General features: G+C 63.7%; 107 protein-coding genes and 2 pseudogenes (2 of these 109 running past the window's edge). 61 read left to right on the top strand and 48 right to left on the bottom strand.

The genetic code is table 11. The features are described from left to right. The 7 genes in view from IF690_RS22720 to IF690_RS22690 are tightly spaced (at most 27 nt apart) and all read left to right on the top strand, a layout consistent with a single transcriptional unit that may run on beyond the window. Positions 1-305, top strand: the end of a protein-coding gene (locus IF690_RS22720) for a TadE/TadG family type IV pilus assembly protein (RefSeq protein ID WP_202697471.1). It extends 1,033 nt beyond the left edge of the window; only the last 305 of its 1,338 coding nucleotides appear in the window; the start codon falls outside the window, past its left edge; its stop codon occupies positions 303-305. A gap of 8 nt (positions 306-313) precedes the next feature. After that, entirely contained in the window at positions 314-784 is a 471-nt protein-coding gene (locus IF690_RS22715; RefSeq protein ID WP_023966856.1) for a TadE/TadG family type IV pilus assembly protein, read from the top strand. Further along, positions 784-1,287, top strand: a complete 504-nt coding sequence (locus tag IF690_RS22710) for a TadE/TadG family type IV pilus assembly protein (RefSeq protein WP_023966854.1) — start codon at positions 784-786, stop codon at positions 1,285-1,287. The genes IF690_RS22715 and IF690_RS22710 overlap by 1 nt, the downstream gene beginning before the upstream one ends. After that, positions 1,281-2,498 (top strand): AAA family ATPase, encoded by a 1,218-nt coding sequence (locus tag IF690_RS22705; protein ID WP_202697470.1) that lies wholly within the window; start codon positions 1,281-1,283, stop codon positions 2,496-2,498. The genes IF690_RS22710 and IF690_RS22705 overlap by 7 nt, the downstream gene beginning before the upstream one ends. Positions 2,499-2,501: 3 nt before the next feature. After that, entirely contained in the window at positions 2,502-3,935 is a 1,434-nt protein-coding gene (locus IF690_RS22700; RefSeq protein ID WP_202697469.1) for a TadA family conjugal transfer-associated ATPase, read from the top strand. A 2-nt stretch (positions 3,936-3,937) separates the two neighbouring features. Further along, a complete protein-coding gene (locus tag IF690_RS22695) occupies positions 3,938-4,924 on the top strand; it encodes a type II secretion system F family protein (RefSeq protein ID WP_023966848.1) in 987 nt (328 codons plus the stop codon). A gap of 27 nt (positions 4,925-4,951) precedes the next feature. Next, positions 4,952-5,920 (top strand): type II secretion system F family protein, encoded by a 969-nt coding sequence (locus IF690_RS22690; RefSeq protein ID WP_202697468.1) that lies wholly within the window; start codon positions 4,952-4,954, stop codon positions 5,918-5,920. A 74-nt stretch (positions 5,921-5,994) separates the two neighbouring features. Here IF690_RS22690 and IF690_RS22685 read toward each other — a convergent pair whose 3' ends face one another. From IF690_RS22685 to IF690_RS22675, 3 genes are all read right to left on the bottom strand, one after another. After that, positions 5,995-6,267: a DUF3613 domain-containing protein gene (locus IF690_RS22685; protein ID WP_062824881.1), complete on the bottom strand. Its 273-nt coding sequence runs from the start codon at positions 6,265-6,267 to the stop codon at positions 5,995-5,997. Positions 6,268-6,269: 2 nt separating this feature from the next. Then, positions 6,270-6,992: a tetratricopeptide repeat protein gene (locus IF690_RS22680; RefSeq protein WP_202697467.1), complete on the bottom strand. Its 723-nt coding sequence runs from the start codon at positions 6,990-6,992 to the stop codon at positions 6,270-6,272. A 107-nt stretch (positions 6,993-7,099) separates the two neighbouring features. Further along, positions 7,100-8,344 (bottom strand): type II and III secretion system protein family protein, encoded by a 1,245-nt coding sequence (locus tag IF690_RS22675; RefSeq protein WP_202697466.1) that lies wholly within the window; start codon positions 8,342-8,344, stop codon positions 7,100-7,102. Between the two features lie 524 nt (positions 8,345-8,868). Here IF690_RS22675 and nadA point away from each other — a divergent pair. Both nadA and IF690_RS22665 read left to right on the top strand, forming a co-directional pair. After that, entirely contained in the window at positions 8,869-9,927 is a 1,059-nt protein-coding gene (gene nadA, locus IF690_RS22670; RefSeq protein ID WP_202697465.1) for a quinolinate synthase NadA, read from the top strand. Positions 9,928-10,047: 120 nt separating this feature from the next. Then, positions 10,048-11,073 (top strand): IS110 family RNA-guided transposase, encoded by a 1,026-nt coding sequence (locus IF690_RS22665; RefSeq protein WP_202696683.1) that lies wholly within the window; start codon positions 10,048-10,050, stop codon positions 11,071-11,073. A gap of 273 nt (positions 11,074-11,346) precedes the next feature. On the opposite strand, the gene IF690_RS22660 is transcribed toward IF690_RS22665, so the two are convergent. From IF690_RS22660 to arcD (IF690_RS22605), 12 genes are all read right to left on the bottom strand, one after another. Next, positions 11,347-11,835, bottom strand: a complete 489-nt coding sequence (locus IF690_RS22660) for an RDD family protein (RefSeq protein WP_202697464.1) — start codon at positions 11,833-11,835, stop codon at positions 11,347-11,349. Between the two features lie 97 nt (positions 11,836-11,932). Next, positions 11,933-12,145 carry a cold-shock protein gene (locus tag IF690_RS22655; RefSeq protein WP_007931076.1) on the bottom strand — a complete coding sequence of 71 codons (213 nt, stop codon included), beginning with the start codon at positions 12,143-12,145 and terminating at the stop codon, positions 11,933-11,935. A gap of 392 nt (positions 12,146-12,537) precedes the next feature. Then, a complete protein-coding gene (gene gcvT / locus IF690_RS22650; RefSeq protein ID WP_202697463.1) occupies positions 12,538-13,662 on the bottom strand; it encodes a glycine cleavage system aminomethyltransferase GcvT in 1,125 nt (374 codons plus the stop codon). Positions 13,663-13,703: 41 nt separating this feature from the next. After that, the gene (locus tag IF690_RS22645) at positions 13,704-15,080 is read right to left on the bottom strand and encodes an L-serine ammonia-lyase (RefSeq protein WP_202697462.1); all 1,377 of its coding nucleotides are present in this window, start codon (positions 15,078-15,080) and stop codon (positions 13,704-13,706) included. Positions 15,081-15,283: 203 nt separating this feature from the next. Beyond that, a complete protein-coding gene (gene gcvP / locus IF690_RS22640; RefSeq protein WP_202697461.1) occupies positions 15,284-18,142 on the bottom strand; it encodes an aminomethyl-transferring glycine dehydrogenase in 2,859 nt (952 codons plus the stop codon). 9 nt (positions 18,143-18,151) lie between these two features. Beyond that, a complete protein-coding gene (gcvH, locus tag IF690_RS22635; protein ID WP_202697460.1) occupies positions 18,152-18,535 on the bottom strand; it encodes a glycine cleavage system protein GcvH in 384 nt (127 codons plus the stop codon). 433 nt (positions 18,536-18,968) lie between these two features. Then, positions 18,969-20,477, bottom strand: coding sequence for a transcriptional regulator GcsR (gene gcsR / locus IF690_RS22630; RefSeq protein WP_202697459.1), 1,509 nt, complete (start codon positions 20,475-20,477; stop codon positions 18,969-18,971). Positions 20,478-20,708: 231 nt separating this feature from the next. Further along, entirely contained in the window at positions 20,709-21,071 is a 363-nt protein-coding gene (locus IF690_RS22625; RefSeq protein ID WP_202697458.1) for a DUF5064 family protein, read from the bottom strand. Between the two features lie 61 nt (positions 21,072-21,132). After that, the gene (gene arcC / locus IF690_RS22620; protein WP_023966830.1) at positions 21,133-22,062 is read right to left on the bottom strand and encodes a carbamate kinase; all 930 of its coding nucleotides are present in this window, start codon (positions 22,060-22,062) and stop codon (positions 21,133-21,135) included. A gap of 132 nt (positions 22,063-22,194) precedes the next feature. Further along, positions 22,195-23,205 carry an ornithine carbamoyltransferase gene (locus tag IF690_RS22615; protein ID WP_202697457.1) on the bottom strand — a complete coding sequence of 337 codons (1,011 nt, stop codon included), beginning with the start codon at positions 23,203-23,205 and terminating at the stop codon, positions 22,195-22,197. A gap of 206 nt (positions 23,206-23,411) precedes the next feature. Beyond that, positions 23,412-24,668, bottom strand: a complete 1,257-nt coding sequence (gene arcA, locus IF690_RS22610; RefSeq protein WP_202697456.1) for an arginine deiminase — start codon at positions 24,666-24,668, stop codon at positions 23,412-23,414. Between the two features lie 36 nt (positions 24,669-24,704). Then, on the bottom strand, positions 24,705-26,132 hold the full coding sequence (arcD, locus tag IF690_RS22605; RefSeq protein ID WP_202697455.1) for an arginine-ornithine antiporter: 1,428 nt from the start codon (positions 26,130-26,132) through the stop codon (positions 24,705-24,707). 449 nt (positions 26,133-26,581) lie between these two features. Between arcD (IF690_RS22605) and arcD (IF690_RS22600) the strand changes: the two genes are divergently transcribed. Together arcD (IF690_RS22600) and IF690_RS22595 are read left to right on the top strand one after the other, a co-directional pair. Further along, positions 26,582-28,009, top strand: a complete 1,428-nt coding sequence (gene arcD, locus IF690_RS22600; protein WP_202697454.1) for an arginine-ornithine antiporter — start codon at positions 26,582-26,584, stop codon at positions 28,007-28,009. Beyond that, positions 28,006-28,863 carry a DNA-3-methyladenine glycosylase family protein gene (locus IF690_RS22595; RefSeq protein ID WP_202697453.1) on the top strand — a complete coding sequence of 286 codons (858 nt, stop codon included), beginning with the start codon at positions 28,006-28,008 and terminating at the stop codon, positions 28,861-28,863. Before arcD (IF690_RS22600) ends, IF690_RS22595 begins: the two co-directional genes overlap by 4 nt. Before the next feature lie 193 nt (positions 28,864-29,056). Here IF690_RS22595 and IF690_RS22590 read toward each other — a convergent pair whose 3' ends face one another. The 9 genes from IF690_RS22590 to gap form a co-directional block, all read right to left on the bottom strand. Next, positions 29,057-30,406 (bottom strand): CoA transferase, encoded by a 1,350-nt coding sequence (locus tag IF690_RS22590; protein WP_202697452.1) that lies wholly within the window; start codon positions 30,404-30,406, stop codon positions 29,057-29,059. Between the two features lie 199 nt (positions 30,407-30,605). After that, positions 30,606-32,744, bottom strand: a complete 2,139-nt coding sequence (locus IF690_RS22585; protein WP_202697451.1) for a methyl-accepting chemotaxis protein — start codon at positions 32,742-32,744, stop codon at positions 30,606-30,608. A 220-nt stretch (positions 32,745-32,964) separates the two neighbouring features. Continuing rightward, positions 32,965-33,366, bottom strand: a complete 402-nt coding sequence (locus IF690_RS22580) for a YbaN family protein (protein WP_202697450.1) — start codon at positions 33,364-33,366, stop codon at positions 32,965-32,967. 137 nt (positions 33,367-33,503) lie between these two features. Further along, positions 33,504-34,112, bottom strand: coding sequence for a biliverdin-producing heme oxygenase (locus tag IF690_RS22575; RefSeq protein ID WP_202697449.1), 609 nt, complete (start codon positions 34,110-34,112; stop codon positions 33,504-33,506). Between the two features lie 142 nt (positions 34,113-34,254). Further along, entirely contained in the window at positions 34,255-36,849 is a 2,595-nt protein-coding gene (locus IF690_RS22570; RefSeq protein ID WP_202697448.1) for a TonB-dependent receptor, read from the bottom strand. Positions 36,850-37,205: 356 nt separating this feature from the next. Beyond that, entirely contained in the window at positions 37,206-38,189 is a 984-nt protein-coding gene (locus IF690_RS22565) for a FecR family protein (protein WP_502710154.1), read from the bottom strand. 103 nt (positions 38,190-38,292) lie between these two features. Further along, positions 38,293-38,811: an RNA polymerase sigma factor gene (locus IF690_RS22560; protein ID WP_202697447.1), complete on the bottom strand. Its 519-nt coding sequence runs from the start codon at positions 38,809-38,811 to the stop codon at positions 38,293-38,295. A gap of 73 nt (positions 38,812-38,884) precedes the next feature. After that, positions 38,885-39,349: a methylglyoxal synthase gene (locus IF690_RS22555; RefSeq protein ID WP_202697446.1), complete on the bottom strand. Its 465-nt coding sequence runs from the start codon at positions 39,347-39,349 to the stop codon at positions 38,885-38,887. A 129-nt stretch (positions 39,350-39,478) separates the two neighbouring features. After that, positions 39,479-40,483, bottom strand: a complete 1,005-nt coding sequence (gap, locus tag IF690_RS22550; protein WP_202697445.1) for a type I glyceraldehyde-3-phosphate dehydrogenase — start codon at positions 40,481-40,483, stop codon at positions 39,479-39,481. 223 nt (positions 40,484-40,706) lie between these two features. Here gap and edd point away from each other — a divergent pair, with 223 nt between their 5' ends. From edd to IF690_RS22495, 11 genes are all read left to right on the top strand, one after another. Next, a complete protein-coding gene (edd, locus tag IF690_RS22545; protein WP_106698429.1) occupies positions 40,707-42,533 on the top strand; it encodes a phosphogluconate dehydratase in 1,827 nt (608 codons plus the stop codon). Continuing rightward, a complete protein-coding gene (locus tag IF690_RS22540; protein WP_202697444.1) occupies positions 42,530-43,486 on the top strand; it encodes a glucokinase in 957 nt (318 codons plus the stop codon). The genes edd and IF690_RS22540 overlap by 4 nt, the downstream gene beginning before the upstream one ends. A gap of 219 nt (positions 43,487-43,705) precedes the next feature. Continuing rightward, positions 43,706-44,437 carry a response regulator gene (locus IF690_RS22535; protein ID WP_087090306.1) on the top strand — a complete coding sequence of 244 codons (732 nt, stop codon included), beginning with the start codon at positions 43,706-43,708 and terminating at the stop codon, positions 44,435-44,437. Between the two features lie 31 nt (positions 44,438-44,468). Next, on the top strand, positions 44,469-45,896 hold the full coding sequence (locus tag IF690_RS22530) for an ATP-binding protein (protein WP_219637338.1): 1,428 nt from the start codon (positions 44,469-44,471) through the stop codon (positions 45,894-45,896). 244 nt (positions 45,897-46,140) lie between these two features. Then, complete coding sequence (locus IF690_RS22525; protein ID WP_202697442.1) at positions 46,141-47,400, top strand: D-mannose isomerase; 1,260 nt, start codon at positions 46,141-46,143, stop codon at positions 47,398-47,400. A 118-nt stretch (positions 47,401-47,518) separates the two neighbouring features. Further along, positions 47,519-48,826: an ABC transporter substrate-binding protein gene (locus IF690_RS22520; protein WP_202697441.1), complete on the top strand. Its 1,308-nt coding sequence runs from the start codon at positions 47,519-47,521 to the stop codon at positions 48,824-48,826. Between the two features lie 190 nt (positions 48,827-49,016). Next, a complete protein-coding gene (locus IF690_RS22515; RefSeq protein ID WP_202697440.1) occupies positions 49,017-49,925 on the top strand; it encodes a carbohydrate ABC transporter permease in 909 nt (302 codons plus the stop codon). Continuing rightward, a complete protein-coding gene (locus tag IF690_RS22510) occupies positions 49,918-50,763 on the top strand; it encodes a carbohydrate ABC transporter permease (protein ID WP_009045231.1) in 846 nt (281 codons plus the stop codon). Before IF690_RS22515 ends, IF690_RS22510 begins: the two co-directional genes overlap by 8 nt. 3 nt (positions 50,764-50,766) lie before the next feature. Further along, positions 50,767-51,927, top strand: a complete 1,161-nt coding sequence (locus IF690_RS22505; protein ID WP_202697439.1) for an ABC transporter ATP-binding protein — start codon at positions 50,767-50,769, stop codon at positions 51,925-51,927. Positions 51,928-52,048: 121 nt separating this feature from the next. After that, the gene (locus IF690_RS22500; RefSeq protein WP_202697438.1) at positions 52,049-53,398 is read left to right on the top strand and encodes a carbohydrate porin; all 1,350 of its coding nucleotides are present in this window, start codon (positions 52,049-52,051) and stop codon (positions 53,396-53,398) included. 244 nt (positions 53,399-53,642) lie between these two features. Further along, positions 53,643-54,515 (top strand): D-hexose-6-phosphate mutarotase, encoded by an 873-nt coding sequence (locus IF690_RS22495; protein WP_202697437.1) that lies wholly within the window; start codon positions 53,643-53,645, stop codon positions 54,513-54,515. A gap of 96 nt (positions 54,516-54,611) precedes the next feature. Here the strand turns inward: IF690_RS22495 and IF690_RS22490 are convergent, their stop codons facing one another. Next, the gene (locus IF690_RS22490) at positions 54,612-55,472 is read right to left on the bottom strand and encodes a MurR/RpiR family transcriptional regulator (RefSeq protein WP_202701680.1); all 861 of its coding nucleotides are present in this window, start codon (positions 55,470-55,472) and stop codon (positions 54,612-54,614) included. A 209-nt stretch (positions 55,473-55,681) separates the two neighbouring features. Between IF690_RS22490 and zwf the strand changes: the two genes are divergently transcribed. Genes zwf through IF690_RS22475 form a run of 3 tightly spaced genes read left to right on the top strand, consistent with a single transcriptional unit; the run spans position 55,682 to position 58,534 of the window. Further along, positions 55,682-57,151 carry a glucose-6-phosphate dehydrogenase gene (gene zwf / locus IF690_RS22485; RefSeq protein WP_202697436.1) on the top strand — a complete coding sequence of 490 codons (1,470 nt, stop codon included), beginning with the start codon at positions 55,682-55,684 and terminating at the stop codon, positions 57,149-57,151. Continuing rightward, complete coding sequence (pgl, locus tag IF690_RS22480; protein ID WP_202697435.1) at positions 57,138-57,851, top strand: 6-phosphogluconolactonase; 714 nt, start codon at positions 57,138-57,140, stop codon at positions 57,849-57,851. The genes zwf and pgl overlap by 14 nt, the downstream gene beginning before the upstream one ends. Before the next feature lie 17 nt (positions 57,852-57,868). Further along, entirely contained in the window at positions 57,869-58,534 is a 666-nt protein-coding gene (locus IF690_RS22475) for a bifunctional 4-hydroxy-2-oxoglutarate aldolase/2-dehydro-3-deoxy-phosphogluconate aldolase (RefSeq protein ID WP_023966782.1), read from the top strand. Between the two features lie 286 nt (positions 58,535-58,820). Here the strand turns inward: IF690_RS22475 and IF690_RS22470 are convergent, their stop codons facing one another. Further along, positions 58,821-60,008 carry an aminotransferase class V-fold PLP-dependent enzyme gene (locus tag IF690_RS22470; RefSeq protein ID WP_202697434.1) on the bottom strand — a complete coding sequence of 396 codons (1,188 nt, stop codon included), beginning with the start codon at positions 60,006-60,008 and terminating at the stop codon, positions 58,821-58,823. Positions 60,009-60,018: 10 nt separating this feature from the next. Continuing rightward, positions 60,019-60,255 carry a DUF3820 family protein gene (locus IF690_RS22465; protein WP_007925076.1) on the bottom strand — a complete coding sequence of 79 codons (237 nt, stop codon included), beginning with the start codon at positions 60,253-60,255 and terminating at the stop codon, positions 60,019-60,021. A gap of 204 nt (positions 60,256-60,459) precedes the next feature. On the opposite strand from IF690_RS22465, the gene IF690_RS22460 reads away from it, so the two are divergent. From IF690_RS22460 to IF690_RS22445, 4 genes are all read left to right on the top strand, one after another. Then, a complete protein-coding gene (locus IF690_RS22460) occupies positions 60,460-60,927 on the top strand; it encodes a ferritin-like domain-containing protein (RefSeq protein ID WP_202697433.1) in 468 nt (155 codons plus the stop codon). A 157-nt stretch (positions 60,928-61,084) separates the two neighbouring features. Beyond that, the gene (locus tag IF690_RS22455) at positions 61,085-63,073 is read left to right on the top strand and encodes an FUSC family protein (protein WP_202697432.1); all 1,989 of its coding nucleotides are present in this window, start codon (positions 61,085-61,087) and stop codon (positions 63,071-63,073) included. Beyond that, positions 63,060-63,266, top strand: coding sequence for a DUF1656 domain-containing protein (locus IF690_RS22450; RefSeq protein ID WP_023966774.1), 207 nt, complete (start codon positions 63,060-63,062; stop codon positions 63,264-63,266). Before IF690_RS22455 ends, IF690_RS22450 begins: the two co-directional genes overlap by 14 nt. A 10-nt stretch (positions 63,267-63,276) precedes the next feature. Further along, entirely contained in the window at positions 63,277-64,137 is an 861-nt protein-coding gene (locus tag IF690_RS22445; protein WP_202697431.1) for an efflux RND transporter periplasmic adaptor subunit, read from the top strand. Positions 64,138-64,336: 199 nt separating this feature from the next. On the opposite strand, the gene IF690_RS22440 is transcribed toward IF690_RS22445, so the two are convergent. Continuing rightward, entirely contained in the window at positions 64,337-64,807 is a 471-nt protein-coding gene (locus tag IF690_RS22440) for a MaoC family dehydratase (protein WP_007925083.1), read from the bottom strand. Between the two features lie 52 nt (positions 64,808-64,859). Further along, positions 64,860-65,804, bottom strand: coding sequence for an alpha/beta hydrolase (locus tag IF690_RS22435; protein WP_202697430.1), 945 nt, complete (start codon positions 65,802-65,804; stop codon positions 64,860-64,862). A gap of 212 nt (positions 65,805-66,016) precedes the next feature. Here IF690_RS22435 and fadD2 point away from each other — a divergent pair, with 212 nt between their 5' ends. Continuing rightward, a complete protein-coding gene (gene fadD2, locus IF690_RS22430; protein ID WP_202697429.1) occupies positions 66,017-67,705 on the top strand; it encodes a long-chain-fatty-acid--CoA ligase FadD2 in 1,689 nt (562 codons plus the stop codon). A 388-nt stretch (positions 67,706-68,093) separates the two neighbouring features. Beyond that, positions 68,094-69,782, top strand: a complete 1,689-nt coding sequence (gene fadD1 / locus IF690_RS22425) for a long-chain-fatty-acid--CoA ligase FadD1 (RefSeq protein WP_202697428.1) — start codon at positions 68,094-68,096, stop codon at positions 69,780-69,782. A 166-nt stretch (positions 69,783-69,948) separates the two neighbouring features. Here the strand turns inward: fadD1 and IF690_RS22420 are convergent, their stop codons facing one another. Beyond that, a complete protein-coding gene (locus tag IF690_RS22420) occupies positions 69,949-70,326 on the bottom strand; it encodes a hypothetical protein (protein ID WP_023966765.1) in 378 nt (125 codons plus the stop codon). A gap of 210 nt (positions 70,327-70,536) precedes the next feature. Between IF690_RS22420 and IF690_RS22415 the strand changes: the two genes are divergently transcribed. The 3 genes from IF690_RS22415 (at position 70,537) to def (ending at position 72,388) form a co-directional block, all read left to right on the top strand. After that, positions 70,537-70,728 carry a CsbD family protein gene (locus IF690_RS22415; protein ID WP_202697427.1) on the top strand — a complete coding sequence of 64 codons (192 nt, stop codon included), beginning with the start codon at positions 70,537-70,539 and terminating at the stop codon, positions 70,726-70,728. Between the two features lie 173 nt (positions 70,729-70,901). Beyond that, positions 70,902-71,846, top strand: a complete 945-nt coding sequence (locus tag IF690_RS22410) for a YihY/virulence factor BrkB family protein (RefSeq protein WP_202697426.1) — start codon at positions 70,902-70,904, stop codon at positions 71,844-71,846. 2 nt (positions 71,847-71,848) lie between these two features. Then, positions 71,849-72,388: a peptide deformylase gene (gene def / locus IF690_RS22405; protein WP_202697425.1), complete on the top strand. Its 540-nt coding sequence runs from the start codon at positions 71,849-71,851 to the stop codon at positions 72,386-72,388. Between the two features lie 88 nt (positions 72,389-72,476). Here def and IF690_RS22400 read toward each other — a convergent pair whose 3' ends face one another. Beyond that, positions 72,477-72,914 (bottom strand): GNAT family N-acetyltransferase, encoded by a 438-nt coding sequence (locus IF690_RS22400; protein WP_202697424.1) that lies wholly within the window; start codon positions 72,912-72,914, stop codon positions 72,477-72,479. 367 nt (positions 72,915-73,281) lie between these two features. Between IF690_RS22400 and IF690_RS29080 the strand changes: the two are divergent. Beyond that, positions 73,282-73,392, top strand: a pseudogene (locus IF690_RS29080) (fatty acid desaturase); the annotation flags it as partial. 139 nt (positions 73,393-73,531) lie between these two features. On the opposite strand, the gene gstA reads toward IF690_RS29080, so the two are convergent. Further along, the gene (gene gstA / locus IF690_RS22395; RefSeq protein ID WP_202697423.1) at positions 73,532-74,134 is read right to left on the bottom strand and encodes a glutathione transferase GstA; all 603 of its coding nucleotides are present in this window, start codon (positions 74,132-74,134) and stop codon (positions 73,532-73,534) included. Between the two features lie 96 nt (positions 74,135-74,230). Here gstA and IF690_RS22390 point away from each other — a divergent pair, with 96 nt between their 5' ends. Beyond that, the gene (locus IF690_RS22390) at positions 74,231-75,103 is read left to right on the top strand and encodes a LysR family transcriptional regulator (RefSeq protein WP_202697422.1); all 873 of its coding nucleotides are present in this window, start codon (positions 74,231-74,233) and stop codon (positions 75,101-75,103) included. 246 nt (positions 75,104-75,349) lie between these two features. On the opposite strand, the gene IF690_RS22385 is transcribed toward IF690_RS22390, so the two are convergent. The 3 genes from IF690_RS22385 to IF690_RS22375 all read right to left on the bottom strand — a co-directional run bounded on the left by IF690_RS22385 (position 75,350) and on the right by IF690_RS22375 (position 77,316). Further along, positions 75,350-75,859, bottom strand: a complete 510-nt coding sequence (locus tag IF690_RS22385; RefSeq protein ID WP_202697421.1) for a hypothetical protein — start codon at positions 75,857-75,859, stop codon at positions 75,350-75,352. Between the two features lie 312 nt (positions 75,860-76,171). Beyond that, positions 76,172-76,801: a glutathione S-transferase family protein gene (locus IF690_RS22380; protein WP_202697420.1), complete on the bottom strand. Its 630-nt coding sequence runs from the start codon at positions 76,799-76,801 to the stop codon at positions 76,172-76,174. Positions 76,802-76,884: 83 nt separating this feature from the next. After that, on the bottom strand, positions 76,885-77,316 hold the full coding sequence (locus IF690_RS22375) for a PACE efflux transporter (protein ID WP_009050378.1): 432 nt from the start codon (positions 77,314-77,316) through the stop codon (positions 76,885-76,887). A gap of 149 nt (positions 77,317-77,465) precedes the next feature. On the opposite strand from IF690_RS22375, the gene IF690_RS22370 reads away from it, so the two are divergent. Further along, complete coding sequence (locus tag IF690_RS22370) at positions 77,466-78,389, top strand: LysR family transcriptional regulator (protein WP_202697419.1); 924 nt, start codon at positions 77,466-77,468, stop codon at positions 78,387-78,389. Between the two features lie 10 nt (positions 78,390-78,399). On the opposite strand, the gene IF690_RS22365 is transcribed toward IF690_RS22370, so the two are convergent. Continuing rightward, positions 78,400-79,365, bottom strand: a complete 966-nt coding sequence (locus tag IF690_RS22365; protein ID WP_202697418.1) for a LysR substrate-binding domain-containing protein — start codon at positions 79,363-79,365, stop codon at positions 78,400-78,402. A 66-nt stretch (positions 79,366-79,431) separates the two neighbouring features. Here IF690_RS22365 and IF690_RS22360 point away from each other — a divergent pair, with 66 nt between their 5' ends. Next, a complete protein-coding gene (locus tag IF690_RS22360; RefSeq protein ID WP_202697417.1) occupies positions 79,432-80,046 on the top strand; it encodes a LysE family translocator in 615 nt (204 codons plus the stop codon). Positions 80,047-80,053: 7 nt separating this feature from the next. Here the strand turns inward: IF690_RS22360 and gntR are convergent, their stop codons facing one another. Next, positions 80,054-81,085 (bottom strand): HTH-type transcriptional regulator GntR, encoded by a 1,032-nt coding sequence (gntR, locus tag IF690_RS22355; protein ID WP_202701678.1) that lies wholly within the window; start codon positions 81,083-81,085, stop codon positions 80,054-80,056. 215 nt (positions 81,086-81,300) lie between these two features. On the opposite strand from gntR, the gene IF690_RS22350 reads away from it, so the two are divergent. Both IF690_RS22350 and IF690_RS22345 read left to right on the top strand, forming a co-directional pair. Then, a complete protein-coding gene (locus tag IF690_RS22350) occupies positions 81,301-81,834 on the top strand; it encodes a gluconokinase (RefSeq protein ID WP_202697416.1) in 534 nt (177 codons plus the stop codon). A gap of 83 nt (positions 81,835-81,917) precedes the next feature. Next, positions 81,918-83,270: a GntP family permease gene (locus tag IF690_RS22345; protein ID WP_202697415.1), complete on the top strand. Its 1,353-nt coding sequence runs from the start codon at positions 81,918-81,920 to the stop codon at positions 83,268-83,270. Between the two features lie 182 nt (positions 83,271-83,452). Here the strand turns inward: IF690_RS22345 and alaC are convergent, their stop codons facing one another. After that, positions 83,453-84,664, bottom strand: coding sequence for an alanine transaminase (gene alaC / locus IF690_RS22340; protein WP_007925133.1), 1,212 nt, complete (start codon positions 84,662-84,664; stop codon positions 83,453-83,455). Positions 84,665-84,920: 256 nt separating this feature from the next. Here alaC and IF690_RS22335 point away from each other — a divergent pair, with 256 nt between their 5' ends. The 3 genes from IF690_RS22335 (at position 84,921) to IF690_RS22325 (ending at position 86,956) form a co-directional block, all read left to right on the top strand. Next, entirely contained in the window at positions 84,921-85,583 is a 663-nt protein-coding gene (locus IF690_RS22335; protein ID WP_202697414.1) for a LysE family translocator, read from the top strand. 65 nt (positions 85,584-85,648) lie between these two features. Then, complete coding sequence (locus IF690_RS22330) at positions 85,649-86,137, top strand: GyrI-like domain-containing protein (protein WP_202697413.1); 489 nt, start codon at positions 85,649-85,651, stop codon at positions 86,135-86,137. Between the two features lie 321 nt (positions 86,138-86,458). Further along, positions 86,459-86,956, top strand: a complete 498-nt coding sequence (locus tag IF690_RS22325) for a GNAT family N-acetyltransferase (RefSeq protein ID WP_202697412.1) — start codon at positions 86,459-86,461, stop codon at positions 86,954-86,956. Between the two features lie 39 nt (positions 86,957-86,995). On the opposite strand, the gene IF690_RS22320 is transcribed toward IF690_RS22325, so the two are convergent. Together IF690_RS22320 and IF690_RS22315 are read right to left on the bottom strand one after the other, a co-directional pair. Further along, positions 86,996-87,601, bottom strand: coding sequence for a pyridoxamine 5'-phosphate oxidase family protein (locus IF690_RS22320; protein ID WP_202697411.1), 606 nt, complete (start codon positions 87,599-87,601; stop codon positions 86,996-86,998). Positions 87,602-87,621: 20 nt separating this feature from the next. After that, on the bottom strand, positions 87,622-88,107 hold the full coding sequence (locus tag IF690_RS22315; RefSeq protein ID WP_202697410.1) for a GNAT family N-acetyltransferase: 486 nt from the start codon (positions 88,105-88,107) through the stop codon (positions 87,622-87,624). A gap of 197 nt (positions 88,108-88,304) precedes the next feature. On the opposite strand from IF690_RS22315, the gene IF690_RS22310 reads away from it, so the two are divergent. The 4 genes from IF690_RS22310 (at position 88,305) to IF690_RS22295 (ending at position 90,938) form a co-directional block, all read left to right on the top strand. Further along, positions 88,305-88,739 carry a YybH family protein gene (locus tag IF690_RS22310; RefSeq protein WP_202697409.1) on the top strand — a complete coding sequence of 145 codons (435 nt, stop codon included), beginning with the start codon at positions 88,305-88,307 and terminating at the stop codon, positions 88,737-88,739. 67 nt (positions 88,740-88,806) lie between these two features. Then, positions 88,807-89,151, top strand: a complete 345-nt coding sequence (locus tag IF690_RS22305) for a YciI family protein (protein WP_007925146.1) — start codon at positions 88,807-88,809, stop codon at positions 89,149-89,151. A gap of 54 nt (positions 89,152-89,205) precedes the next feature. Continuing rightward, positions 89,206-89,697: an SRPBCC family protein gene (locus IF690_RS22300; protein WP_202697408.1), complete on the top strand. Its 492-nt coding sequence runs from the start codon at positions 89,206-89,208 to the stop codon at positions 89,695-89,697. Then, positions 89,697-90,938, top strand: coding sequence for an RNA polymerase sigma factor (locus IF690_RS22295; RefSeq protein WP_202697407.1), 1,242 nt, complete (start codon positions 89,697-89,699; stop codon positions 90,936-90,938). The genes IF690_RS22300 and IF690_RS22295 overlap by 1 nt, the downstream gene beginning before the upstream one ends. 243 nt (positions 90,939-91,181) lie before the next feature. Here the strand turns inward: IF690_RS22295 and IF690_RS22290 are convergent, their stop codons facing one another. After that, positions 91,182-92,036 (bottom strand): LysR family transcriptional regulator, encoded by an 855-nt coding sequence (locus tag IF690_RS22290; protein WP_202697406.1) that lies wholly within the window; start codon positions 92,034-92,036, stop codon positions 91,182-91,184. Positions 92,037-92,126: 90 nt separating this feature from the next. On the opposite strand from IF690_RS22290, the gene IF690_RS22285 reads away from it, so the two are divergent. Further along, on the top strand, positions 92,127-92,570 hold the full coding sequence (locus tag IF690_RS22285) for a multidrug/biocide efflux PACE transporter (RefSeq protein ID WP_202697405.1): 444 nt from the start codon (positions 92,127-92,129) through the stop codon (positions 92,568-92,570). A gap of 12 nt (positions 92,571-92,582) precedes the next feature. Here IF690_RS22285 and IF690_RS22280 read toward each other — a convergent pair whose 3' ends face one another. Continuing rightward, positions 92,583-93,230, bottom strand: coding sequence for a TetR/AcrR family transcriptional regulator (locus IF690_RS22280; protein ID WP_202697404.1), 648 nt, complete (start codon positions 93,228-93,230; stop codon positions 92,583-92,585). A 144-nt stretch (positions 93,231-93,374) separates the two neighbouring features. Here IF690_RS22280 and IF690_RS22275 point away from each other — a divergent pair, with 144 nt between their 5' ends. From IF690_RS22275 to IF690_RS22260, 4 genes are read left to right on the top strand one after another with little or no spacing between them, the layout of a single operon-like run. After that, entirely contained in the window at positions 93,375-93,983 is a 609-nt protein-coding gene (locus IF690_RS22275) for a paraquat-inducible protein A (RefSeq protein WP_202697403.1), read from the top strand. Further along, positions 93,983-94,597, top strand: coding sequence for a paraquat-inducible protein A (locus IF690_RS22270; protein ID WP_202697402.1), 615 nt, complete (start codon positions 93,983-93,985; stop codon positions 94,595-94,597). The genes IF690_RS22275 and IF690_RS22270 overlap by 1 nt, the downstream gene beginning before the upstream one ends. Further along, on the top strand, positions 94,590-96,278 hold the full coding sequence (locus tag IF690_RS22265) for a PqiB family protein (RefSeq protein ID WP_202697401.1): 1,689 nt from the start codon (positions 94,590-94,592) through the stop codon (positions 96,276-96,278). Before IF690_RS22270 ends, IF690_RS22265 begins: the two co-directional genes overlap by 8 nt. Beyond that, positions 96,275-96,880 carry a PqiC family protein gene (locus IF690_RS22260; protein WP_202697400.1) on the top strand — a complete coding sequence of 202 codons (606 nt, stop codon included), beginning with the start codon at positions 96,275-96,277 and terminating at the stop codon, positions 96,878-96,880. The genes IF690_RS22265 and IF690_RS22260 overlap by 4 nt, the downstream gene beginning before the upstream one ends. 106 nt (positions 96,881-96,986) lie before the next feature. Here the strand turns inward: IF690_RS22260 and IF690_RS22255 are convergent, their stop codons facing one another. After that, positions 96,987-97,904: a LysR family transcriptional regulator gene (locus IF690_RS22255; protein WP_202697399.1), complete on the bottom strand. Its 918-nt coding sequence runs from the start codon at positions 97,902-97,904 to the stop codon at positions 96,987-96,989. Positions 97,905-98,150: 246 nt separating this feature from the next. On the opposite strand from IF690_RS22255, the gene IF690_RS22250 reads away from it, so the two are divergent. The 6 genes from IF690_RS22250 (at position 98,151) to IF690_RS22225 (ending at position 103,929) form a co-directional block, all read left to right on the top strand. Beyond that, positions 98,151-98,909: a 5-oxoprolinase subunit PxpA gene (locus tag IF690_RS22250; protein ID WP_063432710.1), complete on the top strand. Its 759-nt coding sequence runs from the start codon at positions 98,151-98,153 to the stop codon at positions 98,907-98,909. A 100-nt stretch (positions 98,910-99,009) separates the two neighbouring features. Next, complete coding sequence (locus tag IF690_RS22245; RefSeq protein WP_016703886.1) at positions 99,010-99,255, top strand: acetyl-CoA carboxylase; 246 nt, start codon at positions 99,010-99,012, stop codon at positions 99,253-99,255. A 10-nt stretch (positions 99,256-99,265) separates the two neighbouring features. Then, a complete protein-coding gene (locus tag IF690_RS22240; protein WP_202697398.1) occupies positions 99,266-100,654 on the top strand; it encodes an acetyl-CoA carboxylase biotin carboxylase subunit in 1,389 nt (462 codons plus the stop codon). Continuing rightward, on the top strand, positions 100,651-101,523 hold the full coding sequence (locus tag IF690_RS22235; RefSeq protein ID WP_025805782.1) for a 5-oxoprolinase subunit B family protein: 873 nt from the start codon (positions 100,651-100,653) through the stop codon (positions 101,521-101,523). The genes IF690_RS22240 and IF690_RS22235 overlap by 4 nt, the downstream gene beginning before the upstream one ends. After that, positions 101,520-102,494 (top strand): 5-oxoprolinase subunit C family protein, encoded by a 975-nt coding sequence (locus IF690_RS22230; protein ID WP_202697397.1) that lies wholly within the window; start codon positions 101,520-101,522, stop codon positions 102,492-102,494. The genes IF690_RS22235 and IF690_RS22230 overlap by 4 nt, the downstream gene beginning before the upstream one ends. Before the next feature lie 112 nt (positions 102,495-102,606). Then, the gene (locus tag IF690_RS22225) at positions 102,607-103,929 is read left to right on the top strand and encodes a purine-cytosine permease family protein (protein WP_202697396.1); all 1,323 of its coding nucleotides are present in this window, start codon (positions 102,607-102,609) and stop codon (positions 103,927-103,929) included. Positions 103,930-104,077: 148 nt separating this feature from the next. On the opposite strand, the gene IF690_RS22220 is transcribed toward IF690_RS22225, so the two are convergent. Both IF690_RS22220 and IF690_RS22215 read right to left on the bottom strand, forming a co-directional pair. After that, positions 104,078-105,694 (bottom strand): inorganic phosphate transporter, encoded by a 1,617-nt coding sequence (locus IF690_RS22220; protein ID WP_202697395.1) that lies wholly within the window; start codon positions 105,692-105,694, stop codon positions 104,078-104,080. 191 nt (positions 105,695-105,885) lie between these two features. Further along, positions 105,886-106,908, bottom strand: a complete 1,023-nt coding sequence (locus IF690_RS22215; protein WP_202697394.1) for a transporter — start codon at positions 106,906-106,908, stop codon at positions 105,886-105,888. 211 nt (positions 106,909-107,119) lie between these two features. Here IF690_RS22215 and IF690_RS29365 point away from each other — a divergent pair. After that, positions 107,120-107,875: pseudogene (locus IF690_RS29365) on the top strand (methyl-accepting chemotaxis protein); the annotation flags it as partial. Between the two features lie 165 nt (positions 107,876-108,040). After that, a complete protein-coding gene (locus tag IF690_RS29360; RefSeq protein ID WP_502710189.1) occupies positions 108,041-108,808 on the top strand; it encodes a methyl-accepting chemotaxis protein in 768 nt (255 codons plus the stop codon). 59 nt (positions 108,809-108,867) lie between these two features. On the opposite strand, the gene IF690_RS22205 is transcribed toward IF690_RS29360, so the two are convergent. Beyond that, positions 108,868-109,185 (bottom strand): PepSY domain-containing protein, encoded by a 318-nt coding sequence (locus IF690_RS22205; RefSeq protein WP_202697392.1) that lies wholly within the window; start codon positions 109,183-109,185, stop codon positions 108,868-108,870. A 152-nt stretch (positions 109,186-109,337) separates the two neighbouring features. Between IF690_RS22205 and IF690_RS22200 the strand changes: the two genes are divergently transcribed. Then, complete coding sequence (locus IF690_RS22200) at positions 109,338-110,225, top strand: sterol desaturase family protein (RefSeq protein WP_202697391.1); 888 nt, start codon at positions 109,338-109,340, stop codon at positions 110,223-110,225. A 1-nt stretch (position 110,226) separates the two neighbouring features. On the opposite strand, the gene IF690_RS22195 is transcribed toward IF690_RS22200, so the two are convergent. Both IF690_RS22195 and IF690_RS22190 read right to left on the bottom strand, forming a co-directional pair. Continuing rightward, entirely contained in the window at positions 110,227-110,907 is a 681-nt protein-coding gene (locus tag IF690_RS22195; RefSeq protein WP_202697390.1) for a helix-turn-helix domain-containing protein, read from the bottom strand. A 10-nt stretch (positions 110,908-110,917) separates the two neighbouring features. Further along, positions 110,918-111,587 carry the 3' portion of a glycerophosphodiester phosphodiesterase gene (locus IF690_RS22190; RefSeq protein WP_202697389.1) on the bottom strand. 455 nt of this gene lie beyond the right edge of the window, so the window shows 670 of its 1,125 coding nt (coding positions 456-1,125); its start codon lies off the right edge, out of view; its stop codon occupies positions 110,918-110,920.

The raw sequence follows: 111,587 nt of genomic DNA, 5'->3' as shown, positions 1-111,587 counted from the left end.
GCGGCGGTGGTGGCTGCCAGAACGGCGGGGTGTTCGAACGGCGGATCATCAAGATCGTGATCGGTGACTGCACGGGCAAGAACGACGGGGCGTCGTCGATACCGGTGCTGGGGTTTGGTTGCTACTTCGTCCTGCAGCCGGCTTCGCAAAAGGGCAATGAGTCACAGATATTCGGTCAGTTCGAGAAGGTGTGCGAAGGCGACAACGTGCCGGGCCCCAACCCGGCCAGTACCAGCGGGCCGCAGATCATCCAGCTGTACAAGACCTACATCGACAACAGCCAGACGCCAAGTACCGACTCTTAGGAGGCTTTATGGGACGCACAGGATTCAGATCGCCGCGCAGCCAAGGCGGATTGGCGATGGTGGAGCTGGTGTTGACGCTGCCGCTGCTGCTGTTGCTGATGCTGGCCTTCGCCGAGTTCGGTCGCATGTTGTTCCAGTACAACAGCCTGATGCAGGCCAGTCGCGACGCCGGGCGTTATGTCGCTGACAAGGCGTGGAACGCCACCCTCGGCAAGCTCGACATGAGCGGCACGCTGCAGACCCAGGCCAAGAACGTCGCGGTCTATGGCGTGCCGGCCAACCCCAATGGCTATCCGGCGGTGGTGCCGGGGCTGACGCCGGCGAATGTCGCGGTCACCGCGGTGGGGGCCGAACACGTCCAGGTCAGCATTACCTACACCTATGTACCGGTGATCGGCAGTGCCTTGCCGGCCTTGTATGGCAGCAGCGTGCCGTTGGGCCTGGCCTTGACTTCCACTGTCGTCATGAGGGCCTTGTGATGAACGTCAAAGGTATGCGTGGGCTGTACACCGTCGAGTTCGCGATCACCAGCCTGGTGCTGTTCACCGTGCTGTTCGGTGTGCTGGAAATGGGCCGGCTGTACTTCACGGTCAATGCCCTGAATGAAACCGTGCGCCGCGGCGCCCGCCTGGCGGCGGTGTGCGATATCCAAGATCCGGTGATTCTGCGTCGGGCGATGTTCAACGCTTCTACCGACGGCGGTCCGAGCAGCCTGCTCAATAACCTGACGTCCGCCAACCTGAACCTGGTTTATCTGGACGCCAACGGCGCGACAGTCGCCAGCCCCAACGATCTGAGCGGCAGCAACGGCTTTGTCGCCATTCGGTATGTCCAGCTACAGGTATCCAATTTCAGTTTCAATCTGCTGATTCCTGGGTTCAACGGGGTGTTTGTCCTACCGGTATTCAGGTCGACCGTGCCACGTGAAAGCCTCGGTCGGCAGCCCCAGGCAGCAGTCACACCGGAGATCACACCATGTTGAGTACCCGAGAAGCGCCCGTCGCTGCTGCTACTGAAAAGCAAGGCAAGCGCCTGCTGATCAGTGGGCGCGACGCAACGACCTTGAATCATCTGAAAGCGTTGAGCCAGGGGCTGCCGAATCTGCAGGTCAGCACTCGCCTGGTGAGCAACGGGCATACCGATCCGCTGTATGGGCTGGAGCAGATGCCCGACTTCCTGCTGTTGCGCGTCAGCCACCTGTGGCGTGAAGAGCTGGCGGCCTTGTTGCAGCATCCGCTCAAGGAGCGCCCACCGCTATTGGTCTGCGGCCCGCTGGATGAGCGCGAGGGCATGCGCCTGGCGATGCAGGCCGGCGCCCGGGACTTTCTCCCCGAGCCGGTAGCGGCAGAAGAGTTGCAGGCGGCCATCGGCCGTATGCTCATGGAGGCCAACGCGGAGCTGGGGATCGGTGGCAAGCTGATTGCGGTGATGAATGCCAAAGGCGGTTCGGGAGCCTCGATGCTGGCTTGCAACCTGGCGCATCAGCTCGCCACCCGCGGTGGCAGGACCCTGCTGCTGGACCTGGACCTGCAGTTCGGCAGCGTGGCGCATTGCCTGGACGTGGTGCCTGCCCACAGCCATGTGGATGTGCTGAAGCAGGTCGAGTCCCTGGACAGCATCGCCTTGCGTGGCTATTGCAACCACTTCAGCCCGACCCTGCATGTGCTGGGCGGGCGTACCGGGGAGCTGTGCCTGACCCAGGATGTGCACCTGGACCAGCTGGAAAAACTGTTGCGCCTGGCCCGTGGCACCTACGACTGGGTGGTGGTGGATCTGCCGCGACAGATCGATCACCTCACCGGCGTCACGCTTGAACAGGCCGATCGCATCTACGTCGTGTTGCAGCAGAGCCTGAGCCACCTGAAGGATGGCACCCGCCTGACCCGCATCCTGCGCGACGACCTGAATGTGCAGAGCAACCGGATACAGGTGGTGGTCAACCGCTACAACAAGGCCTCGCCGGTGAGCCTCAAGGATGTTACCGATGCCCTGCGCTGCACGAACCTGCAAACCCTGCCCAATGACTATGCGGTGGTCAGCGAGAGTCAGAACACCGGTGTGCCGCTTGAGCTGCACGCTCCACGTTCGGGGGTGACCCAGGCCCTGCGTGAGCTGACCCAGAACCTGATCGGAATCGAGGTCGCCGAGAAGAGTTTGTTCAAACGTACCTTCAATCGTCTGTTCGGAGGCTAGGCCATGCTCAGCGACTTTCGTAATCGCCTGCGTCAGCAACCCGGCAAACAGGCACCGGCAGAGACGCAACAAGCGCCTCTGGACGGCAAAGAGTGCGCCAGCGTACTCATGGCCTGGGAGGCCAGTGTGCCGGACCTGCTCTATGAAACCAGGACCAAGCTCGGCACGATGGAGGCCGAGTGGCGGGAAAAAATCTACCAGCAGTTGCTCAAGGTCATGGACCTGTCGCTCCTCGATTCCCTGGAGCCGGCCGAGGCCGGGCGGCAGATCCGCGACATCTGCCAGCGCCTGCTCGATGAGCATTCGGCGCCGGTCAATGCCAGCAGCCGCCAGTTGATCCTCAAGCAGATCGCCGACGAAGTGCTCGGCCTCGGGCCTCTGGAACCGCTGCTGAACGACCCGAGTGTGTCCGACATCCTGGTCAACGGTCATGCCTCGGTGTACGTCGAGCGCTTCGGCAAGCTGCAACGAACGGATGTGCGTTTTCGCGACGACCAGCACCTGCTGAATATCATCGATCGCATCGTTTCCAGCCTGGGGCGGCGCATCGATGAGTCCTCGCCGCTGGTGGACGCTCGCCTGAAGGACGGCTCGCGGGTCAACGCCATCATTCCGCCGCTGGCCATCGACGGGCCGAGCATGTCGATCCGCCGCTTCGCCGTGGACTTGCTCAACACCGAGAGCCTGGTGCAGATGGGCACCCTGACCCCGGGCATCGCGCTGATGCTCAAGGCCATTGTCCGCGGCCGGCTGAATGTCCTGATCTCCGGAGGGACCGGCAGTGGCAAGACCACCATGCTCAACGTGTTGTCCAGTTTCATTCCGCACAACGAGCGGATCGTGACCATCGAGGACTCGGCCGAGCTGCAACTGCAGCAGCCCCATGTGGTGCGCCTGGAAACCCGGCCGTCGAACATCGAGGGCCGTGGCGAGGTGGGCCAGCGGGAACTGGTGCGCAACAGCCTGCGTATGCGGCCGGACCGCATCGTGATCGGCGAGGTGCGTGGCGCCGAGGCGCTGGACATGTTGACGGCGATGAATACCGGCCACGACGGCTCGCTGACCACCATCCACGCCAACACCGCCCGCGATGCCCTGGGACGGATCGAGAACATGGTGTCGATGACGGGGGCGACCTTTCCGATCAAGGCCTTGCGTCAGCAGATCGCTTCGGCCATCGGTGTGGTCATCCAGCTGGAGCGGCAGGAGGACGGTACGCGGCGGCTGGTCAGCGTGCAGGAAATCAACGGCATGGAAGGGGAAATCATCACCATGACCGAGATCTTCGCTTTCGTGCGCAGCGGTCTGGGCGAGAAAGGCGAGGTACTGGGCGAGTTCCGCCCCACGGGCATGGTTCCGGCGTTTCGCGATGTGCTGGCCAAACGAGGCATCGAGCTGCCGCTCAGCCTGTTCCGGCCAGACTGGATGGAGGGCTAGTCATGAATCAGATTCCCAGTGAATTTATCCTGGCGTTTCTCGGCATGGTGTTCACCGCCATATTCCTGCTCAGCCAGAGCCTGACGGTGCCGGTGTTCGGCGAGGCCGGCAAGGTGCGCAAGCGTATTCGCAGTCGCCTCGACCTGTTGGAGCGGGCCAGTAACTTGGAGAACATGCAGTTGGTACTGCGCCAGAAATACCTGCGTCGCCTGTCCCCGCTGGAGGCGCGTCTGGAGCAGTTGCCGGCGATGGAGGCCCTGGCGCAGATGATCGAGCAGGCCGGACATGAATACCGTGCCTATCGAGTACTGTTGCTCAGCCTGGTCCTGATGCTGGCGGCGGGTATGCTGCTGTGGCTGTTCACGCAATTGTGGTGGGTGGCACTCCCGGCGGCGGCTGCGGCCTTCTGGCTGCCAGTGCTGAAAATCTCCCGGGACCGCAACAAACGCTTTGCCCTGTTCGAGGAGCAGTTGCCGGATGCACTGGATGCCATGTGCCGGGCGCTGCGTGCCGGGCATCCGTTCAACGAAACCCTGCAATTGGTGGCCGACGAGCACAAGGGGCCGGTTGCCCACGAGTTCGGCCTGACCTTTGCCGACATCAACTATGGCAACGATGTGCGTCGGGCCATGCTTGGCCTGTTGGAGCGCATGCCGAGCATGACCGTGATGATGCTGGTGACCACTGTGCTGATCCATCGTGAGACAGGCGGCAACCTGACGGAGGTGCTGGATCGTTTGAGCAGCTTGATTCGTGGCCGCTTCCGCTTTCAGCGCAAGGTCAAGACGCTCTCGGCCGAAGGGCGCATGTCGGGCTGGATCCTGGTGGCGATGCCTTTTGTCCTGGCGGCGGGGATTGTGCTTTCGAGCCCGACCTATCTGCCTTTGCTCATCAACGAATCATTGGGACGCAAGATGGTGCTGGGCGCGTTCGTGGCGATGCTGGTGGGAATCTTCTGGATACGCAAGATCATCCGGATTCAGGTGTGAACACAATCACTCGTAGGGGGTGAGGTCATGGAGTATCTACTGAGTCTGATCAAAAGTGTGGTCGGTAACGAACAACTGGCACGCCTGCTGTTCGCCGGGGCCATCGGCCTGAGTGTGGTACTGGCCGTGACGACCCTGGTGTTGCTGGTGCAGGGGCTGCAAGACCCCGTGCACCGTCGTCTTCTGCTGATCAAGCGCGGCCATGGCGGCGATGGTCACCGGCAAGGGGCGCCGAGCAACCTGCAGTTGATGCTGGAGCAGGTCGGCCAGCGTTTTGTCTCCGGTGAGCAAGAGCAAGCCTCGGCAACCCGGACCTTGCTGACCCATGCCGGCTTTCGCTCCCCGGCCGCTGTCCAGATGTACTGGGCGGTGCGCCTGTTGACGCCGTTGGCATTGGTGGCGCTGGCGGTCCTGGCGCTGCCGCTGATACCGAAGATATCGCTGCTGCTGGGGATGGGGCTGGTGGTCCTGGCGCTAGGGGTAGGCTGGCTGGTACCGGCCATCTATGTCGACAGCCGCAGGAACGCGCGGATGACCCGTTTGCTCGTCGCCTTTCCGGATGCCCTGGACTTGATGGTGGTCTGCGTGGAGTCAGGCCTTGCCTTGCCCCAGGCGATCGAGCGGGTGTCGGAAGAGATAGCGGTCAGCCAGCCTGACCTGGCCATGGAGCTGGCACTGGTCAACTCCGAGATCCGCGCCGGGATTCCCAGTACCGAAGCGCTCAAGCATCTGGCCGAGCGTACCGGGCTGGAGGACATTCGCGGGTTGGTGAGCCTGTTGGCGCAGAGCATTCGCTTCGGGACCAGCGTGGGGACGACCCTGCGTATCTATGCCGAGGAGTTTCGTGACCGGCGCACCCAGCAGGCCGAAGAGAAAGCCGCGAAAATCGGCACCAAGCTGGTGTTTCCGCTGATCTTCTGCCTGTGGCCAAGCTTCTTTCTGGTAGCCATAGGACCGGCGATCATCGGCGTGTTCAAAGTATTCGGGAAGTTATGAAAGAGGGGAGGGGCAAGGGCCATCGGCATGGATGGCATTGCCCCCTCTGAACGGAACGCCATCGCGACCTGTTGTCACTTTGAACCACCTGAACCACCCGAACCTACGTACTCCTTGTAGTACTCGGGGATCGGGTGTTTGTAGTTGTCCAGCCAGCGCTGCAGGGTCAGTTCCCGTTCGCTGGGCGAGGCGTTCTGCGGGATGGGCGACTTGACCTGGTTACGACTCTGCAGCAACAGCCAGGTTTCAGTCGACTGTTGCGACAGGGATGCCGGGCCGGGTTCGATAGCCTGGGTCACCAGCGGAAGAAGCAAGAGTCCCAGGCAGCTAAGCGTTTGGTATTTCATCACTACCTCTGCGTTATTGGTTGATTGACACTCGATGGCGACGAGTCCGTGGCAGTGACTGCCTGACCGTTAGCTGCCTTCTTCGTCGCGTTCCTGAGTTTTTCGGCGCGCTCCTTGGCGCTGGTGACTTGTTCGGGCTTCAGCCCGGCACGATTGACCAGGTCCGAGGCCTGTTTCCAGTTGCCCTGATAAATCAGCAAGGTCACCAGGTTGAGGGTTGCCAGCTGGTTGTCCTGTTTCAGCTCCATGGCCGTGATGAACTCAAAGCGGGCTTGCCTGGTATCCCCCTGGTTGAGGTAGACCACCCCCAGGTCGTTGCGGATTTTCTCGTCGGTGGGGGACAGGCGCGCCGCGCGTTTCAGATGTTCCAGGGCCAGAGCATTATCGTTGCGCGACGCTGCCAGTTGGCCCAGGCCATGCTCGCCTTCGGCGGCCAGGCAGGTGCTGAGCAGGCTGCGGTACAGCGGCTCGGCCTCGCTTTGGCCGAGCTGGCGATAGATTTTGGCCTTGCGCATGCGGACCTGTGCCAGGTCTTCCGGCAGGCGTTGCAGATTGGCCAGGCCGGCATGCAGCTTGCCTTCGCCGATCATGTCGTCGGCCAGGCTCAGTGACAGTTCCTGGTCCGAATCCAGCTTGCTGCATGCCTGCTTCGACCAGGCACCGCCGCCGTTCGTGGCGCAGCCGCCAAGCATGAGCAGCCCCAACGCAGCAATGACTACTTTCATTTTTCGCTCCTGGAACAATCCGTTTGTCGAGGAATGGCCAACACCGGACTTGCCGAGTCCGGTGCCATCGAGCCCGAGCGTGGCCAGCAATGAGCCAGGACCCTGGTTCATTGCGACAGCCCGCTGGCGGCCTGGTCATAATTGCCGTTTTCCAGGAAGTACAGACGGAACCAGTTCGGGTCGTAGTTGCGCAGTGGCTCGCCAGGCAGCACCGGCAGCTTGGCGTTGACCGCCAGCGGTTGCACCAGATGCGGGGTGACGATCATCAGCAGTTCCTTCTCTTCGCGCCGGATCGAAGAGTCACGGAAAAATGCCCCCAGGATCGGAATCTCTCCCAGGCCGGGGAACTTGCTCACGGCCGAGGTATTGGTGGTGCTGATCAGGCCGCTGATCACGAAACTCTCACCGTCGGCCAGGGAGATGCTGGTGTCGGTGCGACGCACAACCAGGGCTGGCACTAAGATATCGTTGACGTTAATCCCGTTGGTGTAGTCCAGCTCGCTGACTTCCGGGGCGACCTTCAAGGCGATGCGGTCATTTCCGACTATCGTGGGGGTCAGGGTCAGGCGAATACCGAATTCCTTGTACTGGATGGTAATACTGTCGCTGCCGCTGCTGGGGACCGGGATCGGCACTTCACCACCGGCCAGGAAGCTTGCGCTCTGTCCGCTCAGTGCCACCAGGCTCGGACGCGCCAGGGTATAGGCAAACCCACTGCCTTCCAGGGCGTTGATCAGCCCCAGGACGTTACCGCCGCCAAAGCCGATATTAAACATGCCGTTGTTGAGCGGTATGTTCGGCCTGAGGCCACCGATATTGCCGGGCGTCACCGTCAGTTCCGGGGTGGTGCCCGGGGAGCTGAACAGGAAGTTACCGCTCTTGCCGAAGATCGAGGTGCCGGCCTCTTTCAGCTTGGTGCGGCTGACTTCGACAAAGCGGATATCGGTCTGCACCTGGCTGGCCAGAGACGGATCTTCGGAGGGCGGCAACAGCGAGCTCACCATCGAATGCGGGCCTTTGCCCTGGACGAACACCATGCTCTGGCGAGGTTCCTTGTCGCATGCCGTCCAGACCATCAGGCTGGTTGCGCCGGGCGCAATGCCCGTCAGCAGGTATGAGTCCCGCCCATTGAGATACACATCGGCAATTTTCGGGTCGCCCACGGCCAACCGGGTAATGGCAACGGGGGAGTGCATTATCGTCTGCTGGCCCTCTCCCACTTCCACCGTCGACGGCAGTGGCTGCAATCCTGCGCAGTTATTGGGTGCCGCCATGGCCATCCCGGTGGGGAGGCCAGCGACAATCAATGTCCACGCCACTCTCCTGAGCACCTGTACACAATCACTGTTCATGCACTGCTTCCTTGTTTGGGCTGGGTAAACCGCAAGGGCCGGTCAGCAGGGATCATTTCTCCGTCATCTGAACCAGAGCCCGCCAAGTGTTGCTGCAACCAACCAGCAGTTAGCTGTTTCTGTAACTGACGTTAGCGCAGAAAGATAAAATTGCTATGAAGTGTAAAAAAACGCCCTCTCGATCGAGGGGATTCAGCGCCGGCCGGGATTCGCCTGCGTGTAATGCTCATAAATGGTGCAAGTGCGCATTGCGCGTCACTGAACCGTTTGCGCTGTGGGCGCTTCTGCCGAGGCGGCAATTCGCGGGCTTTCGTGCCCCTTGGCCGATGCCCGCTCCGTGCCGGGCGAGCCGTGTGACGCAGGTCAGAATCATCTTTTACATCAAGGGGATATTCTGTAGCCTTGCGCAGTTTCAACGCTGCACCTACCTGATGAATACTCACTCTCCCGGCGGTACCCTCAACGGGTCCGGAGCCGGGTGTATACTCGACTTTCGCGCATAAGCGCCCGCAGGTCTTGCGATCATGACGCACATTTCCGAACGCCTTCTGGTTCAGGCCCACCTTGACGCCAAGCAGCCCAAGCCGCTGACAGCTGCGGAGGAAGCCCATTACCGTGCCGCGATTGCTGCCGAGCTCAAGGCTCAGGACGCCGTGCTGGTGGCTCACTTCTACTGTGACCCGGTGATTCAGGCCCTGGCCGAAGAGACCGGCGGCTGCGTGTCCGATTCCCTGGAAATGGCCCGTTTCGGCAACGCTCACCCGGCCAAGACCGTGGTGGTCGCCGGGGTCAGGTTCATGGGCGAGACAGCGAAGATCCTCAACCCCGAAAAGCGGGTGCTGATGCCCACCCTGGAGGCCACCTGTTCCCTCGACCTGGGGTGCCCGGTGGAAGAGTTCTCGGCGTTCTGCGACCAGCATCCGGAACGCACCGTGGTGGTCTATGCCAACACCTCGGCAGCGGTCAAAGCCCGTGCCGACTGGGTCGTGACCTCCAGTTGCGCCCTGGAAATCGTCGAAAGCCTGATGGATAACGGCGAGACCATCATCTGGGGGCCGGACAAGCATCTGGGCACCTACATTCAACGCCAGACCGGTGCCGATATGCTGCTGTGGGACGGTGCCTGCATCGTCCACGAAGAGTTCAAGTCCAAGCAGTTGGAGGACATGAAGGCGCTCTATCCCGATGCGGCCATTCTGGTCCACCCGGAATCGCCTGCCTCGGTGATCGAACTGGCCGATGCGGTGGGTTCCACCAGCCAGCTGATTGCCGCCGCGCAACGTTTGCCGAACAAGACGCTGATCGTGGCGACCGACCGCGGCATCTTCTACAAGATGCAGCAGCTGTGCCCGGACAAGGTGTTTATCGAGGCGCCTACGGCCGGTAACGGCGCGGCTTGCCGCAGCTGCGCCCATTGCCCTTGGATGGCCATGAACACCCTGGAGCGCACCTTGCAGTGCCTGCGTGAGGGCAGCAACGAGATATTCGTCGACCCGGCGCTGATTCCCCAGGCCATTCGCCCGCTCAAGCGCATGCTCGATTTCACTCAGGCCGCGCGGATGAAGCTGGCGGGCAATGCCTGATCGCCTTCGACAAGCGCCTGGAAAAACGCCCCGACATTCGGGGCATTAATGAGATGGTCACCCCCACACCCTGCGAGGGCTACGCTTTCGCAGGGTGTTTTGTTTTCGGAGGCCATCCTCATGAGCGAGTCAGCGCTGATCGGAATCGATCTCGGCAAGCACAGTTTCCACCTGCACGGCCAGGACACTGCGGGCCGAGAGGTGTTTCACAAGAAGCTCTCGCGTCCACAGATGATGCAGTTCTTCGGCAATCTGCCGGCTTGCACCGTGGTGATGGAGGCATGTGCCGGCGCGCATTTTGTCGCTCGTCAGCTGATCGCCATGGGGCATCAGGCCAAACTGATTTCTCCGCAGTTCGTCCGGCCCTTCGTCAAGGGCAACAAAAACGACTTCGTCGACGCCGAGGCCATTTGCGAAGCGGCCTCGCGCCCATCGATGCGCTTTGTTACGCCTAAAACCGAGGCGCAGCAGACCCTTTCCGTTCTGCACCGCCTGCGCGAATCGCTGGTGCACGACCGCACCAAAGCCGCCAATCAGATGCACGGTTTCCTGCTGGAGTTTGGTATCAGCCTGCCCAAAGGTCTGGCGATCATGAAACGTTTGGCGAGTATCTTGGCCGAGCATGAGTTGCCGGTTCGGCTCACCGGGCAGTTGCAACGCCTGCACGATCACTTCGCTTACCTGGATGAGCAGGTCAAGGAACTGGATAAAGAGCTGGCAGGCCAGCTGGCCGCCGATGATCTGGGCAGTCGCCTGCTGAGCCTGCCGTGTGTCGGGCCGATCACCGCCAGCCTGCTGGCGGTGGAAATGGGCGACGGCCAGCAGTACAAGTGCAGTCGCGACTTCGCAGCATCTGTGGGTCTGGTGCCCAGACAGTACAGCACCGGTGGCAAGGCGAATTTGCTCGGCATCAGCAAGCGCGGTGACAAGCACCTGCGGCAATTACTGGTGCAGTGTGCGCGGGTCTACCTGCAAAGGCTGGACTACCAGCGCGGCCGTTTGGCCGACTGGGTACGCTCAATGCTGACGCGACGCCACTCGAACGTGGTGGCCTGTGCTTTGGCTAACAAGCTGGCGCGGATCGCGTGGGCGCTAGCGGCCCACCATACGCAGTATGAAGCAGGGCCAGGCGCGCTGAGCGCCTGACCCTGCGGTTGTTGCAGCACCACGAAGCACCCTTCAGGTTTTGCGATAGCTGAACAACGGATGACGTGAACGGCCCACCGGCCTGACGAAGAACCTGGCACAAAAATCGGCTTCAGAAGCCGAGGCATTTTTCAGGATCGTCAGGCGCGACTCTCATCGTGGCGCGGGGCATGCCCCCAAACAGACGCCGGATAGATTTAAGCAAGCCAACCACTTCACCCATTGATCAGTATTGCAAAAACGGGGGTGACCATAGATTTTCTGAGCGGCGGATTATTTTTTCTGTTTGGGAATGCGCACGATCTGGCTGGACGAGTAGATGTCGTGCCAGCTGCGCTTCTGCTTGTCTACCAGGACCCAGATGAAACCCAACCCGGCGCATAGCCAGGAAGCGATCGAGACCATGAAGCGCAGGAGGGCCTGCCACAGGCTGATACTGCTGCCGTCGGCGTTCTGTACACGAATGCCCCAGACCTGCATGCCCAGAGTCTGGCCGGAATGGGTCCAGAACTTGGCGAAGAAGGCGAACAGCACGAACAGCAGGACGGTCGAGTAGAGCGGATCACCGTCCAGGGCGCCGGACTCGGTCAGGGTACGCATCCGGGTTTCACCGAGGATCTGCAGCTGGATGAACTTGTAGATGCCGCCCGTGACGATCAGCAGTGCGGTGCACAGCAGGAAATCGTAGAACATCGCTGCCAGGCGACGGCCCAGGCCCGCGGCGGGAAAATCGCCCCGGGGGGTTAGCAGGTGCTTTGGCATCACAGGCCTCTTGATCGAAGAAAGAAGCCATTTTACGGAATTGCGCGCACAAAAAAGCCCCTGATGTCAGCATCAGGGGCTTTTTCGTTACAGACGATCAGCCTTCGGCTTGAACTTCGTCAGCCTGCATGCCTTTTTGGCCCTGCACAGCGATGAAGGTCACTTTCTGGCCTTCTTTCAGGCTCTTGAAGCCGTTGCCCTGAATAGCGCGGAAATGCACGAACAGATCCGGACCGCTTTCTGGAGTGATAAAACCAAAACCTTTCTCGTCGTTAAACCACTTGACGGTACCGCTCTGACGTTGGGACATTTCTTATTTCCTTTGACGCTAAAAAATTAATGACAGTCTCTTTCTCATGAAGGAGTACTGGGCTGGGTTGCAGGAAAGTAAGAGACGTCGAACGGGTTGTAGCAAACTTGTTGGCTACTGCCCAGGTCACGATTCCAAGCGACCCATGCAAACACAGTGGGGAAACTCTACGCCAACTATGGGAGAAAAAACAAGCCCTGCGAAACCCCGGTTTTCCTCAGCTTGCGGCTGTTTGCCGGAACTAGGCGTCTGGGCTTATTCGATAGAGTTGTTCAATTGTTTTCAACTGTTATAAGGCAAGTTCAATATCGAAAATGTGCACTGTTTTATGGCGGTTGCGTTACAGATTAGTGCACTTTTAACGCAACCGCGTTACTTATAGAAACAGTTGATCAACCGCGATAGTAGCGTTGTGCAACGAATGGCATTTTGCTTACAAGCATTGGCACCTTTTTCCCACGAACAATTGCCCAAACTGGCGTATCGAGTGCGACATAAGCGCTATCGATGTAACCCATGGCCAACGGACCGCCCAGGGTCGGACCAAAACCGCCGCTGCAGACACTGCCGATCACCTCGCCCGCTTCGTTGACGATCTCGGCGCCTTCACGCACCGGTGTGCGTTCCTGGGGCAGCAGGCCCATGCGTTTGTGCTTCACGCCATTGAGTTGCTGGGCGAACACCTGTTGCGCGCCAGGGAAACCACCGGCCCGCGCGCCATCGGCACGACGTGGCTTGGAGATGGCCCACAGCAGGCTGGCTTCGATCGGGGTGGTCTGGCTGTTCATGTCATGGCCATACAGGCACAGGCCGGCTTCCAGGCGCAGCGAATCCCGTGCGCCGAGGCCGATCGCGGCCACTTCCGGCTCGGCCAGCAGGGCGCGGGCCAGGGTTTCGGCGTCGGCCGCCGGCACCGAGATTTCGAAACCGTCTTCGCCGGTGTAGCCCGAACGGCTGACAAAGCAGTCCACGCCCAGCAGCTTCACACGGGTGAATTGCATGAACGTCATCTTCGCCACTTCCGGCGCCAGGCGCGCCAGCACGGTGACGGCCGCCGGGCCTTGCAGGGCGAGCAGGGCGCGCTCCTCGAACAGCGGCTCGATGCTGCACGCCTGGCCAATGTGCTGGCGCAGATGGGCCAGGTCCTGGTCCTTGCAGGCGGCGTTGACCACCAGGAACAGTTCGTCGTTGCCCAGGTTGGCGACCATCAGGTCGTCGAGGATGCCGCCGTTTTCATTGGTGAACATGGCATAGCGCTGCATGCCCACGGGCAGGTCGATGATGTCCACCGGCACCAGGGTTTCCAGGGCCTGGGCGGCATTGGCACCGGTCAGGCGGATCTGGCCCATGTGCGAGACGTCGAACAGGCCGGCCTGCTCGCGGGTGTGCTGGTGTTCTTTCATCACGCCCAGCGGGTATTGCACGGGCATGTCGTAACCGGCGAACGGCACCATGCGCGCGCCGAGTTCGAGGTGCAGCGAATGCAGCGGGGTCTTCAACAGTGTTTCGGTGGACATGTTCAGCTCCTGGGTAAACGTGAGATGCGTGGGTGCCTGCATCAGCACTCGATGATGTTGACTGCCAAACCGCCGCGGGCGGTTTCCTTGTATTTGCTTTTCATGTCGGCGCCGGTCTGGCGCATGGTGCGGATGACCTTGTCGAGGGAGACGAAATGTTGCCCGTCGCCACGCAGGGCCATGCGCACGGCGTTGATCGCCTTGACCGAACCCATGGCGTTGCGCTCGATGCAGGGCACCTGCACCAGGCCGCCGATCGGGTCGCAGGTCAGGCCGAGGTTGTGTTCCATGCCGATCTCGGCGGCGTTTTCCACTTGCTGCACCGTACCGCCGAGCACTTCGCACAGGGCGCCGGCCGCCATCGAGCAGGCTACGCCGACCTCGCCCTGGCAGCCGACTTCGGCGCCGGAGATGGAGGCGTTTTCCTTGTAGAGAATGCCGATGGCAGCGGCGGTCAGCAGGAAACGTACCACCCCGTCTTCATTGGCGCCGGGGATGAAGCGCATGTAGTAGTGCAACACCGCCGGGATGATGCCGGCGGCGCCATTGGTGGGCGCGGTGACGACGCGCCCGCCGTTGGCGTTTTCTTCGTTGACCGCCAAGGCATACAGGTTGACCCAGTCCAGCACCGACAAGGAATCGCGCAAGGCCGCCTCGGGGTGCTTGCACAGCTGGCGATGGAGGGCGGCCGCGCGGCGCTTGACCTTCAGGCCTCCCGGCAGGATCCCTTCGTTGCGGCAGCCGGCATCCACGCAGTCCTGCATCACTTGCCAGATCTTCAGCAGGCCGGCGCGGGTTTCCGCTTCCGGTCGCCAGGCGCTTTCGTTGGTCAGCATCACCTGGCTGATGGACAGGCCATAGGTGGTGCAGTGACCGAGCAAGTCCTTGGCGCTCTTGAAGGGGAAGGTCAGCTTGGTGGTGTCTTCGACGATGCGGTCGGCCCCCGCAGCGTCCTCGTCGACCACGAAGCCGCCGCCCACCGAGTAGTACTCGCGGCTGCGGATCTGCAACCCGGCGGTATCGAAGGCACGGAAGATCATGCCGTTGGGGTGGTAGGCCAGGGGTTTGCGGATCATGGCCAGGTGTTCTTTCTCGTTGAACGCGATGACGTGTTCGCCGAGCAGGGTCAAGCGTGCGCTGCTGCGTATTTCCTGCAGGCGCGCGGCGATGTTCTCGGTATTCACGGTATCCGGGTGTTCACCTTCCAGGCCCAGGAGCACAGCCTTGTCGCTGCCGTGGCCCTTGCCGGTGGCGCCGAGCGAGCCGTACAGCTCGACCTTGACGCTGGTGGTGGCGCCCAGCAACCCGTCACGCCGCAGGCCTTCGACGAAGCGCGCGGCCGCGCGCATCGGGCCAACGGTGTGGGAGCTGGAGGGGCCGATGCCAATCTTGAACAGGTCGAACACGCTCAAGGACATGTTGGTTCTCCGGTTTCTTATTGTGTTGATCGGCACGCACGGTGTTCTGTAGGAGCGAGCTTGCTCGCGATAGACGTGAGCGATGGCGCGAAGCCCTTGAAGCTGCACAACACTCTCAGGCTCATCGCGAGCAAGCTCGCTCCTACAGGTATACGCAGAAACCCTGGGAGCGAGGCTTGCCCGCGATGGACGGCGATGCCGTCTTAGGCGTCCTGATAGCTTTCGATCGACGGGCAGGCGCACACCAGATTGCGGTCGCCGAACACGTTGTCGACGCGGCCGACCGGAGGCCAGTACTTGCCTTCGATCAACGAGGCCACCGGGTACACCGCCTGTTCACGGCTGTAGGGGTGCGACCACTCGCCAACGATTTCCGCTGCGGTGTGCGGGGCGTTTTTCAGCGGGTTGTCGTCCTTGTCCAGGCTGCCGTTTTCCACCGCGCGGATTTCTTCGCGGATGCGGATCATGGCGTCGCAGAAGCGGTCCAGCTCTTCCTTGGACTCGCTTTCGGTCGGCTCGATCATCAGGGTGCCGGCCACTGGGAACGACATGGTCGGGGCGTGGAAACCGAAGTCGATCAGGCGTTTGGCGACGTCGTCGACGCTGATGCCGCTGCTGTCCTTGAGCGGGCGCAGGTCGAGGATGCACTCGTGGGCCACCAGGCCGTTGCTGCCGGTGTAGAGCACCGGGTAGTGCTCTTCCAGGCGACGAGAGATGTAGTTGGCATTGAGGATCGCCAGCTGCGAGGCACGCTTGAGGCCTTCGCCACCCATCATGCGGATGTACATCCAGGTGATCGGCAGGATGCTCGCGCTGCCGAACGGTGCGGCGCAGACCGCGCCTTCCTTGCGTTCCATGGCCGCGTGGCCAGGCAGGAACGGCGCCAGGTGCGACTTGACGCCGATCGGGCCGACGCCCGGGCCGCCACCGCCGTGGGGAATGCAGAAGGTCTTGTGCAGGTTCAGGTGCGACACGTCGCCGCCGAACTTGCCCGGGGCGCAGAGGCCGACCATGGCGTTCATGTTGGCGCCATCGATGTACACCTGGCCGCCGTTGTCATGAATGATGCCGCAGATTTCGCGGATGCCTTCCTCGAATACGCCGTGGGTCGACGGGTAGGTGATCATCAGCGCGGCGAGGTGCTCGCGGTGCTCGATGGCCTTGGCCCGCAGGTCTTCGATATCGACGTTGCCACGGGCGTCGCAGGCAGTGACCACCACGCGCATGCCGGCCATGTTGGCGGTGGCCGGGTTGGTGCCGTGGGCGGACGAAGGGATCAGGCAGATGTCGCGACGGTCGTCGCCCCGGCTCTGGTGATAGGCGCGAATGGCCAAGAGGCCGGCGTATTCACCCTGGGAGCCGGCGTTCGGCTGCAGGGACACCGCGTCGTAGCCGGTGGCGGCGCAGAGCATGGCTTCCAGTTCGGATGTCAGTTGCTGGTAGCCGGCGCTTTGCTCGGCCGGGGCGAACGGGTGCAGGGCACCGAACTCGGCCCAGGTGATCGGGATCATTTCGCTGGCGGCGTTGAGCTTCATGGTGCACGAACCCAGCGGGATCATGGTGCGATCCAGGGCCAGGTCCTTGTCCGCCAGTTTGCGCAGGTAGCGCATCAGCTCGGTTTCCGAGTGGTAGCGATTGAACACCGGGTGGCTGAGGATCGCCGACTGGCGCGCCAGCGGCGCCGGGATACGGCTTTGTACCGTGCTGGCCAGCGCGGCGAAGTCCGGCAGCGCCTGACCGTCGGCCAGCAGGCTCCACAGGGCTTCTACATCGGCCTGGCCGGTGGTTTCATCGAGGGACAGACCCAGGCGCTCGGCGTCTATCACCCGCAGGTTGATGCGCTGGGCGCGGGCCTTGTCGTGCAGCGCCGAAGTGCGCGCGCCGGTGTGCAGGGTCAGGGTGTCGAAGAAGCTTTCCTGCTCGACCTTGATCCCCAGCTTGCTCAGGCCCTGGGCCAGGATCGCGGTCAACTGGTGGATGCGCCGGGCAATCCGGGTCAGGCCTTTGGGGCCGTGGTACACGGCGTACATGCTGGCGATGTTGGCCAGCAGCACCTGGGCGGTGCAGATGTTGCTGGTGGCTTTCTCGCGACGGATATGTTGCTCGCGGGTCTGCATCGCCAGGCGCAGCGCCGGCTTGCCGAAACGGTCCACGGACACCCCGACCAGGCGGCCCGGCATATCGCGCTTGAACGCGTCCTTGGTGGAGAAGTAGGCCGCATGCGGGCCACCGAAGCCCAGCGGCACGCCGAAGCGTTGGGCGCTGCCGATGGCCACGTCGGCGCCGAATTCGCCCGGCGGGGTCAGCACGGTCAGCGCCAGCAGGTCGGCGGCGACCGCCACCAGGGCATTGGCGGCGTGGAAGCGCTCGGTCAGCTCGCGGTAGTCGAACAGGTCGCCATGGCTCGCCGGGTATTGCAGCAGGGCGCCGAAGAACGGGCTGACGTCGGTCAGTTTGCGCTCGTCGCCGACCACTACGTCGATGCCCAGCGGTTCGGCACGGGTGCGCAGCACGTCGAGGGTTTGCGGGTGGCAATGGCTGGAGGCGAAGAAGGCGTGGCTGCCCTTGTTCTTGCTCAGGCGCTTGCAGAAGGTCATGGCTTCGGCGGCGGCGGTGGCTTCGTCGAGCAGGGAAGCGTTGGCGATCGGCAGGCCGGTGAGGTCGCTGATCAGGGTCTGGAAGTTCAGCAGCGCTTCCAGGCGGCCCTGGGAGATTTCCGGCTGGTACGGGGTGTAGGCGGTGTACCAGGCCGGGTTTTCCAGGAGGTTGCGCAGGATCGGCGACGGCGTGTGGCAGTTGTAGTAGCCCTGGCCGATGTAGGTCTTGGACAGCTGGTTCCTGGCGGCGATGGCCTTGATCGAGGCCAGTGCGTCGGCTTCGCTCTGCCCGGCGGGCAGGTCGAGGACGCTGGTGCCCTTGATGCTGTCGGGGATCACGCTGGCGCTCAGGGCTTCCAGGGAATCGAAGCCCAGGCTGTTGAGCATGGCTTGCTCGTCGTCCTGGCGCGGGCCGATGTGGCGCGCGATGAATTCGTTGGCGGTGCTCAGGTTGACTTGAGTCATGGCGGCTCCTCAGGCGTCGGCGTTGGCTTTGATCAGGCGGTCGTAGGCGTCCTGATCCAGCAGTTGGCCGACAGCGGCGGCATCTGCGGGAATGAAACGGAAGAACCAGCCGTCGCCCAGCGGGTCTTCGTTGACCAACTCGGGGCTGGCGTCCAGGGCCGGGTTGGTTTCCACCACTTCCCCGTCCAGGGGCATGTACACGCCGCTGGCGGCTTTTACCGATTCCACGGTGGCGGCTTCGGCGCCCTTGTCGTAGGCCTGCAGTTCCGGCAATTGCACGAACACCACATCGCCCAGGGCGTCTTGCGCGAAAGCCGTGATGCCGACGGTAATGCTGCCATCGGCTTCGGTACGCAGCCATTCGTGATCTTCAGTAAAACGCAACTCGCTCATGGAAACTCCTCAAGGGGCCAGATTCGTCTGGTGGACGCGATTGAATGCTCGTGCAGGGCCGAGCTGAATGGATAAGTCCTTAGCAAAAATGCGGCCAATGTTTTTTAGTTGTTATTAATCAATGAGTTATGTGTTTTTAATGTTGAGCGAAGGCCTCCGGCTGTAGCGAAATCGCTACGGCTGGAGGGGCAGGGAAAAGCCTATGGGGATCAAAGCCTTGCGTAGCGCCGATTACAATCGACTGTATCGATATCGTTCCGCTGTAGCGCTTTCAGTACAGGTGGAGGTCGCTTTCAGGTGCGGCTATGCCACTTGTAGCCGCTGCCGCAGGCTGCGATAAGGCCGAAGGCCTTCGCGATCTTGAGATCTTGCGCTCCCTGCGGGAGCGATCGCAGCCTGCGGCAGCGACTACAACATCAAAAGCCGCGGCGGTTCAGGGCTTGTTGGGGATGCCGTACTTGCGCAGGCGATGGGCGATGGCGGTGTGGGAGGTCTGCAGGCGGCTGGCCAGCTGGCGGGTCGAGGGATAGTTGACGTACAGGCTTTCCAGCAGCGCCTTCTCGAACGCCTCGACGGCCTGTTCCAGGCTTTCGACTTCGGTGTCGTTCTGGCGCGCCACCGAGGTGCCGGCGATATCCAGGTCGCCGATGTCCACCAGGCTGCTTTCGCAGATTGCCGCTGCGCGGAAGATCACGTTCTGCAGCTGGCGCACGTTGCCTGGCCAGCGGTTGCCCAGCAGCGCCGGATAGGTGCCGGGCGCCAGGCGACAGACCGGGCGCTGGATCTGCGCGCAGGCCTGCTGCATGAAATAGCGCGCCAGCAACAGAATGTCCTGGCCGCGCTCGCGCAGGGGCGGTACTTCCACATTCAGCACGTTGAGGCGATAGAACAGGTCTTCGCGAAAGCTGCCCTCGGCGACCATCTTTTCCAGGTCGCGGTGGGTGGCGCTGAGGATCCGTACATTGACCTTGATCTCACGGTCGCCCCCCACCCGGCGAAAGCTGCCGTCGTTGAGGAAACGCAGCAGCTTGGCCTGTAGGTAGGGCGACATTTCGCCGATCTCGTCGAGAAACACCGTGCCCTGGTTGGCCAGCTCCATCAGCCCCGGCTTGCCGCCGCGCTGGGCGCCGGTGAAGGCGCCGGGCGCATAGCCGAACAGCTCGCTTTCGGCGAGGTTTTCCGGCAGGGCGGCGCAGTTCAGCGCGAGAAACGGTGCGCCGTGTCGCGCACTGATGGCGTGGCAGGCCCGGGCCACCAGTTCCTTGCCGGTACCGGTCTCACCCTGGATCAGCAGCGGCGCATCCAGCGCGGCGACGCGCTGGGCGCGGGCCTTGAGGGTGCGGATGGCCGGGGAGTCGCCGAGCAGGGCATCGAAGCCTTCGGCATGGTCGTGGTGCAGGGCCGACAGGCGTTCGCCGATGCGATTGGGCTGATACAGGGTCAGCAGCGCGCCGGCATCGGTGATCGGCGTGGCGTCCAGCAGCAGGGTCTGGCCATTGAGGGTGATTTCCCGCAGGGGCAGGCGAAAGCCCTGTTCCAGCAGGGTTTCCAGCAGCGCCGGGTCGTCGAACAGCTCGGCCACGCTTTCCCCGGCCGGCTCGCGGCCATACAGGGCAATCAGCGCCGGGTTGGCCAGCAGCACCTTGCCAGCGCTGTCCAGGGCCAGCACCGGGTCGGTCATCGCCGCCAGCAGGGCGTCGAGCTGCAGGTGGCGGCGCTGGCCGGGCAGGATGTCGACCACCGTCACCGCCTGCACGCCGCGCACGCTGAACAGCGCGTCGCGCAGCTCTTCCAGCACCTGTGGGCTGAGGGTCGGGGCGTCGATGTAGACGTTGGGCGGCACCATTTCCACCGCATCCAGGTTGAGGTTGCGCCCACCGAGCAGGGCCAGGACTTCCTGGGTGATACCGACGCGGTCGATAAAGCTGACGTGGATGCGCATGGGGCGGACAAGGTTTCTGCAAAACGGAGGGTGGCAAGTATGCCTTGGCGGACGCTGTTTGGTGAAATTCGCCGTGTTGCCACACCACCCTTGTAGGAGCGAGCTTGCTCGCGATGAACCCAAGCACGCCGCGGCGTATCAGGCTGCCCGCGTCATCGTTGACGATGATCGCGGGCAAGCCTCGCTCCTGCAAGCAAGCGGGCAGGGAAGCCCGCGACCCACGGGCTGGGGTCATTCGAGGTGTTCGGGGTTGACGGGGTCCCCGGATTTCACGTTCAACTGCACCCGCACATCCTCGAACATCGCGTCGTAGTATTTGTGCAGCGAACCGATGCTGCTCAGCGCCTTGGGAATCCCGTATTTCTCGGCGATTTTCGTCACGTTGCTGGCGAAGTTGTACGCCTGGTCCTTGGGCAGGAAGAACGGTTCATCGACCGTCTTGCCCTGAATCGTTCCGTGCATCTTGAACTGCATCCCTTTGCCTTCCTTGGGATCCTGCGCGACTTCGTAGTCGATACAGATGTTGTAGCTGACATCGTCCTTGTTCAGCGCGTGTCGCTCGATGTGCAAATGACCGGGTTCGAACTGGGCCATGGTTCTCTCCTTTCAAGGCATGGGAGAGGGGCAGGCCGGGAGCCTGCACCCTGAGTTTCTCTTATCGGTAGGTGATGCCCGGCTGGGCCGTGCTGATGCGCGTACCGGCCTTGCCCTGGACGATCGCTTCGATGTCCGAGAGTGAACCGATCACCGCGACCTTTCCAGTATGGCGGGCGAACTCGCAGGCCGCCTGGACCTTCGGTCCCATGGAGCCGGCGGCGAAGCCGAGCTTTTCCATTTCGTCCGGGTGTGCCTGGGCAATGGCTTTCTGCGACGGCTTGCCCCAGTCGATAAAGGCCGCGTTGACGTCGGTGGCGATCACCAGCAGATCGGCTTCCAGCTGCTCGGCCAGCAGCGCCGAGCACAGGTCCTTGTCGATCACCGCCTCGATGCCCTTGAGCTTGCCATCCTCGCCGTACAGGGTCGGGATGCCGCCACCGCCGGCACAGATCACGATGCTGCTCTTTTCCAGCAGCCATTTGATCGGGCGGATTTCAAAGATGCGCTTGGGTTTCGGGCTGGCCACCACGCGGCGGTATTTGTCGCCATCGGGGGCGATGGCCCAGCCTTTTTCCTTGGCCAGCTTTTGTGCTTCTTCCTTGCTGTAGACCGGTCCGATGGGCTTGCTCGGGTTCTGGAATGCCGGGTCCTTGGCGTCGACCTCGACCTGGGTCAGCAGGGTGGCGAAGGGCACTTCGAAGTCCAGCAGGTTGCCCAGTTCCTGTTCGATGATGTAGCCGATCATGCCTTCGGTTTCGGCGCCGAGCACGTCCAGCGGGTAAGGCGACACCGAGGTGTAGGCCGCCGCCTGCAGCGACAGCAGGCCGACCTGCGGGCCATTGCCGTGGGCGATCACCAGCTGGTTGCCGGGATGGATCTTGGCGATCTGTTCGGTGGCGATCCGGATATTGGCGCGTTGATTGTCCGCGGTCATGGGTTCACCACGGCGGAGCAGGGCGTTGCCGCCCAATGCGACGACGATACGCATAATGCATTCCTTCCTGAATTCGGTGATCCCGTGGGCGCGCGGCATGCCTGCGATCATGGGGTGTCAGGTATGACGCCATCGCGGGCAAGCCTCGCTCCTACAGGTCCCGGGAGATTGTCCCGGGCGTGGTGGTTACAGGTCGGCCAGGGTCGAGACCAGGATCGCCTTGATGGTGTGCATGCGGTTTTCCGCTTGCTCGAAGGCGATGCAGGCCGGCGACTCGAACACGTCGTCGGTCACTTCGATGCCGTTGGCCAGGTGCGGATACTGCTCGGCGATCTGCTTGCCGACCTTGGTATCGCTGTTGTGGAACGCCGGCAGGCAGTGCATGAACTTGGTCCGTGGGTTGCCGGTGGCCTTCATCAGCTCGGCGTTGACCTGGTACGGCAGCAGTTGCTGGATACGTTCGGCCCAGGCTTCCACTGGCTCGCCCATCGATACCCAGACGTCGGTGTGGATGAAGTCGACGCCCTTGACCGCGGCTTTCGGGTCTTCGGTCAGGGTGATGCGGGCACCGCTTTCTTGCGCGTATTGCTTGCAACGGCTGACCAGATCGTCATGGGGCCACAGGGCCTTTGGCGCGCAGATGCGCACGTCCATGCCGAGCTTGGCGCCCACCAGCAGCAGCGAGTTGCCCATGTTGTTGCGGGCGTCGCCCAGGTAGGCATAGCTGATGTCGTGGATCGGCTTGTCGGCGTGCTCGCGCATGGTCAGCACGTCGGCGATCATCTGGGTCGGGTGGTATTCGTCGGTCAGGCCGTTGAACACCGGCACCCCGGCGAACTTCGCCAGTTCTTCGACGATTTCCTGCTTGAAGCCGCGGTACTCGATGGCGTCGTACATGCGCCCGAGCACACGGGCGGTGTCCTTCATGCTTTCCTTGTGGCCGATCTGCGACGAGTTCGGGTCGATGTAGGTGACGTTGGCGCCCTGGTCATAGGCGGCGACCTCGAAGGCGCAACGGGTCCGGGTCGAGGTTTTCTCGAAGATCAGGGCGATGTTGTTGCCCTTGAGGTGCTGCTGCTCGGTGCCGGTGTACTTGGCGCGCTTGAGATCGCGGGACAGGTCGAGCAGATAGCGCAGTTCGCGCGCGGTGTGGTGTTCGAGGCTCAGCAGGTTACGGTTGTGGATATTGAAAGCCATGATGGATCTCCTTTCCCGACACTGTGAAAGCTACCGCAGGCTGTTCGCCTTCGGCGTTACGCTCGAAATACGGCGTTAAAAACAGGCTCGGGATGCTCATTTGCAACCCGTGGAGTCGAGTGCGGCTCCAACCGTTCCTCGCCTGTTTTTGCCTTGTCTTTCCTGCGCTCGCTACGCTTTCACAGCGTCGGGTAGTGGTTGATTAATTAGTAGTCGATCGGGTCGCGGATGATCGGGCAGGTCATGCAGTGGCCGCCGCCACGGCCCCGGCCGAGTTCGCTGGCGCTGATGGTGATCACTTCCACCCCGGCCTTGCGCAGCAGGGTGTTGGTGTAGGTGTTGCGGTCATAGCCGATGACCACGCCCGGTTCCAGGGCCACCACGTTGTTGCCGTCGTCCCACTGCTCGCGTTCAGCGGCGAAACTGTTGCCGCCGGTTTCCACCACGCGCAGTTGCTTGAGGTTGAGGGACTCGGCCACCACCTCGATGAACGATTTGTCCTCCCGTCGCACGTCCATGCCATAGGGCTTGCTGGTGTCGGGGCGGATGACGAACGGCACGATTTCCTTGACCACTTCCGGAAAGACCGTGACCAGGTCGCGGTCACAGAAGCTGAACACGGTGTCCAGGTGCATCGCTGCGCGGGATTTCGGCAGGCCGGCGACCACGACTTTTTCCACCGCGCCCTTGGCGAACAAGGATTGTGCAAGCTGGCCGATGGCCTGGCGCGAGGTCCGCTCGCCCATGCCGATCAGCACCACGCCATTGCCGATCGGCATGACGTCGCCGCCCTCGAGGGTGGCCTGGCCGTGATCCTTGTCCGGGTCGCCGTACCAGATCTCGAAGTCGGCGTGGGTGAACTCGGGGTGAAATTTGTAGATGGCGCTGGCCAGCAGGGTTTCCTGGCGCCGGGCCGGCCAGTACATGGGGTTGAGCGTCACGCCGCCATAGATCCAGCAGGTGGTGTCGCGGGTGAACTGGGTGTTGGGCAGCGGCGGCAGCAGGAAGCTGGAGTGGCCCAGGTAGTCGCGGTACATCTTGATCACGCTGGCGCCTTCGCTTTCCGGCAGGTCCTCGCCGGCCACGCCACCGATCAGGAACTCGGCCAGCTTGCGCGGCTCCAGGCTTTCGAGCCAGCTGCGTACTTCGTTGGTCAGGCCGACGCCGACGGTGTCAGGGGTGATCTTGCGATCCAGAATCCACTTCAGGGCTTCGGGGTTCTGCACCGTATCGGTCAGCAGGTTGTGCATTTCCAGGACTTCGACCCCACGCTCGCGCATTTTGGTGACGAAGTCGAAATGGTCGCGCTTGGCCTGGTTGACCCAGATCACATCGTCGAACAGCAGTTCATCGCAGTTGTTCGGGGTCAGCCGCTGATGGGCCAGGCCTGGGGAGCAGACCATGACTTTGCGCAGTTTGCCGGCTTCGGAATGGACGCCGTACTTAACTTTTTCCGTGGTCATTACAGGGATCCTCCAGAGGTAGAAACAATCGTGCGGTTACAGGGTCAGGAAGCCGTCGTAGAGCCCGTAGGCGGCCACCAGGGCGCCTATGACCACTGCGGTGAAAATCAGCTTCTCGACGTTGGTGAAAATCGGTTTGCCCAGCTCCCGCTTGGCCTTGGCGAACAGGATCGCGCCGGGGGCGTAGAGCAGGGCGGAGAGCAGCAGGTACTTGACCCCGCCGGCGTACAGCAGCCAGATCGCGTAGAGCAGGGCTATCACCCCGATCAACAGGTCTTTCTTGCGTTCGGCCAGGGCCGCCTCGTAGGTTTCGCTGCGTACCGCCAGCAGCACGGCATAGGCCGCCGACCACAGGTAGGGCACCAGGATCATCGAGGTGGCGAGGTAGATCAGCGACAGGTAGGTACTGGCCGAGAACAGGGTGATGACCAGGAAGATCTGCACCATGGCGTTGGTCAGCCACAGGGCGTTGACCGGCACGTGCTTGGCGTTCTCCTTGCGCAGGAACTCCGGCATGGTGTGGTCGCGGGCGGCGGCGAACATGATCTCCGCGCACAGCAATACCCACGACAGCAGCGCCCCCAGCAGCGAGATGATCAGGCCGACGCTGATCAGCACCGCGCCCCAGTGGCCGACCACATGCTCCAGCACCGCCGCCATCGACGGGTTCTGCAGCTTCGCCAGTTCCGGCTGGGTCATGATGCCCAGCGACAGCACGTTCACCAGCACCAGGAACAGCAGCACGGTGATGAAACCGATCACGGTGGCCTTGCCCACGTCCGAGCGTTTTTCCGCGCGGGAGGAGAAGATGCTCGCGCCTTCGATGCCGATGAACACCCAGACGGTGACCAGCATCATGTTGCGCACCTGGTTCATCACGCTGCCCAGGTCGGGGTTCTTCATGCCCCAGATGTCCGCGGTGAAGATGTCCAGCTTGAAGGCGAACAGGGCGATCAGCACGAACAGCAGCAGCGGCACCACCTTGGCGACCGTGGTCACCAGGTTGATGAAGGCCGCTTCCTTGATCCCGCGCAGCACCAGGAAGTGCACGGCCCACAGCAGCAGCGAGGCGCCGATGACCGCGGCAGGAGTATTCCCCTCCCCAAATAGCGGGAAGAAGTAGCCCAGGGTGCTGAACAAGAGTACGAAGTACCCCACGTTGCCCAGCCAGGCGCTGATCCAGTAACCCCAGGCCGAAGAAAAGCCCATGTAGTCACCGAAGCCGGCCTTGGCATAGGCGTAGACACCGCCGTCCAGATCGGGTTTGCGATTGGCCAGGGTCTGGAAGACGAAGGCCAGCGTCAACATACCGACAGCGGTAATAGCCCAACCAATAAGAACGGCGCCTACATCGGCACTTGCCGCCATGTTCTGTGGCAAGGAAAAGATCCCGCCGCCAATCATCGAGCCGACTACCAAGGCGACTAACGCACCAAGTCTTAGCTTTCCGGAAGTGTCAGGCATTGCATGACTCCATTGCAGGAGAAGAGAGGCGTCAGAGTAAAACTGCGAAAAATCCGAACAGCTGATTTAGATCAGGTCATCGCTACATTCCATTGTGAATGAATGACTTAAGCTGTCTTTGCGGAAACTGGCGGGAAGTCTGGAAGCACCATTCCAGAAGGCCTGTGGGCGCTTGATGAAAGGTCTTCTCATTGGCGCCAGATTGAAGCTAGCCCGCTTTCCAGAATGCGCAACTAGTTAGAAAGTTATAAAGATGCCCGGTGCGCTGATGGCATTCAGGTGTTATGCCTGATAAAAAACGCAGGTATTCAGTATGTTCTGATCTTTGTCAGGTCGACTGTTCCATAAAGGATCAATAATTGACTCTTTTAGTCCGTTGCCAGCCTGTGGAAGTTGTTTAATTTCATATAGTTTGTTGTCGGACAATTGGACTGGATGCAGAGGTAGGCATGCCACAGACCACGCAAAAACTGCGGCTCGGCGCCCTGATCGCCCTGGTGGTGGGTTCGATGATTGGCGGCGGGATCTTTTCCTTGCCGCAGAACATGGCGGCCCGGGCCGACGCGGGAGCAATCCTCATCGGTTGGGCGATCACCGCCGTGGGCATGCTGACCCTGGCCTTCGTCTTCCAGACCCTGGCCAACCGCAAGCCCGAGCTCGACTCCGGGGTGTATGCCTACGCCAAGGCAGGCTTCGGCGACTACATGGGCTTTTCTTCGGCTTGGGGTTACTGGATCAGCGCCTGGCTGGGCAACGTGGGGTACTTCGTGCTGCTGTTCAGCACCCTGGGCTATTTCTTCCCGGTGTTTGGCCAGGGCAACACCCCGGTGGCCATCGCCTGTGCCTCGCTGCTGCTGTGGGCCGTGCATTTCCTGGTGCTGCGCGGGATCAAGGAAGCGGCCTTCATCAACCAACTGACCACCGTGGCCAAGATCGTGCCGTTGGTGATGTTCATCGTGATTGCCGCGGTGGCGTTCAAGGCGGACATTTTCACCCGCGACATCTGGGGCCGCGGCAACCCGAACTTCGGTGGGGTGATGGACCAGGTGCGCAACATGATGCTGGTCACGGTCTTCGTGTTCATCGGCATCGAAGGCGCCAGCGTCTATTCGGCCCGGGCCGAGAAGCGCGCGGACGTCGGCCGGGCTACGGTGATCGGCTTCATCGGTGTGCTGGCCCTGTTGGTGCTGGTCAATGTGCTGTCCCTGGGCATCATGAGCCAGCCGGAGCTGGCGACCTTGCAGAACCCGTCGCTGGCGGCGGTACTGGAGCACATAGTCGGCCCCTGGGGCGCGTTGCTGATCAGCATCGGCCTGACGGTTTCCCTGGTCGGTGCCTTGCTGTCCTGGGCACTGCTGTGTGCCGAGATCCTGTTCGCCACGGCCCGCGACCGGACCATGCCGGCCTTCCTGAAAAAGGAAAACGCCAACCATGTGCCGGTCAATGCCCTGTGGCTGACCAACAGCATGATCCAGGTGTTCCTGCTGATCACCCTGTTCTCCGCCGGGACCTACACCAGCCTGATCTACCTCGCCTCGTCGATGATCCTGGTGCCTTACCTGTGGTCGGCGGCCTATGCGGTGTTGCTCAGCGGCCGTGGCGAAACCTACGAGCACGCTTCGGCCGAACGCATGAAAGACCTGCTTATCGGCGGGGTTGCCCTGTGCTACGCGGTCTGGCTGCTGTACGCCGGCGGGGTCAAGTACCTGCTGCTGTCGGCCCTGCTGTACGCCCCCGGGGTGATCCTGTTCGCCAAGGCCAAGCGCGAGCAGGGCGAGCCGTTGTTCACCGGCATCGAGAAGGGCATTTTCGCCGCAGTGGTCATAGGCGCCCTGGTGGCCGCCTATGGCCTGTACAGCGGTGTGCTGTCGCTATGAGGCTGGCTTACCAGGCGCCTTATGACTGGCCGGCGATGCTGGCCTTTCTCCGGGCGCGGGCTATCGAGGGAATGGAGACCGTCAGCGGCGACTGCTATTCGCGCAGCATCAGCCTCGATGGTGTGCACGGCTGGTTCAGCGTGAGCCCTGGCGACAGCGCTGCGCTGGCCCTGACCCTGGACTTTCCCGACCCGCAAGCCCAGGCGCGGATCGTTGCGCGCATCCGCCGCCTGCTGGACCTGGACACTGACTTGGCGCCGATTCACCGGCAACTGTCCGCCGACCCGCTGATGGCCCGCTTGATCGCCTCGCGACCGGGGTTGCGCGTGCCCGGTGCCTGGGACGGTTTCGAGCTGGCGGTGCGTGCGGTGCTGGGGCAACAGATCACGGTGGCAGCGGCCATCCGCCTGGCGGGCAAGCTGGTGGCGCAATATGGCCAGCCGCTGGGCTGCGTGGGGGCGCCAGCGGGGTTGAGCCATGTGTTTCCCGAGCCGGGGCGAATGGCCGGCGCCGACCTGGCAAGCCTGGGCATGCCGCGCAGCCGGGGGCGAACCCTGTCCGGTGTGGCGCAGGCGCTGCTCGACGATCCGCAGCTGTTTGCCCCCAAGGCCAGCCTCGAACAGAGCCTGTCCGCCTTGCGGGCGCTATGGGGCGTTGGCGACTGGACCGCGCATTACGTGGCCCTGCGCCAGTTCCGCGAAGCGGATGCCTTTCCCGCAGCCGACGTGGGCCTGCTCAATGCCCTGGCGGCGCTCGAAGGCGGGCCTGTCAGCGCCAGCCAGTTGCTGGCCCGCGCCGAGGCCTGGCGGCCTTGGCGCGGTTACGCGGCGCAGCATTTGTGGACGGCCTTGTAATCCCCTCGCACCCGTAGCCGCTGCCGAGCCTGCGAGGCTGCGATCGAGGTGGGCGGCATTCCGACGTAGTCCTCGCCAACCCTGTGCACGCGGTATGTATAGAAGAAATAACGCATGGCCTGTTTTACGGCCGCTGCGCGGCCGATCGCAGCCTCGCAGGCTCGGCAGCGGCTACAGGTTACGCGTTACAGGCTCACCATTTCGGGCGATGGGCGCCCAGATCGCTGGCGGGGTAAGCCCATTGCAGGGGCGTGCCGCTGATCTGCAAGGGCACTTGCAGGCGATGGGCCGGGCCCCAGGAGGTCTGCTCCACCAGCAAGCCCTGATCGTCCAGGTCTTCGGCACGCAAGGCGGGCTCGGCGTTGCCATGGGCGTGCTCGATTAACAGCTTGGCGGTCCGTGCCAGCGACAACCGTGCGCTGCCGACGGCCCCGCTTTTCAGTCGTTCGTTCAGGGTGCGGATCGCGGCGGCGGCCATCAGGTAGCCGGTGGCGTGGTCCAGGGCCTGCACCGGCAGCGGTACCGGTTTATCGGCCTGCTGCCAGCGCTGGCCGGCCTCGGCAATGCCGCTGCTCATCTGCACCAGGCTGTCGAAGCCACGGCGGTTCTGCCAGGGGCCGCTCCAGCCATAGGCATTCAGGCATACATCGATCAGCCCCGGGGCGAGGCGCTGGCGCTCGGCCGCACCGTAGCCGAGGCGTTCCAGGGCATCGGCGCGGTAGCCGTGCAGCAGCAGGTCGGCTTCCCCCAGCAGGCCTTCGAAGACCTGGCGATCGGCGGCGTCGTGAAGGTTCAGGCGGGCGCAGCGTTTGCCCAGGGTGACTTCCGGGACCACGCCGGGCTCGTTCCACTCCGGTGGGTCGATGCGCAGCACATCGGCGCCCAGCCCGGCCAGAAAGCGGCTGGCGATGGGACCGGCCAGTACCCGGGTCAGGTCCAGCACCTTGATCCCGGCCAGGGGGCGTGACAGCGATCCACGCCAGGGCTGCGCGGCGTCTGCACCTTGCTTCACGTAATGCACCAGGGGCTCGGCATTCACGGCCTGCCCCTGGGGATGGGCTTGCCACTCGGCCCAACTGCGCATTTGCGCAGCGCAGCCGCCTGCCTCGACCACCGCCTGCTCCAGGTCGCTCTTGTTCCACTGCGCAACCTTGGCGGCCATGGCCGGCCGGTCCGCGACCCGGCCGAGCACCTGTTCGGCCGCCTGGCGATGATGGGGCGCATTGGTGTGCAGGCGAATCCAGCCGTCCCGGGTGGCGTAGTCGCCGGCGACCGGGTCCCACAGCGGCGGCACGCTCCAGCCCAGCGGCCGCAGGGAAGTGGCGAACCAGAAGGAGGCCAGGCGTCGGTCGACGCTCAGGGCAGGCATGCGCCCGGTCTGGCTGAACAGCAGCCCGGCCGCCGCTTGGCCGGCCGCGGCGATGCTGGCGCTGGCCAGTTCGGTCACGGCGAAGGCCGAGGGCAGGGCGCCGCTCGAGGTCAAGGCAATCGGGGTCAGAGGCAAGCCAAGCGCGGCTTGAACAGACGACAGCACATCGGTCATTGCAGGCCCTCCGCAAGAGAGGGGGCAGCATAGATCAAAAAAGTGCAGCGCCGCAGCCTTGTGATGGAGCAAGGGCTACCTGTAGGAGCGAGCTTGCTCGCGATGGTCGTCAACGATGGCGCGCACTCACTGGCTCAATGCGGCGCGCTCCGGTTCATCGCGAGCAAGCTTCGCTCCTACAGTCCTACAGAGGCGAGGGTCAAACCCGGAACTGGTCCATCAACTTCATCTGTTGGGTGGTCAGGGCGTTGAGCTGGCTGCTGACCTGGGCCGACTCGGTGGCCTGCTCGGTGAGGGATTCGGTCACGCTGCGGATCGCCGAGACGTTGCGGTTGACCTCTTCGGCCACCGCGCTCTGCTGTTCGGCGGCGCTGGCGATCTGCAGGTTCATGTCGCTGATCACGGTGACCGCGTCGCTGATCTTGCCCAGGGCCTGCACCGCTTGCTGGATCTGCCCGGCGTTGCTCTGGGCCTGGGCCTGGCTCGAATGCATGGTCGCCACCACGCCCCGGGTGCCGCTCTGGATGCGCTCGATCACCACGCGGATTTCTTCCACCGAATCCTGGGTGCGCTTGGCCAGGTTGCGCACCTCGTCGGCGACCACCGCGAAGCCGCGGCCGCTTTCCCCGGCGCGCGCCGCTTCGATGGCGGCGTTGAGGGCCAGCAGGTTGGTCTGTTCGGCAATGCTGCGGATCACTTCCAGCACCGAGCCGATCTGTTCGCTGTTGACCGCCAGGGCTTCGACCTCGACCACCGCCTTGCTGACTTCCTCGGCCAGGGTGCTGATGTCGCGGGTGCTGCGCTCGATGATAGTCATGCCGTCCTTGGCCGACTGGTCGGCGCCACGGGCGGCGTTGGCGGCGTTCGAAGCACTGTTGGCGACGTCGTGGGCGGTGGCGCTCATTTCGTTGGAAGCAGTGGCCACCTGGTCGATTTCGCGGAACTGCACTTGCATGCCTTCGCTGGTCTGGCGGGCGATCTCCGAGGACTGGTCGGCGGTGCCGCGGGCGTCGGTGATGCTCTGCTTGATCTGCGCGATGGTCGGTTGCAGCTTGTCGAGGAAGCGGTTGAACCAGCCCACCAGCTTGCCCAGTTCGTCTTGCTTGCTGTACTTCAGGCGCTGGGTCAGGTCGCCGTCGCCGCTGGCGATTTCCTTGAGCATCTGCGCGACGCTGTTGATCGGCCGGGTCACGCCGGAGGCGGTCAGCCAGATCAGCAGCAGGCCGATCACGCCGGCGACCGCCGCCACCAGCAGGGACACCAGGGTGCCCTGGGCCTGGGCATCGTCGAGCACGCTCTGGAGTTTCACGGTGTTGGCTAGCAGCACCTGCTCCGGCAGGTCGATCACCACGCCCCAGGGGCGGGCGTCGGCGATCGGGCTGACCGGATACACGGCGCGGATCAGGTCGCCCTGCTTGAGGATTTTCGGGGTATTGCCAGCCAGCAGTTGCAGCACATCCTTGCCTTCGGCGCCGAGGGTGTCGGCGATGCCCTTGCCGACCTTGGCCGCATCGTTGCTGTAGGCGGCGAGGATGCCGCCGCCGGCGACGATCAGCATGTGCCCGGCACCGTCGAACAGCCCGCGCTGGGACTCGGCGGCCGCGGCCTGCAGGGCATCCAGGGCGATGTCCACGCCGACCACGCCTATGGCTTTGCCGTCGACGATCAGCGGCAGGGAAATGGTGGTCATCAGCATCAGCTTGCCGCCCACGGTGTCGGCGTACGGGTCGAGCAGGCAGGTGCGCTTGCTGTCGCGCGGGCAGGTGTACCAGCTGTTGTAGGGGGTGCCGCTGACGCTCAGGGTGGTCTTGTTCATGTCCTCTTCGACCATCACCGTGTTCAGCCCGGTGCCACCGGCACGGCTCCAGTAACTGGCGAAGCGCCCGGCTTCGTTGGAGGCACGGCCGGCGTCGTTGGCGAACTCGCTGTCCTTGCCGTCGAGGGCGTTGGGCTCGTAGGCCAGCCAGATGCCCAGCACTTTGGTGTTGCGTTCGAAGGCGGTTTTCAGGCTGTGGTTGAGCTCTTCGCGCAGCGCCGCGGCGTCCAGCGAACGCTTGCCGGCCATGGCCCGCAGGTCGTTGATCTGGTCGGCCAGGGCGGTGATCACCAGCAGGCTCTCGCCAAAGGTTTTCTGCACCCGCACCGCCTGCTCGGCGGCCCGGGCCTGCAGCAGGTTCTGCACGCTGTCGGTGAGCATTCGCGAACTGGAACTGCCGACCAACTGATCGTTCTGGTTGGTCTGGTAGATGTTCATCCCGACGATCAGGCCCACCACGCCGAGCAGGCAGAGTCCGGACAACAGCACGATTTTCAGGCGAATGGACAGAGCGTCGAACATGGGGCGATCTCGCGAATGGACGGGTGGTGAGCGGTGAGTCGAATGACTCCGGTCGCCAAGTCCATTTAGCGCCATGCCCGGAACATCGGCTTGAGCGGCATTTGCCTGAGAAAAAGCCGACGAGCGGTCATGTGTTTGACATAAACGGGGAGGAGGGAGGTTTCGCCGGAGGGCCTGTCGCGGGCAACCGAGGCGTCGACCGGCGGCTCTTGCCGAGGAATCAGGAGGCCGGGGCCAGAGCCTCCGGGCGCGACCAGATCCACAGGTTGCCCAGGCCCATGCCGGCCAGTGCCAGGTACAGGGTCCAGTGATGAGTGAGCAGGCTCAGCATCAGGCCGGCGCACAGCAACATGCTGACGGTGGCGCTGACCTTGGCCTGGCGGCTGATGATCCGGCCGTTGCGCCAGTTGCTCAGGATGGGGCCGAACAGGCGATGGTTTTCCATCCAGGCGCTCAGGCGTGGCGAGCTTTTGGTCGCGGCCCAGGCGGCGAGGAGCACGAATTCGGTGGTCGGCAGGCCGGGCACGACGATGGCGATCAGGCCGATGGCCAGGCTGACGTAAGCCAGACAACCGAAGAACAGGCGGGAGGCCTTGGACGGGGATCGGGTTGTACCGGTCATGGGTTCGACGATGAGGTAGCGAGCATGGGGCTCAATCCGCAAGGGGCAGGGTAATGGTTATCGCGAGCAAGCTTGCTCCTACCGAGGGGTATGGTTCACGCGCCCATTGTAGGAGCGAGCTTGCTCGCGAAGAAATATCAGGCCGGTTCAGGCGCCGTGTCGTAGGCCTTTTCCAGCAGCACGGTAAAGCGATTGAAGGCATCCAGCGCGCCTTTTTCCGCCGCGGCTTCTTCTTCGGCGCTGAATGCCAGGCCGTCGAGGGTGCGGGTGAAGGACTTCCAGCCTGCGGCGCGACCGCCCGCCGGCTCGGCCAGGTGCCGGGCACCGAAGGTTTCGCTAAGGCCCAGGCCCACCGCGCGCTTGATCAGGAACGCCGCGCCCAGCTTGGAGCCTTCGGAGACGAACAGCCAGCCCAGGGCTTCGGCCTTGCTCGGGTTCTGCACCGCGCCCGTCACCGGGGCCGGGACTTCGGTCTCCAGGTCCGCCAGGTCGGCCTTGGCCGCTTCGGCGCGGCAACGCTCTGCCAGGTCCGGGACGATGGCGATCAGCGCCGGGTCGTTGTAGAGGGCGACCAGTTCGGACTGGAACAGGTACTGGGCGACGACGAAGCGGGCAAAGCTGCTGGCGCTTTCGAACGGCGCGTGGGCCTTGACCAGGGCGTCGAGCCTGGCATGGGGCTCGTGGGTGATCTGGTTCAGGCGCTGGGAGCGCAGGCTCGGGCGCTGTGGGGAATCCTGGGGGGTCATGACGATGTCCTTGGTAAATGAGCTACTGAAAACGAGAGCTGCTTGAAATGAGAAGCACTTGCTAACTAGACGAACAAGAAGACGCGGCACCGTAAAAAATCCTCACTGCGCTCCATCGAAAAGCGCAGTGAGGTAGAGCGGGTCAGATGTCCCAGATCAGGTTGACCGCGAAGTTGCGACCCGGCTGGGTCAGGCGGTCGAGGTTGGCCGGGCTCAGCACCGCGGCTTCGCCGACGCTGTCGTAGCCGCGCACGTCGTCCCACAGCCAGTACTTCTTGTCGGCCAGGTTGTAGACGCCGGCGCTGACGGTGACGTCGTCGCTGACCTTGTAGAAACCGGTCAGGTCGAGCACGCCGTAGCCTGGGGTCTTGAACTGGCTGCTGGTGCCATCCGGGGTCTTGAAGCTGCTGCTGTCGACGCGGTCTTTCTTCTTGACCAGGGTCCAGCTGAGCAGGGCGCCGTAGTGGTCCTGGTCGTAGCCCAGGCCGAACACGCCGGTCAGCGGGTTGACCGCGTTCAAGGGTTCGCCGGTGTCGTTGTTGCGACCGTAGGCGTAGGCCACCGAACCCTGGGTGTACAGGCCCTGCGGCGCGCCCAGGGCGTCGAGGTCGAGCCGGCCCTTGACTTCCACGCCCTTGATGGTGGCGTGCTTGATGTTGTTGCTCTGGAACGTCAGCTCGTCGTAGCCCGGGGTCACCGCGTCTTCGTTGATGAAGTCGCGGTACTTGTTATAGAACACCGCCACGTCGAAGTGGCCGGACTCGAAGTGGCCGCGCAGGCCGGTTTCGTAGCTCTGGCTTTTCTCCGGCTTGAGGTTCGAGTTCGGCGCCACGCGGTAGCCCGTGGTGGTGTTCTCGAAGCGGCCGTACAGCGCCTTGGCGGTCGGGGTGCGGAAACCCTCGGCGTACTGGCCGTACCAGGTGTACTGGTCGGTCAGGGCGTAGGTCAGGCCGAACTTGGGCGATACCCGATGCCAGGTCTTGTTCTGGTCGCTCACTTCACCCTGGCCATCGGCGGCCACGGTGTTGAGGAACGCCTGGGTGATGTGCGGCTTGAGCCGGGTGTAGTCGTAGCGCAGGCCCGGCAGGAAGGTCCACTTGTTCCAGCTGATCTGGTCCTGGGCGAACAGGCTGTAGGTGTCGAGGGTCGGGTCCGGGAAGTCGCTGGACTTCTTCAGTACGTCGGACGGGCTGATGGCGCCGACCGCCGTGCAACCGCGACCGACCGCCAGGCAGGTGCCGCTGCCGCTGCGCGAGCCGGTGACCTTTTCCTGCTTGAGGGTGGTGCCGTAGGTCAGCAGGTGCTCGGTTTCGCCGATGGCGAAGGCCTTGTCGGCCTGGGCGTCGAAGACCCACTGCTTTTCCTGGTAGAGGGTTTCGCGGCTGCGCATGACGTTGCGGGTGAACGGGAAGTAGTTTTCCAGGGTGCTCTGGTCGGTCTTGGCGATCTGGTAGTTCAGGCTCCACTTCACGTGGTCGGCCAGCAGGCTATCGAGGGCGAAGCGGTTGTCCAGGCCGAAGCGTTCGCGGGTGATGGTGTCGTTACCGGTACGCGAACGGTACATGCCCAGCGGCTGGCCGGCGTTGAACGGGCCGCCCACGGCGCTTTTCTGGTGGGTGTCGCGGTCGTCCTTGTACTTCTCGTAGGTCAGGCCCAGGCGCGCGTCGTCGGCATAGTTCCAGCCGGCCTTGGCCAGTACGTTGGTGGTGCGCACGTCTTCCGGGTTGGCGGCGGTGCGCGCCAGGCCGGTGCCGTTGTTGCTGCCGTAGGAGTCGGTTTCGTGGCCGTCGCGCTGGCTGAAGTGCAGCAGGCCGTCGAACTGGCCGCTGCGCCCGGCCACGGTGGCGGATTTCAGCCAGCTGTCGTCGGCCGAGCTGTAGCCAGTCTTCAGGCGGGCGCCGACGTCCTGGCCGGGCTTGATGATGTCGTCCGGGTCGAGGGTGAAGTAGCTGACCGCGCCGCCGATGGCGTTGCTGCCGTACAGCACCGAGGCCGGGCCGCGGAGGATCTCCACGCGCTTGACGATTTCCGGGTCGACGTAGTTGCGCTGGGTCTTGGCATAGGGGCCGTTGAAGAAGCCGTTGGGAATCTCCACGCCGTCGACCTGGGTCAGGATGCGGTCGCCGTCGATGCCGCGGATGTTGTAGCCGCTGATGCCGCCACGCTGGCCGGCACCGCCGACCGTAACGCCCGGCTCGTAGCGCACCAGCTCTTTGATGGTGTTGACGTTGTTGCGGTCCAGGTCCTGGCGGTCATGCACGGTCACGGTGCTGGGCACGCTGTTGACGTCCTGTTCCTGGCGCGTGGCGCTGATGGTCACCTGTTGCAGGTTCAGGGCGCCGCCGCTGGCGCGCTTTTCCAGGACGATGTTGTTGGCGCCCAGCTTGCGGTAGCTCAGGTGGGTGCCCATCAGCAGGCGGTCCAGGGCTTTTTCCGGCGGCAGCGAGCCGCGCACGCCCGGGGAAGCGATGCCTTCGCCCAGCTCCGCCGGCAGGCCGACCTGCCAGCCGGTGACGGCGCTAAAGGCGTTCAGCGCCGACACCAGCGGCTGCTGGTCGATGGCGAAGCTGTAGTCGCCCATGTTGCGTGTCGGCAGGGCCTTGGCCCCGGCAGTGGCGGCCATGACTGGCGCGGTTCCGGCCAGCAGGATGGCGGCGGTCAGCAGGGACAGCGTGCAGTTCTGCAGGCGGGCCTGGCGGGAAGATGAAGAGGACCGGCTGTTGAGGCGAGAGGACATCGATAGCGCTCCGTGTCGCACGAATCTTTATAGGTGCTGATTTCGCATATTTAATGCGAATCAATTGCATTGGCTATAACGAGACGAACGACCGACAGCGATCGCGTAAAAATAAATGCGCCAGCCTCAATACGAAAGGTTGGCGAGCGAAGGTCAGGCAAGGCGCAACGACCAATGGGAGTAACAGCCGAAGGCTGGCCCGGAGGGTGAGCGCAGCGAATCAAAACAGGCGAGGAACGGCCGGGGTCGCGCCCGACTGTAGGGGCCTGCATGAGCATTCCGATCGGACTCGCGCACGAGCCTGTTTTTGCGTAGCGCCGAAGGCGCCCAGCGCGCAGCCAGTTTTCGTGCAGAGGCTAGTTGAGAATCACCAGTGCAGGGAACTCCCGCAGGCGCGCCGAGGTGATGTGAGCCAGGGAGCGCACCACATCCAGCGGCTGGTCGAGACGATAGTTGCCGGTAACCGCGACATCGGCCAGACGCTCGTTGTTGTTGACGATCCAGCCCGGGTAATACCGGCGCAACTCGGCCAGCACCTGGTTCAGTGGGCAGTTCTCGAACACCAGCCGGCCCTGGACCCAGGCCAGGTCCTTGTCGAGGTCGAGCTTGGCCGGGCGGTCGAAACCGTTGGGGCCGATGCGGATGCTTTCGCCGGCCGACAGGCGCACCCGGGCATCGTCGTGGGTAGCGCGCAGGTCGACGTCGCCACGCTGCACCCGCACCTGGGCCACGCCGTCCAGGTAACGCACGGCGAAGGCAGTGTCGCGCACGCTGGCACGTACCGGGCCGACATCGAGTTCCAGCGGCTGGCCGCGGCTGGCGGGGATCTCGAAGAAGGCTTCGCCCTGGTACAGGCGGGCCACGCGCTGGCGCTCGTCGATGGTGCTGGAGAATGCCGAGTTGGTGTTGAGCAGGACTTTCGAGCCGTCCTCCAACTGCAGGCGCTGGCGCTCGCCGACCAGGGTCAGGTGATCGGCCTGCAGGCGCAGTGGCAGGTTGCTGAAGCTGAACAGGCCGAGGATCAGCACTGCCGCGACCGCCAAGGGCCGCCAGTGCGGACGCAGGCGCGACAGCGTGCCGACCTTGTTTTTTTGCCTGTCCAGGCTCTGTGCGCAGCGCACCACCTGCGGACCGTTCCAGATTGCCTGGGCCTTGTCGAAGGCTGCGCTGTGCAGGGGCGAGGCGTTCAGCCAGTCATGGAATTGCCGGGTCTGCTCGGGGCTCGGATTCTCCAGCCGGATCAACCAGTCCAGGGCCTGGTCCATGGCTTGGTCCGCGGCGCAGGGAGGGGAGGTTTCCTCGTCCTGGGCGGTCGGCGGGGGGCGGTGGATGTCCGTCACGGGTGTTCCTCGGCGGTGTCTGTGCACGGCTGTTTTTTGGATGAAGAGCGCAGGGCGGTCAAGGGTAGCAAAGGGCTGCGGCTGATGCCCGCCCGGCTGGGCCTCAATGACCGTTCAAGCGCTCGGCGACGCCGATGCAGATGGCCATGATCAGCTTCAGTTCCTTTTGCACGGTGCTCTGGGAGACTTCGAGCTTCTCGGCGATCTCCAGGTAGCTGTGGCCGTGCAGGCGGCTGAGGATGAAGATCTGCTGTTGGCGCGGGCTGAGTTGGGCAAGGCTCATGTTCAAGCGTTCCAGCAACTGTTCGGCATGGGTGGCATCCTCGGCGCTGCTCAGGGGCGCGGCCACGCTTTCGACCACGTCCAGCGGCACATCTTCGAGCAGGGTGCGGGCCTGGATGCGGCGCGCGCGCAGGTGGTCGAGCGCCAGGTTGCGGGCAGTCTGGAAGACGAAGGGTTCGAGGTGGTCGATGGCCCGTTCGTTCAGGGCCCGGGTCACGCGCAGGTAGGTTTCCTGCAACAGGTCCTCGGCGGTGCTGGGGTTGTTGACCATCCGCTCCAGCGTGCGCAGCAGCGAAACGCGCTGGGTGAGAAAGACATGATTGAAGCGGGATTGGCTCACAACAGGACCTGGCTGATTTTTTCAACAGATGATAATGCTTATCATCTGCGTCAGCGGTCAAGTCCTGAGTGAATCATCGACGCCCTGAGAGGTAGGCCGGGTAGTCCGGAATCCGGTAGCTGTGCACCTGCTCCATCAGCGGGCTGCTGAGCAGGTAGTCGGCGCTGCATTCGTTGCAGGCCACGGGGATGTTCCAGACCGCCGCGACCCGCAGCAGGGCCTTGATGTCTGGATCGTGGGGCTGGGGTTCGAAGGGGTCCCAGAAGAACACCAGCATGTCCACCCGCTGCTCGGCGATTCGCGCGCCGAGCTGCTGGTCGCCGCCCAGGGGGCCGCTGATCATGCTTTCCACCGGCAGGCCCAGGCGCTGGTGCAGCAACTGGCCGGTGGTGCCGGTGGCCAGCAGATCGTGCTCGGCGAGCCTGTCTTTCTGCCGCTCGGCCCAGTCCAGGAGGAAACTCTTGCAGTGGTCGTGGGCCACCAGGGCGATGCGCTTGCGCGCCGCCATGCTGGCCTGGGTGAAGCTGATACCGATCATCGGTGGCGGCTCCTGGAGGGAGGGAATCTGCAGGAGCTGCCGAGGCTGCGATCTTTGCGCGCTTGAACCTCGAATGTGAAGATCAAAAGATCGCAGCCTGCGGCAGCTCCCGCGCCGCAGGCCGTGGGCTTACTCGGCGCTGCACAGCGCCAGGCAGTTATCCAGCATGCGGTTGGAGAAGCCCCACTCGTTGTCGTACCAGGCCAGTACCTTGAGCAGCTTGCCGCCGCTGACCTTGGTGTGATTGGCGTCGAAGATCGACGACAGCGGGTTGTGGTTGAAGTCGCTGGAGACCAGCGGCAGGCTGTTGTAGCCCAGGATCTTCGAGTGCTGGCTGGCGCTCTTGAGCAGGGCGTTGACCTCCTCGCTTGTGGTGTTGCGCTTGAGCTGCACGGTCAGGTCCACCAGCGATACGTTGATCACCGGAACCCGCACCGCCATGCCGGTCAGCTTGCCCGCCAGTTCCGGCAGCACCAGGCCCACGGCTTCGGCCGCGCCGGTCTTGCTCGGGATCATGTTCTGGGTGGCCGAACGGGCGCGGTACGGATCGCTGTGGTAGACGTCGGTCAGGTTCTGGTCGTTGGTGTAGGCGTGGATGGTGGTCATCAGCCCGCTTTCGATGCCCAGCTCGCGGTTCAGCACCTGGGCCACCGGCGCCAGGCAGTTGGTGGTGCACGAAGCGTTGGAAATGATCTGGTGCGACTGGCGCAGAATGTCGTGGTTCACGCCATACACCACGGTGGCGTCGGCGCCTTTGGCCGGGGCGGAAATGATCACTTTGCGGGCGCCGGCGCTGATATGGGCGGCGGCCTTGGCACGGTCGGTGAACAGACCGGTGCATTCGAATACGACGTCTATCTTCTCGGCGGCCCAGGGCAGTTCGGCCGGATTGCGGATGGCGCTGACGGCGATCCGGTCGCCGTTGACGGTCAGGCTTTCCTGATCGTGCTGCACCTCGGCGTCGAAGGTTCCGTGGACGGTGTCGTATTTGAGCAGGTGGGCATTGATCGAGCTATCGCCCAGATCGTTGATGGCGACGATCTGCAGATCCTGGCGATAGCCTTGGGTATAAAGTGCGCGCAGGACGTTGCGGCCGATGCGGCCAAAACCATTGATTGCGATTCGTAGAGTCATTAGAAAAGCGCCTGCCGTAGTTTTGTTGTTGGAATTACAAGATTATTCGCAAAAAAATAGAAAACAAGCCTTTTTGGTGGCAATATTTTGTTTTATCTACAACGAGTGACCTGAATCAACTGGTCCAAATGGTCAAGAAACCCTCTGCCATCCCTTGTGCCGAGGGCGTTTTGATCAGCATAGACAAACAGGTCGCCACATCCGTTAGCCTGGAGTTCTACACATGCATCCCCGCGTTCTTGAGGTCACCGAACGGCTTGTCGCCCGCAGTCGCGCCACTCGCGAGGCTTACCTCGCCCTGATCCGCGGCGCCGCCAGCGATGGCCCGCAACGGGGCAAGCTGCAGTGTGCGAACTTCGCCCACGGCGTTGCCGGTTGCGGCTCGGAAGACAAGCACAGCCTGCGCATGATGAATGCCGCCAACGTGGCAATTGTTTCGTCATATAACGACATGCTCTCGGCGCACCAGCCTTACGAGCACTTTCCCGAACAGATCAAGAAGGCCCTGCGCGAGATGGGTTCGGTCGGCCAGTTCGCCGGCGGGACCCCCGCCATGTGCGATGGCGTGACCCAGGGCGAGGCCGGCATGGAGCTGAGCCTGCCGAGCCGCGAGGTGATCGCGCTGTCCACCGCGGTGGCCTTGTCCCACAACATGTTCGACGCCGCGCTGATGCTCGGCATCTGCGACAAGATCGTCCCGGGCCTGATGATGGGCGCGTTGCGCTTCGGCCACCTGCCGACCATCTTCGTCCCGGGCGGGCCGATGCCGTCGGGCATTTCCAACAAGGAAAAGGCCGACGTGCGCCAGCGTTACGCCGAAGGCAAGGCGACCCGCGAAGAGCTGCTGGAATCGGAGATGAAGTCCTACCACAGCCCGGGTACCTGCACCTTCTACGGCACCGCCAACACCAACCAATTGCTGATGGAAGTCATGGGCCTGCACTTGCCGGGCGCGTCCTTCGTCAACCCCTACACGCCATTGCGCGACGCCCTGACCCATGAGGCGGCGCAGCAGGTCACCCGCCTGACCAGGCAGAGCGGCAACTTCACGCCGATCGGCGAGATCGTCGACGAGCGTTCGCTGGTCAACTCCATCGTTGCCCTGCACGCCACCGGCGGTTCGACCAACCACACCCTGCACATGCCGGCGATTGCCCAGGCCGCGGGGATCCAGCTGACCTGGCAGGACATGGCCGACCTGTCCGAGGTGGTGCCGACCCTGTCCCACGTCTATCCGAACGGCAAGGCCGACATCAACCACTTCCAGGCCGCGGGCGGCATGGCGTTCCTGATCCGCGAACTGCTGGAAGCCGGCCTGCTCCACGAAGACGTCAACACCGTGGCCGGTCGTGGCCTGAGCCGCTACACCCAGGAGCCGTTCCTGGACAACGGCAAGCTGGTGTGGCGCGACGGTCCGATCGAAAGTCTCGACGAAAACATCCTGCGTCCGGTGGCCCGCGCGTTCTCGCCGGAAGGCGGCCTGCGGGTGATGGAAGGCAACCTCGGTCGCGGGGTGATGAAAGTCTCCGCCGTGGCGCTGCAACACCAGATCGTCGAAGCGCCGGCGGTGGTGTTCCAGGACCAGCAGGACCTGGCCGATGCGTTCAAGGCCGGCGAGCTGGAGAAAGACTTCGTGGCGGTGATGCGCTTCCAGGGCCCGCGCTCCAACGGCATGCCGGAATTGCACAAGATGACGCCGTTCCTCGGCGTGTTGCAGGACCGTGGCTTCAAGGTCGCGCTGGTCACCGACGGGCGCATGTCCGGGGCCTCGGGCAAGATCCCGGCGGCGATCCACGTCAGCCCGGAAGCCCAGGTCGGCGGTGCGCTGGCGCGGGTGCGCGACGGAGACATCATTCGCGTGGATGGCGTAAAGGGCACGCTGGAGCTTAAGGTAGACGCCGACGAATTCGCCGCCCGCGAACCGGCCAAGGGCCTGCTGGGTAACAACGTCGGCAGCGGCCGCGAATTGTTCGGTTTCATGCGCATGGCCTTCAGCTCGGCGGAGCAGGGCGCCAGCGCCTTTACCTCTGCCCTGGAGAACCTTAAGTGAAGCTAGCGCTGGTCGGTGACATTGGTGGAACCAATGCGCGTTTTGCGTTGTGGAAAGACCAGCGCCTGGAGTCGATCCAGGTGCTGGCGACGGCGGACCACGCCAGCCCGGAAGAAGCCATCGGTGTATACCTGGGCGGCCTCGGCCTGGCGCCGGGTTCGATCGGCGCGGTGTGCCTGTCGGTGGCCGGCCCGGTCGGCGGCGACGAATTTCGTTTTACCAACAACCACTGGCGCCTGAGCCGCAAGGCCTTCTGCCAGGCCTTGCAGGTCGATGAGCTGCTGCTGGTCAATGATTTCTCGGCCATGGCCCTGGGCATGACCCGCCTGCAGCCCGGCGAGTTCCGGGTGGTCTGCGAAGGCACCCCCGAGCCGCTGCGCCCGGCGGTGGTGATCGGGCCGGGTACCGGCCTGGGCGTCGGCACGCTGCTGGACCTGGGCGAAGGCCGCTGGGCCGCGTTGCCGGGCGAGGGCGGGCATGTCGACCTGCCGCTGAGCAGCCCGCGGGAAACCCAGTTGTGGCAGCACATTTATAGCGAGATCGGTCACGTCAGCGCCGAGACTGCGCTCAGCGGCGGCGGTTTGCCCCGGGTGTACCGGGCGATCTGCGCGGTGGACGGGCATGAGCCGGTGCTCGACACCCCGGAAGCGATTACCGCGGCGGGTCTGGCCGGCGACCCCGTCGCGGTGGAAGTGCTCGAGCAGTTCTGCTGCTGGCTGGGCCGGGTGGCGGGCAACAACGTGCTGACCACCGGTGCGCGCGGTGGCGTGTATATCGTTGGCGGGGTGGTCCCGCGGTTCGCCGACTTTTTCGTCGAAAGCGGTTTCGCCCGTTGTTTTGCCGACAAAGGCTGCATGAGCGATTACTTCAAGGGCATTCCGGTATGGCTGGTGACGGCGCCGTACTCGGGCCTGACTGGCGCCGGGGTGGCGCTGGAGCAGGCGTTTGCCTGATCCAGTTCTACCTCTGTAGCCGCTGCCGAGGCTGCGAGGCTGCGATAAGGCCGAAGGCCTTCAGCGATCTTTAAATCCCCGCGCTCGCTTCGTCGGAATGCCGCCCGGATCGATCGCAGCCTCGCGGCCTCGGCAGCGGCTACAGAGCCTTGGTGTCTACGTTTTGTTGATCGGTAAGGCATAATTCGGCCCCATTCATAACAACAAAGGACGGCCCGCGTGAGTTCAGTCAGTAAGTCGATCTTGTTGGTTGATGACGATCAGGAAATCCGCGAGCTGCTGGAGACCTACCTCAGTCGCGCCGGCTTCCAGGTCCGCAGCACGCCCAACGGCGCCGGTTTTCGCCAGGCGCTGAACGAGGCGCCGAGCGACCTGGTGATTCTGGATGTGATGCTGCCGGACGAAGACGGCTTCAGCCTGTGCCGTTGGATTCGCCAGCACCCGCGGGTCGGCCAGGTGCCGATCATCATGCTCACCGCCAGCTCCGACGAGGCCGACCGGGTCATCGGCCTGGAACTGGGTGCCGACGACTACCTGGGCAAACCCTTCAGCCCCCGGGAATTGCAGGCGCGGATCAAGGCCCTGCTGCGCCGCGCGCAGTTCGGCCAGGAACGCACCGGCGGCGAGGTGCTGTGCTTCGACGAGTGGCGTCTGGACATGGTCAGCCACCGGCTGTTCCATAACGATGGCGAGGAAGTGATTCTCTCCGGCGCCGACTTTGCCCTGCTCAAGCTGTTCCTCGATCACCCCCAGGAAATCCTCGATCGCGACACTATCGGCAATGCCACCCGCGGGCGCGAACTGATGCCCCTGGACCGCATCGTCGACATGGCGGTCAGCCGCCTGCGCCAACGCCTGCGCGACACCGAGAAGCCACCGCGGCTGATCCGCACCGTGCGCGGCAGCGGTTATCAATTGGCAGCCAATGTGGTTGCCGGCAATGCTCACTGAGTGGTCGCGCAAGCTGCTGGCGCGGGTGCCGGTGCCGCGTTCGCTGCTGGGCCGGATGTTGCTGCTGACGCTGCTGGCGGTGTTGTTCGCCCAGACCTTGTCCAGCGTGATCTGGGTCTCCCAGCTGCGCGCCACCCAACTCGAAGGCCTGGTCACCAGCGCCCGCAGCCTGGCCCATTCGATGACCGCCAGCGTCAGCTACTTTCGCTCGTTGCCGGTGGCGTACCGGCCGCTGGTGCTCGATCAGCTGCGCAGCATGGGCGGCACCCGTTTTGTCGTGACCCTCAACGACAAGCCGCTGGGCATGGAAGTGCTGCCCATCACGCCGCGCAAGCAGGCGGTGCTCAAGGCGGTGGACGAAGTGCTGCGCCAGTCCCTGGGCAACGACGCCTATATCTCGGTGACCTTCGTCAGCCCCGAGGACCTGCGGATTTTCAACGGCGGCCTGAAACTCGATGAGTTGCCGCGTTCCTGGGCCCACTACGCCCTGACCCTGGAGCCGGTGAACCCGCCGGTGCTGGTCACCCAGATCCAGATGGCACCGGGCGAGTGGCTGTACATCGCCTCGTTGTTGCCCGAGCCCTACACCAGCCTCGAAGAGCAGGGGCTGCCAGCGCAGCAGGTGTGGTTCATCGTGCTTACCAGCAGTTTCCTGTTGCTGTTCATCGGCCTGCTGGTGCATTGGCAGAGTCGGCCGCTCAAGCGCCTGGCGCGGGCCGCGCGGGACATGTCCCTGGGCGCCGATGTGCAGCCGGTGGCCGAGGGCGGCGGCAGCGAAGTGGTGGAGGTCGGCCGGGCCTTCAATGCCATGCGCGAGCGCATCAGCCGCTACCTGACCGAGCGCAGCCAGCTGTTCAGTGCGATTTCCCACGACCTGCGCACGCCCATCACCCGGCTGCGGCTGCGGGTCGAACTGCTGGAGGACGAACAGCTGCAAAGCAAGTTCGGCCGCGACCTGGATGAGCTGGAGCTGCTGGTCAAGGGCGCGCTGCAATGCGTCAAGGACACCGACATCCACGAGAACATCGAGCCGGTGGACCTCAACCAGGTGCTCGACTGCCTGGTGGAACCTTACCTGGCGCCCAACGGCAACGGCCGCGTGACCCAGCAGGGGCGGGCGCTGGCGCCATACCCGGGCAAGCCCCTGGCGCTCAAGCGCTGCATGGGCAACCTGATCGACAACGCGCTGAAGTACGGGCAGAACGCCCATCTGCATATCGACGACGACGCCAACGCGTTCATCCTGCACGTCGACGACGAAGGCCCGGGCGTGCCGGAGCAGCGCCTGGAGCAGGTGTTCGAGCCGCACTTCCGCCTGTCCGGCCAGCAGCAGGGCTACGGCCTGGGCCTGGGCATCGCGCGCAACATCGCCCACAGCCATGGCGGCGAGGTGAGCCTGCAGAACCTGCGCGAAGGCGGTTTGCGCGTGACCCTGTACCTGCCGCGTTCCATGGATTGATGCCCCTGTAGCCGCTGGCGAAGCCTGCGATCGGCCGCGTAGCGGTCGTAAAATTTCATGCCGCGCTTGGCTGTATGACCGAGGCGCCAGTTTTGCGAGCCCTGCGGTCTCGAGCGCAGCCTTCGCCAGCGGCTACAGGGAGTTTTGTCACGGTTTGGTGACATTTCCTGTGACCTTCGTTACCTGCCCGCGCGAACCCGTTGTTTAGACTCAAGGCCCTGATAAAAACAACAACAGGTCCGCCATGAACCCTATTCCCCTGACGTTCAGCAGCTGGCTGAACGCTCCTGCCCATCATCAATGGCTGGCCGCCGAAGGCCAGCGCCTGCTCGGGTTCGCCCGCGCGGCACGGCTGCCTGATGGCTTCGGCGACCTGGACGAGCGCGGGCGCCTGCCAAGCGGCGCCCGGGCCGGCACCATGAACACCGCGCGCATGACCCACAGTTTCGCCATGGCCCATATCCAGGGCATTCCCGGCTACGCCACGCTGGTGGACCACGGCATCGCCGCCCTCAACGGCGCGCTGCACGATGGCGAATATGGCGGTTGGTTCGCCGCCCCCGGGCATGCCGATGGCAACAGCGACAAGGCCGCGTACCTGCATGCCTTCGTCGCCCTGGCGGCGAGTTCCGCGGTGGTGGCCGCGCGCCCCGGCGCCGAGGCCTTGCTGGCGGAGGCGATCCAGGTCATCGAAAGGCATTTCTGGAGCGAGGAGGAGGGCGCGATGCGCGAGTCCTTCAACCGCGACTGGAGCGGCGAGGAGGCCTATCGCGGCGCCAACAGCAACATGCACGCCACCGAGGCATTCCTCGCCCTGGCCGATGTCACCCAGGACCCGCGCTGGCTCAACCGTGCCCTGCACATTGTCGAGCGGGTCATCCATCAGCATGCCGCCGCTGGCGATTACCGGGTCATCGAGCATTTCGACCGGCAGTGGCAGCCGCTGCCGGATTACAACCAGGAACACCCGGCCGACGGTTTCCGCCCCTATGGCACCACCCCCGGGCACGCTTTCGAGTGGGCCCGCCTGCTGCTGCACCTCGAAGCCGCACGCTGCCAGGCCGGTATGCTCAGCCCCGGCTGGCTGCTGCTGGATGCCCAGAAACTCTTCGAAAACGCCTGCCGTGACGCCTGGGACGTCGATGGCGCGCCGGGCATCGTCTACACCCTGGACTGGCAGCAGCGCCCCGTGGTGCGCCAGCGCCTGCACTGGACCCATGCCGAGGCCGCGGCGACGGCCAGTGCCTTGCTGCAACGCACCGGGGAGGCACAGTACGAAACCTGGTATCGGCGCTTCTGGGAATTCACTGCCGAGCATTTCATCGACCCGCTGCACGGCAGCTGGCACCACGAACTGGACAGCGACAACAGGCCCAGCGCCGAGATCTGGGCCGGCAAGCCGGACCTGTATCACGCCTGGCAGGCGGTGCTGATTCCGCGCCTGCCTTTGGCGCCGAGCATGGCATCGGCACTGGCCGAAGTGTCTAGACTGCAGGTTGTGTAACCATGTGGTGACATTCGCGCATCCCTTCGTTACCTGCGCGGGTAGGCCCCCTGTTTAGAATCCTATGCAGCGCAAGCACCAGACTTGCATGCATAACAACAAGAAAGGTACACCTCAGATGAATGCGATTTCTCGTCTAGCTGCTGTCATTTCCGTTGCCTCGTTGTTTCCCCTCAGTGCATTCCCTCTTGTTTCCGTTGCCGCCGACGCCAAAGGTTCCGTGGAAGTCGTCCACTGGTGGACGTCCGGCGGTGAAAAAGCGGCGGTCGATGTGCTCAAGGCCCAGGTCGAAAAAGACGGCTTCACCTGGAAAGACGGCGCAGTCGCCGGCGGTGGCGGTGCCACGGCCATGACCGTGCTGAAAAGCCGCGCCGTTTCCGGCAACCCGCCGGGCGTTGCGCAGATCAAGGGTCCGGACATCCAGGAGTGGGGCAGCACCGGCCTGCTCAGCACCGACGCCCTGAAAGACGTGGCCAAGTCGGAAAACTGGGATGGCCTGCTCTCCAAGAAAGTCTCCGACACCGTGAAGTACGAAGGTGACTATGTCGCCGTGCCGGTGAACATCCACCGCGTCAACTGGCTGTGGATCAACCCGGAAGTCTTCAAGAAGGCCGGGATCGACAAGGCCCCGACCACCCTCGAAGAATTCTATGCCGCCGGCGACAAGCTCAAGGCCGCCGGCTTCATCGCCCTGGCCCACGGCGGCCAGCCATGGCAGGACAGCACCGTGTTCGAAGACGTGGTGCTCTCGGTCATGGGCGCCGATGGCTACAAGAAAGCCCTGGTCGACCTGGACCAGAAGACCCTCGCCGGCCCGGAGATGACCAAGGCCTTCACCGAGCTGAAGAAAGTCACCGGCTACATGGACCCGAACCGCGCCGGGCGTGACTGGAACATCGCCGCCGCCGACGTCATCAATGGCAAGGCCGGCATGCAGATGATGGGCGACTGGGCCAAGAGCGAGTGGACCGCGGCGAAGAAAGTCGCCGGCAAGGACTACCAGTGCGTGGCCTTCCCGGGCACCGACAAGGCCTTCACCTACAACATCGACTCCCTGGCGGTGTTCAAGCTCAAGGCCGATCGCAAGGGCGATATCGCCGCGCAGCAGGACCTGGCCAAGGTGGCCCTGGGCAAGGACTTCCAGAAGGTCTTCAGCATCAACAAAGGCTCGATCCCGGTGCGCACCGACATGCTCAACGACATGGCCGCGCAAGGCTTCGACTCCTGCGCCCAGGCGGCGGCCAAGGACTTCCTGGCTGACGACAAGACCGGCAGCCTGCAACCGAGCATGGCGCACAACATGGCCACTTCCCTGGCCGTGCAGGGCGCGATCTTCGATGTGGTGACCAACTTCATGAACGACAAGGATGCGGACCCGGCCAAGGCCAGTGCGCAGCTGGCATCGGCCGTCAAGGCCGCCCAGTAACTCCGAACGCCGCAGGTCTGCCTGCGGCGATTTGTCTGACGGCGCTTTCCCCCTGTAGGAGCGAGCTTGCTCGCGATAGCGATCTGACTGGCGGCATCAAGGTTGAATGTCACGCAGTCATCGCGAGCCAGCTCGTTCCTGCACAAGAGGGGATCGCTTCGGACCTCACTTCTTCAACTGGATTATCCCGATGAGCTCTGTGGCGGTTTTCAGCAAAGCCTCACCGTTCGACGCGCTGCAGCGCTGGCTCCCCAAGTTGGTCCTGGCGCCAAGCATGCTGATCGTCCTGGTCGGTTTTTACGGTTACATCATCTGGACGTTCATTCTGTCCTTCACCAATTCCAGCTTCATGCCGAGCTACAAGTGGGTCGGCCTGCAGCAATACATGCGCCTGATGGACAACGACCGCTGGTGGGTGGCGAGCAAGAACCTGGCGCTGTTCGGCGGCATGTTCATCGGCATCAGCCTGGTGCTGGGCGTGTTCCTGGCGGTGCTGCTGGACCAGCGCATCCGCAGGGAAGGCTTTATCCGCACCATCTACCTGTACCCGATGGCGCTGTCGATGATCGTCACCGGCACCGCCTGGAAATGGCTGCTCAACCCTGGCCTGGGCCTGGACAAGATGCTGCGTGACTGGGGCTGGGAAGGCTTCCGCCTGGACTGGCTGGTGGATCAGGATCGCGTGGTGTACTGCCTGGTGATCGCCGCCGTATGGCAGGCCTCCGGGTTTGTCATGGCGATGTTCCTCGCCGGCTTGCGCGGTGTCGACCAGTCGATCATCCGCGCCGCCCAGGTCGACGGCGCGAGCCTGCCGACCATCTACCTGAAGATCGTTCTGCCGAGCCTGCGCCCGGTGTTCTTCAGCGCCTTCATGATCCTCGCGCACATCGCGATCAAGAGCTTCGACCTGGTGGCGGCGATGACCGCCGGTGGCCCTGGCTACTCCTCCGACCTGCCGGCGATGTTCATGTATTCCTTCACCTTCAGCCGTGGCCAGATGGGCATAGGTTCGGCCAGCGCCATGCTGATGCTGGGCGCGGTGCTGACCATCCTGGTGCCGTACCTGTACTCCGAACTGCGAGGCAAACGCCATGACTAACCAGCTCGGAAAACCTGCGCTGAACTTCAGCCGCATCGCCATCTACGCCACCCTGCTGCTGGCAGCGGCGGTGTACCTGGTGCCGCTGGTGGTGATGCTGCTGACCAGCTTCAAGACCCCGGAAGACATCCGCACCGGCAACCTGCTGAGCTGGCCGGCGGTGATCGACGGCATCGGCTGGATCAAGGCCTGGGACACCGTGGGCGGCTACTTCTGGAACTCGGTGAAGATCACCGTGCCGGCGGTGATCATCTCGACCTTCGTCGGCGCCATGAACGGTTATGTGCTGTCGATGTGGCGCTTCCGCGGTTCGCAGTTGTTCTTCGGCCTGCTGCTGTTCGGTTGCTTCCTGCCGTTCCAGACCGTGTTGCTGCCGGCGTCCTTCACCCTCGGCAAGTTCGGCCTGGCCAACACCACCAGCGGCCTGGTGCTGGTGCATGTGGTCTACGGGCTGGCGTTCACCACGCTGTTCTTCCGCAACTACTACGTGAGCATCCCGGACGCCCTGGTCAAGGCCGCGCGCCTGGACGGCGCGGGCTTCTTCACCATCTTCGGCAAGATCCTGCTGCCGATGTCGGTGCCGATCATCATGGTCTGCCTGATCTGGCAGTTCACCCAGATCTGGAACGATTTCCTGTTCGGCGTGGTGTTCGCCAGCGGCGATGCGCAACCGATCACCGTGGCCTTGAACAACCTGGTCAACACCAGCACCGGGACCAAGGAATACAACGTTGATATGGCGGCGGCGATGATCGCCGGGCTGCCGACACTGCTGGTCTACATATTCGCTGGCAAGTATTTCCTGCGTGGGCTGACGTCCGGCGCGGTCAAGGGGTAAAAGATGGCAACTCTCGAATTACGCAACGTCAACAAAACCTACGGTACCGGCCTGCCGGACACCCTGAAGAACATCGAGCTGAAGATCGATGACGGTGAGTTCCTGATTCTCGTGGGACCTTCGGGCTGCGGTAAATCCACCCTGATGAACTGCATCGCCGGCCTGGAAAACATCAGCGGCGGAGCGATCCTGGTGGACGACGCCGACATCAGCGGCATGAGCCCGAAAGACCGTGACATCGCCATGGTGTTCCAGTCCTACGCGCTGTACCCGACCATGAGCGTGCGCGACAACATCGCCTTTGGCCTGAAGATCCGCAAGATGCCGGCCGCCGAGATCGACGAGGAAGTGGCGCGGGTGGCCAAGCTGCTGCAGATCGAGCACCTGCTCAGCCGCAAGCCCGGCCAACTGTCCGGCGGCCAGCAACAGCGCGTGGCCATGGGCCGGGCCCTGGCGCGGCGGCCGAAGATCTACCTGTTCGACGAACCGCTGTCCAACCTCGACGCCAAGCTGCGGGTCGAGATGCGCACCGAAATGAAACTGATGCACCAGCGCCTGAAAACCACCACGGTCTACGTCACTCACGACCAGATCGAAGCCATGACCCTGGGCGACAAGGTGGCGGTGATGAAGGACGGCATCATCCAGCAGTTCGGTACCCCGAAACAGATCTACAACGACCCGGCCAACCTGTTCGTGGCCAGCTTCATCGGTTCGCCGCCGATGAATTTCATCCCCCTGCGCCTGCAACGCAAGGACGGCCGCCTGCTGGCCCTGCTGGACAGCGGCCAGGCCCGTTGCGAGCTGCCGTTGGGCATGCAGGACGCCGGCCTGGAAGACCGTGAAGTGATCCTCGGCATCCGCCCGGAGCAGATCGGCCTGGCGAACGGCGAGGGCAACGGCCTGCCGACCCTGCGCGCCGAGGTCCAGGTCACCGAGCCGACCGGTCCCGACACCCTGGTGTTCGTCAACCTCAACGGCACCAAGGTTTGCTGCCGCCTGGCGCCGGATGTGGCGCCGCAGGTCGGCGAAACCCTGACCCTGCAATTCGATCCGGCCAAGGTTTTGCTGTTCGATGCCAAGAGTGGCGAGCGCCTGGGTGTTGCGGCCCCTGCGCAGACCGCAGCCCATGCCAGCAACGTGGCGCAGTTCAAGGGGCGTTGAGGCCAGTGTTATTGGAGCATGGACGTACCGAATGCGCGGCGGATGGCCTGTCATCCGTCGCATCAGGTGTAAACCGCGTTAGAGAAAAACAGTTAATAACAATAAAGACGAGGATGTAGGGATGAAAAACAAGAGCACCAATGCACGCTTGATCTGCCAGTTGTCAGCGATTGCGGCAATGACCCTGGCCGGTAGCGCGCACGCTGACGAAGCGTTCAGCGCCGATTCGAAATGGATGACCGGTGACTGGGGGGGCGAGCGGACCAAGCTGATCGAGAAAGGGATCGATATCAAGGCTGATTACGTTGGTGAAATGGGCGCCAACCTGCATGGCGGCTACAACGACGACAAGACCGGGCGCTACAGCGACCAGTTCGGCCTGGGCGTGGCGCTGGACCTGGAAAAGCTCTGGGGCTGGGATAACACCCAGGCGAAGATCCAGCTGACCAACCGTAACGGCCAGAACATCTCCAACGACCGTATCGGCGACCCGCGTGCCGGCACCCTGAGCTCCTCCCAGGAAGTCTACGGCCGTGGCCACATGGTGCGTCTGACCCAATTGTGGATCCAGCACCAGTTCCTCGACGGCAAGCTCGACGTCAAGGCCGGTTACTTCGGCGAAGGCGAAGACTTCAACACCTTCCCCTGCGACTTCCAGAACCTGGCGTTCTGCGGCTCTCAGGTGGGCAACTGGGCGACCAACATCTGGTACAACTGGCCGGTCAGCCAGGCGGCGCTGCGGGTGAAGTACCACATCACCCCTGAGCTGTATGCGCAGATCGGTGCATACAACCAGAACCCGTCGCAACTGGAGCACGGCAACGGCTTCAAGCTCAGTGGCAGCGGTACCAAGGGCACCGTCCTGCCGGTCGAGCTGGTCTGGTCGCCGAAGGTCAACAACCTGCCGGGCGAGTACCGCGTCGGTTACTACAAGAGCACGGCCGATGCCAGCGACGTGCGCGAGGACGTCAATGGCCAGGACGCCGCGGTCACCGGTGACAGCTATCGCGTGCATAGCAGCAAGCACGGCTACTGGTTCGTCGGGCAGCAGCAGCTCACCACCCACAACGGCGATGCGACCCGCGGTCTGAATATCGCGGCCAACGCCACGTTCCACGACAAGGACACCAACTTCATCGACAACTACCAGTCGCTGATGCTGGTGTATAAGGGCCCGTTCGACGCGCGTCCCAAGGATGACGTCGGCATCGGTTTCGCCCGTATCCATGTCAACGACGACGTGAAGAAAAACGCCCAGTTGCTCAATGACACCAACGGCGTCAGCAACTATGACGATCCGCTGTTCTCGCCGATCCGCGAGACTGAGTACAACTACGAAATCAACTACGGCTTCCATGTCACCAACTGGCTGACCGTGCGTCCCAACCTGCAATACATCACGCATCCAGGCGGTGTGGATGAAGTCGACAACGCCCTGGTGGCCGGCCTGAAAATTCAGTCGGTGTTCTAACGCTGTTGCGATAAGCTCCTCCTCTATGTGCGCATTTTTGCGGATGGCCCAGGCTATCCGCTTTTTTTTGCGGCGAACCCGTTCCCTGTAGCCGCTGCCGCAGGCTGCGATCGGCCGGGACGGCCGTAGCGTCCTCAAGGTCGCTGAAGGCCTGCGGCCTTATCGCAGCCTGCGGCAGCGGCTACAGGGCTTTGCGCATCAATGATGAATATCGGTACAGCAATGATCTTCAGGACCGTGGCCCATGCATGAGCATCCGCTACAACGCTTTTTCAAATCCTTGCGCGAGCGCCCGACTTTCGCGTGGGAGCGCTATCAGATGCGCGACGTGCTGGTGATCGACCATCCGCTGTGCCAGGCGGTGTTCAGTCGCCAGGGCGCGCAGCTCCTGCATTTCCAGCCGAGCGGGCAGAAGCCCTGGCTGTGGTGCGCAGCGAAGTGGCCGCAGGTCGGGGCGATCCGTGGCGGGGTGCCGGTGTGCTGGCCCTGGTACGGCCGCCACCCGAGCGAAAACGCCTGGCCATCCCATGGCTGGGCCCGGCTGATCGACTGGAAGCTGCTCGACAGCCGCAGCGATGACGAGGGCGTGTACCTGCACTGGCAGTTGCAGCTGTGCGACTGGCAAGTCGACCTGCACGCGCACCTGGGCGAAAGCATGGACCTGCGCCTGAGCACCGAGCACCAGGACAGCCTGCCGTGCCAGCTGAGCCAGGCTTTGCACGCCTACTGGCGTATTGGCGACGTCGGTGAGGTAGCGCTGTCTGGGCTCGATGGCGCCGAGGGTTACGACCAGTTGAGCCGCCAGGCGTGCCGGCAAACAGGCGAGCTGCGGGTCGATGGCGGCTGTCAGCGGGTGTTCCAGCACGAGGGCGAATTGCAGCTCAAGGACCACGCCTGGCAGCGCGAATTGCGCATCGACACCGGCGACAGCGCCGACACCGTGGTCTGGCACCCGGGCAGCCGGCCGCTGCTGGGGGTGAGCTGGAACGAGGTGTCCGGGTTCGTCTGCGTCGAGGCGGCGGCGGGGGGCACCGACAGCCTGTGCCTGGCGCCGGGGGAGCGGGCGCATCTGAGCCTGCAGGCGCGGGCGGGGGCCGAGGTGAGCGTTCGGGCTTGAGGGCTTCATCGCGAGCACGCTCGCTCCTACAGGATTGCGTCGAACTGTGTAGGAGCGAGCGTGCTCGCGACAGGGCCGATGCCGCCCCAGCCGGCCTCAGCTGTACTCGTCGCCCACCGGGTAGCGGCTGGCGTTGAGGCTTTCCTTGATCTTGCGCAGGTGCGGCTGGAAGTCCACACCGCGGCGCAGGGTCATGCCGGTGGCGAGGACGTCGAGCACGGTGAGCTGGATGATCCGCGAAGTCATCGGCATGTAGATGTCGGTGTCTTCCGGCAGCGGGATGTTCAGGCTCAGGGTGCTGGCCTTGGCCAATGGCGAGCCGGCGGCGGTCAGGCCGAGTACCGAGGCGCCGTTTTCCCGGGCGATGCGCGCCACTTCCACCAGCTCGCGGGTGCGCCCGGTGTAGGAGATGATCACGAACAGCTCGCCGGTGTGCGCCACCGAGGCGATCATCCGCTGCATCAGTACATCGGCGTGGGCGGTCACCGCCAGGTTGAAGCGGAAGAATTTGTGCTGGGCGTCGAGGGCCACCGGGGCCGAGGCGCCAAGGCCGAAGAAGTGGATCTGCCGGGCCTGGATCAACAGGTCGACGGCGCGGCTGATCAGGTTCGGATCCAGGGCCTGGCAGGCGCTGTCCAGGGAGGCGATGGCGCTGCCGAAGATTTTCTGGGTGTAGGCTTCGGGGTTGTCGTCGGCTTCCACCGCGCGGCTGACGTAGGCCGCGCCGCTGGCCAGGCTCTGGGCCAGTTGCAGCTTGAGTTCGGGGTAGCCGCTGACGCCGAACGAGCGGCAGAAACGGTTGACCGTCGGCTCGCTGACCGAAGCGGCCTGGGCGAGGGCAGCAATACTGAAGCGGGTCGCCTGCTGCGGGTTGAGCAGGATGACTTCGGCGACTTTACGTTCCGCCTTGTTCAATTCTTCAAGGCGACTCTGGATCTGTTCCAGAAGATTTCGCACGCGGTCCATTAGGGTTTTCCTGGTTCGGCAATGCAAAGGAAGCCGGTCTTAACCGGTCTTTGGCGGTGGCCTATCCTACTGATGGCTCCGACGGACCACCACTTCGAATCTGTATTTTGCTAAAATGTTGTGGTTATTACTACATTTTCCCTTGAGTGATGCCTTGAAAAAAGGTATTTGTAGCTTAACTTGATAAAAGAACAAACATCATGCCTTCGATAACGGTTGAACCGTGCACCTTCGCCTTGTTCGGCGCGCTGGGCGATCTGGCGCTTCGCAAATTGTTTCCTGCCCTGTACCAGCTCGATGGCGCCGGCCTGCTGCATGACGACACGCGTATTCTGGCGCTGGCCCGCGAGCCGGGCAGCGACCAGCAGCACCTGTCTTTCATTGAAGCGCAATTGCGCAAGTATGTAGGTGCCAAGGAGATAGACCCTGCGGTGCTGGAGCGCTTCCTGGCGCGCCTGACCTACCTGCACGTGGATTTCCTCAAGGCCGAGGATTACCTGGCCCTGGCCGAACTGGCCGGGCACGGGCAACGCCTGATCGCCTATTTCGCCACGCCAGCGGCGGTGTACGGGGCGATCTGCGAGAACCTGTCGAAGGCTGGCCTGGCCGAAAACACCCGCGTGGTGCTGGAAAAACCCATCGGCTCGGACCTGGAGTCGTCGCGCAAGGTCAACGACGCGGTGGCGCAGTTCTTCCCGGAGAACCGCATCTATCGCATCGACCACTACCTGGGCAAGGAGACGGTGCAGAACCTGATCGCCCTGCGTTTCGCCAACAGCCTGTTCGAGACCCAGTGGAACCAGAACTACATCTCCCACGTGGAAATCACCGTGGCCGAGAAGGTCGGCATCGAAGGCCGCTGGGGTTACTTCGACAAGGCCGGCCAGTTGCGGGACATGATCCAGAACCACCTGCTGCAACTGCTCTGCCTGATTGCCATGGACCCGCCCGCCGATCTTTCGGCCGACAGCATCCGTGACGAGAAGGTCAAGGTGCTCAAGGCGCTGGCGCCAATCAGCCCGGAGGGGCTGACCACCCAGGTGGTGCGTGGCCAGTACATCGCCGGGCACAGCGAAGGCAAGGCCGTGCCGGGGTACCTGGAGGAAGAGAATTCCAACACCCAGAGCGACACCGAAACCTTCGTCGCCCTGCGGGCCGACATCCGCAACTGGCGTTGGGCCGGGGTGCCGTTCTACCTGCGTACCGGCAAGCGCATGCCGCAGAAGCTGTCGCAGATCGTCATCCACTTCAAGGAGCCGTCGCACTACATCTTCGCCCCCGAGCAGCGCCTGCAGATCAGCAACAAGCTGATCATCCGCCTGCAGCCGGACGAAGGTATCTCCCTGCGGGTGATGACCAAGGAACAAGGCCTGGACAAGGGCATGCAACTGCGCAGTGGCCCGTTGCAACTGAATTTTTCCGACACTTATCGTAGTACGCGGATTCCCGATGCCTACGAGCGGTTGTTGCTGGAAGTGATGCGTGGCAATCAGAACCTGTTTGTCCGCAAAGATGAAATCGAAGCCGCGTGGAAGTGGTGTGACCAGCTGATCGCCGGGTGGAAGAAATCCGGCGATGCGCCCAAGCCGTATGCGGCCGGGTCGTGGGGGCCGATGAGTTCCATCGCACTGATCACGCGGGACGGGAGGTCATGGTATGGCGATATCTGAATTGAAATTGCCCGCGGGCGTGCATGCCCACGAGTTCCATAGCCCGGCACTGTTGGCCGAAGGCCTGGCGCTGAAGGTGGCCGGGCAACTGAGCCAGGCGATCCAGGTTCGCGGCGAAGCCACGCTGGTGGTGTCCGGCGGGCGCAGTCCGGTAGCGTTTTTCCAGCACCTGGCCAAGCAGCACCTGGACTGGTCCAAGGTGTTGATCACCCTGGCGGACGAGCGCTGGGTACCGGTCGAACATGCCGACAGCAACGCCGGCCTGCTCAAGCGCTACCTGCTGCAAGGGCCGGCGGCCAAGGCGAAGTTCCTCAGCCTGTACAACGCCGCGGCGAACCTCGAAGAGGCCGCGGCGCAGGCCGATCGTCTGCTGGCCGAGTTGTCGGCCATCGACGTGCTGATCCTGGGCATGGGCGACGACGGTCACACCGCCTCGCTGTTCCCCAACAGCCCGAACCTGACCGAGGCCCTGAAAGTCGATGGCCAGCGTCGCTGCTGGCCGATGCTGGCGCCGAGCGTGCCCCATCAGCGCCTGAGCATGAGCCGCGCCTTGCTGGCTTCGGCCACCTACAGCGTGCTGTCGATTTCCGGTCAATCCAAATTGACCACCCTGAGTGCCGCACTGGCCGGTGACGATGTCGCCGCGATGCCGATTCGTGCCTTCCTGCAACCTCCGTTAGAGATTTACTGGTGCCCATGAGCCAAGGATCAGCCGCTATGACAAACCCACAACCGACCGTTTCCATGGCGGACAAAGTTGCCCTGATCGACAGCCTCTGCGCCAAGGCGCGGATTCTGCCGGTGATCACCATCGCCCGCGAACAGGACGTGCTGCCCCTGGCCGACGCCCTGGCCGCCGGCGGCCTGACCGCGCTGGAAGTGACCCTGCGTTCGCAGTTCGGCCTCAAGGCCATCCAGATCCTGCGCGAGCAGCGTCCAGAGCTGGTGACCGGTGCCGGCACCGTGCTCGATCGGCAGATGCTGGCCGCCGCCGAAGCCGCCGGTTCGCAGTTCATCGTCACCCCGGGCATTACCCGCGACCTGCTGGAAGCCAGCGTTGCCAGTCCGATCCCGCTGTTGCCGGGGATCAGCAATGCCTCCGGGATCATGGAGGGTTACAGCCTGGGGTATCGCCGCTTCAAGCTGTTCCCGGCGGAAGTCAGTGGCGGCGTGGCTGCGATCAAGGCCCTGGGGGGGCCGTTCGGCGAGGTGAAGTTCTGCCCGACCGGCGGTGTCGGCCCGGCCAATATCAAGAGCTACATGGCGTTGAAGAACGTGATGTGCGTCGGCGGTAGCTGGATGCTCGATCCCGAGTGGATCAAGAACGGCGACTGGGCGCGGATCCAGGAGTGCACGGCCGAGGCCCTGGCACTGCTGGACTGACAGGTTTCCTGCTTTTTTCAAAGATTCGTTGGTGTGTTCTACGGCTTTACGGTGCGCTTGGTCGGTGCACCGTTTTTTTTTGCCTGGAGAAAAGCTGCCTGGCGACGCGGGCTCTTCTGTAGGAGCGCAGCTTGCTCGCGATGACGCCGGGGCGGACAACGCGATCTGAATGGTCGCGACTGTCTGTAGCCGCTGCCGCAGGCTGCGATCGGCCGAAAGGCCGTAGCGTTCTCAGGATCGCAGGAGGTCCTTCGGACCTGTCGCAGCCTGCAGCAGCGGCTACAGGCTACTGGGCCGCCAGTTCAGTCAATGCCTCGACCAGCAGATGGATATCCGAGGCTGGCGTGGTAAAGCCCGGAGTCACCCGGATACAGGGCCCGCAACGCGAACCGCTGCGCGCCACGGTGAACAGGTTGTACTCCTCGAGCAACCGTTCGGCCATCGCCTGCTGGTCCGGCTGGCGGGTGAAGCGAAACGAGGTGATGCCGCAATACAGCCGTGGATCGTCCGGGGTCATGACTTCAATGCCGGGCAGCTCGCGCACCTGGCTCACCCACAGGTCGCGCAGGTAATTCAGGCGCGCACCCTTGAGGGCCGAGCCGCCCATGCTGCGGTGCTCCTCGAACACCCGGGGCAAGGTCAGCCAGGCCGGAATGTTCGGCGTGCCATAAGGCGCCCGTGAACGGATATCGTCCAGGGCATAACGTTGCTCGCCCATGTCCGGGTCGATATCGGCCAGGCGTCGTGGGTCGATGTAGACAAACCCCAGGCTCAGCGGCGCGCCAATCCATTTCTGCAGGTTGTAGCCGGCGAACGCCACGCCGAGTTCGCTGAGCTCGAAATCGACCTGGGCCAGGGCGTGGGCGCCGTCGAGGATGACGTCGATTCCCCGTTCGCGGGCATCCAGGGCAATGGCCTGGACCGGCAGCACCAGCCCGGTGCGGTGGGTGACATGCGTCAGGGCCATCAGCTTCAGCCGTGGGCAGCGCTCGAAGGCCTCGCGATAGCTGGCCAGCAGGCTGTCGAAGCTTGCCGGGTGGGCGTGCTCGATCTCGATGACCTCGACCCCGCGATGGCGCGCCAGCCAGTGCATGGCGCCCTTGACGCTGTCGTATTCCAGGTCGCTGAGCAGCACCTGATCGCCCGGCTGCAGGCGATTGTAGTTGCGAATCAGCGATTGCAGCGCTTCCGAAGCGCTGCGGGTGAGGGCGATGGCCTGGCGGTCGACGCCGAGCAGTTCGGCCAATTGCTGTCGAATCTGCAAATTGCCGATCTGTTCGAAATGCTGGCGCACATGCACCGAGTTGCTGCGGTTCACGAAGTCGATCTGGCGCTGGTATTCCTCGACCACGGCGCGGCTCATGCGCCCGAAATAGCCGTTTTCCAGGTTGATCGGCCCGGGTTCGACGTCATAGCGCCGGGCGATGGCCAGCCAGTAATCTTCGTCGCGGGCGAGTTGGGCATTGCTTGGCATGGCGGGCTTCTTAATGACGGGGCTTGGGTTTGCCGTGTTTGGCGCGCAGCGGGTCCAGTAGATCGGAAAGGCCGTTGTGATCGATTTCCTGCATCAATGCCAACAGGCCGCCCAGCTCGCCGTGGGGGAAACCTTCGCGGGCGAACCAGTTCAGGTAGGGGCCGGGCAGGTCGGCGAGGATACGGCCCTTGTACTTGCCGTAGGGCATTTCGCGGGTGACCAGGAGTTCAAGTTTTTCGGGATTCATGGCGGCTGTCTGTTGAGGTGACGAACACCTTGGAAAATACAGGCATTCTGCATGCAGGCCAAATGACAGATCATGCAAATAACGCGGATACAGAAAGCGGCATAAAACTTAACTGTTTGAAAAATAATAGAAATATTTAATTCCAGGACTGGCACGCAGGGTGCAACACCTATGACAACTCCCTCAACCTGGAAGGACTGGAAAATGACGGACATTAACAAAGAAGCGATTTCGATCCTCAACGACCTGATCGAAACCAGTAAGGACGGTCAGGAGGGGTTCAAGACCTGCGCGCAAGACATCAAGCATCCTGAGCTGAAAGCATTGTTCGTGAAGCGCTCCGCCGATTGCGCCAGCGCCGCGGCCGAATTACAGGCCAGCGTGCGCTCCATGGGCGGCGATCCGCAAACCTCCACCAGCATCAGTGGCGACCTGCATCGCCGTTGGGTCGACCTCAAGTCCCGGGTGACCGGCAAGGATGAAGAAGCGGTGCTCAACGAGGCCGAGCGCGGTGAAGACCATGCACTGAAAGCCTACAAGAACGCGCTGGAGAAAATCAGCAAGCACAACCTGGTCGGCATTCGTGACCTGGTGGAGCGTCAGTACCATGGCGTACAGCGCAACCACGATCAGGTCAAAGCCCTGCGTAACCAGGCCCGCGCCCGCTCATAACGGGTCAGGCCTGTCAAAAACGCCAGCCTGTCTGGCGTTTTTTTTGTGGCTGAAAATTAATACTGGACTACTGATAGTTAGCTAGCTAATAATTTGCAGTCGTTATTTCTCGTTCCAGTGCATCTATCGTTGTTTTGTCCTTCCCAGGGTTCTTTCCGTGCGTATCACTTTGCAGGCGCTGTTCGCCCCCAATCTTCCGGCCGTACAGTTCGCGATCAAGACCGTGCTCGGCGCCGGCCTGGCGCTGTGGCTGGCCATGCGCTGGGGCCTGCAGCAGCCGTCCTGGGCCCTGATGACGGCGATCATCGTCGCCCAGCCGCTGTCCGGGATGGTCCTGCAAAAGGGCATGGCGCGGTTAGTGGGGACGTTGGTGGGAACCTGCATGTCGGTGCTGTTCATGGGGCTGTTCGCCCAGATGCCCTGGCTGTTCCTGCTGGCCCTGGCGCTGTGGCTGGGGCTGTGCACCGCCAGTTCGACCCTGCTGCGCAGTGCCTGGTCCTATTCGTTCGTGCTGGCCGGCTACACCGTGGCGATCATCGCCTTGCCGGCGATCTCCCACCCGTTGTCGATATTCGACCAGGCCGTGGCGCGCTGCACGGAAATCTCCCTGGGCATTATCTGCGCCACCGCCAGCAGTGCGTTGCTCTGGCCGATGCGGGTCGAGCGGCAGTTGACCGCCCAGGCGCGCGGTGCCTGGCAAAGCGGGATGCAGGCGGCGCGGGCGACCCTGGCCGGCGATGCCCTGGCGCGCAAGGGCTTGCTGGAGATCCTCGGGCGTATCGTTGCCGTGGACTCGCAGCGCGAACATGCCTGGTTCGAAGGGCCGTCGGGCCGGCAGCGGGCGCGGGCGATCAGCGGCCTGAGCCAGAAGTTGCTGATGTTGCTGCGAATCTCCCGTTCGGTACGCCGGCAATGGAAACAATTGGACCAGGCCGAGGCGGACCCGCTGGCGCCGTGGATGGACCAAGTGCAGCAGGCCCTGGCGGCCATGGACAAACCGACTTTGCAGGCGTTGCGGCCGCAGTTGCTGGACGCTTCCCATGACTCGGCCATCAGTTCGGCGCAAAGCTATTGCCTGGCCCGTTTCACCCTGCTGCTGGATACCGCGCTGGCTGCCGGCGAGGCGCTGCAGGCGGTGGAGGAGGGCAAGGCGTCGGTCGAGCAGCCGGCGACCCTGAGCCCCCATCGCGATCTGTCGCTGGCGCTGCTGTTTGGCGCGCGCAGTGCCCTGGCTTTTCTCACCGTGGCCTGCTTCTGGCTGGCCACCGCCTGGCCGGCGGCCTCGGGGGCGATGCTGCTGACCTGCGTGGTGTGCGGCCTGTTCGCCAGTCGGGAAAACGGTGCGCAGATCGGCATGAGTTTCATGCGCGGCATCTTCCTGGCGATTCCGGTGGCCTTCGTGGTCGGGCAGATCCTGCTGCCGCAGTGGAGCAGTTTCGCCCTGCTGGCGATGGCCATGGGCGTGCCGCTGTTTTTCGGTGCGCTGGGCATGGCCAAACCCCAGATCGGCGCCACGGCCACCTCGTTCTGCCTGCACTTCGTGGTGCTGATTTCGCCGCAGAACCAGATGACGTTCGACGTCGCGAACTTCTTCAACAGCGCCCAGGCGATGGTGCTCGGCGTAGGCGCCGCGGTGCTGGCGTTCCAACTGCTGATCCTGCGCAACCCGGCCTGGCACGGGCGGCGCTTGCTGGCGGCGACCCTGCAGGATCTGGTGCGCTTGACCCGGCGCAACCTGCGCGGCGCGGAAAGCTGGTTCGGCGGGCGCATGGCCGATCGCTTGCTGCAACTGGCGCGGCATTACCCGGAATTGCCGGAGCAGGCGCGCAGCCGCTGGGACGATGGCCTGCTGGGCCTGGATATCGGCGACGAACTGATGCATCTGCGGTTGAGCCTGGCGGTGGCCCAGGTGCCCGCGGATGCCTCGCAGCGGCGCTATTTCGAGTCGCTGGAGCAGGTACTGGAGCGCGGGCCGGGCGTCGGTCGTGGCGATGCGCTGGCCGATGCCAGCAGCACCTTGCTCAAGGCCCTGGACAGCCAACCGCCCAGCGATGCGTTGAAGCTGGCCCAGGGCGCGGTGGTGCAATTGCAGAAGAGCTGGCGTACCTGGTGCCGGCAGCAGGAGGAAAACCATGGGGCTGCGTGAGTGGTCGCTGGGCGGAGTATTGCTCAGCCCGTTTCTGATTTATGTGGTGCTGGCACTGGTGTTGACCGGGGCGTTGCGCATGCTGTTGCGCGCAACGCCGCTGGGACGCTGGATCTGGCACGAAGCACTGTTCGATGTGGCCTTGTACGTCTGTGTCCTGACGTTGGTCACTGTCGTACTCGGACCTTTATAAGGAGTTGTTCATGCGTGCTTGCGTACGTATCGCTTTTACCCTGTGCCTGGTGGTGGCGGCGCTGTTTGCCGGCTTTCATCTGTGGCAGTACTACATGCTCACGCCCTGGACCCGGGATGCGCGGATTCGCGCCGATGTGGTGATAGTGGCCCCCGACGTCTCGGGCTGGGTGCATGAACTCAAGGCCTATGACAACCAGGCGGTGAAGGCCGGCGACCTGTTGCTGAGCATCGACCGCGATCGCTTCGAGGCGGCGCTGGAAAAGGCCCAGGCGGTGGTGCAGACCCGCCAGCAGCAACTCAACCTGAAGGAGCGCGAAGCCAGCCGCCGGGCCCTCCTCGGCCCGCAGGCGATCAGCGCCGAGCTGCGGGAGAACGCGCAGATCAATGCCGGAGTGGCCCGTGGCGAGCTGCGCCAGGCCCAGGCCGATGCCAAGGTTGCCGAACTCAACCTGGCGCGCAGCCAGGTCCGCGCGCCGCGCAGCGGGCACATCACCAACCTGCGCCTGGCCGAAGGCAACTATGTGAACGCCGGGCAATCGGTGATGGCGCTGATCGACGATTCGACCTTCTACGTGCAGGCCTATTTCGAGGAAACCAAATTGCCGCGGATCAAGGTCGGCGACCCGGTCAAGGTATGGCTGATGAGCGCTGGGGAAGCCTTGCAGGGGCATGTGGAAAGTATCAGCCGCGGCATCACCGACCGTAACGCCACGCCGGACGGGCAACTGCTGGCCGAGGTGGAGCCGACGTTCAACTGGGTGCGCCTGGCGCAGCGGATTCCGGTGCGCATCAGGCTCGACAAGGTTCCCGAGGGCGTCAACCTGAGCGCCGGGATGACGGCGAGTGTGCAGGTGGAGGAGGGGGGCTGATAATCCCGATCCCGATCCCGATCCCGATCCCGATCCCGATCCCGATCCTGTAGCCGCTGCCGAGCTCTAGCGAGGCTGCGATAGGACCGTAGGTCCTCCCGCGGCCTCAAGACTCTGCTCCCCCTTCGGGGTCGATCGCAGCCTCGCTAGAGCTCGGCAGCGGCTGCCGGGCTACCGGGCTGCCGGGCTGCCGGGCGCCTCAGCCGATATTGATAGCCGGCAAGGTCGGCAGGGTGACGGTTTGTTGTTTGCGCGGGGCGAGGATTTCGGCTTCGCCGTCGACCACCAGCTCATCGCGCTGGTTGAACACGCGGGTGGCGATACGCACACGGAACTTCGGCAGTTTTTCGAGGATTTCCAGGCGCACGGTCAGGGTGTCGCCGATCTTCACCGGCTTCTGGAAGCTCATCTGCTGGCCGATATAGATGGTGCCCGGCCCTGGCAGCTCGCAGGCCACCGCGGCGCTGATCAGCGCACCGCTGAACATGCCGTGGGCGATACGTTCCTTGAACATGCTGGCGGCGGCGAATTCGGCATCCAGGTGCACCGGGTTGTGGTCGCCGGACATGGCGGCGAACAGCTGGATGTCACGTTCTTCCACGTGCTTGCTGTAGCTGGCGGTCTGGCCGACTTCGAGGGCTTCGTACGGGGTGTTGGTAACCTGGGTCATCTCTCTCAAGTCCTGTGCTGAGCGTTGATTGGCGTATCGATTTGAAACAGGGTCATTCAGTCTTCGGCGGTCGGCGATGCTGCAAGGCCTGGTCGAGCCAGGCCAGTACATCGGCCGTCACTTCGTCGCGGTTGCTTTCATTGAACAATTCGTGCCGCGCCTGCGGATAGATATTGAGCTGCAGGCACTGGCTGCCGGCCTCGCGCAGAGCACCGGCCAGATCCTTCAGACGTATGCCATTGCTCACCGGATCACATTCTCCGCCGAGTATCAGCAATGGCAGGCCCGGATCGATCTGGGCCAGGTTGGAGGCCTTGCTGATTTGCTGCAGGCCGCCCAGCAGGTCGATCCACAGCTGATTGCTGCAGCGAAAGCCGCAGAGCGGGTCCTGGGCGTATTTATCGACTTCGTCGGGGTCGCGGCTGAGCCAGTCGAAGGCGGTGCGGTTGGGTTTGAAGGCCTTGTTGAACGAGCCGAAGGACAACCATTCGATCAGTGCGCTGCGGCCCAGGGCGCCCTGGCGCCAGCGTTCGAAGCGGGCGATCTGGCGGGCGGCGCGGTACAGCGCCACCGGCTGGAAATTCGAACCGCTGAGGATCGCCCCGTACAGGCTGGCGCTGTGGTGCAGCAGGTAGGCCTGGGCGATGTAGCTGCCCATGCTGTGGCCCAGCAGCACGATCGGGGTTCCCGGGTGCTGCTGGCCGATGTGCTGGTTGAGGCTGGCCAGGTCGCCGACCACCTTGCACCAGCCGTCATCGTCGGCGAAGTGCCCGAGTACCCCGTGCTCGGCGGTCTTGCCGTGGCCGCGCAGGTCCAGCGCATAGACTCCGTAGCCTGCATTGCACAGCGCCTCTGCCAGCCTGGCGTAGCGTCCGCTGTGTTCGGCCATGCCGTGGGCCAGCAGGATCACGGCCTTGAGCGGGGCCGCCGGGAGCCACTGGTTGACGTAGAGCTGGCTGTGATCGCTCGCGGCCAGCCAGAAAGAGTGGTGGATCATGGCGATTCCTTTGCACGGGGTCGTTGCATTGTATAGCTCATCGTCAAGGCCCCGTCCGATCTGCGCGCGCCATGGCGGCAAGATTCACGTTATCAATGACGCGATTACCTGTATTTGCCCTATTCGCCATTGCTGCTAACGTCCGCAGAGCCCCGCCTTTCGTAGCGTCAGAGAAGCGGCCCGGACAGCTCAGGTTAAAGAGGACAAGAACAATGCAGCCTGATTTCTGGAATGACAAACGCCCGGCCGGAGTGCCCGTCGATATCGACCTGGGTGCCTATAAGTCGGTGATCGAGGTGTTCGAGCGTTCCTGCAAGAAATTTGCCGACCGCCCAGCCTTCAGCAACATGGGCGTGACCCTGACCTACGCCGAACTGGAGCGCTACAGCGCAGCCTTTGCCGGTTATCTGCAGAGCAGCACCGACCTGGTGCCGGGCGATCGCATCGCGGTGCAGATGCCCAACGTCCTGCATTACCCGATCGCGGTGTTCGGCGCCCTGCGCGCCGGGCTGATCGTGGTCAACACCAACCCGCTGTACACCACCCGGGAAATGCGTCACCAGTTCAAGGATTCCGGGGCGCGGGCCCTGGTGTACATGAACCTGTTCGGGCAGAAGGTCGAGCAAGTGCTGCCCGATACCGATATCCAGTTCCTGATCGAGGCGAAGATGGGCGACCTGATGCCGTCCGCCAAGGGCTGGATGGTCAATACCCTGGTCGACAAGGTCAAGAAGATGGTGCCGGCCTATCGCTTGCCCCAGGCCGTTTCCTTCAAGAGCGCGCTGCGCCTGGGCCGTGGCCAGCCGATCAAGCCTTTGAACGCCCGCCTGGACGACGTCGCCGTGCTGCAATACACCGGCGGCACCACGGGGCTGGCCAAGGGCGCGATGCTGACCCACGGCAACCTGGTGGCCAACATGCAACAGGCCCGTGCCTGTCTCGGGCAACTGGGGCCGGACGGTCATCCGCTGCTGCGCGAAGGCCAGGAGGTAATGATCGCGCCGCTGCCGCTGTACCACATCTATGCCTTCACCGCGAACTGCATGTGCATGATGGTCACCGGCAACCACAACGTGCTGATCACCAACCCGCGGGACATCGGCGGTTTCATCAAGGAGCTGAAGAAGTGGCGCTTCTCGGCGCTGCTGGGGCTGAACACGCTGTTCATGGCGCTGATGGATCATCCCGAGTTCAAGCACCTCGACTTCTCCAATCTCAAGCTCACCAACTCCGGGGGCACGGCGCTGGTCAAGGCCACCGCCGAGCGCTGGGCGGAGTTGACCGGCTGCCGCATCACCGAAGGCTATGGCCTGACCGAAACCTCGCCCGTGGCCTGCACCAACCCTTACGGCGATCAGTCGCGCCTGGGTACGGTGGGCTTGCCGGTGCCGGGCACGACCCTCAAGGTCATCGATGACGAGGGCGTCGAGCAGCCGTTGGGCGAGCGCGGCGAGCTGTGCATCAAGGGGCCACAGATCATGAAGGGCTACTGGCAGAAGCCGGAGGCCACCGAGGAGGTGCTGGATGCCGAGGGCTGGTTCAAGTCCGGCGATATCGCGGTGATCGATCCGGATGGCTTCGTGCGCATCGTCGATCGCAAGAAGGACATGATCATCGTCTCGGGTTTCAACGTGTACCCCAACGAAATCGAGGACGTGGTGATGGCCCACCCGAAAGTCGCCAACTGCGCGGTGATCGGCGTGCCGGACGAGCGTTCGGGGGAGGCGGTGAAGCTGTTCGTGGTGGCCCGCGAGCCGGGGGTCAGCCTTGAAGAGCTGAAGGCCTACTGCAAGGAGAACTTCACCGGCTACAAGGTGCCGAAACACATCGTGTTGCGTGAGTCGTTGCCGATGACGCCGGTAGGCAAGATCCTGCGTCGGGAGTTGCGCGACATCGCCTGATGTTTCACTGGATGTAGCAACAACGCGTCGTGGCGCGGCTATCGCGAGCAAGCTCGCTCCTACAGGAACCGTACATACCCTGTAGGAGCGAGCTTGCTCGCGATGCTTTTGAAGGGTCGAAAAGCCCATTCCAGAGCGGTATATAGCTGTATAGAATTTTTACTCTAAAAATGACTATTTAATGTTCTTTAGTCACTAAAGTGACTGTTTAGGCCGATTTTGGCTCTAGTCGGCCTTTGGCAAAGCTGCTACTCTCGGCGCGCTTTGTGACTTCTCGGCCTATGTAGACAGCCAGACTCACCAACAATAGACATCAATAAAAAACACACACAAATAATAATCGCATCAAGTGCGCTGACGAATTCGCGTTGCTGAGGAGTGGGCTTCCATGATCGAAGACTTTTGGAAGGATAAGTACCCAGCTGGGATTGCTGCCGATATCAATCCAGACGAGTATCCGAATATTCAGGCGGTGTTGAAGCAGTCCTGCCAACGTTTTGCCAACAAACCGGCCTTTAGCAACCTCGGCAAGACACTCACCTACGGTGAGCTGTACGAACTGTCCGGTGCTTTTGCCGCGTACCTGCAACAGCATACCGATTTGCAACCCGGCGATCGAATCGCCGTGCAACTGCCCAACGTCCTGCAGTACCCGGTCGCAGTATTCGGCGCCATCCGCGCCGGCCTGATCGTGGTCAACACCAACCCGCTGTACACCGCGCGGGAAATGGAACACCAGTTCAACGACTCCGGCGCCAAGGCCCTGGTGTGCCTGGCCAACATGGCGCACCTGGCCGAAGCCGTGGTGCCCAAGACGAGCGTCAAGCATGTGATCGTCACCGAAGTGGCGGACCTGCTGCCACCGCTCAAGCGCCTGCTGATCAACAGCGTCATCAAGTACGTGAAGAAGATGGTGCCGGCCTATCACCTGCCCAAGGCCGTCAAGTTCAACGACGTGCTGAGCCGGGGCCACGGCCAGCCGGTCAAGGACGCCAACCCGGCCAGCAGCGATGTCGCCGTGCTGCAATACACCGGCGGCACCACCGGCGTGGCCAAGGGCGCGATGCTGACCCACCGCAACCTGGTGGCGAACATGTTGCAGTGCCGGGCGCTGATGGCCTCCAACCTCAATGAGGGGTGCGAGATCCTGATCACCCCGCTGCCGCTGTACCACATCTATGCCTTCACCTTTCATTGCATGGCGATGATGCTGAGCGGCAACCACAACATCCTGATCAGCAACCCGCGCGACCTGCCGGCGATGGTCAAGGAACTGTCGAAGTGGAAGTTCAGCGGCTTCGTCGGCCTCAACACGCTGTTCGTCGCCCTGTGCAACAACGAAGCCTTTCGCAAGCTGGATTTCTCGGCGCTGAAAGTCACCCTGTCCGGCGGCATGGCGCTGCAACTGGCAGCGGCCGAGCGTTGGAAGGACGTGACCGGTTGCCCGATCTGCGAAGGTTACGGCATGACCGAAACCAGCCCGGTGGCCACCGTCAACCCGGGCCAGAATATCCAGATCGGCACCATCGGCATCCCGGTGCCGTCGACCCTGTGCCGGATCGTCGATGATGCCGGTGTCGAACTGCCCCTGGGCGAAGTCGGCGAGCTGTGCGTCAAGGGCCCGCAGGTGATGAAGGGCTACTGGCAGCGCCAGGACGCCACCGATGAGGTGATGAGCGACGGCTGGCTGAAGACTGGCGATATCGCGCTGATCCAGCCCGATGGCTACATCCGCATTGTCGATCGCAAGAAAGACATGATCCTGGTCTCCGGTTTCAACGTTTATCCGAACGAGCTGGAAGACGTGCTGACGACCCTGCCGGGCGTGTTGCAGTGCGCGGCGATCGGCGTGCCGGACGAGAAGTCGGGCGAGTCGATCAAGATCTTCATCGTCGCCAAGCCGGGCGTGACCCTGACCAAGGAGCAGGTGATGGAGCACATGCGCGCCAACGTCACTGGCTACAAGGTGCCCAAGGCCGTCGAGTTCCGCGATGCGCTGCCGACCACCAACGTCGGCAAGATCCTGCGTCGCGAACTGCGCGACGAAGAGCTGAAGAAGCTGGGCGTGAAGAAGTAAAAACGCCAGGCAAACAAAAAGCCCCGCATCCGCGGGGCTTTTTATTGGGGGCTGGCTGTCTATTCACTGTAGGAGCGAGCTTGCTCGCGATAGTGGTGGGACAGTCGACATCTGTGCTGGCTGTCAGGCTGCCATCGCGAGCAAGCTCGTTCCTACCAGGGCCCGTTCACTGCTGGAACTGCGCGAAGTTCACGCCGGTGCCGGCGGGGCGTACATCCTTGAGGAACGAGTCCTTGTCGGCGCTCAGTTCCAGGCTCAGGGCCGCCTTGCGCTTGCCGGCGTTGCGGACCACCAGGCCTTCGAGCTTTTCCCGCAGGAATACCGTCGGCACCTTCAGGTGCAGCAACTGGTCGGTGCTCGGGGTGTACAGCAGCAGGTGGACCCATTCGTACTGCCCGATGGCCAGGCGGCTGACCGGCAGATCGAACCACCAGATATTCCGGCTGCGGCTCAGTTCCGCGAAGTGGCAGTTGTTGACGCCCAGCACCGCACCGCCCAGTTCCTGGTTCCGGCGGGCGATGGCCAGCTTTTTATCGAGTTTCATAACATTCCTACGGGATTGGATCTTCAGCGCAGCGCCTGAATTCGTTGCGCATTCTCGTGGGTTGGTCGCCAAACATAAAGCGCAACCTGCGTGCGACGGGCAAATAAGGCGATGAAATGCCCCGCTGAAAATAATTGAAACTCCGCGCGACGGCCTCGGGTCAACCTCAGGGCAGGACCCTCCCCCTCGATTGTTCTACGGAGAAATACCATGGGCAGCACAGCGGACAAGGCAAAAGGCCTGGCCAACGAGGCCGTTGGCAACATCAAGCAAGGTGTCGGCAAAGCGACTGATAACAAAAGGTTGGAAACCGAAGGCAAGATCCAGGAAAAGAAAGGCGAAGCGCAGCAAGCCCTCGGCAAGGCCAAGGATGCGGTGAAGAAGACCATCGACAAGGCCTGATCCACCGGCTCGCACTGCAACACGATGGCCATCCGCGGATGGCCGTTTTTACATCGGCCATGGCACCAAAATGAGACGAAACGGTTCAAAATCGCCAAACTAGGCTAGTTTGTTGTACAAAACGGCCCTTGAGTCGCCACCGACCCTGAATGCTTGCGGCGAAAGGAGACGCTATGTTTTTGCCGAATTTGAAAGGCCTGCCCCTGCATCGTGTGCTGGTGCGCACGGTCACTGAGTTCATCGACGATGAAATGTCGACCTACGCCTCGGCACTGGCCTATCAGATGTTGTTTTCGTTGTTCCCCTTCATTCTGTTCCTGATCGCCTTGATCGGTTTCCTGCACCTGCCGGACTTCTTCTCCTGGTTGCGCCTGCAATCGGAACTGGTGTTGCCGCCCCAGGCGCTGGAGCAGGTCAACCCGGTGATCGACCAGTTGCAGCAGTCCAAGGGCGGCCTGCTGTCGGTGGGTATCGTGATTGCCCTGTATACCGCCTCGGCCGGCGTGCGGCTGATGATGAGCGCGATGAACGCCGCTTATGACGTGGTCGAAAACCGCCCGTTGTGGAAACGTTTTCCGCTGTCGATTTTCTACACCATCGGCATCGCCGGCATGCTCCTGGTGGCTGCGGCCTTGATGGTGCTCGGGCCGCAGGTGATGGGCTGGATCGCCGCGCAGGTCGGCCTGGAAGACTTCATCGTCACCGTCTGGACCATCCTGCGCTGGCCGGTGATCGTGATCCTGATGATGGTCGCCGTGGCATTGATCTACTACGTGATGCCCGACGTGAAGCAGGAGTTCCGCTTCATCACCCCCGGCTCGGTGCTGGCGGTGGTGGTATGGATCATTGCCTCGTTGGGCTTCGCGTTCTATGTGAAGACCTTTGCCAACTACAACGCCATGTATGGCAGTATCGGGGCGATCATCGTCCTGCTGCTGTACTTCTACATTTCCTCGGCGGTGCTGTTGCTGGGGGCCGAGATGAATGCGGCGATCGAGCACATGTCGTCCGACGGCAAGACCCCCGGAGCAAGGGGGGCCGGGCACGACGAACCCAAACAACACGTATCGGGACTGGGCCGGGACCACTCGCTCAAGCCGACCACTGACGAAGTCTGATCATGATCCGTGAAATCCTCAAAATGGGCGACGAGCGCCTGCTGCGCATCGCGCCACCGGTGCCGCCCGAGATGTTCGACAGCCCCGAGCTGTGGCAACTGATCGACGACATGTTCCAGACCATGGAAAGCGTCGGCGGGGTCGGCCTGGCCGCGCCGCAGATCGGTGTCGACCTGCAACTGGTGATTTTCGGTTTCGAGCACAGCGAGCGTTACCCGCAAGCCGAGGCCGTGCCGCAGACCATCCTGATCAACCCGTTGATCACGCCCTTGAGCCCGGTGCTGGAAGAGGGTTGGGAAGGTTGCCTGTCAGTGCCTGGGCTGCGTGGTGCGGTCGAGCGTTATCAGCACATTCGCTACGAAGGCGTCGACCCCAAGGGCCAGCCGATTGTGCGGATCGCCTCGGGTTTCCACGCGCGGGTGGTGCAGCATGAATGCGATCACCTGATCGGCCGCCTGTACCCGTCGCGGATCAGCGACTTCAGCAAGTTCGGTTTTACCGAGGTGATGTTCCCCGACCTCGATCCCCACGCCGACGATTGAAGGAGGCGGCCAGAAGCGCCAGTTTCATGGATCTTCCTGATGCAGGCCGGTTTGCCAGCGAGGCTGGCCCGCACTCCAGGGCCTGCGATCACAGCTTATCGCTGGTCGCGCTAACCAGAGGATCCATGCCCATGGCGATCAGGTTCTTGCTCCTGCGATAACGCTCCAGGCGATCCGCCAGGGCCTGGGGCAGGGCAGGGGCCGTGGCAAAGCCCATGCGTTCGTACAGGGCTTGCAGGTCCGGATGACAGAACAGCCACACGGACCCCGGCAGCTGCGCGCGAGCCTGCTCGACCAGCATCGTGGCAATGCCCTGGCCGCGATGGGCCGGGTCGACGAACAGCCCGGTCAACCAGTGGCCCTGGGCGATTGGCGTGAGGTTCAGCCCGGCAATGATCGCTCCCCGTTTCGCCACCCATGACTGCCCTTCGCCGGCTGCGCGCATCGGCGAATTGTGGGCGCGATAGAACTTGTTCAGCAGCGGTCGCAGGGTGTCGGCAAGCAGCAGGTATTCGGTGTCGGGCATGGGGTTTCGCAGGGTGGGCCGGGGCGGTGATTATAAAAGTACGGAGCGCTCGGGATAGGTGTATACCTGACAGACGATCCCCTGCCAGTGGAGTGTGCATCATGAAAGGCGTGGAAGCGAAGAAGGTCGCGAAGAAGAAACCAGCCCGTACCGCTGTCGAGAAACGCGCAGACAAGCGAGCGAAAAAGGCCGAGCACAATATTTTCGGTCATTGACTGACCCTCCCACGAAGCCCGCCCCGCGGGCTTCCTTGTTTTTGCTTCCAAATAAATAACCCATCGATCTGCAAGTTTTCCCCTTCTCGTTGCACAGAACAGCAAGACGCCGAAGGTTCGCCCCTCGGCCGGCCTCTGTCCTGGGTAGCGCCATGGCCCATTACGTTGATCCGCTGCATCGCGAACAAATCGACACCCTGTATCAGGCCTTCACTGCCCGCACCGAATGGGCCACCTGGCTGTTGCCTCTCAACCTGTACCTGGAGCATCAAGATTTGCCAGGACCCGCCTGGTTTTACCCGTCGCGATCCTATCGCGATTGCTGCGAACAATGACTGGCGCGCAGGTGGTTGTGTGAGGCCGGGATAAGGCAGCGTTGCGGCGGCATCTCTGCTTCGATCCTTATGCCGCTTCGGCCGCCAGTGCCGCCTGCACCGCTTCGCGCTGGGCTATGCTGGCCTGGAAGCGCGACAGCGCCGGCCACTGTTCCAGGTCGATGGCAAAGCCGGCGGTCCAGCGCAGCACGGTGAACAGGTAGGCGTCGGCGATGCCGAAGGATTCGCCCAGCAGGTAGCTCTGCTGCTGCAGCGTGCGGTCCAGCAGCGCCAGGCGCTTGAACAGTTTTTGCCGGATCAGCGCTTGGGTCGCTTCGGGAAACTCGGGGTTGAACAGCCAGCCGAGGCCGCCATGGATCTCGCTGGAGACGAAGTTGAGCATCTCCTGCAGCCGCACCCGCGGCCAGCTGCCGTTGGCCGGCGCCAGGCCCGCTTGCGGCTTGAGGTCGGCCAGGTATTGCAGGATCGCCGGCCCTTCGGTCAGCACCTGGCCGTCCTCCAGTTCCAGCGCCGCCACATACCCCTTGGGGTTGATCGCCAGGAAGTCGGCGCCGTCGGCCGTGGTCTTGTTGCGGTTGTCGACCCGCACCAGGTTGAACGGCAGGGCCAGTTCGCGCAGCACGATATGCGGGGCCAGCGAGCAGGCGTTGGGCGAGAAATACAGGTTCATCGAGGGCTCTCCAGAAGGGGGAGATCAGTGTCATAGTTCGTGCTGTTCTCAGTAAAATTAATCTTTCAGAAAAATCCCATAAGGACAGCTACTGCCATGATGAACCTGATGCACTGGCGCATGCTGGTGGCCGTGGCGGATACCGGCAACATCACCCGCGCCGCCGAGCGGGTCGGCATGACCCAGTCCGGCGCCAGCCAGGCCCTGGCGCTGCTCGAAGACAACCTGGGCGTGCAGCTGTTCACCCGGGAGAACCGCCAGACCCTGCCCACCGCCGTCGGCGAACAGGTGGTCGAGCAGGCGCGGCTGATGCTCGCGGCGTTGCAGAACATCCGTGACACCGCGGATGCCTGCCGGGACATCCAGCGCGGCACCATTCGCCTGGCGAGTTTCCCCATGGTATTGGCGACCTTCCTGCCGCCGCTGCTGCGGCGCTTCAAACAGTTGCATCCGGGCATCCAGGTGGTGGCGCTGGAGGTCAGCGACGACGAGGTCGAGGCCTTGCTCGAGGCGCGATTGATCGATGTCGGGGTGCTGCTCAATCCTGCGCCCGAGCGCAGCGTTGGCTTGCTGGGGCGCGATGCCTGGGTGGCGGTGCTGCCGGCGGGGCATGCCCTGGCGCGCCGTGGTCAGGAGCAGGGCGTGACCTTGCAGGAACTGGTGGGTCAACCCTTCGTGCTGGCCACCGGTGGCTGTTCGGTGAATGCCCGCAGCCTGGCGGCGGATGCCGGACTGGAACTGGCGGATGTGCGGGTCGAGGTGCGGGAGTGGAGCAGCGCCTTCACCCTGGTCCGCGAGCAGGTGGGGGTGACCCTGGTGCCGCAGATGACCTTGCCGGAGCAACGCCACGGATTGTGCATACTGCCGTTGGACGTGCCGATCCCGCGCACCTTTGCCCTGGTGCTGGCCGAGGGCAGTGAGCCGTCGCCGGCGCTGCGGGCCTTGCTCGACATGCTGGCCCAGGGCTGAGCGCAGCCGCTCAAGCCGCCCCATGAAAAAGGGGGCTCGTGGGGTAATGCCGATCAGTTAAGCGATTGGCTCCACTGTAGGAGCGAGCTTGCTCGCGAAAAACGTCAACGATAACGCGAACTGCCTGGTTTAACGCGCGGTGCTGGAGTTCTTCGGGAGCAATCGAGCGTCGATCGGCTGCTCCTACAAAAAGCCTTAACTGATCGGCATTAGTCTCGTGGGGAACCCTGTTTCGACTGGCCGCTTTTAAAGCGCCGCGAGGAACTTGTCGGTGACTTGCTTATCGACGCCGCTGGCGTCCTTCTCGACTTGCGCCAGCTTCAGCTTGTCCTGGACCCGCTGGGCAATTTCCTGAGCCACCGCCTGCTGTTTCTCCGGTGGCATGTTTTTCAGGTCTTCCTCGGTAATGCCCATCTCTTCGAGGATGCGGTCGCGCATGCGCTGCTCGGGGGACTTGCTCATGTAGTCCTTGAACTCGTCCAGGGCCGAGCTCTGGGTCGCGCTATTGGCCTGCGCGGTGCTGGCGGTCGGCGGGGTGGCCTGGAGCAGCACGCGGGTCTTGGCGAAGGCCGCCGCGACATTGTCGCTGACCGTGTTGCTGGCCTGCTGCACGGCCTGGGACACCTGGACGCTTGCCGCGTTCTGCACGTTCTGCATCAAACCGCTGTACAGCGCGCTGGCGGCCGCGGTGCTCGGGTCCATGTCGGACCGCTGGGTGGGCTGGATCGCCGAGGTTTTCTGGGCACTGACCAACATGATTGGGTACCTGTGTGTAAGGGTTATCGCAAGCTGCGCAGCAATTTGCATGCCGCCGCGCTGGAGCGCTTTGGGACGGCGCTTTGTACCGGGGGCTGCGTCGGTTGCCCGGCAAGGCTGGCGGCACGCGGCGGACAAGCCTTGCCGCTTGCGGCCAGCGGCGACCGGTCAACGCTGGACTTCCTGCTTCCGTAGGCGCGAGGCTTGCCCGCGAAAGCCTCCTTAATCGCGACACCGATTCAGGGATCGAGTTGGGTGGTGTCTGGAACGGCCTTATCGCGGGCAAGCCTCGCTCCCTACAGAAGAGGCGATTCAGGGAATGCCATTACGTCCATGCAGCAGGAAGCCCGGGCGTTCGCTGAGGCGTTGGTAGTAGGCGGCGATGGCGGGGAAGTCCGGATGCTCCATGGGCGTCATCATCCAGCGATGCACCGACAGCCCGAGGACGATATCGGCCAGGCTGAACGGTTCGCCGAGCACATAGGCTCCGGTGCTCGCCAGTTGCTGTTCGAGCAGGGCCATCTTGTCGTTCCAGCCGCGCACGCCAGCGGCGATCCGCTGCGGGTCCTGATAGTTCGGGTTCTGCCGCACCAGGGCATGGAAGGCATAACCCCAGGAGGGGTTGAGCTCCGTGGCCTGCCAGTCCATCCATTGCTCCACCAGCGCCCGGGCCCGGGGCTCGGCGGGCAGCAGCCGTTGCCCGGCAACCTTGCTGGTCAGGTAGCGACAGATGCTGTTGGATTCCCAGAGCGCGCCGGCCTCGTCGATCAGCACCGGCACCTGGGCGTTGGGGTTGAGCTTGAGAAACTCCGGTGTGTGGGTCGACTGGAAGCCGCTGCCCCAATCCTCGCGTTCGTAGGGCAGGCCCAGCTCTTCGCAGGTCCACAGCACTTTTCTGACGTTGATCGACGAGGCTTTACCGAGAATTCTCAGGGTTCTCATGGGCGCTTTCCTTGGCGGGTGGAGGGCCCGGGGAATGTAGCAACGCCGCCGGCCCGCGTCGATGGCGATGGGCGCCGCGGGGCTCAGGCCGGATCCGGCAGCGCCGAGGCCGGCAGGCCGAAGACCCGGTCGAACAGCCAGTTGAAGACGAAGGTGTAGCAAGGGATGAACAGGATCAGCGCCAGGTCCAGCAGGAAGGCCTGTACCAGACTGATGTGCATCCACCAGGCGATCAACGGGATCAGGAACAGGATCAGCGTCAGCTGGAAGCCCACGGCGTGGGCGATCCGCCGCTTGACCGTGCGGGTCCGCGAGACCTGGCGGCTTTCCCAGCGCTCGAACAGGCTGGTGTAGATGAAGTTCCAGGTCACCGCGATGCTGGTGATCACCACCGCCAGCGGGCCGGTGCTGCTCGGCGAAGTACCGGACAGCAAGGCCAGGCCCAGGGCCGAGAAGGTCATGCCGAACACCTCGAACAGTGACACGTAAACCAGTTTGCGCTTGATGCCTTGCATGCTTTTTTCCTCCGCGTTCGTTGGCCCGGGCCGGTCCTTTTGCAGGAATGGCTGGCGAATGCGGCGCAAGATAGCTTCAATATGGCTGACAGAAAAAGTCAGAAGATTTCAGATTTTCTGATAGATCGGCATCCTAGACAGGCGTCCCCATGAATTTCTCCAGCGACAGCATCCAGTTGTTTCTCGCCGTGCTCGAGCGCGGTTCGTTTTCCGCGGCGGCCCGGGCCCTGGGCAAGGTGCCGTCGGCGGTGAGCATGGGTATCGCCAACCTCGAGGCGGAACTGGGCTACCCCTTGTTCGATCGCCGCCATCGCGAACCGGTGCCCACCGCCATGGCCAACGCCCTGGCGCCCCATGCGCGGTTGATCGCCGAGCAGCTCAAGCACCTGCAGGTGCATGCGGTGGAGCTGTCCCTGGGGCTGGAAAGCCGGCTGTCCATCGGTGTGGTCGAGGACATCGACAAGTCCCGGGTGCTGGCGGCGATCAAGTTGATCGCCGAGCGTCATCCGTTGCTCGATATCGAGGTGCTGAGCGCGCCCCAGGACGATGTGTTGCAGCTGCTGCACAACGGCCGGATCGCAGTCGGCGTGGCTTTCGCCGGGCTCAGCCTGAACGTGCTGGAGTATTTCCAGTACGTCGGCAGCGAACGGATGATCGCCTGCATTTCCGCGCGCCATCCGTTACCCGAGGCGCCGGACGCCACCCTCTATCTGGAGGAACTGGTCAACGTCCGTCAGGTGGTGGTCGCCAGCCGCGACTTGCCGATCCGCGACACCCGGCCACTGATCGCCGAGTCTTACTGGCGCACCGACAGCCTGGCCATGGCCCTGGACATGGTCGAGTCCGGCATCGGCTGGGGCAACTTCCCGCAGTCGGTGATCGCGCCCTTGCTCAAGGCCGGAAGGCTCAAGCGCCTGACCTTCAAGAACATCGACAACGGCCTGCTGCTACCGGTGCACGCGGTATGGCTGAAGAACCAGCCGCTGCAAAAGGCCGCCCAGGCGTTCGTGCAGTTGCTCGGGGGGCAGGATCCGGCGCTGGCTTCGGAGGTTCAAGCAGAGGCGAGGCCGTAAGTCCGTCCGCTTATGTGGCTGGGCGGGTGGCGTCGTGCTGCTCGCCGTCCAGCGGCAACGCCTGGTGACGCAGCCATTCCAGCAAACGGGCGACGGCTGAGTCCGGGGCGATCGCCTCGGGTGACAGCAGGTAATACCCGCTGCCGTCGGCGATAAAGCCGAAAGGCGCGACAAGCAGGCCCGACTCCAGGTCATCGCGCACCAACTGCCAGGGTGCGATGGCCAGCCCCAATCCAGCGACCGCCGCTTGCAGGCTGAAGTAGAAATGCTCGAAGACCTGCTCCTTGCCCGGTGCCTGTTCCATTCCCTTGAGGGTCAACCACTGCTCCCAGGCCTGCGCCCGAGTCGCACTGTGCAGGCGGGGCGCAGTGCTCGATAACTGGGCCGTGCCTGCTTGATTCCATGCCCAGTGGCTGGCCTGCTCCGGGCGACATACCGGGCCGATGGCTTCATCGAACAGCCACTGCGCATGAGTTTGCGGCTGCCAGGGAAAGTCGTTGCGACGGATCGCCAGGTCGATGCCTTGAGCAAAAGCGAAGGGCCCGCCGCCGGCCACCAGTTGCAGGGGGATATCCGGATGAGCGGCGAAGAATGCCGGGATCCGGGGAATCAGCCAGCGCATCAGCAGGGTCGGTTCGCAGGACAGCACCAGGACTGGGGCCTTGTCCGGTGCTCGCAGCTTGCGTGCAGCGGCGTCGATCAGGTCGAAGGCATTCTCGACACTGTGCAGCAATTCGCGGCCGGCCTCGGTGAGAAATACCCGGTGGCTGCGACGTTCGAACAGCCGTGTGCCGAGGTCTTCTTCCAGGGCGCGGACGGCACGGCTGATGGCGCCGTGGGTCAGGTGCAGGGCTTCGCCGGCGCGGGTGAAGCTCTCTAGGCGAGCGGCGGCCTCGAAACAGCGCAGGGCGCTCAGGGGCGGCAGGCGGCGATTGGCTGTCTGTGAGTTTTTATCACCGAGAATGTCAGTTTTCATCGTTCGCTCTGTGATGGTTCGTGCCCATAAAGTGTGGGCCGGATTCTATAGCGAGCGCGTTCTAAAATGACTGAATTGTTAGTAGTAATCACCATCACTGTGCTGGCGGTACTCAGCCCGGGGCCGGATTTCGCCATGGTCACGCGCAACAGTCTGGTGCTGTCGCGCCGGCATGGTGTGTTCACGGCATTGGGGATCGGGCTCGGGGTGATGCTGCATATCGGCTACACGCTGTTTGGTGTCGGGCTGCTGGTCAAGGAGTCGCTGCTGCTGTTCAGCGCGTTGAAGATTGCCGGGGCACTGTACCTGGTTTATCTCGGTATCCGGATGCTGCGTACTCGCGCAGTCGAGGAGGCGGCGGTGGAGGCGCCGCGGGTCTCGGCATGGGCGGCGCTGCGCACCGGTTTTTTGACCAATGCGCTGAATCCCAAGACCATGATTTTTGTGGTCAGCCTGTTCATGCAGGTGATGCAGCCGGGTACCGCGCCGGGTGTGCAGATCGGCTATGGCGCGATCATTGTCCTGGCCCATGTGCTGTGGTTCGTGGCAGTGGCGCTGTTCTTCTCGACGCCGGGCATCCGGGCCCGGCTCATGGCTTACAAGCGGCGTATCGACCAGCTGTTCGGCGTTCTGCTGGTGGGCTTCGGCGTACTGCTCAGCGCCCTGAGCCTGCGTTCCTGAGTGGGGTTCAGGTACTTTCGCGCACCTTCAATTCAAAGCCCATGTCCACCACCGGCTTGGCCACGCTGTTGCCGGCCATCAAGGTCAGCAGCTGTTCCGCGGCGCGGCGGCCGATGGCTTCGCGCGGGGTGCTGATGCTGCTCAGGCGCGGCACCATGTGTGCCGAGGCGGGCAGGTCGTTGAAGCCCATCACTGCCACTTGCTCGGGGATCTTGATGCCGCAGCGCATGGCTTCCAGCAGGGCGCCGTGGGCCAGGTCGTCGTTACCGAAGAAGATCGCGTCGACGTCCGGGTGGCTGTGCATCAGTTGCAGGAAGAGTTCGCCACCCAGGCCCACCGACGAGGGGCGCGGGGTGAGGACTTCCAGTTTCGGGTCGTAGAGGCCGGCTTTTTCCAGGCCACGGCGGAAACCCTCGCCGCGCATCAGGGTGCGCTGATCGAGTTGGGCACCGATATAGGCCAGGCGCTTGCGGCCGCGGGAAATCAGGTGCTCGGCGGCGGTCTCCCCGGCGTTGTGCTGGGAGAAGCCCACGCAGTTCAGGCCGGCCTCGGGGTTGAGGTCCATCATATAGACGCAGGGGACATTGCTGGCTTCGACCATCCGTCGGGCGCTTTCGGTCCGGTCGAAGCCGGTCAGCAGCAAACCTCGTGGCTGGTAGGCCATGTAGTTGCGCAGCAGGTTTTCTTCTTCGTCGCGGGAATAGTGGAAGTTGCCGATCAGCACTTCGAAGCCCTTGGGCCGCAGGACCTGATGGATGGCCTCCAGGGTATCGATGAACAGCAAGTTGGACAGCGACGGCACCAGTACCACCACCGAATGGCTCTGGGCCGAGGCCAGGGCGCGAGCGGCGGGGTTGACCACGTAGTTGAGTTCGCGGGCGGCCTTGCGCACCTTTTCCACCAGTTCGGTGGCCACCGTGTCGATGCCGCGCAGCGCTCGCGAGGCGGTGATCGGGCTGACGCCGGCCAGGCGCGCGACTTCGTTGAGGGTAGGGCGCCCCGTGGTGCGGGTATTTTTATCGTTCTTGGAGGAGGTCATCAGACGGCTTGCCAAACAAAATTCAAGTCACTAAGGTAGCGCTGTCTCGAAACAGCTGCAATGCGTGAGCGCGGTCGGCCTGACCCGCACTCTTTGGTTTCGCGGCCTATATACGCGGCAACCCACAAAAATGACAAGAAGGCGTCGGCAGAAACTATTTTTGCACTAGAGTTCCGAAGAGCGAAGGTAGCGCTGTCTGCGCGCTGAGGTGTTTCATGAGTCAACCCATCACCGCCCTGGTCATCATGGGCGTTGCCGGCTGCGGCAAGTCCAGCGTCAGTGAAGCGCTGTGCCAGCGCAGCGGCGCCACGGCCATTGAAGGCGATACGTTCCACCCTGCCGCCAATATCGCCAAGATGAGTGCCGGTATTCCCCTGGACGACGACGACCGTGCCGGCTGGCTCGACAGCCTGTGCGACGAGTTGCGTCGTGCCCTGGCCGCCGGACAGCGTCCGGTGCTGACCTGCTCGGCGCTCAAGCGCAAGTACCGCGACCGCCTGCGCAGCGCCACACCCGGCCTGGGCTTCGTTTTCCTGCAATTGACACCACAGGTGGCCGCCGATCGCGTGGCCCACCGTCCGGGGCATTTCATGCCTTCGACCCTGATCGACAGTCAGTTCGCCACCCTCGAATCTCCCGTGGGCGAACCCCTGACCCTGGCATTGGACGCCACCATCCACAGCGTTGACCGGCTGGCCGAACAGGCCCATGGCTGGTGGCTGGAGCACGGGCTGGAATCATCCCGATAAGCTTCGGTTCACACAGATAGCGCTATCCCACTCGGCTCACGTTTTTAACGCTTGAATAAAAACAACAAACCGGAGGCAACCCCATGTTTGGCATGTCCCAAGAGACCTATCTGCTGATAGATGCAGTGGTCACCATTATCGGCCTGATCGTGCTGATCACCCGATTCAAGCTGCATCCCTTCATTGCCCTGACCATCGCCGCGGGTTTCCTCGGCCTGACTTCGGGCATGCCGGTGGAGAAGATCATCAAGGCGTTCCAGGACGGCTTCGGTGGTGTACTCGGTTTCGTCGGGATCATCCTCGCGCTGGGCACCATGCTCGGCAAAATGATGGCCGAATCCGGTGGCGCGGATCAGATCGCCCAGACCTTGATCCGCTCGTTCGGCAAGGAGCGGGTGCAGTGGGCGATGATGTTCGCCGCCTTCCTGGTGGGCATCCCGCTGTTCTTCGAGATCGGCTTCGTGCTGCTGATCCCGCTGGTGTTCATCGTCGCCCGGCGCACCGGCGTGTCGATCATCAAGATCGGTATCCCGCTGTTGGCCGGCCTGTCCGCGGTGCACGGCCTGGTGCCGCCGCATCCGGGCCCGCTGCTGGCCATCGGCGTGTTCGGCGCCGACATCGGCAAGACCATTCTCTACGGCCTGATCGTGGCCCTGCCGACCGCCATCATCGCCGGTCCGATCTATGGCACCTTCATCGCCAAGCACATCCCGGGGCATCCGTCCCAGGAGCTGGTCGACCAGCTGGCGCGCGAAAACACCTCGGCCAACCTGCCGAGCTTCAGCGTGACCCTGCTGACCGTGCTGCTGCCGGTGTTCCTGATGCTGCTCAAGACCTTCGCCGACGTGGCCTTCCCGGACGGGCACTTCTTCCGTATCTGGATGGACATGATCGGTCATCCGATCAGCGCGCTGCTGCTGGCTCTGCTGCTGTCGCTCTATACCTTCGGTTCGCGCCAGGGCATCGGCTCCCGGCAGATCCTCAAGCTGCTCGACGCCAGCCTGGCGCCGACCGCGGCGATCATCCTGATCATCGGTGCCGGCGGTGGCTTCAAGCAGATGCTGGTGACCAGCGGCGTGGGTGACGTGATCGGCCACATGGCGGTCAACGCGCAGATCTCGCCGATCCTCCTGGCCTGGCTGGTAGCGGCGGTGATTCGGATCGCCACCGGTTCGGCGACCGTAGCGACCATCACTGGCGCGGGCATCGTGGTACCGGTGGTCGGCATGATCCCTGGGGTGAACCGTGAGCTGCTGGTGCTGGCCACCGGCGCCGGTTCGCTGATCCTGTCCCACGTCAACGACGCCGGTTTCTGGCTGGTGAAGCAGTACTTCAACATGACCGTGGCGGAAACCTTCAAGACCTGGACCGCGATGGAAACCATCCTCTCGGTGGTCGGCCTGATCTTTATCCTGCTGCTGTCGCTGGTGGTGTAAGCCGAGCCCTGTAGCCGCTGCCGAAGGCTGCGATAAGGCTCGAAGAGCCTTCAGCGATTGCAAGATCGCTACGGCCGTGCTGGCCGATCGCAGCCTGCGGCAGCGGCTACAGGGTCGGCAGACGGACACAAAAAAACCGCAGCGATGCGGTTTTTTTGTGCCTGCTCATGGGGCGATGCGGGTCAGCCTTTCTGCACCAGGCCATCGGCGCGGAACATGCCGCGGATACCGCGCACGGCCTGGCGGATGCGGTCCTGGTTTTCGATCAGGGCGAAGCGCACGTGGTCGTCGCCGTACTCGCCGAAACCCACGCCCGGCGAGACGCAGACCTTGGCCTCGGCCAGCAGCTTCTTGGCAAACTCCAGCGAGCCCAGGTGGGCGTAGGCCTCGGGAATCTTCGCCCAGACATACATCGAGGCCTTGGGGTTTTCGACCATCCAGCCCAGCTCGTGCAGGCCCTTGACCAGCACATTGCGGCGCTGGCGGTACTGCTCGGCGATGTCTTTCACGCACTGCTGGTCGCCTTCCAGCGCGGCGATGGCCGCTACCTGCAGTGGAGTGAAGGTGCCGTAGTCGTGATAGCTCTTGATCCGCGCCAGGGCGCTGACCAGCTCCGGGTTGCCGACCATGAAGCCGATGCGCCAGCCGGCCATGTTGTAGCTCTTGGACAGGGTGAAGAACTCCACCGCGATGTCCTTGGCGCCCGGCACCTGCATGATCGACGGGGCTTTCCAGCCGTCGTAGACGATGTCGGCGTAGGCCAGGTCGTGGATCACCAGCACGTCGTACTGCTTGGCCAGGGCGATCACCCGCTCGAAGAAGTCCAGCTCGACGCACTGCGCGGTAGGGTTGGAGGGAAAGCCGAGGATCATCATCTTCGGTTTCGGGATCGAGCCGCGGATGGCCCGTTCCAGCTCGTCGAAGAAGTCCACGCCCGGCACCAGCGGCACCGAACGCACCTGGGCGCCGGCGATTACCGCGCCGTAGATGTGGATCGGGTAGCTCGGGTTGGGCACCAGCACGGTATCGCCCTGGTCCAGGGTGGCGAGCATCAGGTGCGCCAGGCCTTCCTTGGAACCGATGGTGACGATGGCTTCGCTTTCCGGGTCGATATCGACCTCGTAGCGATCCTTGTACCAGCGCGAAATGGCCCGGCGCAGCCGCGGGATACCCTTGGAGGTGGAGTAGCCGTGGGTGTCTTCGCGCTGGGCGACGGTGACCAGTTTCTCGACGATGTGCGGCGGGGTCGCACCGTCGGGGTTACCCATGCTCAAGTCGATGATGTCTTCGCCGCGCCGACGCGCAGCCATCTTCAGCTCGGCAGTGATATTGAATACGTAGGGGGGGAGTCGATCTATGCGCGCAAAGCGGCGCGGCGAACCTTGTTCGGCCATTGTTGCCTCGAGTACGTGAGCGCCCGGAACCGTCCGAGCGACGTCGGCCACTGCGGTGGCCTGGGGGCAGACGATAAGGGCTGTGGCGCCAGGCTGTCCAGAGGGGGGCGACAACTATTTTTTCGCCGGCAGCGGTGCTGCCTGGACAGGGATTTGCATCGTCGTGGCGGGATTCGCAGCCTGCGCATTGTGTTTGCCGGGCCCGCCCGCGTTAAATATCCCCCCACTCGAACAACCGCATCGAACAGGATGAATGATGGAGTTTACCAGCGGCTTTCTGCTGAGCCTTTCGCTGTGCCTGGACATAGGCGTGGCCAATATCGCGATGATTACCCTGGCCATGCAGCGTGGTTATTTCCAGGGTTTCTGCCTGGGCCTGGGCACCTGCGTCGGTGACCTGGTCTACGCCGTCCTGGCGCTGGCCGGCATGACCGTGCTGCTGCAGTACGAGGCGGTGCGCTGGGTGTTGTGGATCGGCGGGTCGGCGCTGCTGGTGTACTTCGCGGCGAAGATGATCTATTCGGCGATCCATCACAGCGCGGTGCTGGCCGAGGCCGGCGAGGTGGACAACGGTTCGCCGCGCAAGGAGTTTTTCCGCGGCATCTTCCTCGCCATGTCGTCCCCCAGCGCGATCCTCTGGTTCGCCGCGGTGGGCGGGACCCTGATTGCCCGTTCCGGTGGCGGTGACCTGCTCAGCTCCGGGCTGTTCCTCAGCGGTTTCTTCTGTGCCGGGCTGGCCTGGGTCGTGGGCCTGTGCTTTGCCGCGACCCAGGGCGGCAAGCTGCTGGGCGACAAGCTGTTGCGTTATTCCTATCTGGCATCTGCGGCGATCTTCTGCTATTTCGCGGTCTACGTGATCCTGTCCGGTTACCAGGAGTTCATCGTCGGCGCGGCGGTCGCGGAGCTTCCCACGCTCTGACGCAGTGATTCGGGTTTGGCCTCTATACTCCCTGCCGAACCCATTTTTTAGGCAGGAGTCGCATCATGGATGAGCAAAAACAGGCCAGCGGGCCGGTGCCGCGTTTCGAAAAAGGGCACTTCCTGCTAATTGCTGGTCTTGGCGGGCGTTTCACTCCCGACACGACGCAGCGCATTCCTGAACTCTGGGAACGCTTCATCCCGCATCTCGGCAAGGTCCCCGGTCAGGTGGGGGAGGTGACCTACGGCCTTTGCTGCAACCCCGACGGCAAGGGCGGCTTCGAGTACATCGCCGGGGTCGAGATCAGCAAGCTCGACGACCTGCCCGAGCTGTACCGCTGGGTCGAGGTGCCGCCGCAGCACTATGCGGTGTTCGAGCACAAGGGGCCGCTGGCGAGCCTGCCGCAGACCTTCCAGCACATCTGGAAAACCTGGCTGCCACAGTCCGGGCGCGAAGCCGCCGATGCGCCGGAGTTCGAACGCTACAGCGCCGACTTCAACCCCGGCACCGGCCAGGGCGTGCTGGAAATCTGGCTGCCGCTCAAGGAGCAGTGAGGCGCGTCGCGAGCACCGGCCGGGCCCGCGACGGGCCCGGTCATTTGCCCTTGCCCGGCCGGCGGGCGCGCCACAGGTCGATGGACAGGGTGACAAAACCGAACGCACTGATGCCGAACAGCACCAGCAAACCGATCTGAACATTGCTCATGGCGACTTCCGTACCGACCAGGATGGGATTGATGGAACCCTGATAAATAGCCCGGTCGGCACGCGGATGACAGCGACTATATGCAGGTTTTACGGGCTTGCCGGCATTCGATATGCAAGCCTTATTACTTTATGATCGGCGGCACTTCCCATCGCCGACTCGTTCCCCCCATGACCTTATCCAGCTTGTTGATCCGTCAGGTCGCCGCCGCTGACCTGGACCGCTGCTACGCCATCGAAACCCTGGCCTACGAAGGCGACGAAGCCGCCACCCGGGAGAAGATCGCCACCCGCATCGCCACCTGGCCCGAGGGTTTCATCGTCGCCGAAGTGGAGGGCGTGGTGGCCGGCTTCATCAATTCCGGCGCGGCCTTCGAGGTCGAGATGGCCGACGAGGCCTTCAAGGAACTGATCGGCCACGACCCCGCCGGCCCCCACGTGGTGATCATGTCGGTGGTGGTGCATCCGGACTATCAGGGCCAGGGTGTTTCCCGGCGTTTGCTGGAGGCCTTTATCGAGCGCATGCGCGGCCAGGGCAAAGCCAGCATCAACCTGATGTGCAAGGAGCGGCATGTGCCGCTGTACGAGCGTTTTGGCTTCGTCTACCTCAAGGCCTCGGCGTCGGACCATGGCGGCATGGCCTGGCACGAAATGGTGCTGGAGTTGTGAGATCGAAGGGCTGCGGCGAGGCAGCCCTTTTTTCTACCCTCAATACAGGCTGTTCTGCCCCCGCTCCGGCATTTCCCGGTCGTAGCGGTCGGCGTCGAACTGGCCGTCGCAGAGGCGCTTGAGGATCGCGCCGGCCGAGGGCAGGGCCGAGCGTTCCAGGTAGCGCTCGGGGTTCCACAGGTCGCTGCGCACGATAGCCTTGGAGCAGTGGAAGTAGGCTGCCTCGACGTCCACCAGGATCACCGTGCGCGCCGGCTTGCCGTTCACCGCGAAGCTCTCCAGCAGCGCCGGCTCGGCCGAGATCCGTGCCCGGCCGTTGACCCGCAGGGTCTCGCCGATGCCCGGGATGATGAACAGCAGCGCCACCCGCGGGTCGCTGACGATATTGCGCAGGCTGTCGATGCGGTTATTGCCCGGGCGGTCGGGCAGGGCCAGGGTGCGCTCGTCGATGATCCGCACGAAACCCGGTACATCGCCGCGGGGCGAACCGTCCATGCCGTTGGGGCCGACGGTGCTCAGGATCACCAGCGGCGAGGCGCGCACCATGGCCTGGTAGTCCGGGTTGAGGAAGGGGATTTCCTTGCGCACGGCCCGCTCGAGGGGGTGGCCGTAGATCGCTTCCAGTTGCTCGAGGGTGGTCAGCATCATGCTTGTCCTGGGGCTCGTCAGAAAATCAGGGCCAGGCGGCGTTCGTAGCCGAGGCGCCCCCGGTAGGCCTCGCCGCTGTCGACCCAGCCTTGCTTCAGGTAGAGGTTGAAGGCCGCTGCGTTGTCCGCATCCACCGACAGCATCAGCCCCTTGATCTCCGGCCACGCCTGGCGCGCGGCGGCGGGCAGGGCTTGCAGGCAGGCGCGGCCGTAGCCCTGGCCCTGGACCCGGTGATCGACCTGCAAGGCATGCAGGGTGGCGGTGTCGGGGTCGGCCCAGTGGGGCAGGAAAGGCGGGCGCTTGAGCAGCAGGAATGCCACCGGGACCTCGTCGGCGAGCAGGGCGAAACCCTTGATCCCGGGCTCCGGCGCCTTGAGCAGGGTATGCAGCGCGGTATAGACATCGCCGGAATAACTTTTCTGCTGCGGATGCACTTCGAGGGCGTCGAGCTGCTGCAATTGCGTGGCGTCGAGCTGTGCGTAGGGCACGAGTCGGGTGATCACTGGGCTATCCATATCCGGGCACTGAGGAGGGCTGTGGGGAGTGGCGATTCTAGCGATTTTGCCCGGGGGGCCGGTTTTTTTTCCTGGCCTTGTCGATTTGCCGCGTGGCCGGACGACTAAGGGTGTCTTCACGATTTAACGGTCGCCCTGCGGCGGCCACCTTGAGCCTGTGTCCCTCAATCGCAAGGAGAACTGCCATGAACGCCCAAACCACCGAAAGCGAAATCCGCAGCCTGATCGACGCCTGGCGCCAGGCCGTGATGGTCAAGGATATCGACCGCATCGTCAGCTACTACGCCGACGACATCACCTCGTTCGACGCCGTGACCGCGTTGCAATTCAAGGGCAAGGAAGCCTACCGCGCGCACTGGAAGGCCTGCATGGAAGTCTGCCCCGGCCCTGGCATCTTCGACTTCGAGCAGCTGCACATAGTCGGCGCCAACGACATTGCCTTCGCCCACTGGCTGGCCCACTGCGGCGGCACCGACGACAAGGGCGAGACCAAGGCCTGCTGGATGCGCGTGACCGCGGGTTACCAGCGCCTGGGCGGCCAGTGGAAAGTGGTCCACGAACACTGGTCGGCGCCGTTCGACATGATGAGCGGCACCGTACTGTTCGACCTGCAACCCTGATCGTCGGGTTTTTCGCCAAAGCCTGAAACTGCAGCCATAGTTGATCAGCTCGATCAAGGAGAGCCCCATGAAATACCTATGCCTGGTCTACAGCGACGAACAGCTGTTGCACAGCCTGCCGGAGAGCCCGAAGGACGCCGAGTGCATGGCCTACGCCGAGTCGGTGCAAGGCAGCGGCCGGATGCTCGCCGCCGAGGCCCTGGAGTCGGTGCAGACCGCGACCACGGTGCGCATGCGCGGCGGCCGGCTGTCGATCACCGACGGCCCGTTCGCCGAAACCAAGGAACAGTTGGCCGGGTTCTACCTGATCGATGCCAAGGACCTCAACGAAGCCATCCAGGTCGCCGGCAACATCCCGGCGGCCCGGGTCGGCAGCGTCGAGGTGCGCCCGGTGCGCGAGTTGAATCCCTGATCGCCACCTTGGAAAACGAACTCTGGAAAAACAATCATAAGCAGGAGTTTCGCAATGACCGACCACAGCGTGGGCAGCGTGCCCGCCCCCTATGAATTGTCCATCAGTCGCCTGATCGATGCGCCGCCCGGCAAGCTGTTCCGCGCCTGGACCGAACCGCAGTGGCTGGTGCAATGGTGGGGGCCCCATGGCATGACCACCCCGGAGTGTGAAATGGACCTGTGGGTCGGCGGCCAGTTTCGCACCCTGATGCGCGCCCCGGACGGCAATGAGTACCCGACCATGGGCGTGTTCCTGGAGATAGTCGCGCCACGGCGGCTGGTGTTCACCGATGCCTTCCTGCCGGGCTGGATTCCTTCGGGCAAGGCCTTCATGAGCGCCGAGGTGACCTTCGACGACCTGGACGGCAAGACCCTCTACACCGCCCGTGCCAAGCATTGGAGCGAAGAGGATCGCCAGGCTCATGAGGCCATGGGGTTTCACGAGGGCTGGGGGCAGAGCCTGGATCGCCTGGAAAGCCTGGTGACCCGAGGCATGCCGGACTGATGCCGACGGCCGCGCAAGACAGCGTCAAGGCGCTGGTGGAGAGGGTCTACCGCAACGAGTCGCGGCGGATCCTGGCGACCCTGATTCGCCTGCTGGGGGATTTCGACCTCGCCGAAGAAGCCTTGCACGAGGCGTTCTTCGTCGCGGTCGAGCGCTGGCAGCGCGACGGCGTGCCGGACAAGCCGCGGGCCTGGCTGGTGTCGGCCGGGCGTTTCAAGGCCATCGACGGTTTGCGCCGGCGGGCGCGTTTCGCCGCGTCCCAGGCGGCGCTGGTCAGTCAGCTCGAAGAGCTGGAGCAGGCTGACTGGAGCGAGGAGGACCTGGAAGACGACCGCCTGCGCCTGATCTTCACCTGCTGCCACCCGGCGCTGGCGGCGGACGCCCAGGTGCCGCTGACGTTGCGGGAAATCTGTGACCTGACCACCGAGGAGATCGCCCGCGCCTTTCTCTCGACGCCCGCCACCATCGCCCAGCGCATCGTGCGCGCCAAGGCCAAGATCCGCGATGCGCGAATCCCTTATCAGGTGCCGTCCCTGGGCGAACTGCCCGAGCGCCTGGACAGCGTGTTGCGGGTGATTTACCTGGTGTTCAACGAAGGCTATTCAGCGTCGATGGGCACCGAGCTGACCCGCGAGGACCTGACCCACGAGGCGATCCGCCTCGGGCGCCTGTTGCTGGAGCTGCTGCCGGAACCGGAAGTGATGGGCTTGCTGGCCTTGATGCTGCTGCATGAGTCGCGGCGCCCGGCGCGAACCTCGGCGACGGGGGAACTGGTGCTGCTGGACGAGCAGGACCGCTCGCTGTGGGACCGCGAACTGATCGCCGAGGGCTGCGCCCTGGTGGAACACGCTTTGGGCACCCGGCGTTTCGGCCCGTACTGCCTGCAGGCGGCGATCGCCGCGGTGCATGCCGAGGCGGCGACGGCCGGGGAAACCGACTGGCAGCAGATTATCGGCCTGTATGACGTGTTGTTGCGCGCCATGCCCTCGCCGGTGATCGAGTTGAACCGCGCGGCCGCCATCGCCCAGCGGGATGGGCCGCTGGCCGGCCTGGAGCGGGTCGAGGCGATCCTGGCCCGGGGCGAATTGCAGGATTACCACCTGGCCCATTCGGCGCGGGCCGAGTTCTGCCGGCAACTGGGCCGGATCGAACCGGCGCGGGAAGCCTATCGGCGGGCCCTGGAACTGACCCGGCAAGAGCCGGAGCGGCGCTTTATCGAGAACAGGCTGAACGCGCTCTGAATCCCTGCCAATCCTGACGGCCGCGATCTATTCGAGATTGCTGAAGGCCTTCGGCCTTATCGCAGCCTGCGGCAGCGGCTACAGGGGATTGTGGCGCGAGTGGGAGGATCAGGGTGTCAGCGAGAAGCGCCACTCGATCTGTCGGCCGAACCTGTAGCCGCTGCCGCAGGCTGCGATCGGGGTGGGCGGCATTCCGACGAAGCCCCCGTCAATGGGCGACACCGTGTCTCTGCAAAAACGCGGTTATTCCAGCATCCGCCCCAGCAACCAGCTGCCCGCCGGGCCCGGCGGGTGCAGGCGCGACCACAGGGCATCGACCGCCACGTCACGCGGCCAGCCACGGGCATCGAGCTCCACCAGGCTGTCGGCGCCGAAACGCTCCACCAGCCAGCGCGGCAGGGGCGCCCAGCCAAAACCGCCCTGGGCCATTTCCAGCAGCATCAGGTAGCTCGGCGCCGACCATACCCGGCCCTTGGCCCGGCTTTCGTAGGGATTGACGATGGTCGCCAGGCGCAGTTCGCGGTGCTGTTGCAGCCGGGCCTGGTCGATATTTTTCAGCGCCGCCAAGGGGTGACTACGCGACACGAACAGGGCGATTTCCGTGCGCTCGTCCACCGTCGAGTGGTCGAGGTCCGCCGGGTAGTCGGGCTGCATTTCGGCGAAGGCGATCTGCGCCCGGCCGCGCTGGACCAGCTCGATCAGGTCGTCGCATTCGGCAATCAGGCATTCCAGTTCCAGGTCCGGGTAGCGTTGTTCGAAGGCGCTCAGCGAGGTCTCGAAACGATCCGACTGATAGGTGTCGGACAGGGCCACCGTGAGCTTGGCTTCCACCCCCTGGGCCAACTGGCTGGCGGCCATTTCCAGGCGGCTGGTGGCGGCCAGGATGTCTTCGGCCCGTTGCAGCATGACGTGGCCTTGCGGGGTGAGGGCGGGCTTGCGGCTGCTGCGGTCGAACAGCTGCAGGTCGAGGTCGATCTCCAGGCTCGCCACCGCCGCGCTGATGGTCGACTGGCTCTTGCCGAGTTTGCGCGCGGCTGCGGAGAACGAGCCTTGGGTGGCCGCCTGGACAAAGGCCAGCAGTACTTCGTGTGAGGCCATGAACTATCGTCCTGGTCGATGGTTAATGATTATGAAGTATCGGGATGGGAGGTGATCATGGCAACCCCATTCACTGGCGGGAGCCGGATCATGAGCACCACCAAATCCTTGACCGAACGCGTTTTCCAGGCCGTGGGCTTCGAGTTGCTGGCGTTCGCGCTGTGTACGCCGCTGCTGGCCTGGATCATGGACAAGCCCTTTGTCGACATGGGCGTGGCGACCATCGCCATCGGCCTGATCGCCCTGGCCTGGAACGTGGTCTTCAATGGCCTGTTCGACCGCCTGCTCAAGCGCCTGGCCCTGGCGCCCAGTGGCTGGACCCGGGTCGCCCACGCGCTGCTGTTCGAAGGCGGCCTGGTGGCGGTGAGCGTGCCGCTGATTGCCTGGTGGCTGCAGGTCAGCCTGATGCAGGCGTTGATCCTCGACATCGGCGTGCTGCTGTTCTTCCTGCCGTACACCTATGTCTATCACTGGGGCTACGACCTGGTGCGGGAGCGGCTGATGCAGCGGCGCCCGCTCAACCAGGCCGGTTGAGCGGCAGGGCGCTCAGGGCCTGGCGTGACGCCGCTCGATGGCTTCGAGGTAGGCCTGCATGGCCCTGGGCACTTCCTGCAACAGCAGAATGCTCTTGAGCTGGCTATTCTCCAGAGCAACCTGGAACAGTCCGATGGGCAAGCCGAGCATCGCCGTCACATAGGTCTCGCGCTGCGCGGCAGTGGCCTCGGGCAAGCGCAGGGTGAGCATCCGGGCATAGGTTTCCTGGATTCGCTCACGCGCCTCCGGGGCCTGGAGCTGGCCGGGGGCGAAGGCGGGGCTGATCATCTGCAGCAGGTCGGGGTGGGTCTCGAGGTATTCCAGGATCGGCATGATCATCCGCTCGATCACATGCTGGCTGCTCAACTCGACCCAGGTGGCTGGCGCGATGGCCAGCAGGTTGGCAGTGATCTGCCCGATGGCGTCGATGTGGCGCTGGCCCAGGGCGTCGAGCACGCTCTGCTTGTCGCTGAAGAAGTGGTACAGCGAACCGATGGAAGTGCCGGCTTCGCGCGCGAGGCCATGCATGGTCAGGTTGGCCACTCCCTGGCTGACCAGCAGGTGGGCGCAGGCGTCGAGAATCGCGGTGACCCGTTCATGGCCACGAGTCTGTTTCGGCGAGCGCGGGTTTTTGGCCGGGAGCATTTTTGAACCGTTCATGGTCTGAGTGGCAGCAAGGGGCATACATTATGGCGCACTGGAGTGTTTGCAGTCCTCAGGTAAAACTAGACACCATCCTCTACTTTTGCAGAGAATACGTGCCATGGATCAGCTCCCTCCGCTGTCCCACCTGACTCGAAGACCATGACACTCTCTCCCAACTGGATCATCTGCGAGCATTGCGATTCGCTGTACGAATCCGTGCCGCTTGCAAAAGGCCAGACCTCCCAGTGTTCGCGCTGCGGGGCGGTGCTGGAGCGCGCCCAACACCTGAACGTGCAGCAGCTGCTTGCCTTGTCGATCACCGCGGCGCTGTTGTTCGTGTTCGCCAATGCCTTCCCGGTGATCGGCATCAGCCTCGAAGGCCTGAGCAATGAAGCCACCCTCTGGCAGTCGGTCGAAGCCCTGGCCCAGGGCCGCATCAGCCTGATCGCCGCGGTCACCGGCCTGGCCATCATCCTTGCGCCCGGCTTGCAGATCCTCCTGCTGTGCTGGGTGCTGGGCTTTGCCAATGCCGGGCGCGCGGCGCCGGGCTTCAAGGCTTGCATGCGTGCCCTGGAGCACCTGCGGCCGTGGAGCATGCTGGAGGTGTGCCTGCTGGGCATCCTGGTGGCTATCGTCAAGCTGGCCGGCATGCTCGACGTGCACCCGGGCCTGGGGCTGTGGTCGCTGGCGATGCTGACGGTGCTGATCATCCTGATCTCCGGCAAGGGCATCCGCCGCCTCTGGAACGACCTGGAGGGCCGCTACTGATGAGCCAGCCTCCCTACGCCCGCGACCTGGGCCTGAAGCTGTGCCACACCTGCGGCCAGGCCTGCCCGCAGGACGTTCACTTCTGCCCGCGCTGCGAATCCGTGGTGCATGCGCGCAAACCCGACAGCCTGAACCGCACCTGGGCCTTCCTGGTGGCCAGCCTGATTTTCTACATTCCGGCCAACGTGCTGCCGGTGATGTACACCCAGATCTTCGGCAGCGGCAGTGAAAACACCATTCTCAGTGGCGTGCTGGAGTTCTGGCAGCACGGCTCCTGGGACATTGCCCTGCTGATCTTCATCGCCAGCGTGGTGGTGCCGTGCAGCAAGTTCTTCGTCCTGGCGATGCTGCTGATCACCTGTCAGCGCCGCAGCCACTGGGCGATGCGCGAGCGCGCCAAGCTGTACCGTTTCATCGAGGTGATCGGCTACTGGTCGATGCTCGACGTGCTGGTGGTCGCCCTGGTGGCGGCGCTGGTGCAATTCCACGCCCTGAGCTCGATCGAGCCGCGCATGGGCATCCTGTTCTTTGGTTTGGTCGTGGTCCTGACGATGTTCGCGGCCATGAGTTTCGATCCCCGGCTTATCTGGGATGTAGAGGTTGAAGATGTCTGATCATCCAGGTTCCAACGCTTCAAGCGCGCCAGCGAGGCCGGGTACCCCCGCGGTCAGGACGCGCCGGTTCAATATTTCGCTGGTGTGGATCGTGCCCATAGTCGCGGCCCTGGTCGGCCTGTCGATGCTGGTGCACAAGTCGCTGTCGGCCGGGCCCGAGATCTCCATCAGCTTCCAGACCGCCGAGGGCCTGGAAGCCAACAAGACCCAGGTCAAATACAAGAACGTGGTGATCGGCAAGGTCACCTCCATCGCCTTGAGCAAGAACCGCAGCAAGGTGATCGCCAAGGTCGAGCTGGACCAGTCGGCGGAGTCCTTCACCGCCGCCGACTCGATGTTCTGGGTGGTGCGCCCGCGCATTGGCGCCGGAGGCGTGTCCGGGGTCGACACCCTGCTGTCGGGGGCCTTTATCGGCGCCGACGCCGGCCGGGAAGAGACGCGCAAGAAAAGTTTCGTCGGCCTGGAAACGCCGCCACCTGTGACTTACGGGCAAAAGGGCAAGCGCTTCAACCTGCGCACCGATGACCTGGGCTCGCTGGACGTCGGTTCGCCGGTCTATTACCGGCGCATCGAAGTGGGCCAGGTGATTTCCTACAAGCTGTCGGATAACGGCAAGGGCGTGGACGTGCGGATCTTCGTCAACGCGCCCAACGACCAGTTCGTGACTACCGACTCGCGCTTCTGGAACGCCAGCGGCGTGGACGTGACCCTGGGCGCCAATGGCCTGAAGGTCAACACCGAGTCCATGTCGTCGATCCTCGCCGGCGGCATCGCCTTCGTCGAACCCAAGTACAGCCCCAATGCCAAGCCGGCCGAGGAAAACGCCAGCTACCAGCTGTTCGCCGACCAGGACACCGCGCTGGCGCCGCCCGATGGCGACCCGTACTACATGCGTATGCGTTTCGACCAGACCCTGCGCGGGCTGGCGCTCAATGCGCCGGTGGAATTCCTCGGGGTGAACATCGGCCGGGTGGTGTCGATGGACCTGGATTACGACGAGCAGAAAAAGAACTTCTCCACCGTGGTCGGCGTGGTGATCTACCCGGCGCGGCTGGGCAAGGTCCACCAGCAACTGGAGAAGCTCAGCGGTGCCGACGAAAGTCGCGCCGGCTACCTGATCAGCACCTTTGTCCAGCATGGCCTGCGGGCCCAGGCGCGCAGCGGCAACCTGCTGACCGGACAACTGCTCATTTCCATGGACTTCATCCCCAACGCCAAGCCGGTGCCCTTCGATGCGACCGCGCGGCCGCTGGAAATTCCTACCGTGCCGGGTGGGCTCGACAAGCTGCAGGAGCAGTTGCAGCGGGTGGTGGAGAAGATCAGCAAATTGCCGATCGATGCCATTGCCAACAACCTCAACGGCAGCCTGACCGAGATGCAGAAGACCCTGGAGAACGTCAACGGCAAGGTGCTGCCAGAAATGCGCAACACCCTGGAACAGACCAAGAAAACCCTGACCACGGCCAACGACAGCTTCGCCGAGGACTCGCCGCAGCGCCTGCAGTTGGGCCAGGCGATGGACGAAGTGCAGCGCACCGCTCGTTCGGTACGGGTGCTCACCGATTTCCTCAGCCGTCACCCCGAAGCACTGATCCGTGGGCGGCTCAAGGACAATCAGCCGGACGCCTACAAATCCTCGACCTCGTCTTCTCGTGAGCCTGAATCGGAAGTCCAGCCATGAAAAAAACTCTAGCGTTGCTGATCGCGTCCCTGGGCCTGGCGGCCTGCAGCTCGGCGCCGACCCATTACTACACCCTGATGCCGCCGGCGCCCGAGCCGGCGCCCGCTGGCGTCGCGGCGCCGGCCCTGCAATTCGAGATGGCCGGGGTGCGCATCCCGATGCAGGTCGACCAGCCGCAAGTCGTGGTACGCCAGGACGGCGGTACCCTGGCGATCCTGGAAACCGCGCGCTGGAGCGCGCCGCTGGCGGATGAGTTCCACGACGCCCTGGCCAGCCAGATGGAGCGGCAATTGGGCACCCGCAACCTGGAAGGCCTGCCCAAGTCGGCGGGGCAGCCGATCCTGTCGTTGCAGACCGATGTGCGCCGCTTCGAATCGGTGCCGGGGCGTTATGCGCTGATCGACGTGGTGTGGAACCTGCGCCTGCGCGGTGACGGCGTCGAGCGCCGCAGCCTGACCTGCAGCAGCCGCATCAGCCAGCCGGCCAGCATCGAGCTGTCGAGCCTGGTCCAGGCCCATCAGCGGGCCATCGACGAGTTGGCCAAGCGCATTGCCGGCACCGCCAAACGCTGGGCGCAAAACCCTGCCACCCGCTGTTCATGATACCCAGCCCCCTGTAGGAGCGAGCTTGCTCGCGATGCACGCAACGCGGTCGATCGGGCCGCGTAGGGCATCGCCAGCCAGTTCGCTCCTGGCGTTCTGGCGCGGCCTAACGCCGTGCCGACAGCTGCTGCGGCGCGAGGAAGGCGTCGTGGAAGTAGTCGCGAAACGCCTGCATCGCCGGGGTGAACGCCCGTTCGCGATGCCAGGCCAGGCCGACGCTCATGGGCGTCACCGGGTCGCTGACGGTCAGGGTTTCGATGCGTTTGCCTTCCAGCGACCAGGGGCGGTGCACCAGGTCCGAGAGGATCGCCACGCCGCTGCCGTTGGCCACCATGCTGCGCACCGCCTCTACCGAACTGGTGCGCACCCGCACCCGGGGTTTCTGCCGGGCGTTTTCCCAATAGCGCATGGCGCTCTGTTCGGCTTCGTCGACGGTCAGCAGGATGTAGGGTTCCTGCGCCACATCGGCGAGGCTGACGGTGGCGCGCTCGCACAGCGGGTGATGGCCGGGCAGCCACAGGCGGCGTTCGGAGTTGAACAGGGTTTCGGAGACGATGTCCGGGTGGGTGAGGTTGGCGGTCAGCACCACGGCCATGTCGAAGCGACCTTCCAGCAGGCCCTGTTCGATGGTCTGGCGTTCCTGTTCGTGGACCTCGATGGTCACGTCCGGATGCCAGTGCTCCAGGCGTTGCAGGTGGTGCGGCAGGAAGTAGCCGATCACCGTGTAGCTGGCCGCCAGGTGCAGCACGCCGCTGGCGCGGTAGTCCGGCAGCGGGCTGTTCAGCGCGTCGTCGACGCTGCGCAGGATCACATAGGCGCGGTTGAGAAAATGCCGTCCGGCGTCGGTCAGGTTCATGCCCTGGGCCGAACGCAAGAACAGTTGCACGCCGAGCATGGCTTCCAGTTCCTTGATCGCCGTGGTCACCGCCGACTGGGAGATGTTCAGGTGGATCGCCGCCTGGGAAATCTGCCCGATCTCGGCGGTGGCGACGAAGTAGCGGACCTGGCGCAGGGTGAGGGACATCACGAACTCCTCAAGGCTTCTGTAGGAGCGAGGCTTGCCCGCGATGGCGTCTGTGGTCGCGACACCGGTTCAGGAGTCTGGTCCGGTGGCGTTTGTCATGGCCTCATCGCGGGCAAGCCTCGCTCCTACATGGGGGGTTGTATCTGTTTTTCAGAAGATGCCGTATCTGATAATAGATCTTCCCAAGGGGTCAAGGGCGGTCGTAATTTCCACTGCACGAAGTCACGAGCAGTTGGAGCGACAGTGATGCAGGCAGTGGATTTCAATTCGGACATGGGCGAGAGCTTTGGCCCCTGGACCATCGGCGATGGCGTCGACAACGAGCTGATGGGCTTCATCAGCTCGGCCAACATCGCCACCGGCTTTCATGCCGGCGACCCCGGCACCATGCGGCGTACCGTCGAGCAGGCCAAGCGCCTGGGCGTGGCGATCGGTGCCCACCCGGGGTTCCGCGACCTGGTGGGGTTCGGCCGCCGGCACATCAATGCCCCGGCCCAGGAGCTGGTGGACGACATGCTCTATCAGCTCGGCGCCCTGCGCGAGCTGGCGCGGGCCCAGGGCGTGGCGCTGCAACACATCAAGCCCCATGGCGCGCTCTACATGCACCTGGCGCGGGATGAAGAAGCCGCCCGCTTGTTGGTTGAACACCTGCAAGTCCTGGAGCCCGGGTTGCTGCTGTATTGCATGCCCGGTTCGGTGATCTGGCGGGTGGCCCGGGAGCTGGGCCAGCCCGTGATCCGCGAGTTCTACGCCGACCGCGAGTACGACCTCAGCGGCTCCATCGTCTTCACCCGCAACGTGCGCGCCCTCGATCCGGCGACAGTCGCCGCCCGTGTGGTGCGCGCTTGCCAGCAAGGCCTGGTGCGCACCGTAGAGGGCGAGGACCTGGAGATCGAGTTCGACTCCATCTGCCTGCACAGCGACACCCCTGGCGCCCTGTGCCTGGTGGAGGCCACCCGCGCCGCCCTGGACCAGGCCGGGATCGAGGTGCGTGCGCCGCGCTGAGCCGATCCGCGACCCCATCCACAACACCAGGCGCGAAGACGCCGGGGTTCGCCGAAGATTTTTTGCCTGCCTTTCTACAACTATTCCAAGAGGAACAGACATGGCCGAACATTCCGTTATCACCCCCTTGCCGGGTACCTTCTATCGCAAGGCCACGCCTGAGTCGGCGCCCTTCGTCGAGGTTGGCGAGCGCGTCGACGCCGACACCGTGATCGGCCTGATCGAAGTCATGAAGCAGTTTTCCGAACTGACCGCCGGGACGGCCGGTCGCCTCACAGCCTTCGCGGTACAGGACGGCGATCCGGTGGAACCGGGTCAGGTCGTTGCCACGCTCGATGACCAGTGAGGGCAGGCCCATGACTCGAACCATCAGTACTCAAGCCATCAGCAAACTGCTGGTGGCCAACCGTGGCGAAATCGCCGTGCGCATCATCCGCGCGGCCAAGGCCCTGGGCATCCCCACCGTGGCCGCGTGCAGCGAAGCGGACGTCGACTCCATGGCCGCGCGCCTGGCCGATGAGGTGCAGGTGCTGGGCCCTGCCCGCGCCGACCAGAGTTACCTGAACGTGCGGGCGTTGCTGGGCGCCTTGCAGGCCAGCGGCGCCAATGCGGTGCATCCCGGCTACGGGTTTCTCTCGGAGAACGCCGAGTTCGCCGCCGCCGTGGAAGCAGCGGGGGCGATCTTTGTCGGGCCGAGTCCGGACACCATTCGCCGCATGGGCGACAAGGCCGAAGCCCGGCGCACCGCCCAGGCCGCCGGGGTGCCGGTGGTGCCGGGTTCGCCCGGGGAACTGTTCGAACTCGACATGGCCCTGCAAGCCGCCGAGGCCGTGGGTTTTCCGCTGCTGATCAAGGCTTCGGCCGGTGGCGGCGGACGGGGGATTCGCCTGGCGGAAAACGCCAGCCAACTGGCGCAAGAATTCCCCCGTGCCCAGCGCGAGGCGCAGACCGCCTTCGGCAATGGCGCGCTGTACCTGGAGCGCTTTATCGGCAAGGCCCGGCACATCGAAGTGCAGGTGCTGGGCGATGGCAAGCACGCGGTGCACCTGTTCGAGCGTGAGTGTTCGCTGCAACGGCGGCGGCAAAAAATCTTCGAGGAAGCGCCATCGCCGGTCCTCAACAACCTGCAGCGGGAAACCCTGTGCGCCAGCGCCGTGCGCCTCAGCGAAGCCCTCGGCTACAGGGGCGCGGGTACCCTGGAATACCTGTATGACGAGAGCCGCGGCGAGTTCTTCTTCATCGAGATGAACACGCGGATCCAGGTCGAGCATCCGGTCAGCGAGCAGGTGACCGGCATCGATCTGGTCCAGGCCCAGTTGCGTATTGCCGGCGGCGAGCCGCTGGGGCTGCGGCAAAGCGATATCCGTCTCAATGGCGCGGCCTTGCAGATGCGCATCAACGCCGAAGACCCGGCCCGGGACTTCTTCCCCAGCCCCGGGGTGGTGCAAGAGCTGATCTGGCCAGAGGAGGCGGGGGTGCGGGTCGACAGTCATCTGTACCCGGGATACCGCGTGCCGCCGTACTATGACTCGCTGCTGGCCAAGCTGATCGTCCATGGTCGCGACCGTGGCGAGGCCCTGGCTCGGGCGCGGATCGCCCTGGAACACTGCACATTGACTGGCATGGCCAGCACCCTGGGCCTGCACCGGGAACTGCTCGCCGAGCCCTGGCTGCACCACGCCGACTTCCACACCGGCACCCTGGAAACCTGGCTGGCCGCACGCCGTATGGGAGGTGCCGCATGAACAGCGCGATCCGCTACAGCTTTGGCGCCGACGAGCACCTGTTCGCCGAGGTCAGCGACAGCATGTCCCTGGAAGCCTTCTTCAAGGGCATGGCGGTGACCCGCGCCGTGGAGCGCCTGGAACTCGATGGCGTACTCGACGTGTGCCTGGCCAACGCCTCGTTCCAGATCCGTTTCGACCCCGACCGCATTGCCCCCCATGCTCTGCTCGAAGCGGTGCAAGGGGCCGAGGCCGAGGCGGTGGCCGAACGCACCCTGCACACCCGGATCATCGAGATCCCGGTGCTGTACAACGACCCCTGGACCCATGAAACCCTGATGCGTTTTCGCGACCGGCACCAGGACCCGAGCGCCACCGACCTGGAGTACGCGGCGCGGATCAATGGCCTGGCGGACGTCGAGGCGTTTATCGCCGCCCACAGTGGCGCGCCCTGGTTCGTGTCGATGGTGGGTTTCGTCGCCGGCCTGCCGTTCATGTTCCAGATGGTCGAGCGCGAGCGCCAGTTGCAGGTGCCCAAGTACCTGCGGCCGCGCACCGACACGCCAAAGCTGACCCTAGGCCACGGTGGCTGTTTCGGCTGCATCTACTCGGTGCGCGGCGCCGGCGGCTACCAGATGTTCGGCGTCACCCCGGCGCCGATCTACGACCCGCAGCAGAACCTGGCGTACCTCAAGGAGCACATGGTGTTCTTCCGCCCGGGCGACATCGTGCAGTTCAAGCCCATGGACCGCGAGGCCTATGACCGGGCGGTGGCCGAGGTCGAGGCCGGGCGGTTCGACCTGCGTATCCGTCCGGTGGAGTTCTCCCTGGATGCGTTCCTCGCCGACCCGGTCGGTTATCCCAAGTCGCTGCAGGAGGTGCTGGCATGATCAAGATCATCAAACCCGGCCTGGCCACCTCGGTGCAGGACCTGGGCCGCGAAGGTTATTACCACCTGGGCATCCCGCCGTCCGGGGCCCTGGACCAGTACGCCCTGAGCGCGGCCAACCAGTTGGTGGGCAACCCGGCCGGCGCGGCGGGGCTGGAGTGCACATTGCTCGGCCCGGAACTGCAGTTCACCCAGGATGCGCTAGTGGCGGTCTGTGGCGCCCAGATGACACCCAAGGTCGATGGCGTGGACATGCACCTGGACACTGCCTTCGCGGTCAAGGCCGGGCAAGTGCTGCGCTTCGATTTTCCCAAGGCCGGCGCCCGGGCCTACCTGGCGGTCGCCGGTGGCATCGACGTGCCGCTGGTGCTGGGCAGTCGCTCGACCTATGCCCTGGGCGGCCTCGGTGGTTTCCAGGGCCGGCGGCTGGTGGCGGGGGACGAGTTGCCGGTGGGGGTCGACAGCGCCAAGAGCCGACCGGGCGCCAGCCTGCCCATGGCCCTGCGCCAGGCGCTGGGTGGCGAGATCAACTTGCGGGTGGTGCCCGGTCTGTACTACGAGCGCCTGACCGACGCGGCCAAGGCCAGCTTCTTTGCCGAGCCCTGGACCGTGGGTTCGGAAGCCGACCGCATCGGCTATCGCTTCAAGGGCGGCAGCGCCCTGGGCTTCCAGCCACGGGAGCAGCCGTTCGGCGCCGGTTCCGATCCGTCGAACATCGTCGACAGCTGCTACCCCATAGGTTCGATCCAGGTGCCCGCCGGGCTCGAACCCATAGTGCTGCACCGCGATGCGGTGTCTGGTGGCGGCTACGCCATGATCGGCACGGTGATCAGCGCCGACCTCGACCTGATCGGCCAGATGCAACCCAACCAGAAGGCCCGTTTCGTCGCGGTGACCCTGGAAGAAGCGCTGGAGGCCCGGCGCTCCTACAAGAAAAAGCTCGCCTGCCTGAGCAAGCTGTTCCCTTCCTGATTCTGCCCGCCGCCTGGCGCGGGTAAATGCCAAAAGGCTGGTTGCCACCGCGCTTCGGTGCGGTGGCGGCTGCCCGCGCTTCAACTTTTGACTGGTCCTGGAGTTCACGCATATGGCTGCTTTATCGCAAGCGAATCAAACCGGGCAGGACCCGGCCAATCTCCCTGTCGCCGCGGATGCGCGCATGGGCAAGCTGTCGCTGACCATGGCCTGGTGGGCCGTGTGCAGCGCCATGTTCTACATCGTGGTCGGCGCGTCCCTGGCGCTGGCCCACGGCACCCGCAATGCGCTGATCGGCATGCTGCTGTCAGTGCTCTGTTATGGCCTGGTCAACAGCGTGCTCAGCCGTTTCGCCATGCGCAGCGGATTGTCGGTGGCGCTGTTTTCCCGGCTGCTGTTCGGCAGCAGCGGGGCCTGCCTGGCGACGCTGATCTTCTTCTCCACGGCGATCTATTACGCGGTGTTCGAAGGTTCGGTGATCGCTGTGGCGCTCAATCATCTGTACCCGCAACTGGTGTATCCGCTGGCGGCCCTGCTGGTGGTGCTGTACAGCGTGCCGCTGATTCTGGGCAGCGTGCAGCACTGGCTGGACAAGCTCAACGGCGTGCTGCTGCCGGTGTACCTGGGCGGGCTGCTGGTGGCGGTGGGGCTGTCGATCGCGCGTTATGGCTACCAGCCGCAGTGGCTGGATTTCGGCCCGGCCAGCCCCGGCGCCTTTGCCTGGTGGGACTGTTTCGTGGCGTACATGGGGGTGTGGATCCTGATGCTGTTCACCTTCGACTACGCGCGTTTCGGCAAGTCTGAAGACGCCGGCTACCACGGGCGCTGGAACTTCGGCATGCCGTTCTACGCGGTGACTTTCCTGCTCAACGGCGCGGCAGGCATCTACCTGGTCAGCAGCATTCCCCATGAAGGCGCGCTCAACGAAGTCTCGGTGGTGATGGCGATCCTGCAACTCATGGGGCTGTGGGGGCTGCTGTTCGTCTGGGCCACGCAAACCCGGATCAACACCGCCAATTACTACCTGGCGACCCTGAACATGCAGGCGTTCTTCGGCCGCTTCGGCGTGCGCGGTTCATACCTGATGTGGGCGCTGGCGGTGGGGGTGATCGTCTACGTCCTGATGCTGGCGGACGTGTTCGCCTATCTGCTCAAGGCGCTGGCCTACCAGGGCATTTTCGTTGTCGCCTGGGTTGGTGTGGCGCTGGCGCAGATCCTGTCCGGGCGCACCGAGGTGGCGGCCATCGAGCGCGTCGCGGCGTTCAACGGCGCGGGGCTGGGCGCCTGGTTCGGCGGGACTGCCCTGGGCCTGTTGCTGATGTGGGCCGGCGGCGGGCTGGCGAGTTTTTCCGCGCCGCTGACCGGGGTGCTGGCGTTTGTCTTGCAAGTGGGGCTGTCCAGCCGTATTCGCCCCAGACTGCCACAGTCCGTGTAGCCGCTGCCGAAGGCTGCGATCCAGTCCGCAGGACTGGCAAACCGGACAACACGCAATATCAGGAAGATCGCGGAGTCAGGTTTTGGGGCCGCTGCGCGGCCCATCACAGCCTGCGGCAGCGGCTACAGGTAGGTGAGCGTGGCCGGGCTCAGAACAATTGGGTGAACAGCCAGTACAGGCTGCCGGACAGCAGGATCGCCGCGGGCAGGGTCAGCACCCAGGCCATCAGCAGGTTGCGGATGGTCTGCATCTGCAGGCCGCCGCCGTTGGCGACCATGGTCCCGGCCACACCTGAAGACAATACGTGGGTGGTGGACACCGGCAGGCCGAACGTGTCGGCGGCGCCGATGGTCAGCATTGCCACGGTTTCCGCCGAAGCGCCTTGGGCGTAGGTCAGGTGGGTCTTGCCGATCTTCTCGCCGACGGTGACCACGATGCGTTTCCAGCCGACCATGGTGCCCAGGCCCAGGGCGATGGCCACGGCGATCTTCACCCACAGCGGAATGAAACGCGTGGCGTTGTCGATCTGCTGCTTGAACAGTTGCAACTTGCCCTGGGTATCGGCGTCGAAGTCGCCGACCTTGTTCTTGTCCATCAGGCGGATGGTTTCGCTGCTCAGGTACATGTCGTTGCGCACGTTGCCCATGGCTTCGGCCGGCACCTTGGCCAATGAGCCGTAGCCTTTCACTTCGTCACCGATATGACCGGTCAGGGCCGCCAGGGCCGGGACCAGCTGCGGTGTGGCTTCCTTGCTGCGCACATAGTCGGAAAGCACCGCGCGCGGGTCGGCGGGGGCCGGTTGCGGGGCGCTTTTCACCAGCGCTTGCTGGGTCACTTGCGCCACCGCGGCGAATTGCAGGGCCTGGTCGGCCGGCATGGTGCGGTTCAGCGCGTAGGCCATGGGCAGGGTGCCGACCAGGATCAGCATGATCAGGCCCATGCCTTTCTGGCCGTCGTTGGAGCCGTGGGCGAAGGACACGCCGGTGCAGGTGACGATCAGCATGCCGCGAATCCACCACGGCGGCGGGGTATTGCCCTTGGGCGCCTTGTACAGCGCGCGGTTCTTCACGAACAGGCGCAGGGCCAGGAGCAGCAGGGCGGCGAAGGCGAAACCGATCAGCGGCGAGAACAGCAGGGCGTAGCCGACCTTGGTGGCCTGGCTCCAGTCCACGCCGCTGGTGCCGTCGCGGCCGTGCATCAGGGCGTTGGCCACGCCGACGCCGATGATCGAGCCGATCAGGGTGTGGGACGAGGAGGCCGGCAGGCCCAGCCACCAGGTGCCGAGGTTCCACAGGATGGCGGCGATCAGCAGGGCGAAGATCATCGCGAAGCCGGCCGACGAGCCGACCTGCAGGATCAGTTCCACCGGCAGCAGGGCGATGATGCCGAAGGCCACCGCGCCGCTGGACAGCAGCACGCCGAGGAAGTTGAAGAAACCCGACCAGACCACCGCGAAATGTGGCGGCAGCGAGTGGGTGTAGATCACCGTGGCCACGGCGTTGGCGGTGTCGTGGAAGCCGTTGACGAACTCGAAGCCGAGGGCGATCAGCAGCGCCACGCCGAGCAGCAGGAATGGGGTCCAGGTGGTGACGGTGGTGCCCAGTTCGTGCATGTCGTGCATCAGGCTGTAGGCGGTGAACAACAGGCCCATGGCGAGGATCGCGAAGAACATCACAAGAGTGAAGGGGCTGGCTTTTTTATCCAGCTGCGGTCTGGCTTCGAGGGCGGGGGAAGGGGAGGCGGCGGTCAGTGAAGGGGTGGCCATTGCCGGACAATCCTGTGGAAGGGAGGAGTGTCGCCCATGATCGTTGCCAAATATTACAGAGAGACTGCGTCAGGTCAGTGTTTGGGTGAATCCTTTAACCGCTGGTCAAGAAGCAGCCCCTTTTCTGTAGGCGCGAGCGGGCGGCGATCCGGCTTGCCCGCGATGGCGGCAGCGGCTACAGGGAATGGGGCCTACATATCCTGGCGCTTGCGAAACGCCCAGCGGCCGGCGATGACGGTGAAGGTGGCGACCAGCGCGACGAGGATCCAGAAGCCTTCCGGGTCCTGGGAGAAGGGGATGCCGCCGACGTTCATGCCGAAGAAGCCGGCGATGATGTTGATCGGCAGCGCCAGCACCGTGACCACGGTCAGGGTGAACAGGGTGCGGTTGGTCTGTTCGTTGATATTGGCGGCGATCTCTTCCTGCAGCAGCTTGATCCGCTCGCCGAGTGCGGTGAGGTCGTTGATGATCAGGGCGAACTCCTCGGTGGACTTGCGCAGCTCCTTGACGTCCTCCTTCTGCAGCCATGGCGGCGGCCGGTTGAGCAGCCGCAGCAGCGAACCTGGCTCCAGCGCCAGCAGGCGTTGCAGGCGCACCAGCACCCGGCGCATGGCCCCCAGTTCCGCGCGGTTGGTGGAGATCCGCGCGGCCAGCAACTGGTCTTCGATCTGGTCGACGTTGAGGCTGGTCTTGCGCACGATCTGGGTCAGCACCTCGCCCTGGTCGCGCAGCAGGTGCACCAGCAGTTCCAGGGGCGAGCGGAAACGTTCGCCGGCCTTGACCGAGGAACGCAGCTTGTCCACCGAGTGCAGGGGCTGCAGGCGCGCGCTGACGATCAGCCGGCTGCGCACGCAGACCCACAGGGTGGAGATGTCCGAGGAAACCATGCTGCCGAAGTTGAACACCACGTCGTTGACCACCGCCAGCAGGGCCGAGTCCACATGCTCGATGCGGGTCGAACGCGAGCCTTCGTGCAGCGCCTCGAAGAATTCCTCGGGCAGCGCCAGGTGGGTCTGCATCCAGCGCTCGCAAGCGGCATGCGCCAGGTTCAGGTGCAGCCAGAGAAACGCCTCGCCATCGTCCGGCTGTTGCAAGGCCTGCAGGGCCTTGGCCGAGTCCAGCTCGCGACCCCGTTCGCCGGGGCGAAACGCGAAGCCGTAGAGCAGGCCGAACAGATCCGAATCGCGATGGGCATGGTCGATGCTGTGGTTCATGGAGGCTCGCAGGAGGGAAGGCACCTGTAGGCGGTTTTACAGGTTCACTTGAGCCCGATCATCGCAAGCCGTCATGACCATTTTGTGACGGTTTGAAGTGCAACATCCGGCGGATACAACCGGCTGTCGGAGGCCCTCAAGAAAGCTTCTTTCAGGCCGATCACGCATACGACGACTGTGCGACCGGCTTGCCCCGGTTCGCCTGACAGGGATGTTCGCCTGCTACGCATGCCCGCCTCGGGCGTGCTCTATCCCTGTTGAGAGATCTCATTCGATGTCCTTGCAAAAATCCCTGAGAGCGCAAGTCCTGGCTTTGTTGAGCGGCAGCCTGCTGGCGATGCTGTTGATCGCGCTGGCGTGTTTTCACTTCCTGTCCAATGGCGTGCAAGGTTATCGCGACCTGATCGAGGGGCCGCTGCGCGCCTCGCAGTTGATCGATGAAGCCAACCTGCAATTCAAGGTCCAGGTGCAGGAGTGGAAAAACGTGTTGCTGCGTGGCAAGCAGAGTGCCGAGCTGAACAAGTACTGGCAGCAGTTCGAGGATCGCCAGCGCGATGTGCAGGGCATCCTTGGCCAGTTGGCGGCCGATCCCGGTGTCGATGCGGCGTTCAAGGGCCGGATCGAGCGCTTGCGTGAAGAACATCGGGTGTTGGGCATGGCGTACCGGAAAGGCCGCGATGCCTTTGTCGCCGCCGGTGCCGACCCGGCTGCTGGCGACGCCGCGGTCAAGGGTGTGGATCGCGCTGCCAGCGAGCAGATGAGCGAACTGGTGAGCGAGCTGCGCAAGCAGGGCAGCGAACAGTCGCTCGACATCAGCGCCGCCGCCCAGCGCACGGTCTGGATCGGCCTGCTGGTGATGCTGGCCTCGGGCTTGCTGATCGGCGTGCTGAGCCTGTGGCTGGTCAACCGCAGCCTGGTGGAACCGATCCGCCAACTGATCGACTACGTGGCGCAACTCAGCCGTGGGCGGATTGCCGAGCGCGTGGCCAGCAGCCGCCAGGACGAGTTGGGCAAGCTGGCGGTGGCCGCCAATACCTTGCGTGATTTCCTCGCCGAAACCTTCAGCCGCCTGCAGCGCAGCGGGTCCGACCTGGACAGCGCCAGCGGCGAGTTGAAGGCCATTGCCAGCCTGATGTCCCAGGGCACCAGCGATCAGTTCAACCGTACCGACCAGGTCGCCACGGCGATGAACGAAATGTCCGCCACCGCCCAGGAGGTGGCCCGCCATGCGGCGGATGCGGCGCGGGCCGCCGATGACGCCGACCAGTCGGCCCAGCAGGGCGAGCAGGTGATGCAGGGCACCATCCACACCATCACCTTGATGCGTGGCGAAATCGCCAACACTGCCGAGGTGATCCGCCGCCTGGAAGCCGACAGCGGGCGCATCGGCAAGGTCCTGGAAGTGATCCGCGGCATCGCCGAGCAGACCAACCTGCTGGCGCTCAACGCCGCCATCGAGGCGGCGCGGGCCGGCGAGGCCGGGCGCGGGTTCGCCGTGGTCGCCGATGAGGTACGCAGTTTGGCGCAGCGCACCGCGGCGTCGATCATCGAGATCAACCAGATCATCCAGAGCGTACAGACCGGCGCCCTGGACGCCGCCCATGCGATCGAGAGTGGCCAGGCGCGCAGCGATGCCAGCGTCGAGCAGGTGACTCAGGCTGGCGCCATGCTGGAGCGGATCACCGAAGCGGTCGAGGCGATCCGCGACATGAACCGGCAGATCGCCACGGCGGCGGAAGAGCAGACCTCGGTGGCCGAGGACATCTCGCGCAACCTGACCGAGATCACCTCGATCGCCAGTACCAACCTGGATAACGTGCAGCGCACCGAGCGCGCCAGCCAGAACCTGCACGAGCTGTCGGGGCAGTTGAACGAGGTGACGGCACGCCTGAGTGCCTGATGCGCCAGTGAATAAAAAAGCCGCGTGGCCTTTCGGGCACGCGGCTTTTTTGTACTGAATTACGTGTCTTGCTTGTTGCTCAGGACCTTGCCGGTCTTGGCATCCAGATCGACGTCCCACTCGACGCCCTTGGCGTCACGCAGCTCCACCTGGTAGACGTAGGCGCCGGTCGCGGTCTGTTCCAGTTCGGTGTCGGTGATGTTGGCGGCGGTGGTGCCAGGGTGTTCGGCCAGTGCCGCCTGGTTGAGTTTTTCCAGGTCCATGATGGTGCCGGCCTTGAGCAGGCCCGGGATCAGGTCCGGGCGCACGTCGGCCTGGGCCAGGCCCGCGGTCAGGGTCAGGGCGGTCGCGGCGAACAGGGCAGTCAGCGTTTTCATAGTGTCTTTCCTTGGGGGATTTGTTTGAAGTGGGTTCAGATTAGCCGGCACAACTTAATTCACCCTTAATTCAGCGCACGCTTTGCGCCGTTTGTTCAATTCCAGCGGCCCTCGGGTATTTCAAGCTGTGCTCTCGAACAGGAGAGGCAGTGATGAAACCAATGATCAAAGGCTTGTACGGTCCGGTGTTCTTTGCCGGCTTCATCGGCGCTGGCGTGTGGGTAATCGGCACGCCGGAGTTGGCCCCGGGCTGGTTGCTACTGGTGTTCGCCGGGGCGCTCGGGGTGTCCTTTCTGGCGGAGTGGTGGTTGCCCTATGAGGTGGACTGGAACCGCCCGCAGCAGGATCGCCTGCGTGACGTGTTGCACGCGCTGGTCAATGAAAGCCTGAACGCCCTGGGGTTGCTGCTGTTGCCGGGGCTGGTGAGCCTGCTGGCCTTCGACGGCCTGTGGCCGCGCGGCTGGTCGCTGTGGGCGCAACTGGCGCTGGCGATTGTCGTCGCCGACTGCGGCCTGACCCTGGCGCATTATTTCAGCCACCGATTGTCCTGGCTGTGGCGCCTGCATGCGGTGCATCACAGCGTGCAGCGCCTGTATGGCTTCAACGGCTTGATGAAGCACCCGCTGCATCAGTTGCTGGAAGCCAGCGCCGGGCTGCTGCCGCTGCTGTTTTTGGGCGTCCCCTTGCCAGTGGCGCAACTGCTGGCGTTTGCCATCGCCATCCAGCTGTTGTTGCAGCACTCCAATGTCGACATGCGCCCCGGCCCGCTGGGCTGGGTGTTCGCCTGGGCACCGATGCATCGCTTTCACCACATGAAGTACGGCACGGCCGGCAATGTGAATTTCGGCCTGTTCTTGAATGTCTGGGACTGGCTGCTGGGCACGGCGTTTTACTCCTCGGCCTACCCGATGCGCCAAGGCGACCTGGGCATCGGCAGCCAGCCGGATTATCCGAAGGCGTATGGGCGACAATTGCTGGCACCCTTCAGTCGGCAAGCCGTCCACGAGGAACCACCGGTGCCCTTGCCGCTGCGGCGTTGATTCAGTCCAGCAGGCGCAGCTCGATGTGTTGCAGGGCCTGGCGCGCGGTGACGCCGAACAGGGTTTTCAGGGTACGGGAGAAGTGCGCGGAATCGGCAAAACCGGCGCCATGAGCCGCCTCGGTGATGGCCTGGCCCGCCAGCACCAGGCCCATCGCCAGGCGCAGGCGCCGCCACAGTACCAGGCGCCGCACCGGCAACCCGAGCTGGCCACTGAACAGCCGTTCGAGCTGGCTCAGGGACAGGTGCGCATGGGCCGCCAGGGTGCTTGCCGAGACCTTGCCGGCCAATTGTCTGTCGAGGGCCGCCAGGGCCTTTTCGATTCGTCGGTCCTGCAAGGTTCGGCGCGGGCAATGCTGCAGCGCTTCGGCCAGCGCCGGCAGCGTCAGCTCGACATCCAGCAGGCTGTCTTGCAGGGCCTGGGCGTCAATCGCCAGCGGTTCGGCATAGAGGGTGAACAGGGTCCCGGGCGCATCGAGGATGGCATGCCGCTGCATGGCCGGGATGAACACGCGCCTTGCGCTGCAAGGCTGGCCGTCGAGGCTGACAGTGACTGGTGTGGCGGGGGCGAGGATCAGTTGATGGGCATAGTGAGCGTGGGGCGCGGTGCGCCCCAGCTCGCCCTGGATCAGTCCGTAGTCACGCCCGAGCCACAGCTGGCCTGTCCATTCGGGCGTGCGCACGGCAACCGGCTCAGTAGCCGTTGGCCTCGAGCAGCTGGCTCACGCTGCCGCTGGCCGGACGCTTGGCGTACTTGAGCAGCTCCGAGGCGCGGTTGGTGAAGATGCCGTCGACACCGGAATCCAGGACCTTCTTGAAGTCTACTGGCTCGTCGATGGTGTAGACGTGCACCAGCAGGCCCTGGTCGTGGGTGAACTGGTTCATCCAGGGTTGCACCAGGTCCGAATAGCTCTGGTCGCCGCCGTTGGTCAGTGCCGCCGACGGGCCGGTGCCGATGGCGCCCTGGGCCTTGGCGTAGCTGACCCACTGCTCGAACTCGGCCTTGTCCTTGGGTTCCTGCTTGGCATAGTAGGCCGCCTTGTCCTTCTCGCCGCTGTTGGCGAAGGTCACGTCGGACTTGGGCTGCATGCCGCCTTCACCAACCCATAGCAGGAGGATCTTCGGCACCTTGGGCATTTCTTTCTGCAGCAGTTCCAGGCTGCTCTTCTCGAAGGTCTGCAGCACCACCTTGCCTTTGCCCTGGCCTACCGCCAGTTCGCTTTTCGCCAGCTTGGAGCCGGCCGGGCTGAGCCAGCCGCGGTCCTGGAGTTTTTCCTTGAGGTCGTGCTCGATGCCGGGGAACTGCTTGGGCTCCTTGGTCTCGATGTACAGGCCGGGCTTGTGATGCGGGTTGCTCTGGGCG

The sequence above is a fragment of the Pseudomonas sp. SK3(2021) genome (assembly GCF_016772375.1).
GTDB lineage: Bacteria > Pseudomonadota > Gammaproteobacteria > Pseudomonadales > Pseudomonadaceae > Aquipseudomonas > Aquipseudomonas chlororaphis_I.
This window is presented reverse-complemented; position numbering and strand designations above follow the sequence as displayed.

Excerpts from the sequence above, each read along its gene's own strand:
- IF690_RS22715 (WP_023966856.1), top strand. The coding sequence starts at position 314 with ATGGGACGCACAGGATTCAGATCGCCGCGCAGCCAAGGCGGATTGGCG.
- IF690_RS22710 (WP_023966854.1), top strand. The coding sequence starts at position 784 with ATGAACGTCAAAGGTATGCGTGGGCTGTACACCGTCGAGTTCGCGATC.
- IF690_RS22705 (WP_202697470.1), top strand. The coding sequence starts at position 1,281 with ATGTTGAGTACCCGAGAAGCGCCCGTCGCTGCTGCTACTGAAAAGCAA.
- IF690_RS22700 (WP_202697469.1), top strand. The coding sequence starts at position 2,502 with ATGCTCAGCGACTTTCGTAATCGCCTGCGTCAGCAACCCGGCAAACAG.
- IF690_RS22695 (WP_023966848.1), top strand. The coding sequence starts at position 3,938 with ATGAATCAGATTCCCAGTGAATTTATCCTGGCGTTTCTCGGCATGGTG.
- IF690_RS22690 (WP_202697468.1), top strand. The coding sequence starts at position 4,952 with ATGGAGTATCTACTGAGTCTGATCAAAAGTGTGGTCGGTAACGAACAA.
- IF690_RS22685 (WP_062824881.1), bottom strand. The coding sequence starts at position 6,267 with ATGAAATACCAAACGCTTAGCTGCCTGGGACTCTTGCTTCTTCCGCTG.
- IF690_RS22680 (WP_202697467.1), bottom strand. The coding sequence starts at position 6,992 with ATGAAAGTAGTCATTGCTGCGTTGGGGCTGCTCATGCTTGGCGGCTGC.
- IF690_RS22675 (WP_202697466.1), bottom strand. The coding sequence starts at position 8,344 with ATGAACAGTGATTGTGTACAGGTGCTCAGGAGAGTGGCGTGGACATTG.
- nadA (WP_202697465.1), top strand. The coding sequence starts at position 8,869 with ATGACGCACATTTCCGAACGCCTTCTGGTTCAGGCCCACCTTGACGCC.
- IF690_RS22665 (WP_202696683.1), top strand. The coding sequence starts at position 10,048 with ATGAGCGAGTCAGCGCTGATCGGAATCGATCTCGGCAAGCACAGTTTC.
- IF690_RS22660 (WP_202697464.1), bottom strand. The coding sequence starts at position 11,835 with ATGCCAAAGCACCTGCTAACCCCCCGGGGCGATTTTCCCGCCGCGGGC.
- IF690_RS22655 (WP_007931076.1), bottom strand. The coding sequence starts at position 12,145 with ATGTCCCAACGTCAGAGCGGTACCGTCAAGTGGTTTAACGACGAGAAA.
- gcvT (WP_202697463.1), bottom strand. The coding sequence starts at position 13,662 with ATGTCCACCGAAACACTGTTGAAGACCCCGCTGCATTCGCTGCACCTC.
- IF690_RS22645 (WP_202697462.1), bottom strand. The coding sequence starts at position 15,080 with ATGTCCTTGAGCGTGTTCGACCTGTTCAAGATTGGCATCGGCCCCTCC.
- gcvP (WP_202697461.1), bottom strand. The coding sequence starts at position 18,142 with ATGACTCAAGTCAACCTGAGCACCGCCAACGAATTCATCGCGCGCCAC.
- gcvH (WP_202697460.1), bottom strand. The coding sequence starts at position 18,535 with ATGAGCGAGTTGCGTTTTACTGAAGATCACGAATGGCTGCGTACCGAA.
- gcsR (WP_202697459.1), bottom strand. The coding sequence starts at position 20,477 with ATGCGCATCCACGTCAGCTTTATCGACCGCGTCGGTATCACCCAGGAA.
- IF690_RS22625 (WP_202697458.1), bottom strand. The coding sequence starts at position 21,071 with ATGGCCCAGTTCGAACCCGGTCATTTGCACATCGAGCGACACGCGCTG.
- arcC (WP_023966830.1), bottom strand. The coding sequence starts at position 22,062 with ATGCGTATCGTCGTCGCATTGGGCGGCAACGCCCTGCTCCGCCGTGGT.
- IF690_RS22615 (WP_202697457.1), bottom strand. The coding sequence starts at position 23,205 with ATGGCTTTCAATATCCACAACCGTAACCTGCTGAGCCTCGAACACCAC.
- arcA (WP_202697456.1), bottom strand. The coding sequence starts at position 24,668 with ATGACCACGGAAAAAGTTAAGTACGGCGTCCATTCCGAAGCCGGCAAA.
- arcD (WP_202697455.1), bottom strand. The coding sequence starts at position 26,132 with ATGCCTGACACTTCCGGAAAGCTAAGACTTGGTGCGTTAGTCGCCTTG.
- arcD (WP_202697454.1), top strand. The coding sequence starts at position 26,582 with ATGCCACAGACCACGCAAAAACTGCGGCTCGGCGCCCTGATCGCCCTG.
- IF690_RS22595 (WP_202697453.1), top strand. The coding sequence starts at position 28,006 with ATGAGGCTGGCTTACCAGGCGCCTTATGACTGGCCGGCGATGCTGGCC.
- IF690_RS22590 (WP_202697452.1), bottom strand. The coding sequence starts at position 30,406 with ATGACCGATGTGCTGTCGTCTGTTCAAGCCGCGCTTGGCTTGCCTCTG.
- IF690_RS22585 (WP_202697451.1), bottom strand. The coding sequence starts at position 32,744 with ATGTTCGACGCTCTGTCCATTCGCCTGAAAATCGTGCTGTTGTCCGGA.
- IF690_RS22580 (WP_202697450.1), bottom strand. The coding sequence starts at position 33,366 with ATGACCGGTACAACCCGATCCCCGTCCAAGGCCTCCCGCCTGTTCTTC.
- IF690_RS22575 (WP_202697449.1), bottom strand. The coding sequence starts at position 34,112 with ATGACCCCCCAGGATTCCCCACAGCGCCCGAGCCTGCGCTCCCAGCGC.
- IF690_RS22570 (WP_202697448.1), bottom strand. The coding sequence starts at position 36,849 with ATGTCCTCTCGCCTCAACAGCCGGTCCTCTTCATCTTCCCGCCAGGCC.
- IF690_RS22555 (WP_202697446.1), bottom strand. The coding sequence starts at position 39,349 with ATGATCGGTATCAGCTTCACCCAGGCCAGCATGGCGGCGCGCAAGCGC.
- gap (WP_202697445.1), bottom strand. The coding sequence starts at position 40,483 with ATGACTCTACGAATCGCAATCAATGGTTTTGGCCGCATCGGCCGCAAC.
- edd (WP_106698429.1), top strand. The coding sequence starts at position 40,707 with ATGCATCCCCGCGTTCTTGAGGTCACCGAACGGCTTGTCGCCCGCAGT.
- IF690_RS22525 (WP_202697442.1), top strand. The coding sequence starts at position 46,141 with ATGAACCCTATTCCCCTGACGTTCAGCAGCTGGCTGAACGCTCCTGCC.
- IF690_RS22520 (WP_202697441.1), top strand. The coding sequence starts at position 47,519 with ATGAATGCGATTTCTCGTCTAGCTGCTGTCATTTCCGTTGCCTCGTTG.
- IF690_RS22515 (WP_202697440.1), top strand. The coding sequence starts at position 49,017 with ATGAGCTCTGTGGCGGTTTTCAGCAAAGCCTCACCGTTCGACGCGCTG.
- IF690_RS22510 (WP_009045231.1), top strand. The coding sequence starts at position 49,918 with ATGACTAACCAGCTCGGAAAACCTGCGCTGAACTTCAGCCGCATCGCC.
- IF690_RS22505 (WP_202697439.1), top strand. The coding sequence starts at position 50,767 with ATGGCAACTCTCGAATTACGCAACGTCAACAAAACCTACGGTACCGGC.
- IF690_RS22500 (WP_202697438.1), top strand. The coding sequence starts at position 52,049 with ATGAAAAACAAGAGCACCAATGCACGCTTGATCTGCCAGTTGTCAGCG.
- IF690_RS22495 (WP_202697437.1), top strand. The coding sequence starts at position 53,643 with ATGCATGAGCATCCGCTACAACGCTTTTTCAAATCCTTGCGCGAGCGC.
- zwf (WP_202697436.1), top strand. The coding sequence starts at position 55,682 with ATGCCTTCGATAACGGTTGAACCGTGCACCTTCGCCTTGTTCGGCGCG.
- pgl (WP_202697435.1), top strand. The coding sequence starts at position 57,138 with ATGGCGATATCTGAATTGAAATTGCCCGCGGGCGTGCATGCCCACGAG.
- IF690_RS22475 (WP_023966782.1), top strand. The coding sequence starts at position 57,869 with ATGACAAACCCACAACCGACCGTTTCCATGGCGGACAAAGTTGCCCTG.
- IF690_RS22470 (WP_202697434.1), bottom strand. The coding sequence starts at position 60,008 with ATGCCAAGCAATGCCCAACTCGCCCGCGACGAAGATTACTGGCTGGCC.
- IF690_RS22465 (WP_007925076.1), bottom strand. The coding sequence starts at position 60,255 with ATGAATCCCGAAAAACTTGAACTCCTGGTCACCCGCGAAATGCCCTAC.
- IF690_RS22460 (WP_202697433.1), top strand. The coding sequence starts at position 60,460 with ATGACGGACATTAACAAAGAAGCGATTTCGATCCTCAACGACCTGATC.
- IF690_RS22450 (WP_023966774.1), top strand. The coding sequence starts at position 63,060 with ATGGGGCTGCGTGAGTGGTCGCTGGGCGGAGTATTGCTCAGCCCGTTT.
- IF690_RS22445 (WP_202697431.1), top strand. The coding sequence starts at position 63,277 with ATGCGTGCTTGCGTACGTATCGCTTTTACCCTGTGCCTGGTGGTGGCG.
- IF690_RS22440 (WP_007925083.1), bottom strand. The coding sequence starts at position 64,807 with ATGACCCAGGTTACCAACACCCCGTACGAAGCCCTCGAAGTCGGCCAG.
- IF690_RS22435 (WP_202697430.1), bottom strand. The coding sequence starts at position 65,804 with ATGATCCACCACTCTTTCTGGCTGGCCGCGAGCGATCACAGCCAGCTC.
- fadD2 (WP_202697429.1), top strand. The coding sequence starts at position 66,017 with ATGCAGCCTGATTTCTGGAATGACAAACGCCCGGCCGGAGTGCCCGTC.
- fadD1 (WP_202697428.1), top strand. The coding sequence starts at position 68,094 with ATGATCGAAGACTTTTGGAAGGATAAGTACCCAGCTGGGATTGCTGCC.
- IF690_RS22420 (WP_023966765.1), bottom strand. The coding sequence starts at position 70,326 with ATGAAACTCGATAAAAAGCTGGCCATCGCCCGCCGGAACCAGGAACTG.
- IF690_RS22415 (WP_202697427.1), top strand. The coding sequence starts at position 70,537 with ATGGGCAGCACAGCGGACAAGGCAAAAGGCCTGGCCAACGAGGCCGTT.
- IF690_RS22410 (WP_202697426.1), top strand. The coding sequence starts at position 70,902 with ATGTTTTTGCCGAATTTGAAAGGCCTGCCCCTGCATCGTGTGCTGGTG.
- def (WP_202697425.1), top strand. The coding sequence starts at position 71,849 with ATGATCCGTGAAATCCTCAAAATGGGCGACGAGCGCCTGCTGCGCATC.
- IF690_RS22400 (WP_202697424.1), bottom strand. The coding sequence starts at position 72,914 with ATGCCCGACACCGAATACCTGCTGCTTGCCGACACCCTGCGACCGCTG.
- gstA (WP_202697423.1), bottom strand. The coding sequence starts at position 74,134 with ATGAACCTGTATTTCTCGCCCAACGCCTGCTCGCTGGCCCCGCATATC.
- IF690_RS22390 (WP_202697422.1), top strand. The coding sequence starts at position 74,231 with ATGATGAACCTGATGCACTGGCGCATGCTGGTGGCCGTGGCGGATACC.
- IF690_RS22385 (WP_202697421.1), bottom strand. The coding sequence starts at position 75,859 with ATGTTGGTCAGTGCCCAGAAAACCTCGGCGATCCAGCCCACCCAGCGG.
- IF690_RS22380 (WP_202697420.1), bottom strand. The coding sequence starts at position 76,801 with ATGAGAACCCTGAGAATTCTCGGTAAAGCCTCGTCGATCAACGTCAGA.
- IF690_RS22375 (WP_009050378.1), bottom strand. The coding sequence starts at position 77,316 with ATGCAAGGCATCAAGCGCAAACTGGTTTACGTGTCACTGTTCGAGGTG.
- IF690_RS22370 (WP_202697419.1), top strand. The coding sequence starts at position 77,466 with ATGAATTTCTCCAGCGACAGCATCCAGTTGTTTCTCGCCGTGCTCGAG.
- IF690_RS22365 (WP_202697418.1), bottom strand. The coding sequence starts at position 79,365 with ATGAAAACTGACATTCTCGGTGATAAAAACTCACAGACAGCCAATCGC.
- IF690_RS22360 (WP_202697417.1), top strand. The coding sequence starts at position 79,432 with ATGACTGAATTGTTAGTAGTAATCACCATCACTGTGCTGGCGGTACTC.
- gntR (WP_202701678.1), bottom strand. The coding sequence starts at position 81,085 with ATGACCTCCTCCAAGAACGATAAAAATACCCGCACCACGGGGCGCCCT.
- IF690_RS22350 (WP_202697416.1), top strand. The coding sequence starts at position 81,301 with ATGAGTCAACCCATCACCGCCCTGGTCATCATGGGCGTTGCCGGCTGC.
- IF690_RS22345 (WP_202697415.1), top strand. The coding sequence starts at position 81,918 with ATGTTTGGCATGTCCCAAGAGACCTATCTGCTGATAGATGCAGTGGTC.
- alaC (WP_007925133.1), bottom strand. The coding sequence starts at position 84,664 with ATGGCCGAACAAGGTTCGCCGCGCCGCTTTGCGCGCATAGATCGACTC.
- IF690_RS22335 (WP_202697414.1), top strand. The coding sequence starts at position 84,921 with ATGGAGTTTACCAGCGGCTTTCTGCTGAGCCTTTCGCTGTGCCTGGAC.
- IF690_RS22330 (WP_202697413.1), top strand. The coding sequence starts at position 85,649 with ATGGATGAGCAAAAACAGGCCAGCGGGCCGGTGCCGCGTTTCGAAAAA.
- IF690_RS22325 (WP_202697412.1), top strand. The coding sequence starts at position 86,459 with ATGACCTTATCCAGCTTGTTGATCCGTCAGGTCGCCGCCGCTGACCTG.
- IF690_RS22320 (WP_202697411.1), bottom strand. The coding sequence starts at position 87,601 with ATGCTGACCACCCTCGAGCAACTGGAAGCGATCTACGGCCACCCCCTC.
- IF690_RS22310 (WP_202697409.1), top strand. The coding sequence starts at position 88,305 with ATGAACGCCCAAACCACCGAAAGCGAAATCCGCAGCCTGATCGACGCC.
- IF690_RS22305 (WP_007925146.1), top strand. The coding sequence starts at position 88,807 with ATGAAATACCTATGCCTGGTCTACAGCGACGAACAGCTGTTGCACAGC.
- IF690_RS22300 (WP_202697408.1), top strand. The coding sequence starts at position 89,206 with ATGACCGACCACAGCGTGGGCAGCGTGCCCGCCCCCTATGAATTGTCC.
- IF690_RS22295 (WP_202697407.1), top strand. The coding sequence starts at position 89,697 with ATGCCGACGGCCGCGCAAGACAGCGTCAAGGCGCTGGTGGAGAGGGTC.
- IF690_RS22290 (WP_202697406.1), bottom strand. The coding sequence starts at position 92,036 with ATGGCCTCACACGAAGTACTGCTGGCCTTTGTCCAGGCGGCCACCCAA.
- IF690_RS22285 (WP_202697405.1), top strand. The coding sequence starts at position 92,127 with ATGAGCACCACCAAATCCTTGACCGAACGCGTTTTCCAGGCCGTGGGC.
- IF690_RS22280 (WP_202697404.1), bottom strand. The coding sequence starts at position 93,230 with ATGAACGGTTCAAAAATGCTCCCGGCCAAAAACCCGCGCTCGCCGAAA.
- IF690_RS22275 (WP_202697403.1), top strand. The coding sequence starts at position 93,375 with ATGACACTCTCTCCCAACTGGATCATCTGCGAGCATTGCGATTCGCTG.
- IF690_RS22270 (WP_202697402.1), top strand. The coding sequence starts at position 93,983 with ATGAGCCAGCCTCCCTACGCCCGCGACCTGGGCCTGAAGCTGTGCCAC.
- IF690_RS22265 (WP_202697401.1), top strand. The coding sequence starts at position 94,590 with ATGTCTGATCATCCAGGTTCCAACGCTTCAAGCGCGCCAGCGAGGCCG.
- IF690_RS22260 (WP_202697400.1), top strand. The coding sequence starts at position 96,275 with ATGAAAAAAACTCTAGCGTTGCTGATCGCGTCCCTGGGCCTGGCGGCC.
- IF690_RS22255 (WP_202697399.1), bottom strand. The coding sequence starts at position 97,904 with ATGTCCCTCACCCTGCGCCAGGTCCGCTACTTCGTCGCCACCGCCGAG.
- IF690_RS22250 (WP_063432710.1), top strand. The coding sequence starts at position 98,151 with ATGCAGGCAGTGGATTTCAATTCGGACATGGGCGAGAGCTTTGGCCCC.
- IF690_RS22245 (WP_016703886.1), top strand. The coding sequence starts at position 99,010 with ATGGCCGAACATTCCGTTATCACCCCCTTGCCGGGTACCTTCTATCGC.
- IF690_RS22240 (WP_202697398.1), top strand. The coding sequence starts at position 99,266 with ATGACTCGAACCATCAGTACTCAAGCCATCAGCAAACTGCTGGTGGCC.
- IF690_RS22235 (WP_025805782.1), top strand. The coding sequence starts at position 100,651 with ATGAACAGCGCGATCCGCTACAGCTTTGGCGCCGACGAGCACCTGTTC.
- IF690_RS22230 (WP_202697397.1), top strand. The coding sequence starts at position 101,520 with ATGATCAAGATCATCAAACCCGGCCTGGCCACCTCGGTGCAGGACCTG.
- IF690_RS22225 (WP_202697396.1), top strand. The coding sequence starts at position 102,607 with ATGGCTGCTTTATCGCAAGCGAATCAAACCGGGCAGGACCCGGCCAAT.
- IF690_RS22220 (WP_202697395.1), bottom strand. The coding sequence starts at position 105,694 with ATGGCCACCCCTTCACTGACCGCCGCCTCCCCTTCCCCCGCCCTCGAA.
- IF690_RS22215 (WP_202697394.1), bottom strand. The coding sequence starts at position 106,908 with ATGAACCACAGCATCGACCATGCCCATCGCGATTCGGATCTGTTCGGC.
- IF690_RS29360 (WP_502710189.1), top strand. The coding sequence starts at position 108,041 with ATGTCCCAGGGCACCAGCGATCAGTTCAACCGTACCGACCAGGTCGCC.
- IF690_RS22205 (WP_202697392.1), bottom strand. The coding sequence starts at position 109,185 with ATGAAAACGCTGACTGCCCTGTTCGCCGCGACCGCCCTGACCCTGACC.
- IF690_RS22200 (WP_202697391.1), top strand. The coding sequence starts at position 109,338 with ATGAAACCAATGATCAAAGGCTTGTACGGTCCGGTGTTCTTTGCCGGC.